We start from the raw sequence: 115,343 nt of genomic DNA on the forward strand, positions 1-115,343 counted from the left end.
TTTCAAAGGAACCACGACCAACCGAACCGAACAATGATCCGGATGGACGGGGTTATCAACATATCTGGCGTTGACTTTTGGCACGCTGTTGAGTTCTCAAGGAACGGACGCTTCCATCGTACTCACCCGCAGAACACTCTCTGGGATTTTCCTCCGGGCGCTTCCCTTCGGTGTTTCCAACCCTACCAGATCCGTTTTCCGTACCGTTCCCGGTGCGAAATCCATATCCGATGGCCGTTGGAGGGCCTTTCGCCTTTCGACGTCCCCGACGCTATCAGAATCTTCCGCGGCCGAGCCAATCGGCCTTGCGATCCGGACAGGGATTCGAGGGTGGCTCCCACGGAAATGTGATTTCCGGTGAGAGCGGGAGAGACTTCAGATGGTGACACTCGGAGATCTGCTTCCTCCGAGGCAACCGTTAGAATCTACCTCCCCACACGGCCCGTGTCAATGGGCTGTGAGCGAAGAGGAGACTAGCAGTTCCCCGGCCGTGGCCGCACATCAGGCGGCCGTCGGCACCTCGGCACTGCGCTCCGAGACGTCGATGTCCCCCGTCTCACCTGCTCGGGCCGCTCGGCCGCCGAGGACGTACACATACGCCAGGAACGCCAGCTCGGCGACGACTCCGATGGTGATCCTGGCCCAGGTCGGAAGGCCCGAGGGCGTGACGAAGCCCTCGATCGCGCCTGAGACGAAGAGGACCAGGGCGAGTCCGACGGCCATGCCGACCGCGGCACGCCCCTGCCGGGCGAGAGCGGCCCGCCTCGTCGTCGGCCCCGGATCGATGACGGTCCAGCCGAGTCGGAGGCCGGTGCCGGCGGCGACGAAGACGGCGGTGAGTTCGAGCAGGCCGTGCGGAAGAACGAGCCCGAGGAAGGTGTCGAGGCGTCCCGCCGACGACATCAGTCCGATCCCGATGCCGAGGTTGGCCATGTTGAGGAAGAGGATCCAGAGCACCGGCACACACAGGAAGGCACCGAGGACCAGGCACAGCGCGGCGGCTTGGGCGTTGTTCGTCCAGACCTGGGCAGCGAACGAAGCCGCCGGGTGGCTCGAGTAGTACGTCTCGTACTGCCCACCGGGACGGGTGAGCTCGCGCAGTTCGTCGGGGGCGGCGATGGCCGCCTGAACCTCGGGATGCGTACCGATCCACCAGCCGATGACTGCTGCCAGGAGTACGGAGAGAACCGCGGTGGGGATCCACCAGTGCCGGGAGCGGTAGACCGCCGCCGGGAAGCCCGCGGTCAGGAAGCGGATCGCGTCCGTCCACGAGGCGCGGCGGGTTCCGGTGACGACAGCCCTGGCATGGGCGACGAGTTGGGTCAGCCGAGCCGTGATCACGGGGTCCGGGGCACTGGACTGGATCAGTGAGAGATGCGTGGCGGTGCGCTGGTAGAGCGCGACGAGCTCGTCCGCCTCGGCACCGCCGAGACGGCGCCCGCGGCCCAGGAGGTGGTCGAGGCGGTCCCATTCCGCCCGGTGGGTCATGACGAAGACGTCGAGGTCCATGGTCGGCTGCTGCTCCAGGCACTGGTCAGGGCCCGCCGCTGGGGCGGCGCGTACAACGACTCGTACTTCCGCTCGTAGATCCGCCGGGTGGGTCTGCTGTGTGGGTCTGCTCGTGGGTCTGCTCGTACTACTGCGGTGCGCTTGCATGTCAGCTTGGCAGACTTGCGTACTGAGGGGTCGCGAAGGCGTGCGAAGACCGATGAAGCGGTTCGAGGCGAGTGGAGAGAGGGTGGGCGCCGTGAGCGGGGTCGTCACCGGGGATGCCGTGGTTTTGGGACTTCGTCCGGCAAGGCTGCCGAGCCGCGCCCTGGCGCTGGTGATCGACCTCGCCCTCGTCTGGGCGGTGTACCTCCTGATATCCGTCGGACTGGCGATGGCGACGGCGTCGTGGGACCAGGCGGCGGGGACGGCGGTGTCGATCGCGGCATTCGTCCTCGTCCTCGTCGGTGCGCCGATCGCCGTCGAGACGCTCAGCCACGGACGTTCCGTGGGCAAGCTCGCCTGCGGGCTGCGGGTGGTCCGCGACGACGGGGGCCCGATCCGCTTCCGGCACGCGCTGGTGCGCGGGGCGATCGGAGTGGTGGAGATCCTGATGACCTTCGGTGCCGTCGCCTGCATCGCCTCGCTGGTGTCGGCACGCGGGCGGCGTGTCGGTGATGTCTTCGCCGGGACCCTGGTCGTCCGCGAACGGGTGCCCGCCACCCGGTCCGGTTACCTGCCCCCGCCGCCGCCCTGGCTGGTCGGGCGGTTCGCGGAGGTCGACCTGTCCGGGGTGCCGGACGATCTGTGGCTCGCCGTACGCCAGTACCTGACGCGGATGGACCAGCTCGACGCGGAGGTGCGCCGCACCCTGGCCGAGCGGCTGGCCGGTGACCTGGCAGCGTGCACGGGCGCACCAGTCCCGCCCGGGGTGCCGGCCGGTGCGTATCTGGCGGGTGTGGTGCACGAGCGGCAGACCCGGGACACACGACGGACCGGCACGGTGCCGTCGCCGAGCCCGACGTCACCTGCGAACCCCGCGCCCGCCGGGCCCGCCGCTCAATCCGTTCCCTCCGTCTCCTCCGCGAGTTCCTCGGTCACGGTGCGCACTTCGCCTCCCGCACGGCCGGTGCCCGATGCCGGAGCGACGCCGCCCGAGGCCCGACCCGCGACGGCGCTCCTCTCGCCGGGGGCACCGGTGACGCGACGAGCGCCGACCGCCGCAGCTTCCGCCGGCTTCGCGGCGCCGACCGTCCCCGGTCCCGCGGTCGCCGACCACGCCGCTTCCGACCACGCCGCTTCCGATCGGGCCGACGCGTCCGTGCCGGCGCGCGCCCGGACCCACGACGGCGCCGGGGAAGACGGCGCCGGGAAATCAGGACCTGCGGCGACAGGGTTCGCGCCACCCGCCTGAGGCAACCGGGAACTGCCGTCCCGCAGTCCCGGTGGATCCACGTGCGGCGTCGGACACGGTACGTCGCGAGTCGGAGGATCGTCCTCCCACCGGGCGTACTCGGGTGATCCGACAACGCGGCGAGGTGCCGTGGCCGTCGTCCCGCGCCCGCCGGAGCCCACGGCAGCGCGTGGGGAGGGCCGGCCGCGGCGGAACGCTGCCCGGGGACGGCGCCCGGAAGCCAGTGCTGCACCGCCCAAGGGCGGGGATCCACGCAGACGGAGCCTCGGGCGACTCCTCGTCCAGGCTCTCTACACTCTCTCCGCTCTCTGCACTCTCTCGGCTCTCTCGGCTCTCTCCGCTCCGGCGAGCACTCGGTGGTGCAGAGGGCGAACCCTCGTTCAGGTGAAGACCGAGGGCGGGGTCTGGAGATCCTCCAGTTCCACACCGGGCGCCGAGAGGACGACGTCGCCCGCGAGGTACACGGTGTGCTGCTCACCGGTGTCCAGGCATCCGATCCGGTACTCGTGCACGGTCAGAGGGCCGTTGTCAGTGCTGTGCGCTTCACTCTTCACCAGAGCCCAGGAGCGGTCGACGGTCCGGGGTGCCAGCACCGGGTCGGTGAAGGCGACGAGGCGGACGCGGATCGCCGGGTCGCCGGGTGCGAGACGGAGCAGCCGGGCGGTGGCGACGAGGAAGGCGGGGGAGGTTCCGGTGAAGGCATGGGCACGGACGCTGCCTTCGGCCGCGTGCTCGCCGGCGGGGTCGGTGCGCACCCAGGTGACGCCGTCGAGGGCGCCGCCGCGGACCTGCCAGCCCGCGGCGTGGAGTTCGAGCCGGACGGGGCGGCCGAGTTCGTCGAGCGCCAGATCGACGGAGCCCGTGTGCTCGCCTGAGGGGGTGGTCCGCTGGGCCACATAGCGCCAGCCGGACGGGCCGGGCGCGCAGTGGAAGTGCTCTTCACCGAGGGGGGTGTGATCGTGCGGGTCATGGAGCGAATAGCGGCCGCGGGGCATGGGAGTGCCTGACTTCCCGGGTTGATGGGCAGGCCCCCGACACGGGGGTGCGGGGGCCTGTCCTGCTGCGCTTGTGCCACCGGCCGCCGGGTGTGCCCCCGGGTCGATGACCCCGGGGCACACCGTGCGGCGGGTCAGTAGCGGTAGTGGTCCGGCTTGTACGGACCCTCGACCTTGACGCCGATGTACTCGGCCTGCTCGGGGCGGAGCGTGGTGAGCTTCACGCCGAGCGCGTCGAGGTGGAGCCGGGCGACCTTCTCGTCGAGGTGCTTGGGCAGCACATAGACGTCGGTCGGGTACTCCTCCGGCTTGGTGAACAGCTCGATCTGCGCCAGCGTCTGGTCGGCGAAGGAGTTGGACATCACGAACGACGGGTGGCCGGTGGCATTGCCCAGGTTCAGCAGACGGCCCTCCGACAGCACGATGATCACCTTGCCGTCGGGGAACGTCCAGGTGTGCACCTGCGGCTTGACCTCGTCCTTGACGATCCCGGAGACCGCGGCCAGGCCGGCCATGTCGATCTCGTTGTCGAAGTGGCCGATGTTCCCGACGATCGCCTGGTGCTTCATCCTGGCCATGTCCGAGGCCATGATGATGTCCTTGTTGCCGGTCGTGGTGACGAAGATGTCCGCCGTGTCCACGACTTCGTCCAGCGTCGTGACCTGGTAGCCGTCCATCGCCGCCTGCAGCGCGCAGATCGGGTCGATCTCGGTGACGACCACCCGGGCACCCTGGCCACGCAGCGACTCCGCGCAGCCCTTGCCGACATCTCCGTAACCGCAGACGACCGCGACCTTGCCGCCGATCAGGACGTCGGTGGCACGGTTGATCCCGTCGACCAGGGAGTGCCGGCAGCCGTACTTGTTGTCGAACTTCGACTTGGTCACCGCGTCGTTGACGTTGATGGCCGGGAAAAGGAGCACGCCGTCACGCTGCATCTCGTACAGGCGGTGGACACCGGTGGTGGTCTCCTCCGTCACACCCCTGATCTCCGACGCCAGCCGCGTCCACTTCTGCGGGTCCTCCGCCAGCGTGCGGTTGAGCAGGCGCAGGATGTGACCGTACTCCTCGCTGTCCGCGGTGGCCGGGTCCGGAGCCTCACCGGCCTTCTCGAACTCGACTCCCTTGTGGACGAGGAGGGTGGCGTCACCACCGTCGTCCAGGATCATGTTCGGACCACCGGTGGGCGTGTCGGGCCAGGTCAGCGCCTGCTCCGTGCACCACCAGTACTCCTCCAGCGTCTCGCCCTTCCAGGCGAACACCGGGATGCCCCGCGGGCTGTCCGGGGTGCCGTCCGGTCCGACCGCGATGGCGGCCGCGGCGTGGTCCTGGGTGGAGAAGATGTTGCACGACGCCCAGCGGACGCGGGCACCCAGCGCCACCAGGGTCTCGATCAGGACGGCCGTCTGCACCGTCATGTGCAGGGAACCGGTGATGCGGGCGCCGGCCAGGGGCTGCGACTCGGCGTACTCCTTGCGGATGGCCATCAGGCCGGGCATCTCGTGCTCGGCGAGGGTGATCTCCTTGCGGCCGTAGTCTGCCAGGGAGAGGTCGGCGACCTTGAAGTCCTGGCCGGCGGCGACAGTCGTCATCGCGAGCTGCTCCTCACGGGGGTCGAGGGTGTTCGGGCGGGATGGCTCTGCGGTCGCTACGGCGAAACGGACACGCGCACGAGCACACACGGGTGCCGCACGTGCGTGTCCGGACGCCGGGGACGTCCGCAGCGCAGTCCGTCGGAGGCCCTCTCTCCCTCGGCCGGTCCGCTCGCGGACCGCCCGACCGCCATCAGCAGCGACGTCTGGCTCTGGTCACGAATCTACACCGATCGCCGCCGCGGCCCACAGCCCGCCCGTGCCACGTTTCCGGCCGGATTCCGAGAGACGCGGCCGTACGCGGGTGTGCGCTCCGGGAGATTCGGCCGGGCGGTCATGTGGTGCGCCGTGCTCGTGGGGGCGGGGATGCACGGCACTGGGTGCGGGGCCCGCCCTGGAGGGCACTCCGGGGACGGCTTCCGGGGCGGCGGCTCCCTGACACGAGGAGCCTCGGTGCAGGGAAGGGAACCTCGGGCAGGAAAGGGAGCCTCAGCCCGGGCAAGGGGGCTCGGTGCAGGAAAGGGAGCCTCAGCCCGGGCAAGAGGCCCCGTACCGCCGTCGCGGTGCGGAGCCCCCTCGAACCCCCACGAACCCCCTCGAACTCCCTTGAACCCCTCGAAACCCCTCGCCGGGATGCGGGGTCACCGTCAGTGAGCCGTCCCGGGGCCGGGGCCGCCCGGGGTCTTCGCCGGGTTCGCTCCCGCCGCGGCAGCCTCCTCGCTGTAGATGTCGGGCTCCAGGTAGATGACCCGGGCGATCGGGACCGCGCTGCGGATGCGGTCCTCGGCGGCGTTGATCGCCGCGGCGACCTGCTCGGCCGTGTTGTCGTGCCGGACCGCGATCTTGGCCGCCACCAGCAGCTCCTCGGGGCCGAGGTGCAGCGTACGCATGTGGATGATGCCGGTCACCGCGTCGTCGCCGACCGTCGCCGCCTTGATCTTTTCGACCTCCTCCGTACCCGCCGCCTCACCGAGCAGCAGGGACTTGGTCTCGGCCGCGAGGACCAGCGCGATGAGGATGAGGAGGACGCCGATGCACACGGTGCCGATCCCGTCCCACACGCCGTTGCCGGTGATCAGGGCGAGGCCGACGCCGAAGAGCGCGAGGACGAGGCCGATGAGCGCCCCGAGGTCCTCGAGGAGGACCACGGGGAGTTCGGGTGCCTTGGCGTGCCGGACGAACTCCTTCCAGGAGCGCTTGCCGCGCACGGCGTTGGACTCCTTGATGGCGGTACGGAAGGAGACGGTCTCCGCGATGATCGCGAAGACGAGCACGCCGATCGGCCAGTACCAGTCCGTGATGGCGTGGGGGTGCACGATCTTCTCGTAGCCCTCGTAGATGGCGAACATGCCACCGACCGAGAACAGCACGATCGAGACCAGGAAGGCGTAGATGTAACGCTCGCGGCCGTAGCCGAAGGGGTGCTCCGGGGTCGCCGCGCGCTTGGCCTTCCTGCCGCCGAGGAGCAGCAGGCCCTGGTTTCCGGAGTCGGCGACCGAGTGGACGCTCTCCGCCAGCATCGACGAGGACCCGCTGAAGAGGAACGCCACGAACTTGGCTACTGCGATCGCGAGGTTCGCGACGAGCGCCGCGACGATCGCCTTGGTTCCGCCTGACGCGCTCATGGGTGCGTGGTGTCCCTTCGTTGCTGCGGTTCCCGAGGTCTCCCGGGCTCCCGGGATCCCCGCGATGGGGCTCCCGGAGTTCCCGCGATGGGGCTCCCGGAGTTCCCGCGATGGGGCTCCCGGAGTTCCACGGGCCGGGCCCGGGATCCCCTGAGTGGGATTCCCTCGTTACGGCGGGACATTGTTGCAGGAGCCCCGGTGCGCGCCGGGTCAGACCGCCACAGTGGCCCGGAAGACGGTTCCCATACCGGTCAGTTCGACCTTTTCGCCCGCCGGAACGAACGCCGACTCCCCTGGAGCGAGCGTGAGTTCCCCGGCCTTCGGCCGCCCCTCCGTCGCCAGCAGGATCTGCGGCGTGGCCAGGGTGAGGTCCACCGGTGCCGCACCCTGCGGCCGGACGAAGCGGGACAACCGGAACTCGTCGATCGGGGTGTCGTACAGCTCCTCACCGGAAGGGGCGGCCTCGGGGCGCAGAACGCCCGGGTCGCCCGCCTCGAAGCGCACGACGCGCAGGAGTTCGGGGACGTCGACGTGCTTCGGGGTCAGCCCGCACCGCAGCACGTTGTCGGAGTTGGCCATGATCTCCACGGCCAGTCCGCCGAGGTACGCGTGCGGCACCCCGGCGCCCAGGAACAACGCCTCGCCGGGCTGGAGCCGCACATGGTTCAGGAGCATGGCGGCGATGACGCCCGGATCACCGGGGAAGTGGTGGGCGATGGCGGCGAAGGGTGCGTAGGGCCCGCCGAGGCGCTCCGCGGCCGCCGCGGCCTCGGCGACGGTGTGGGCCGTCTTCTCCGGGTCGGCGGAGAGGACCGCGGTCAGGACCTCGCGCAGCGCGGCCTCCTCTGGGTGCGCGTGGAGAAGGTCGACGTACGGCTTGAGGGAGTCGACGTCGAGGGCGGCGATGAAGTCGGCCGTCTCGACGGGCGGGCGGAAACCGCACAGGCCGTCGAACGGGGTGAGTGCGCAGACCAGCTCGGGCTTGTGGTTGTCGTCCCGGTAGTTGCGGTGGGGCGCGTCGAGCGGGACGCCGGCCGCTTCCTCGGCGGCGAAACCCGCCTGGGCCTGCGACCGGTCCGGATGGACCTGCAGGGACAGGGGCGCGCCCGCGGCGAGCAGTTTGAGGAGGAAGGGGAGCCGGGGGCCGAAGGCCTCGAGGGCCGGTCGGCCGAGTTCGCGGGCCGGATCCGTGTCGATGATGTCGCTCAGGGAGCCGCGGCCGGTCCCCGACGGAGCACCGGGATGGGCGCCCATCCACATCTCCGCCTGGGGCTCGCCGGTCGGGGCGACGCCGAGGAGTTCCGGGATGAGCGTGGTGGACCCCCAGGCGTAGGGGCGAACGGTGTTGGAGAGGCGGTCCATGAGGGGTGATCCTCGACTCGGTGCGTGGCGGGTGCGTGACTGGTGCGTGACTGGTGGGCGGCTGGTGGGCGGGTGTCTACGGAGTGAGTGGCCGTGTGTCCGTGCGGGGCGGGGTCGGTTCGGGGCGGACGGGTCGGTTCGGTTCGGGGACGGGACGGTTCAGGGACGGAGGGTCTCTGCCGGGGTGTCCCGGCAACGACCGGGGTACCGGGTCGGAAGGACGGGACCGATCGGCAACCGGGACCGGGCCGGGCCCCTCGACGGACGACCGGCCCGCGTTGCGGGCCGCCCCCGAGGCCGTGCGTGGGTCTGGTGGTCCGTGCGCCGGAAGGGGTGGGCGGGCGCCGGGACCGGGGTGGGCGGTCAGCCGTGGCCGTTGCTCGCGAGGGCCAGGTAGCCGGCGGCGAAGTCCGTCACCGCGAGCAGCTCGGCGAGGGTCTCCAGCGCGCTGCCCTCCTCCGGCTCCAGTTCGCTGATGGCCGTGTCGTGGCTGAGCGCGAGCTCCCGCGCCGCCGGGGCAGCCGTGAACCCGCTGTCCAGGCTGTCCCGCAGCAGCAGGACCCGTGCCCTGACGGCCTGCGGCTCCTCGACGCGGTCGCGGAAGAAGTCGTCCGGGTCGGCCCCCGCCGCGAAGTCGCCGGCGAGGAGCATGCCGTGGGCGGGTAGTGCCTCGGGCAGTTCGGCGGCGAGGGCGGGCCGGCCGGCGAGTTCGGCCAGCACTGCCGCGAACCGGCGGCCGACGGGACCTGCCGCGCCTTCCGTCCAGATCAGCGGGAGCGTGTCCGCGAGTTCGGCGGCGAGGGTCTTGGCGGGGTTGCCGTAGGTGGCGATCGCCGGGCCGCAGCGCTCGGCGATGCGGTCGAGGCGGTCGGCCACGCTCTGCATCGCCTCGGGGGCGGCGGAGATCAGGCCGACCCGGTCGAGGAGCGCGAGGAGCGGGGTGAACAGGGCCCAGAAGGCGCCGGGGCTCGCGGTGCTCCGGGTCTCCTCGTCCAGCTCGTAGGGTGCGGTCGCCATGGGGACGACGAGGCCGTGGATGCCGGCGACCCCCTCGGAGAGCGGGGAACGCTGCGGGGCCACCGCGACGACGGTGCAGCCGCGGCGGTACGCCTGCTCGGCGAGCAGGGCCAGGCCCGGTTCGCTGCCGTCGGTGGTGGCGATGAGGAGGAGGTCGACGGAGCCGGCCCAGCCGGGGAGCGCCCAGCGAAGGGCGCCTGCCGCCGGGGCGACGCCGGTCGGGTGGAGACGGGTGACCGGCGCGGTGGGTCCGGCCAGTTCGGCGAGGAGGTCGGCGACGCCCGTGGCCGCGGTGCCGGGCCCCGCGATCAGCACGGCGCGTGGGCGGCCCTCCGGGCTCAGCACGGCGATGCCGGCCTCGGCCGCGTGCCGGGCGGCGGTGCGTACGCGTGCCCCTGCCTCCGCGGCGCCACGGAGCAGACCGCGACGGTCGGCGCGGGCGAGGGCTTCCGGGGCGTCGAGGAGTGACTCGTCGAGCATGGGGGTGGGCCTCCGATTCGCCGAACAGCCTGACAGGTGGGGGCTTGACGCCTACGCGGGGCGGCGGGCCTCGTCCACGAGCAGTACGGGGATGCCGTCCCTTACGGGGTATGCCAGGCCGCAGTCCTTGCCGGTGCAGATCAGCTCGGGGGTTTCGGCAGCCGTCGCGTCCTCGAGCGGGGCGTGGCAGGCCGGACAGGCGAGGATCTCCAGAAGGCCGGCTTCGAGCGGCATGGGATCGTCCTTTCGAACATGCGGATGGGGCCACGTCAGCCTACCGCCGGGCCGCAGCGGGCGCGGCCCGGCGTGCGGGGCAGGCCGAGCGGGCAGGCAGGCCGAGCGGGCAGGCAGGCCGAGCGGGCAGGCAGGCCGAGCGGGCAGGTCGAGCGGAGACCCCGCCCCGGCCCGGCCGTGCTCAGGGATGGCCGTGGTCAGGGATGGCCGTGGTCAGGGATGGCCGTGCCTGGGAGCCGAGGCGGGTGGCCCATGCACCAGCGCGACGGCACGAAGAGCACGACGGCGGGCGGCAAGCGGCAAGCGGCAAGCGGCTCGTACCCCAGCCCCACCGGAAGTGAACGCACCCCCGGTGGTGCAGGGACCCCCGACCGCGGTGGGCGGTTGCGCAGGCCGGGCGCTTCAGTCAGCCGTTCCGGACCAGGCCGAGGACCTCGTCCCGCAGGGCCGACATCGTGGTCTCGTCGCGGGCCTCGACATTGAGGCGGAGGAGGGACTCGGTGTTCGAGGGGCGGAGGTTGAACCACCAGTCGGCAGTCGAGACGGTGAGACCGTCGAGGGTGTCGAAGGTGACACCGTCGCGCGCCGCGAAGGCCTCGCGGACGGCGGCCATGCGGCCCGCCTGGTCCTCGACCGTGGAGTTGATCTCGCCGGAGGCGGCGTAGCGGTCGTACCGTTCGACCAGGTCGGACAGTGGACCCTCGTGCGTCCCGAGGGCCGCCAGGACGTGGAGGGCGGCGAGCATCCCCGTGTCGGCGTTCCAGAAATCGCGGAAGTAGTAGTGCGCGGAGTGCTCGCCGCCGAAGATCGCGCCGCTGCGGGCCATCTCCTCCTTGATGAAGGAGTGCCCGACCCGGGTACGTACGGGTGTGCCGCCGTGCTCGCGCACGACCTCCGGCACCGACCACGACGTGATGAGGTTGTGGATGACGACGCCGCCGCCGTTCCTGGCCAGCTCGCGTGCCGCGACCAGGGCCGTGACCGCCGACGGGGAGACCCCTTCGCCGCGCTCGTCGACGACGAAGCACCGGTCGGCGTCGCCGTCGAAGGCCAGGCCGATGTCCGCACCCTCCTCACGCACCCGCTTCTGGAGGTCCACGAGGTTCTTGGGGTCGAGGGGGTTGGCTTCGTGGTTCGGGAACGTGCCGTCCAGCTCGAAGTACATCGGCACGAGTTCGACCGGCAGAGCGGCGAAGACCTTCGGCACGGTGTGGCCGCCCATGCCGTTGCCCGCGTCCACGACCACCTTCAGCGGCCGGATCGCCGCAAGATCCACCAGGGAGAGCAGGTGGGAGGCGTAGTCGTCGAGGGTCTCGCGCTCCGTCACCGCTCCAGGGGCGGCCACGGGCGCCGGGCCCCCGGACGCGATCCAGGACTCGACCAGTTCGCGGATCTCCGTCAGGCCCGTGTCCTGGCCCACCGGTGTCGCGCCCGCGCGGCACAGTTTGATGCCGTTGTACCGGGCCGGGTTGTGGGACGCCGTGAACATCGCGCCCGGCAGATCGAGCCGCCCTGACGCCGAGTAGAGCTGGTCCGTCGAGCAGAGGCCGATCATGGTGACATCGGCGCCGCGGGCGGCGGCGCCCCGGGCGAAGGCACCGGAGAGACCGGGCGAGGAGGGCCGCATGTCGTGGCCGACGACGATCGCATCCGCTCCGGTGACCTGGACGAAGGCGGATCCGAACAGTTCGGCCAGCGACTCGCCCCACTGGTCCGGCACCACCCCGCGCACGTCGTACGCTTTCACGATCTGTGACAGATCAGCAGCAGAGGATGCAGCCACGGCCCAACCTTCCCGAATTCCCTGTGGTCGCAACAAAGTACCCGCCGGGCCGGGGCAGCCGGAGCCAGGGGCAGAAGACCGGGGACGGAAGGGGGCGTTCGTCAGGGGTCGGGCGAGCGGAGCACCCTGAGGTGCCCCCGCCGCGCGACCTCCATCGGGTCGGACCTACGCGCTCCGGCACCGCCACCGGCCTGGGCCGCGCGCTCCTGGGGGCGTGCCGCCTCCCTCACCGCGTTCGCGAGCGCCTCGAGGTCGTCACCGCTCGGCCTGGCCGGGCCGGAGGCGTCGGAGAGCCGGACGACCTCCCAGCCGCGGGGCGCGGTGAGCCGCTCGCTGTGCTCGGCGCAGAGGTCGTAGCAGTGGGGTTCGGCATAGGTGGCGAGGGGGCCGAGGACCGCGGTCGAGTCGGCATAGACGTACGTCAGTGTCGCGACGGCAGGACGGCCGCACGCGGTGCGCGAACAGCGACGTACAGGGCTCACGACGTTGGACGGTACCGCACTCTTGAGCGGGCCGCGATGACTCTCCACCACGTCACTCGAGCGTGTCGCGTTGCGAGGTCCCGCACAGCCGCGTTCAGGCCAACTGTACCGACCTGTGTGGGGGCAACGCCCCACGATCCGGGGCCCCTTGCGATCCGGTCACCACTGCATACAAATTACGTCATTCACGGCGAGCCCAGCGATCCGGGAGAGGTCTCGAACGGAGAAAAAACTTGGCTTGAATGTTCAATAGGCGACAGTGCGAGAGCGGCCGGTGGGAGCGGCCCGCGAAGGCGGCCCCCGGGTGCCCGGGAGGACGGCGTACGAGGGCATGGAAACGTTCACGCCTGAGGGTGGTGACCCATCACCCACGAGGGCGATGCGCCGGGGTTGGGGAAAGGCCCGGCCCCGATGCGGCCGGGTCCGGGAGAGCTACCCTGCGTCAGTGATGGACAGTCCCGTACCGCCCCGTCCCACCGAGCCCAGGACGCGTCGCCGCGACCGCCACGGCCGGGGGATGCGCGGGCCCGTCGCTCCACCGCAGGTGCCGCTCTCCGTCAGCCGGGCCGAGTCGTTCCGCGATCTCGTACAGGACTCGGTGGAGCGGCTGGAGCGACGCTGGCCCCAGCTGGCCGAGGTGGAGTTCCTGGTGCAGGACGTGCCGGGGTCGCTGGACGAGAGCGTGCCTCTGGGCAGCTCGGTACCCGCGGAGAAGGGAAAGCCGGCGACGATCGTGGTCTACCGGCGGCCGGTCGAGATCCGCACGAAGAACCGCGACGAGCGGGCACTGCTGGTCCACGAGGTGGTCGTGGAGCAGGTCGCGGATCTGCTCGGCCTCGCGCCCGAGTCGGTGGACCCCCGCTACGGCCAGGACTGACAGCCAGGCGGGCCGGCAGGGGCACCACACACCCCGGGCCCGGCCCCGGGACCCGGCCCGGGGCCGGGGCTGGGGGCTGGGGCCGGGCGAGGCACAGCCAGGGCGAGGCACGAGCAAGGCCCGGCGTGCCGACCCGGGGAGGCCCACACGGGGAAGCCCACACGGGGACGTCGTCGTGGGGACGTCGTCGCGGGGCCAGGCGCCAGCCCGTACCGGCGGGGACCGGCAGGCGGGGACCCGCCCCGGTGCGGGCGGCCCACGCACACCCCGCCGCCGAACCTGGGCAGAGCGGGGCAGAACAGGGGAGGGGAGGGGGAGGGGGAGGGCCTGCCAGGGCAGGGGAAGGCAGACCGCCGTGCCCGTGGGCCGGGTGGGCGCGGGCAGTCGCCGAGGACGTGGGCCGGTCAGTCGCCGAGGACGGAGAGGTCCTGCTCCGCAGCCGGGACCTCGACCAGACCGCGGTCGTCCGGCAGGGTCTGGACGGTGAACATCTGGATGCCGTCCTCCGGGAGCAGCAGTGTGCGGGCCGCGTGGACCGGCCCGCCGGACTGCGGCTCCACGGTCAGTGCGTAGGAGCCCTTCAGTCCGGCCGGGACGGGAGGGCTGACCGCCAGCGTCGTGCCGCCCTTGACGGTGTACGTCTTGACGGCCCGGGTGCCGCCCTCGGTGCCGGGTGAGGCCGTCACCTTGACCCGGGCCGTCCCGCCGGGTGCGGTGAGGGAGAGTACCGAGCCCTCGGCACGGTTGTCGGCGGCGGTGGCACGATCCGTGACCGGCGCGGTCGCCGGGATGTAGGCGATCTCCTGCTCGCCGCCCTTGCCCCGGGTGACCTGGAGGGCGGCGACCACCGGCGTCGCGGGGGCGCCCTCGTCCGGGCCCAGGAGGATCGAGCCGGCCTCGCCCCTGGTGACGTCCTTCATGTCGATCGAGGCCGTCATACCGGACTTGACCCGCAGGCTCTCCGCCCCGGCGGGGTTGATCGTGCCCGTCGCGGTCGCCAGCCGGACCTTCAGGTCCGCGTCGTCGTCACCAGGCGCGAACGCCACCAGCCGCACGGAGGTCGCGTCCGCCGGGACGCCCGGCAGCACCAGCGTGCCGGACGGGTCGGTGGACGCCTGCAGCCAGTCGCTGCCGGTCTCGTCCCCGGCGCCGCGAACCGCCGCACCCACCCGTCCGGTACGTGTGGTGACGTGCACGGTCACCTCTTCTGCGGAATCGGTCGTCAGGGTGGAGAGCAGCACGGGAACGCTCCCCCCCGCTGGGACCTGGATGCCGTCGCTCAGCGCGGTCCCGAGCGCACCGTCCTTGCCGTAGAGCTCGACGTCGACGAGCGCGCCGGTCTCGTCCGGGTTGGTCAGGTGGACATAGTCCTGCCGGTCCTTGGCGAGGCTCGCGCCCGGGAACCAGAAGTCCGTGTCGGGGGCGGCGCAGCTGACGCCGAGGACACCGCGGCCGTCCCCCGCGCTGACCGTGGTGGTCTGCTGGGCGGTCCAGCCGGGCGCGAGCGCGCCGGTGGCGGTGCCGATGAGCGCGGGGGCGGCGCTGCCGCTCACCTTGGCGCCGACCGGCTTCCCGGGCTGCTCGAGGGTGACGACGGGCTTGGCGGACGGTGGCTTCCGCGTGCTCCCGTCCTTCCCCGCCTCCCCTTCCGCCGCGTTCTCCGCCGCGTTCTCGCCGTCCTTCGTCTCCCCGTCTGCCCCGTCTGCCCCGTCAGCCCCGTCAGCCCCGTCGGCCGGTCCCCGCAATGTCGTGACCGAGGGGCTGAGTTCGGCGGTCGAGGCGGTGGACGCCGCGGCGGGACCGCCGCCGGCTCCGGACTGCGGGGTGATGGACGTGTACACCGTTTCGGCGATGTCCGATGTCGCCGGGGCCGGGCAGAGCAGGCTGGATCGTTCCACCGGCAGCCGGGCCGGCGCCGCCGCCCGGGGCGCCGGCCCGTCGTCCGGGGCTGCGAGCGAGGCGTACCCGGTCACGGCGGCGAGGGACGTCACTGCCGCGAGGAGCGAGAGGATCGTGCGGTTCACTGGTTGCTGCTCCCGTCGGGACGCTGCTCGTTCTCGTAGCCGTAGGAGCCGTACCGGTCGGTCTCCGGTCCGGGGCCCGTGCGGTGGTCGTTCTCCTGCGGCTCGTGAGGCTGCGGCTGGTAGGACTGCGGCTGGTACTGCTGTGAGCCGTATCCCCGCGGGTCGTACCGGCCGGCGTCGTACTGACCAGACTCGTATTGGCCGGGGTCGTACTGACCAGAGTCGTACTGGCCGGGGTCGTACTCGCTCGGGCCGTACGCCTGCTGGTTGTCAGACTCCTGCCGGCTGTGCTGCGGACCGTACTCCGTTCCGTACTGCTGCGGCTCGTCCTGCCCGGTCCCGTGCCGACGAGCCTCGTACTGCCCGGTTCGGTCGGCATGCCCGGTTTCGTACTGCCCGGCCCCGTACGCCCCGGCCCCGTACTGCTGCGCCTGGCCCTGCGGGGTGTCCGGGTACGTGTACTGCTGCCGGACGTCCTGGTGGCCGCCCGGGTACCCGGCGGAGTACCGGTCGCCCCCGTACGCACCCTCTTCGGTGCCGGCCGGCATGCCCTCGTACGTGTGGGCCTGCGCGTCCCACTCCGCGCCGTACCGCGGCTGGTGGGGCACCGCCGGGGAAGAGCCCTCGGCGCCGGTCGCGGGCTGCGGCCCGAAACCGGGGTCCGGCTCCGGCTCCGGCTCCGCATCGGCATCCGCATCCGCATCCGCATCGGCGGACTCCACCTGAGCCGCGCGCAGCCTGCGGGCCCGGCGGCCCTCGCCCTCGACGGGCTGGGCCGGGATCTCGGCCTCCTCGTCGGGCAGGTCGTCGTCGATCTCGCGGCGCCGACCGGGCAGGGCCAGCACGACCAGGACGACGGCGAGCGCGCCCTGTGCCCAGATCCGCGCGGTGTGGGTGGCCGGGGCGGCGTGGGTGAGATCCAGCCGGCCGCCCTCGGCGGGCAGTTCGAAGCCCTGAGCCCAGCCGTCCACGACGGTGCTCTCCAGCGGGCGCCCGTCGAGCGTGGCCTGCCACCCGTCGTCGGCGCGGTCCGCGAGACGCAGCACCCTGCCGCCGGGGCCCTTGGGGATGTCCGTGTGGGCCTCGACCGGCCCGGAGGCCACCGGCAGCGGCTCCGCCGTGCCGTTGACGATGACCACGCGGGCGATCTGGCCGTCCACACGCCACAGCGCGCTGCCGTCGAGCTGACTGAGCCTGGAGAGGCCGGTAGTGGCGTCGAGGACCCGGCTCGTCTGGCGCGGAGCGCCGTCACGGACCAGGACGTACCGGATGGCGAAGCCGCTGAGCTGGCTGGTCTGGTCGGCTCCGGAGCCGGCCACGAGGTTCGCGACGACCTTGTCGAGACGCGGGTCGCTGCCGGCGGCCTCGCTGAGCTCGGCATCACCGAGGCGCCCGCCGGAGCCCCTGACCAGCGTGTAGGAAACCTTCGCCGGCGACGAGCCGCCGAGGACGAGCGTACGGGGCTGGTCCCGGGTGCCGCTCTCCTCGGCGACGAAGGCCGGGACCTGCACCGGGTCGCGGCGTTCCAGCGGACCCGCGGCACCGCTGACCATCCAGTTGACGGCGGCGAACAGCGGCGCGGCCAGCGCAGCCAGGGCGACGAGGGCGGCCGCCGGCTGTCGCCAGCCGAAACTCTGGGCGGCGACGCGCTCACGGGCACCCTCAGCGCCGAGGACCGCGGCGGCGATCAGGGCGATGCCGTAGACGAGGGTGGCGGGCCCGGCCCAGCCCGAGCCGTTGGTCAGGACCGCGAAGACCAGCGCGGTGACCGCGACGGCCCACGCCGTGCCGATCGCGAACCGCCGTTCGCCGCGCAGCAGGGCGGCGAGTGCGGCGAGCACGACGCCGATGAGCAGCAGCCCGCCGACGGTCTTGGGACCGCCGGGGCTGATCCCGAGCAGGTCGAGCGGGGACGCGGCACCGGTGCCGAACTCCAGTCCCACCTCCCGAAGCAGGCGGGACGGCTCGGTCAGCAGCGACAGCGACCAGGGCGCGAGGACCAGCAGCGGGGTGCCGGCCGCTGCGAGAAAGCGCAAGCCGTAGGCGGTGAGGTCGGCACGGCGCAGTACGAGCCCGGCGACGCCGAGCACGGCGGCAAGGGGCCAGACGACGGGGGTGAAGGCCATCGTGACGGTCAGCAGCAGCGCGTACGCCCAGGCCGCCCGCCAGCTGCCGCGGGCGCCGTCGGCGCGGTCCAGCCCGTGGGCGGCGACGGCGGCTCGGGCGATGAGCGGGAGGAGGACCGCGAGGACGGCGGTGCCGAGCCGGCCGGTGGCGAGGGCACCGGTGGCCGCCGGCAGGAAGGCGTAGGCCACGCTCGCCCAGGCCCGCAGCAGGCGGGACTCGATCAGCGGGCGGGAGGCGAAGTACGCCGTGACGCCTGCGAGCGGCACCGAGCAGACGAGCAGCAGGGTGAGTGCGAAGCCGGTGGATCCGAGGAACAGCGCCGACAGGACGCTCAGGATGGCGAGGTACGGCGGTGCCGTCTGCGTCCCTCCGGTGCCGAGGGGATGCCAGGCGTCGGCATAGCGGCTCCACAGCCCGGAGAGTTCGTCCGGCGCGGGCAGCAGGGCGCCGCCCGCGAGCGCGCCGCCGCCGAGGAGACCGCGGCAGGCAACGAGGGAGACGACGAGCAGCAGGGCGAAGAGGACGGGCCCCGGTTTGCGTGCGATCTTCTTGAGCCGGGCGAACTGCTCGACCTCCAGGAACTCGGCCTCGTCGCCGCCGGGACCGGACTCGACGGCTCCGTGCCGTGAGCCCCCGGAGTCGGAGTCGCGGTCGGCGCCCAGGCTGCCCGCGACCTGTTCGAAGGCGGCCCGGACGGTGGCGCCGGGTGGCGGGAAGAGCGGCCGCAGTTCGCTCGCGCCGACGTGGGCCGCGCCGCGCCCGCGGCGGGCGGCGAGGATCCGCTCCGGGCGGAGCAGGATGCCGAGGAGGCCCATGACCTCGTCGACCGCCTGGCCGGGCACCTTGCCGACGAGATAGGCGAGGGTCCTCAGCAGGGTGCCGAGGACGAGACGGAGCAGCACGAAGGGGAGCGCTCTGCCGCGCGCGTTGACGAGGAGGGTGTAGACGGCGCCCGCCTTGTCGACACGGTGCGGACCGACGACCGAGCGGCCCGCGCAGTCGATGGTCCGCCGCTCACGGGCGGCGGCCTCGGCGTGCCGCAGGACGGCGCCGGGGGCGACGAACACGCTGTGGCCCGCGGCGTGGGCGCGCCAGCAGAAGTCCACGTCGTCTCGCATGAGGGGCAGCCGCCGGTCGAAGCCGCCGAGTTCCTCCCAGACGTCGCGGCGCACGAGCATGCCGGCGGAGGAGACGGACAGCACCGGGCGGACCTGGTCGTGCTGGCCCTGGTCCTGCTCCCGGCGGTCGAGCCCGGTCCAGCGGCGGCCGCTGTTGGCGATGGACACGCCGACCTCGAGGAGCTGCTTGCGGTCGTACCAGCCGCGCAGCTTGGGTCCGATGACAGCGGCGGCCCGTCCGGCGGACAGCTCGGTTTCGGCGACTCGGAGCAGTTCGGTCAGTGCGTCGGGGGCGGGTGCGCAGTCGTCGTGCAGCAGCCAGAGCCACTGGACCGGTTCGCCGTGGGGCAGTTCCGGCATGTCGTACGCATCGTCGTGCCAGGTCCTGGTCACCGGGTCCCAGCCGCTGGGCCGCTTCAGATAGGGCAGGTCGTCCGCGGTGAGGACCCGGGCGGTGCGGGCGGCCTCGTCGACGGCGGCGCCGAAGCCGGTGCGGCGGGCGAGATGGAGGACCCGGTCGGCGCCGAGCGCCTCGGTGACCAGCCGCGCTGATTCGTCGGCGCTCCCGGTGTCGGCCGCGATGGCGTTCTGCACGGGGCGCTCCTGGCCGAGGAGCCCGGCGAGGGCGTCGGGCAACCACCGGGCACCGTCGTGGGAGACGAGCACGGCGGTGACGACGTGCCGCGGAAACTCGGGCGGGGTGGCGGGAACGAGCCCCGTCGAGGTGGCGGGAGCAAACCCCGCAGGGGCGGCGGGAGCAAACCCCGCAGGGGCGGCGGGAGCAAACCCCGCAGGGGTGGCGGACATTGAGGTACGGGCCCTCCGGCCGGTTCGCCCCCGCGAGGGGGCGCTGGAGCGTCTGGGACGGGGCCCCACACTAACGGTCCGGCGGAGCGCCGTGGCGAGGGCCGCCGACGCGGGGCGGGCGGTTCCTGCGAGCCCGGCGGGCGGTCAGCGGCCAACAGTCGACGGCCGGCAGTGAAGGGCCAGCAGCCAGCAGCCAGCAGCGGCCGGCCGACCGGAACACCGGTTCCGGCCGTCGGGGCCTGGGCGGGGCGTCGCAGGGAGGGTTCGCCGCCCCGGCAGCGGAACCGGTTCGGTGAACCCTCCCCGTCTGACGCACGTGTATCCGGACACTTCGGATTCCTGGCGAGGTGCGACCCGCGGGGTGTGCGGCGCACACAGGGCGTCGGGGCGTCCGGGGCGGGCAGCGGAGAGCCGTGCACGGCGGGCGGAGCGGCGGGGACGCCGGTCGGCCGCCGCGGTCGTCGCGGTCGTGGCGGTCGTCGCGGCGGTCACGTGCGAGGGGCGACCGCAGGCCGGGCGCCGCGCGCCGCGGAGGTCACGGGGTACGGAAGCAACCGACGAACGGAGAACCGACGAACGGAAGAGACAGCGGACGGAAGAGACAGCGGACGGAGAAACGGCGAGCGAGTCAGAAGGACGGGGGTCGGCGTACCCGGTCGGCGGCCGGCGGCCGGCGGGTCACGGAGCGGCCCGACGCGGCAGGAGGCCCGCCGGACCGAGGCTGACTTAAGACCGCGAGCGCCCCCAGACGGGCCGCCTCCAGACGCGCGGCCTCCAGACGCGCGGCCTTCAGACCGCGGCTTTCTTCAGCCGGCGGCGCTCACGCTCGGACAAGCCGCCCCAGATCCCGAACCGCTCGTCGTTGGCGAGGGCGTACTCAAGGCATTCGGAACGGACTTCGCAGGCAAGGCAGACCTTCTTGGCCTCGCGGGTCGATCCGCCCTTCTCGGGGAAGAAGGACTCGGGGTCGGTCTGGGCGCACAACGCGCGCTCCTGCCAGCCGAGTTCCTCGTCCGCGTCCTCGACCAGCAGTTGCTGGAACAGCTCGGTCATGTGCGCCCCTCGTCTGTCTTCGCGTCCCCGTGATCCGACCGTGAGCCGTACCGATTTCGGCCGAACGACACGAGTGAAATTACAAGTGTGTGGATCCGGGCCAGTCAAGCCGAGATCTGCTATTGGGCCCCGTATTCACTCTGCGGAACCAAGCGTATGCGGAAAGTGTTGAAATCACCAAAAACCATGACACTTACCACCGGTCTGACCGCACCCCCTCCCCCGGCTGCCACACCGGCGCTCACCGACACCCTCGCGAGGAGGGACGTCCAGCACTTCGATCTTGTTGCGATCCGGCCACACAAGCGATCCGGATCACAGTCCGATCGCGAGAGCGCGGCCGCGCTCGAGAACGGGAGCACAGTCGCAGCGCGATGTCTCCGGCCCCGTCGACGCACAAACCTTTCTCCGACCGGAGCAACCGGATGAGGTGAAACATTGCCACCAAATCGGTCATTGGGTTGACATCCGGGGCCGCGATCGTCACCTTGGAACGCATGCCAGCGACCACAGCGCCCTCCGCGACCCACGCGATCCGTGGGTCCCGCAGCGCTGCCCAGACACGCTGTCGCTGTTCCAGCTGTTGATGCCGTAGCGCTCCAGCTCTCCCCCGCCCTTCCCGGCGGGCTTCGCGACACCCCAGCACTGACCTTCCGTTTCTGCCGAGGAACCACCGCACTCCATGAACAGCGACAGCGACCTGCAGATCGCCGGCGACATCCTCGAGGTCCCGCACCTCCTCCAGCCCGCCAAGGAGCACCCGTCGACGGTGGCCGAGTTCGCCGGACTCGCCCGGTCCATCGCCGCGGACCGCGCCCAGTGGGCTCCGCTCGTCCGGTACGACGCCACGACGCGCTGGTACCACCGGCTCCGCACCGGCCCCGGCTACGAGGCCTGGCTGCTGTCCTGGGTGCCGGGGCAGGGCAGCGGGCCGCACGACCACGGCCCGTCCTCCGGTGTACTGACGGTCCTGGACGGCACGTTGACGGAACGAACCGCCCGGGGCGACCGCGCGCTGACCGCCGGAGCGCAGCGGGTCTTCGCACCCGGATATGTGCACGAGGTGGTCAACGACTCACTCGGGCCGGTCGTGAGCCTGCACGTCTACTTCCCGGGCCTGACCGAGATGCCGATGCACACGGCCCACTGCTCACCGGCCGCCCGGCAGGACGCCGCCGTCGTCTGAGGGACCCCGCGGACGGCGCCGGAGGGACCCGTCCCCGCCACCGCGCCCGGTATCCCGCACCCCGTCCCGTCACCCGCGGACCGCGCCATCATCGTGGCCTCCGGCGCCTGACACACTCTGAACATGCGCATTGTGGTTCTGGCCGGCGGCATCGGCGGTGCCCGGTTCCTGCGCGGCCTCAAGGCGGCCGCCCCCGAAACGGACATCACGGTCATCGGCAACACCGGTGACGACATCCATCTGTTCGGGCTGAAGGTCTGCCCGGACCTCGACACGCTGATGTACACGCTCGGCGGCGGCATCAACGAGGAGCAGGGCTGGGGACGTTCGGAGGAGACCTTCCAGGTCAAGAGCGAGCTGGCGGCGTACGGCGTGGGTCCCGAGTGGTTCGGGCTCGGTGACCGCGACTTCGCCACGCACATCGTCCGCACCCAGATGCTGGGCGCCGGCTATCCGCTGAGCGCCGTGACCGAAGCACTGTGCGCGCGGTGGCAGCCCGGGGTGCGACTGCTGCCGATGTCCGACGACCGGGTCGAGACCCATGTCGCCGTCGACATCGACGGCGAACGCAGGGCCGTCCACTTCCAGGAGTACTGGGTCAGGCTGCGGGCGTCCGTCGACGCCCGGGCCGTCGTGCCCGTCGGAGCCGAGCGGTCCAAGCCCGCACCGGGGGTGCTGGAGGCGATCGCCGAGGCCGACGTGGTGCTCTTCCCGCCGTCGAACCCGGTCGTGAGCGTGGGCACGATCCTTGCGGTGCCGGGCATCCGCGAGGCGATCGCCGAGGCGGGCATACCGGTCGTGGGGCTCTCCCCCATCGTCGGGGACGCTCCCGTGCGAGGCATGGCCGACAAGGTGCTGGCGGCGGTCGGGGTCGAGTCGACCGCGGCCGCCGTGGCACGCCACTACGGTTCGGGGCTGCTCGACGGCTGGCTCGTGGACACGGCGGACGCGGCGGCGGTGGCGGAGGTCGAGGAGGCCGGCATCCGCTGCCGGGCGGTGCCGCTGATGATGACCGATCTCGACGCCACGGCCGCCATGGCGCGCGAGGCGCTGGCGCTCGCCGAGGAGGTCCGGGGATGACCACTCCGTCCTACCGGGTGTGGGCACTGCCGGGACTGCCCGAGGTGGGGCCCGGCGATGACATCGCGAAGCTGATCGCTGCCAGTGGGCCCGGCCTGGTGGACGGCGACGTGCTGCTCGTCACCTCGAAGATCGTCAGCAAGGCGGAGGGCCGGATCGTCGAGGCCGGCGACCGCGAGGCGGCCATCGACGCGGAGACGGTACGGGTGGTGGCCCGCCGCGGCGCCCTCCGCATCGTCGAGAACCGGCAGGGCCTGGTGATGGCCGCGGCCGGGGTGGACGCCTCCAACACCCCGGCGGGGACGGTGCTGCTGCTGCCCGAGGACCCGGACGCCTCGGCCTCACGCATCCGCGGCGGACTGCGGGACACGCTCGGCGTCGAGGTGGGCGTGGTGATCACGGACACCACCGGCCGGCCGTGGCGGGCGGGGCTCACCGACGTCGCCGTCGGGGCCGCGGGCGTACGGGTCCTGGACGATCTGCGCGGCGGCGCCGACGCGCACGGCAACCGGCTCGACGCGACGGTCGTCGCCACAGCCGACGAACTGGCGGCGGCCGGCGATCTGGTCAAGGGCAAGGCGTCGGGGCTGCCGGTCGCGGTGGTCCGCGGGCTCGGCCACGTCGTAGCGAACGGGACCGGCGGCGCCCGCACACTGGTCCGGCCCGCGGCGGACGACATGTTCCGGCTCGGCACCTCGGAGGCGGTACGCGAGGCGGTGACCGGGCGCCGCACGGTACGCGCCTTCACCGACGAGCCCGTGGACCCGGAGGCGGTCCGCCGCGCGGTCGCCGCCGCCGTGACCGCGCCCGCCCCGCACCACACGACGCCCTGGCGGTTCGTGCTCCTGGAGTCGGAGTCCTCCCGGCTGCGCCTCCTCGACGCGATGCGCGACGCGTGGATCACGGACCTGCGCCGCGACGGCAGGTCGGAGGAGTCGATCGCGAAGCGGGTCCGGCGCGGGGACGTCCTGCGCAACGCGCCGTATCTGGCGGTGCCGTGCATGGTCATGGACGGCTCGCACCACTACGGCGACGAGCGCCGGGACACGGCGGAGCGCGAGATGTTCGTCGTCGCGGCGGGCGCGGGCGTGCAGAACTTCCTCGTCGCGCTGGCCGGTGAACGGCTCGGGTCGGCATGGGTGTCGTCGACGATGTTCTGCCGCGATGTCGTCCGGGAGGCACTGGACCTGCCGTCCGGCTGGGACCCGATGGGCGCGGTCGCGATCGGGCACGCGGCACAGGCGCCGAGGGAGCGGCCTGGGCGGGACGCGGGGGCGTTCATCGAGGTGCGGTGAGTACGGCGCGCGAGGGGCGCGGCGGACCGCCGCCGCGGCCTGGGCGACGTGCACTCGGCATGCGCCGGGAACGCGCGTCACAAGGACGCGGCTCGGCAGGGAGCGGCGGGGGCGGCGGGGGCGGCGGGGCGGGTGCCCTCGGGCGGGGTGAGGAACCGGCGGCGGCACACGGGCGACGAGGCACGGCACAGATGAGCGGGACGGTGCCGGCAGCTCGGCGACGGTACGCCGCCCGTGGGGCACGGCACGAACGGGCGAGGACATCGGGCCGGGCAGTCCCCACCTGGCCCGACGCCCGCCGGCCGCTCACAGCCTGCCGATGTCCCAGCGGGGCATCTTCGGCGTGCGGCGCGGCGGGCCCTGGCCGCCGAGGAGGATGAAGCGGGCTGCGCGGTGGCGCTGGCCGGCATACGGGGCGAGGAGTTCGAGCATCGCCGCGTCGTCCGCGTCCCGGTCTCCCGCGAGGGCGTAGCCGACGATGCGGGGCAGATGGAGGTCCCCGACGGTGATCGCGTCCGGTGCTCCGTTGCTGCGCTGGATGGTCTCGGCCGAGGTCCAGGGGCCGATGCCGGGGATCAGTTCCAGGCGCGCCATGGCCGCCCCGGGCTCCATCGCCGCGGCCTCCTCCATCCGGCGCGCCACGCGGACCGCCCGCAGCACGGTGGAGGCCCGCTTGTCGTCGACTCCCGCGCGGTGCCATTCCCAGGAGGGGATCATCGCCCAGGTGCGTGCGTCCGGCATGACGTGCATCCGGTCGGGACACGGGCCGGGGGCGGGCTCGCCGTACCCGCGAACGAGGAGACGCCAGGCGCGATAGGCCTCGTCCGTGGTGACCTTCTGCTCCAGGATCGACGGGATCAGGTTCTCCAGGACCAGTCCCGTACGGGTGAGGCGCAGTCCGGGGCGGCGGCGGTGGCTGGCCGCGACGAGGCGGTGGCGCGGCTCGAATGCGGCCGGGTCGTCCGTGTCCCCCAGCATCGCGGGAAGTTGTTCGAGGAGCCACTCGGCTCCGTGACCCCAGGCCTCGGCGCGGACCACGCCGCCCTTCGCCCTGACGCACAGCGTGCCGGGGCCCGCGGGCGTGCGGGTGGCACGCCAGACGGAGCCGTCCGGGGTCGTGCGGAACGTCGGGTCGCCCGGCCCCCGCCGGAGCGGCCCGAGCACCAGTGGGAGGTCAAGCGGCCCCGGGGGGATGTAGGTGCGCTCCCGGCCTCCGGCCTTCGCCCCGGGTCTGGGCCCGGGGACGGATCCCGGCCCGGGTACGGGTACGGCGATCTCGCCGCCGCGCACCGCGGTGCGGCTGACGGCGGGCCGGGGGGCGAAGCGTCCTGCCACAGAGAGGGTCCTGGGTGCCGGTGTGCCGAGGTCGGTACCGAGCCTAGGCGGTCGCCGTGCGGTTCCGCAGCGGGGCCTCGCGGCCGCCCTCGGGGCTGCCCTCGGGGCTGGGGGCTGCCCTCGGGGCTGCCGTCCGGCCCCGGACGGGAGCCCGACTACGGGTGGCAGCCCGGCTGCGGAACCGCCGGGGCGGTGCCCGAGCCGCCAGGTCGGTGCCGGGCTCTTGGCCGGCACCGGGCTGTCGATGCGGCGGGCTGTCCGTGCGGCGGGCCCGCCGGTGCCGGGTGTGCCCGGGCCCGGCGCGGGACGACCGGTCCGGGACGCCACCAGTTCAGGACGCCACCAGTTCGGGACGCCACCGGTCCGGGACACCGCAGAATGGGCACGCGGCAGGTTGGGCGCGGTCGCGGGTTGGGGACGGGCCGGCGGTCAACGAGCCGCGGATCCGCACGACCCGCCGGACTGCCCCGGGATCGCCGGTCCGCACGACCCGCCGGACTGCCCCGGGGTCGCCGGTCCGCCCGGGATCGCCGGTCCGGCTCGGGTGTCGGGCCCGTCAGCCGCTACCGGTCCGAGGAGAAGCGGATCGCGCCCGCCGGGAGGGTCGCGTCGCACCAGACCCGAACCCCGTCGCGCAGTTCGTTGTCGGCGCCGACGACCGCGCCGTCGCCGACGACCGTGTCCGTGAGGACCGTACGGGCGCCCACCCGCGCGCCCGCGCCGACGAGCGAGTCCGTGATCACCGCGCCGGCCTCGACCACCGCGCCGGCCAGGAGGGTGCTGCCGCTGATCCGGGCGCCCTCGCCCACGGCGGCGCCCTCCCCCACGACCGTTCCCCCGGTCAGCTTGGCGTCGGCGGCGACCTTGGCGGTCGGCAGGACGAGGCGGTCCCCGCAGCGGCCCGGCACCGCCGGGGACGGGGCCCGGCCGAGCACGAGATCGGCGGAGCCGCGGACGAACGCCTGCGGGGTGCCGAGGTCCAGCCAGTACGTGGAGTCGACCATGCCCTGGAGGTGGGCCCCGGAACTCAGCAGCTCGGGGAAGGTCTCGCGCTCGACGGACACCGGCCGGCCCTCGGGGATGCGGTCGATGACGGAACGGCGGAACACGTAGGCGCCGGCGTTGATCTGGTCGGTGACGATCTCCTCGGGTGTCTGCGGTTTCTCCAGGAACGCCGTGACCCTGCCGGTGTCGTCCGTGGGGACCAGGCCGAAGGCGCGCGGGTCCTCGACCCGGGTCAGATGGAGTGACACCTCGGCCCCCGAGGACCGGTGGGTGTCGACGAGGGCCCGGATGTCCAGCCCCGTGAGGATGTCCCCGTTGAAGACGAGCACCGGGTCGTCCGGACCGGACCGCAGCCGGGAGGCGACGTTCCGGATCGCCCCGCCGGTGCCGAGCGGTTCCGCCTCGGTGACGTACTCCAGATGCAGACCGAGCGACGAGCCGTCGCCGAAGTACGGCTCGAAGACTTCCGCCAGGTACGACGTCGCCAGCACGATGTGCTCGACACCCGCGGCGCGCGCCCGCACCAGCTGGTGTGTGAGGAACGGCACCCCCGCCGCCGGGACCATGGGCTTCGGCGTGTTCACGGTGAGTGGGCGAAGTCGTGTGCCTTTGCCGCCGACCAGAAGGATCGCTTCTTGGGCCTGGGTCAATGCCTTCTCTGCTTCCTGCTGGGGCCGGGCGATTCGTGCGTATGACCGGCCAGTGTATGCAGCCTGTGCGTACGTATGCGGCACCGCCGGACCAAACGGTCCGGCGGACGCGCGGTATGACGGCGGGTGGGGTTCTCAGCGGCCCTGGAGTCTGGCCGCGACCGTGCGGACCGTGCCGAGTCGGCCGTAGAGGAGGGCGCCCGGGCAGTCGGTGGGAAATCCGTCCCGGTGCCCGGAGATGACGTTGAGCTTTGCCTTCGCCCCCTTCGCATACCTGTTGCCGCCACCCGATGTCAGATAGGTCGTTGACATCGGGTCGCCCCCGAAGAGCCCGAGCTTCCACGCGGTGAGTTTGGCGATGGCGTCCACCGCGGCCCTGGGCGGGGCGGTCGAACTGTACGTTCCGAGCAGGGCGATTCCCATGCTGTTCGCGTTGAAACCACGGGTATGCGCACCGAGGACCGGTTTGACCACGCCTCCCGCTCTGCCTTCGTAGATGTTTCCGCACTTGTCGACGGCGAAGTTGTAGCCGATGTCACGCCAGCCGCTGCTCTCCACGTGGTAGCGGTAGATACTGCGCAGGACGGAGGCCGACTGGGCGCAGGTGAACCGGTTGCCCGTGGCGGTGTGGTGGACGAAGGCGGCCCGGACGGTCGTCGTGTAGACGAACTGCTTCTCGCGCAGCGCCTCGTCGGCGCCCCAGCCCTTTCGCGTGACGATGCCGGGCCGCGGTCCGACGTACGGCTGGGCGAAGCCGTACGCCATGGCCTGCGCCTCCGTCTCCGCCTTGGTCATCGGGAGGATCGCGTCGGCGCCGAGCGGCGCGAGGCCCGCGTTGACCGCGGAGGCCGCGGCGGACTCGGGTGTGAGTGACGCGGCGAGGGCGGGATCGAGCACCGTCCCCGGCGGTTCCTCGTACAGGCCTTCGCCGGGTACGGGGATCTCGGGCCTCTCCGGGCGGGGGTTCAGCAGCGCGGGATTCGGCGGCGCGGGCATCACCGGTACGGGCATCACCGGTACGGGCATCACCGGCGCAGGCATCACCGGCGCAGGCATCACCGGCGCAGGCATCACCGGCGCGGGCATCACCGGTACGGGCATCACCGGTACGGGCATCACCGGCGCAGGCATCACCGGCGCGGGCATCACCGGGCTGCCGGGCTGGGGGACTTCCGAATGCGGGACTCCCTGCCGGGGGCCGCCCGGCCGCGAAACCTCCGATAGCCCGTCGCCCGGGTCGACGAGTTCCAGCCGGAGGCCGCCCGGAAGGGGTGGCGTGGCGGAGCGGGGCGCACCCGGAGCCGGCTCGGGCCGGACCCGGACCGCGACGGCGTCCGAGGCACCGACCCACAGGGGAGCGGTCGCGCCGCGCACCGTGCCGGCGGCCCGCTCCGGGGAGCCGGGGTCCGGGGCGTGTTCGGCGTCGTGGTTCTCCACGTCCTGCCACTGCGACCACTCACCCGAACCGGTGGCGCGGGTGCGGACCTGGACGGAGGCGTGGAGTTCGCTGTCCGGGTCCTCCCAGACGACGCCCAGGAGGGAGAACGGGCGGGTCTCGCGCTGCGGCAGCCCCCGGACGGCCGCCGCCCCGCCGGCCGAACGCTCCTGGCCGGGCAGCGGGACCAGGGGCAACGACTGTGTCGAGCCCGGGGCATCCGGTACGCGGGACGCCGCGGAGGCCTGGGGGGCGAGCGCGGGGAGAACGAGGGCGGCGGTACAGGCGGCACCGATGGACGAGGCGAAGTAGGCACGCATGGCACGATCCTCGGGCGGCCTCGGGACACCCGCCCGCCGGGAACGCGGGGGCACGGTCGGCCCGTCCGGGGGACGGTGTCACCGGGACGGCGGCACCCGCGCGGCGGCCGCGGCGTACCCTTGCGCGGGTGAACGCCAGCGACCGCACCCCAGCCGACCTGCTGCGATCCGCGCTCGCCGCGGACCCCGCACGCCCTCTGGTCACCTTCTACGACGACGCCACCGGTGAGCGCGTGGAATTGTCCGTTGCCACCTTCACCAACTGGGTGGCCAAGACGGCGAACCTTCTCCAGGACGGCCTGTCCGCCGGGCCCGGCGACCGGCTCGCCCTGCTGCTGCCCGCCCACTGGCAGGCCGCGGTGTGGCTGCTCGCCTGCTCCTCCGTGGGAGTCGTCGCGGACGTCGGCGGCGACCCGGCGGCCGCGGACCTGGTCGTGAGCGGCCCGGACACACTCGACACGGCCCGCGCCTGCTCCGGCGAGCGGATCGCGCTGGCGCTGCGCCCGCTCGGCGGCCGGTTCCCGCAGGCGCCGGAGGGCTTTGTCGACTACGCGGTCGAGGTACCCGGCCAGGGCGACCGCTTCGCACCTTATGTACCGGTTGACGCCGACGCCGCCGCACTCACCGTCGCGGGCGCGGAGTTCACCGGGGCGCAACTCGTGGAGCGCGCCCGTGCGGACGCCGGCGAGCTGGGCCTGGCGCCGGGTTCCCGGCTGCTGTCCGGACGCGGGTACGCGACCTGGGAGGGACTGTCCGCCGGACTGTACGCACCACTCGCGTCCGGCGGCTCGGTCGTGCTCTGCCGGAACCTGGACCGGCTGCCGGCGGAGGACCTGGCGAAGCGAGTCGAGAGCGAGCGGGTGACGGGCACGGCGGTCTGAGCCGCGTCCTCCGGCGGTCCGACCCGCGGCCTCCGGCGGCCTGACCCGCGGCCTCCGGCCGTCCCGGCGCCCTCGCGTGACCGGCGGAGCGGGGCGGAGCGGGGCGGAGCGGGGCGGAGCGAGGCGCCCTCGGCCTTCAGGCGCCTGGCGCCTGGGTGCCCTGTCGGCGCACTCATGCCCCGCGTGGCCCCGGCCCGGAGCCGCCCACCCGGCCGGAAGCTCGGCCGCCCCCCATCTCCCGCCCCAACTCTCCCGCCCCGGCTCTCCCGTCCCAACCTCCCGAGCCATGCCGTCCGCACCGCCCTGACCTGCGGCGTCGGATGCAGAGTTCCGCGGAGTTCACCCGTTCGGCCCAGTGCGCCCCGGGCCCGCAGGCCACGGCGGCGGGTCCGGTGGATCATCGGCGGTGGGTACCGCGATCGCGCGATCGCGATCGACCACCGGGAGGACGGACACCACGTGACCGACAGCGCCGGCACGCCCCCCGAACCGGACGACACCGCGGACCGCGCCGCCGGTGACGGATCCGGTGCGGGCGGCGGGAGGCACCGGGGCGACCGGAGGAAGCGGACCGGGAGGGGGAGGAAGCGGACCGGGAGGGGGAGGCAGCGGACCGGAAGGAGGCGGCGGCGGAGCCTGCGATGGGCCGCGCTGGGCGTCTCGCTCCTCGTCCTGGTGGTCTCGGGTGTCGGCTGGTGGCTGTACCGCAGGCTCGAGGGCAACATCACGACGGACCTGACCGCCGTGGAGGAGCTGGAGCGCTACGACAGGGAGCGCCCGCTGCCCGCCCCGCACGGCGCACGGAACATCCTGCTCATCGGCTCCGACAGCCGCGCCGGCGCCGAGAACCGCAAGTACGGCCGGGACAAGGGCGTCCAGCACTCCGACACCACGATCCTGCTGCACATCGCCGGCGACCGCCGCAGTGTGACCGCGGTGTCCGTGCCGCGCGACCTCCTGGTCGACATCCCGAGCTGCCGCACCGCCCAGGGCACCCGCAACCCGGCCCGGCACGCCCAGTTCAACTCGGCCTTCGCCATCGGCGGGGCGGCGTGCACGATCCGCACCGTCGAGCGGCTCACGGGCGTCCGGATCGACCACCACGTGGTCGTCGACTTCCACGGCTTCAAGAGCATGGTCGACGCCGTGGGCGGGGTGACGGTGTGCCTGCCGGCGGCCGTCGACGACCGGGACGCCCGGCTGAAGCTGGGTGCCGGGAGGCACACGCTGGACGGAGAGCGGGCCCTCGGCTACGTCCGCGCCCGCAAGTCCCTCGGCAACGGCAGCGACACCGAACGCATGGACCGGCAGCAGCAGTTCCTCGGCGCACTGTTCGACAAGGTGCAGAGCAACGGGGTGCTGCTGAACCCGGCCCGCCTCTATCCCGTACTCGACGCGGCGACCAAGGCGCTGACCACCGATCCGGGCCTGGACTCCCTCAAGGACCTGTTCGACCTCGCCCGCTCGCTGCGCGGGGTGCCCACGGAGCGCGTGCGGTTCCTCACCGTGCCGCGCCGTTCGCACCCGTACGACCCCAACCGCGACGTCCTCGCGCAGCCGGCGGCGAGCCGCCTCTTCGAGCGGTTGCGGAAGGACGCACCGGTGCGTGTAGTGCCCAAGGAGACGACGACGAGCGCCAGCGGCGACACGGAACGTGACACCTCCACCGGGTCGCAGAATCCGTCCGCGACCCCCACGTTCTCCGGCACCAACGCCACGTCGGCCAGGTGCGGGTAAAGCACTGTCCAAAGAGTCACCGGCGGTCCATGTGGATTGAGTGGATTGCCCGGTTGTAAGGAGCGTGGAATTTGCCACGGACGTCGCCCCGCGCTGAACTGGGCGGATAGTGTGACGCGATCCGGTACATCCGGCCTCCCTGGCCGAGGACGCACACCACCGGACCGAGGAACCGAGCGTCTCCCGGGGGGAGGGGCGCCGCGCGTGGCACCGACGGAGGACTCAAGCAACCGTGGATGCGCAGAGCCGTGGGCAGGCGGACGACATCGACCCCGCCGACCAGTGGGTACTGAACCCGCAGACGGGTAACTACGAACTGCGACTGGACCGTTCCGCTCCGAAGCCGGCCTCCCCTCGCTCCGCCGCCGCCGCTTCCCGCGGAACCGCCCGTCGCCGCGCCCCTTCCGGTGCCGCTCCCGCGGCCGCCGACGTTCCGGGGCAGCGCGGCCGGCGCTCGGCGCGCGGCGGCAGCGCCCAGGGCGGCGACGGCGGCGGGCGCGGCACTCAGCAGACCGCGGCGGGTCGCCGGAAGCGCAAACAGCAGAAGAGCAGGAACAAGAAGAAGTCGGCGGCGATGTGGACCGGCGGCGTGATGGCCTGCGTACTCGTCGCCGGCTCGGCGTTCGCGTACTACCTGTACGAGCGGCTCAACGGGAACCTCAGCACGGTGGACGTCGGTGACGCCGGCTCCAAGGGGTTCAGCAAGGACGGCCCCGTCAACATCCTCGTCCTCGGCACCGACAAGCGCACCGGCGCGGGCAACGAGGGCTACGGCGACAAGGGCAGCAGCGGGCACGCCGACACCACGTTCCTGTTCCATGTCTCCGAGGACCGCACCAACGCCACGGCGCTGAGCATTCCGCGCGACCTCATCACCGACATCCCGGACTGCCCGACGAAGCAGCCCGACGGCTCGACCAGGATAATCAGGGGCTCCCAGGGCGTACGCTTCAACGAGAGCTTCGGCGTCGGGGGCCGCGACCCGGGGTGCACGATGCGCACGGTCAAGGAGATGACCGGCGTTCCGGTCGACCACTTCATGATGGCCGACTTCAACGCGGTGAAGACCCTCTCGACCGCCGTCGGCGGCGTGGAGGTCTGCCTGGTCAACCCGATCAAGGACCGGGAGTCCAAACTGGACCTGCCGGCCGGCAAGCAGAAGGTCTCCGGCGAGGACGCCCTCGCGTTCGTCCGCAACCGGCACGGCCTGGGCAACGAGAGCGACCTCGACCGCATCAAGCAGCAGCAGCAGTTCGTGGCGTCGATGATCCGGCAGATGAAGGAAGACACGCTGGGCAACCCGCAGAAGATGTTCGCCGTCGCGGAGGCGGCGACCCAGGCGCTCACCGTCGACAGCGCGATCGGGGACATTCCCAAGCTGACGGCGATGGCCCAGGAACTCGGCAAGATCGACATCAAGCACATCAGCTTCGCGACCGTGCCCGTGGTCGACAACACCGACGGCGCCACCGTCCTCCTCGACCAGGTCAGGGCACCGCAGGTGTTCAGCATGATCCAGAACGACATCTCCTTCACCGAGGTGAAGAAGAAGGAGTCGGCGGCGAAGGACCAGCAGGCCGCCCTGCTGGAGGGTCCGAGGGCCGACGCCTCCCAGGTCCGGGTCGACGTCTACAACGGCAGCGACACACCGGGGGCGGCGCAGAAGACGCTGAACTGGCTACAGGTCGAGAAGGGCGTGCTCAAGTCCACCAACAAGAGCAACGCCCCGGAGAAGAAGGACAAGACGACACTGGAGTACGCGCCGAACCAGGCCGACCAGGCCCGCAAGCTCGCGGACCTCATGGGTCTGCCCGCCACCGCGCTCCAGCCCGGCACGGAGGACGCCGGGGACACGGAGGCCATGATCCTCACGCTCGGTGCCGACTTCAAGGGCGCGGGGGTGCCCGTCACCGCACCGGCGAAGCCGCCGGTGGACAAGGTCGAAGCAGACAAGCAGGTTTGCGCCCAGTGACCCCGGAACACCGGGGCGCGCGGCGCGCCTGAAGACAGGGGGACCAGGGGTGGGAAGGAGCAGCGTGCAAGGGGAGGACACGCGGGAGCGTGTCGGGCACGCCGGGGAGCACGGCCGGGCGGGCGGCACCGGTGTGCGGGAGCGGGACGGTTCCGCCGGCCCGGACGACGACGGGGAGGGATCCCCACCGGCGGCACCGACAGCCGGGAGCGGCGGGCGGCCGCGTCCGCTCGGCGGCACCGACAGCCCGGGAAGGCCCGGCGGCCCGGGCGGCCCGGGCGGTCGACCCGACAGCCCGGGAAGACCCGGCAACCAGGGGAGACCCGGCAGACGCCGCACGCTGCGGTGGGTCGCCTGCGTGCTCTCCCTGCTGATACTCGGTACCGCGGGTGCCGGATACCTCTACTACGAGCATCTGAACGGCAACATCCGGACGGACGACCTCAACCTCGGCAAGAACGGGATGGCCGACCACAGGGTGAACGCCGCCGGCCAGACACCGCTGAACATCCTGCTGATCGGCTCGGACGCACGGGACTCGGCCGAGAACAAGGCGCTCGGCGGCGCCCGGGACACCTTCGACGGCCCGCCGCTGGCGGATGTGCAGATGCTGGTCCACGTCTCCGCGGACCGCAGCAACATGTCGGTGGTCAGCATGCCCCGCGACACCGTGCTGAAGATCCCGGAGTGCACGGACCGCGACGGCAAGGTGTACGAGGAGACCGGCTGGACGCTCACCAACGAGTCCCTCAGCCGCGGCGGCCCCGGCTGCACGGTGGCCACCTGGTACAAGCTCACCGGAATCACCATCGACCACTTCATGCAGGTCGACTTCGCCGGCGTGGTGTCGATGGCGGACGCGATCGGCGGCGTGCCCGTCTGCGTCAAGGACAACGTCTACTCGCGCAACAGCCGGGGGCAGGGCTCCGGCCTCAGGCTGGAGGCGGGCACGACCTCCGTCAAGGGCGAACAGGCGCTGCAGTGGCTGCGCACCCGCTACGGCTTCAGGGACGGCACCGACCTGGCCCGCACCGAGGCCCAGCACATGTACATGAACTCGATGGTGCGTGAACTGCGCAAGAGCACCAAGCTGACCGACCCCGCCAAGCTGCGGAGCCTGGCCGAGGCCGCCACCTCCGCGCTCACGGTCGACGGGGGCCTGGACACGGTGGCCAAGCTGTACGCCCTGGCCGAGGAGTTCAAGCAGGTGCCGACCGAGCGCATCACCATGACGACGATGCCCAACTTCTACAGTCGGCGCCCAGGTTTCGCCGGCAAGGTCGAACCCCTCCAACCGGACGCCGAGCAGGTGTTCCGCATGGTGCGTGAGGACATCCCGCTCGACGGGAAGGCGTCCAGGCGCACAACGCCCGCCGCGCCCGCCGCGCCTGCCGTGCCCTCGGCGCCTGCCGTGCCCTCGGCGCCTGCTGTGCCCTCGACGCCCGAGGACCCGGCCGTCGTGGCGGGCGAGATCGGTGTGCGGGTGCAGAACGGCACGTACACCGATGAGCTGGGGGCCGCTCGGGGACGGGCCGCGGAGATCGCGAGAGTCCTCACCGGCAAGGGCTTCACCCGGGCGACGGCCGACAGCCGGACCGATCCGCAGGACCGGACGGTGGTGTTCTACCCGAGCGCGGAGCTGGCGGGAGGTGCGCGGGCGGTGGCCAAGGCCGTCGGCCTGCCGGTCTCGTCGGTGACGCAGTCCAGCGATGTCTCGGGCGTGACGCTGGTGGTGGGCGCGGACTGGCGGGAGGGCGCCACGTACCCGGAGGACGCGGCCGGGGACGACACCAAGGCGCCGTCGTCGGCGAAGCCGCTCAACGCGGGTGACACCGGGGCCTGTATGGACGTGCAGCCGGGCTTCACCTGGTAGCGCGGGAGGGACGGGGGGATTTCCCCGGGGGACCCCCGCCCGCCCGGGTTCCCGTACGGTCCGTTCGGCACCCGGCCGACACCCGGCCGGCAACCGATACGGCGAACTGCCCCACCGTCGGAGCGGGTCCGTCCTCAACGCGGGTCCGCGGTCGGCGCGAACCCCTCGTCAACGCGAACCCCTCGTCAACGCGGGTCCGCGGCCGGCACCGGTCCACGGCCGGCGCGGGCCCGCGGTGTCAGCCCTCCCTCGGCGCGGTCACCGCCGGACGGCGGCTCCCGACGACCTTCTTCGCCAGCGACCGCGGACTCGTCAGGAAGCCGAAACCCCACGACATGTGCATCGTCGCCAGCGCCACCGGGATCCGGACGCGCGCCTTCCAGGGAAGTCCCTTCCCGGCCGGGACCGAACCCGCGGTGATCGCCGCGAGGTAGCCGGCCGGGATCACGAAACCGAGCGGGGTCAGAACCGCACCCACCACCAGGCCCGCGGCGATCGCGCAGACGGCGGCCGGCGGCGCGAGATAGCGGAGGTTGATCGAGCCGGAGTGGTATCGGGCGACGACATGGCGCCAGCGGCCGTAGTCCTTGTACTGCTTGGCGAGTGCCCTCACTGAGGGGCGCGGCCGGTACCGGACCCTCAGCTCGGGGGAGAACCAGATCAGGCCGCCGGCCTCGCGGATGCGGAAGTTCAGCTCCCAGTCCTGCGCGCGGATGAACTCCTCGTTGTAGCCGCCCTGCCGCTCCAGCGCCTCCCGGCGGAAGACGCCCAGATACACGGTCTCCGCGGGGCCCGCCTCACCACCGGTGTGGAAGGCCGCGTTGCCGACGCCGATCTTCGAGGTCATCGCGGCGGCGACGGCGTGCTCCCAGTCGTTCTCGCCCTCGGCGTGCATGATGCCGCCCACGTTCTGCGCGCCGGTCTCCTCGAGGAGCCGGACCGCCGTCGCGATGTAGTCCGGCGACAGCATCCCGTGCCCGTCGACGCGGACGACGACCGGGTGGCGGGACGCCTTGATCGCGGCGTTGAGCGCGGCGGGCGTACGGCCGGTGGGGTTGGGGACGGTGTGCACCCGGCCCCACGGGCTCGCTGCCGTCTCGCGCACCAGTTCCGCGGCGATCTCGTCGGTGCGGTCGGTCGACGGGCCCAGCGCGATCACCACCTCCATCTCGCCCGCGTACTCCTGTTGCAGGATGTGGCGGACGGCGTCGCGCAGATGACGCTCCTCGTTGAGGACCGGCATGATCACGGAGACGGCGGGCGGGGCGGCTGGCATGGGTTCCTCGGGGTCCGGGAGAGGGTGTCCCCGGGAGACAACGGCCTCGGGGAGACAGCGGCGTCGCCCGCCACGTTACCGCGAACGGGGGACACCGATGCGCGCCTCCCCCCGGCCTCCCCGTGCCGCAGATCGTATGGGCCTACGGTGCTCAGGATCACCGGTCTGCTGCCCCGCGGAGGTGCCCCTCGTGCCCACACCGCCCCGCTCGCCCCGTCCGCGACCGGCGGCGGGCCGCCCCGGACCGGTTCCCAGACCGGCGGCGGGCCGCCCCGGACCGGAGGCACGGCGCCGGGGCGGGACGGCGCAGCGCCGGGGGACGGCGGGGAGCGGCCGCCGGGGGCCGGCCCCGCGAACACGCGGGCGGGGGCAGGCGGAACGGCCCCGCTGGGGGATGCGGATGGTGACGACCCTCTCGGTGCTGGTGCTCGGCGTGGGTGGCATCGGTCACGCCCTGGTGACAGGGCTGGACAGCGGCATCGGCCGGGTCGATCCGTTCAGGGACATGAAGAACCGCCCGGCACACGGCAACGGGATGAACATCCTGCTCGTCGGTACCGACGGCCGGGACACGATCACCGAGGAGGAACGCCACAGGTACCGGCTGGGCGGAGCCCCCTGCCGCTGCACCGACACGATCATGCTGGTGCACGTCTCCGAGGACCGGGAGCGGGCGAGCATCGTGAGCCTGCCCCGCGACTCGTACGCGGAGCTCCCCGCCCACACGGACATGACCACGGGCGAGAAGCACGGCCTGCACGCGGTGAAACTGAACGCGGCGTACGCGGAGGGCGGGCCGGCGCTGACCGTTCGGGCCGTGGAGGACCTGACCGGAGTGAGGGTCGACCACTACCTCGAGGTCGACTTCCGCAGCTTCATGAGGACCGTCGACGCGATCGGGGGGGTGGAGGTCTGCACCGCACGGCCGCTGAAGGACAGCCACTCCGGCCTCGACCTCAAGGCGGGCACACACCGGCTCGACGGCGCGCAGGCACTGCAGTACGTGCGGGCCCGGCATGTCGACGGGGCGGCCGACCTGGGGCGGATGCAGCGCCAGCAGCGGTTCGTGGCGGCGCTGGTGCAGCAGGCCGCCAGCAGCGGGGTGCTGCTGAACCCGGTGAAGTTCCGCCAGGTCAGTACCGCGGCGCTGAACTCCGTACGGGCCGACCGGGGCTTCGGCACCGACCAGCTCCTCACCCTGGGGAAGGCGATGAGGGGCTTCGCCCCGGCGTCGACGGAGTTCGTCTCCGTCCCCGTCAAGGACCCGAGTTTCCCGGTGAAGGGTGTCGGCTCGACGGTGAAGTGGGACCCGGTGAAGGCGGAGCGGCTCTTCCGGGCCCTACGGGAGGACAGGCCGCTCGCCCCGGAACGTCCGCGGGCGGCCGCGTCCGCGCCCCCCGCCGAGGTCGTCGACGTCCCACCGCGGCAGATCCGGGTACAGGTCTACAACGGGACGCAGTTGGACGGACTCGGCTCCCGGGTGGACTCAGCCCTGCGGGCGACCGGCTTCGACACGACGCGCACCCCGCTGAACGGCGGCAAGCGCGATGTGAAGCGCACCTTCGTCACCTACGACCCGCGCTGGGACCGCTCGGCGAGGTCCCTGGCGGTGGCGCTGCCGGACGCCGAGCTGCGCCCCGTGCAGGGCCATGGCCCGACGCTCCATGTGACGGCGGGCTCCGGCTTCACCTCGGTGACCCCCGTCCGGGGGGAAACCCCCCGGCCCAGGGGCGCCTTCGGCGCCGTCACCGGCGACGAGGTCCTCTGCCGCTGACGCCTCGGCGGCGAGGACGGCCGCGGGCGGGCGGCGGAGCCCTGGGTTCGACAGAATTCCCATCACCTAGAGTCACAAGATGAGGTCTGACCAGGGAGGATGCACTAGGTCATGGAGAGGGGGCGTGTCTCTAGGCTCTGACATTCTTGCTGGTCAGCGCGGTGATGACCGCCAAGGGCCCCTAGATGCTGGGGCGTTGCAACCACGCTATCCGATCACATAGCGGGTTTCTAGCCCCATCGCGCTACGCCGAGGCAAGCCCGCAAAAGTGGCGAAAGGTGATGAATCACCCTCGAATCTTGTGGCATTGTCAGAGAATCATGCCTCTCTCGCCAACTCCTTGACCAGCGGGAATGTCAGCGCCTAGAGACACGGGCAATTCGGGCGTGAGGCGATGAAGCTGCAGGTCATGGCCCACTTTGCATCTCTAGGCGAACCGACTTCTGTCGAACGCAGGGGAGCGGTGGCCCGGCGACTGGCGGTCGGCGGCCGGTAGCGGGCAGTGGCAGGGCATCGCCTGGCGGCGGACAGCGGCGGCGGACGGTGGCGGCGGCCGGTGCGGCGGGGCGGACGGCAGTGGCTTCGGCCTGGCGGCGGACAGCGGCGGACAGCGGCGGACAGCGGCGGCGGGGCGGACAGCGGCGGCGGGGCGGACGGTGTGGGGACCCGGGTGCGCCGGGGGGCCGCGGGACACCGCCGCGGATCGACACGAACCGGCAGACGCCCCGGGGCCGGTTGCCGCGAGACGCCCGTGGGCCCGGAACCCGGGCCCCGGCGCATACGACCGGCGCGGACCCACCGGGGCCCGTCGGTCCTCGTGGCCCCGGCAACGGCCCGGGACGGGCGGGCAATTCCTGCGGGCAGGACGAAGCCCCCGAGGTGACGCCTCAGTCCTCGTACCCCTCGGCCGCGCGGCGCTCGCGCAGGTCCTTGATGGCGCGGCGGCGGGCCAGCCGGTGGGTGCGGCGGATCTGCGCCTCCTGGTAGCGCCGCCTGTCGCGCTCCGTCTCGGGGACCACCGGAGGGACGGGACGGGGCTTGCCGTCCGCGTCGACGGCGGCGAACACCAGATACGCGGAGCCGACCTGGGTCGCGGGGGCCGACTCGTTCCAACGCTCGGCGAGTACCCGGACGCCGACCTCCATCGAGGATCGGCCGGTCCAGTTGACCTGGGCCTTCACATGCACGAGGTCGCCCACCCTGACCGGCTCCAGGAAGACCATCTCGTCCATGGAGGCCGTGACCGCCGGTCCGCCGGAGTGCCGGCCGGCGACGGCGCCCGCCGCGTCGTCCACCAATTTCATGATCACACCGCCGTGCACCGTCCCGAGGAGGTTGGTGTCACTGTGCGTCATGATGTGGCTGAGGGTCGTACGCGAAGCCGATGTCGGCTTACCCGGAATGTCGCTCTCCGAGCGCTGGGCCTGGTCTGTCATGCCCTCCACCCTATGCGGGTCCCCGAGGACCGCGGCATTGCATCAGATTCGCTACAGCCCCGGTGTGATGTGTCACCCGCTCTGTCGGGCCTTCGGCCGCGGCCTGCACACTGTTCCGCATGAATGACTGGCCCGATGGATACGGACACGGCAGCCGGGGCGCGGAACCCGAGGGGCCGCGTGTGATGCGCCATGTGCGGCGACGCCCGATCCCGCAGCAGCCGCAGGGGTACGACGACGGGTACGGCGTCCCGTACGACGGCGGTGACAACGCCTACAGCACGGGCCAGGTCTACGGTTCACCGTCCGGCCCGGGAGGCGGCGGGTACGGCGGCCCCGGCGAGCCGCCCGCCTACGGCCGCCCGGCGCCCGACTGGCGCAGGCGGCTCAAGGTCGGCTCGATCACGGTGCTCGTGCTGGCCCTCGGGGTCTCCATAGGCACCTACTTCTGGGCCGACTCCAAGATGCGCCGCGAGGTCGACCTCGCCAAGGTCATAGACCGGCCCGAGGAGGGCGACTGCACGACATATCTGATCGTGGGCTCCGACAGCCGCGAGGGCTTGTCCGCGGAGGACAGGAAGCGCCTGCGCACCGGATCCGCCGAGGGCAAGCGCACCGACTCCATGATGATCCTCGCCGCCTGCGGCAGCGGGAACACCATGATCTCGCTCCCCCGCGACTCGGACGTGGAGATACCGTCCTTCGTGGGCTCGGAGTCCGGCAAGACGTTCCCGGCCCAGGGCCGCCGGGTGAAGCTGAACGCGGCCTACGCGGAGGACGGTCCCGAGCTGCTGGTCCGCACCGTGGAACACAACACCGGCCTGCGGATCGACCACTACGCGGAGATCGGCTTCGCCGGCTTCGCGAACATCGTGGACTCACTCGGCGGCGTCGAGTTGGACATCCCCAAGGCCTTCAAGGACGAGAAGTCCGGCGCCGACTTCCAGGCGGGCACCCAGACCCTGAACGGCGAGCAGGCCCTCGCCTTCGTCCGGACCCGGTACGCCTTCGCCGGCAGCGACCTGGACCGCACCAAGAACCAGCAGAAGTTCCTCGCCGCGCTGGCCAACCAGGCCGCGACGCCCGGCACGATCCTCAACCCGTTCAGGCTCTACCCGACCCTGGGCTCGGGTCTGGACACGCTGATCGTCGACCAGGACATGTCCCTGTTCGACCTGGCGGAGATGTTCTTCGCGATGAAGAGCGTCAACGGGGGCGACGGCACCTCGATGAACATGCCGATCTCCGGCAGCCGCGGCGGGAACCTGGTCTGGGACAAGGAGAAGGTGAGTCAGCTGATGGAGCAGATCAAGAACGACGAGAAGGTCACCGTCACCGCGGGCTGACAACGCCACGGCGCGATGCGGCGGCCCCGAGGCGCGGGCCGCCGGCCTCGGGCGAGGCGCCGGACCGGAGACGGGACCCGACCGCGGGCGAGGCGCCGGTTCCGCGGTCCGGCTCCGTCCCGTACCCGGACCGGGTGGTCGTGGTACCGGCATCGGGCCTTCCCGGCACCGGGGGATGGCGCCGGGGTGGGGCGGGTGGCCCAGGGGTGGTCCCCGGCCCGAGCGTCCCGTGCTCGGCGGTCAACTCCCCGCCGCGTAGGCCACGAAGTCCCCCCATGCCGCGGACGTGAAGCCGAGCAGCGGACCGGACTCGTGCTTGGAATCACGGACCTGCACCGCACCGGCCCCCGCCGCGACCTCCACGCACTCGGGGCCGTCGGCCGTGCTGTAACTGCTCTTGACCCACTCCACCCCGGAACCGACCCCGGACGAAGGCTTCACACTCATAGTTCTCCCCACAACTTCTCGACAAAGGACCGCGACAACCGAGGAGTCAGCGCCTGCGACCTGATCAGGCCATACCGCATCTCCAGGATCTGGACCTCCCTGGGCTCACTGATCAGACGGCTGGTGAGCTGCACCTCGTTGTGCGCAACAGCCGTGCCATCGCTCAGTTTGAGCACCTGATGTGAGCCGTCCAGGCCCGCGTGCTCCTCGGTCTCCGTCGGCATGACCTGGACCTCGACATGCCGCAACGCGCTGACTTCCAGCAGGTGTTCGAGCTGACGACGCAGTACCATTCTGCCCCCGACCGGCCGTCTGAGCGCCGTCTCTTCCTGGACAAAGGTGAGAAGGGGCGAGGGCTGCCGGTCGAACACCGACTGCCTGGCCATCCGCGCGGCCACCAGGCGCTCGACCCGGTCCTCCGAGAAGGCAGGCCGCCGCCCCTGGTACAGCGCACGGGCGTACTCCTCGGTCTGCAGCAGTCCGTGCACCACAGCGGCGGCATACGCACCCATCTCGACCGCGTCCGCCTCCAGCTTCGCCAGGTCCCGGACCTTCTTCGGATATCTCGCCTCCGCCACGTCCTTCTTCATCGCAGCCAGCTTCCCGCCCGCGCCGAGGACCTCGTCCGCCCGGTCCAGGAACTCCGGCTTCGGGATGCGCTTGCCGGTCTCCACCTTGTAGACCTGGTTCTCGCCGTAGCCGATGGCCGAGCCAAGCTCCGCCGCCCGCATCCCCGCCGCCTCGCGCCAAAGCCGCACCTGCCTGCCGACCATCGCGATCACCGCGCCCGAGTCGTCGTCCGACTCCATGCCGGGGTCCGGCTCCTCCGCCCCGTCCGCCGCACCGGCCTCGCCGAGCCCACCCGCCATACGACACCGCCTCCATCCGTGTCCCCGCCACCCGCACCACACCAGGCAGCCGGCGCCCCGTACACCATGGACAGGGCTGCCCAAGGCCCGGACAGTCACTGTCCGTACACGCGGCGCTCTGTTCAGAGTACGAGCGAACCGGCCACTCTGAGTGATGTGAACGTGGAAATCACCCGAACCGAACCTTCCGCTTCTGCCCGGCAGTACACCGTCCACCTCTCCCCCACCCGCAGGGGAGCCCGGCTCGCCCGGCTGCTCACCACGGCCCAACTGGCCTGCTGGGGCATCCCGTCAGAGGCGGCGGCGCGGGTCGTCGCCGAACTGGCCGTCAACGCCGCGCTCCACGGGCGCGTGGCGGGCAGGGACTTCCAGCTCCGTATCGCCGTCGAGGACGCGGGCAGGCGTCTGCGGATCGAGGTCACCGACACCAGGGGGGACCGGCTGCCTCCCGCCCCCGGCACCCTCTCCCCTCCGCCCGACGACGCCGAGTCGGGGCGCGGCCTGCTGATCGTCGAAGCGCTCGCCGCGCGGTGGGGCGTGACCCAGGGCCCCGTACCGCGCAAGACCGTGTGGGCCGAACTCGACCTCGACCTCGGCCTCGTGCCGTGACCGGGCACAGCACCGTGAACCGGTCCACCCCGTGACCGGGCCCAGCGCCGTCGCGCTCGGTGGTGCGGTGTTCAGTGGCGGGGCAGCGCCTCGGCCACGGCCGTCTGGGAGAGGGCGATCGCGGTCCGGCCGTCCTCGATGTCCCACAGGGTGTTCTGCAGCAGCCGGGCCAGGGTCCAGACGGCCGCCCGCCGGCGGTCCAGCCCGAGCACCTCGGTCAGCAGGTCGAAACGGCGCCGCACCACCCGTGGAGCTTCCCCGGTGGCATGGAACCTCTCCCAGCCGGTGTCCAGCGCCGGCCACAGGTCGAAGCCCGGGTCACCGACGAGGGGTTCGGGGTCGATGGCCAGCCACGGCTCGCGCTCGGCGGCGAGCACGTTTCCGTAGTGCAGGTCCCAGTGCAGCATCCGGTCGCCGGGCTCGCCGACCAGCTCGGCGACCGCCGACGCCCAGCGTTGCAGCCGCTGCCGGTCCTCGGGGTCCGGCAGGGCGGCCGCGGCCGCCGGTACGGACGCCAGCATGTCGCGTGCGACGTCACCGAGGCCGCGCAGACCCTCCGGTGCCGGGACGGAGTGCAGCCGGGCCATCAGCCCGGCCAGGGTGGTCAGGGCCACGTCGTCGTCCCCGAGGGACGCCAGAGTGCGTGAGCCGTCCAGGCGCTCCAGCAACGAGGCGCCGCTCGGCGGGTCGTGGTCGAGCAACCGCACGATGCCGTCGCCGTTCCATGCGCGCAGTCCGATCAGCGCGGCGGTCGTCTCCTCGCGGGGCATCTGGAGCTTGAGCGCGGCGCGGGTGCCGTCGGTGCGGCGCACCGGCACCACCAGTGAGGCCTCGCCGGAGGCGATACTTCCGTCGCGCTCCAGCTGCCACCGGTCGAGCAGGTCCGCCACCAGGACGGGCAGCCGCGCGATCCAGGACCGTTCCCCCTCGCCACCGTTCCTCGTGTACGACGCGACCAGGGCGGCGGGGACTTCGATGCCCTGCGGCGGGCTCATGCGGTGTCCTCCCGGGGAGTGGGCTTCCCGCCGCGGCCAGGGCAGGGCCGGGGCCATGGGGCGGCTGCTTCGGCATCATGCCCTCGGCGGGGGACACGGTCATGTCCGGCCCGCGGACCGGCAGCTCTCGTCGCAGGCCCGCGAAGAACACGACGACGGGAGCCCGACGACGCGGACGAGCCCCGCGCCCGTCCGGTCGGCCGTGTCCGGTCGGCCGTGTCCGGTCGGCCGTGTCCGGTCGGCCGTGTCGTGTCATGTCGGGCCGTGTCGGGCTGTGTCGTGTCGGGCCGTGTCGTGTCGTGCGGGGTCGCGTCCGGTCGGGTCGGCGCCGAGAGGCCGTCACCGGCGTCCGGCCCGGTCCGCACCGGCACACGGATCGTACCGGCGAAGCACGCACCACCCGCATCCGATCGCAGCGTGCAACGGTGTGTGACCGCGGCTGTCGCAGCGGGCCGTTTCGACCACCTGCGCTCGGCGACTCTCCGTGAGGGCGCGCGTTCCCGGGGCCCGTCGTTTGCGCTCCCCTCGCCGAAGAGCACCGCCCGGCTGATTCAAGCCGGCTCACAGCTAGCTGCCAGATCATCCACAGGCGGGGTCCGCACACTCGCCCCATGACACCAGAAGAGACCGATCCGCCCCGCGCCTCACGTCCCTCACGTCCCTCACGTCCCTCACGCCGGATCGTCCTGCTCGGCGGCCTCGCCGCCGCCCTCGGCGTGTCCGCCTGCGGAAGGACCATGGTGACGGGCGTCGCCGACGCCACCCCGACGACCGGGGCGACCGCTCCCGCCGCCTCCTCCAGTGTCCTCTCGACCGAGGTCACGGGCAGCTACTCGATCCGCGACAGCACCACCGGGACGGAGATGGACGTCACCGTCAGCGGCAGCACGCGCTCGATCCGCGCCAACGGGCTGCCGAACCACACGACGGGCGACTTCCCCAACCCCGGGAACCCGAACACGATATCGGCACAGTCGTACGCGTTCGATCTACCGCTGTACGGGACGAAGGCGCAGGAACTCACGCGCTTCGCGCTGCCCCAGCCCTTCGGCATCGCGATCAACGGGGTGCTCTTCGATCCCCTCGCCGCGGAGTGGTACCAGCGCGACCCGCGGTCCGGTTGGACGGTCGAGGCCATCGGGCCCTCGGGGACCCTCGGCCTGGACGACAACAACGCCCATGTCCAGCCGACCGGCGCCTACCACTACCACGGGATGCCCACGGGGCTCACGGGTGTCCTGAAGTCCACCGCCCACTCGCCCCTGCTCGGCTGGGCCGGCGACGGATTCCCCGTCTACGCCAGGTACGGCTACACCGACCCCGGGGACCCGGATTCCGGCATCTCCGACCTGACCTCGTCCTACCGTCTGCGGTCCGGGACCAGGAGCGGCGGGCCCGGCGGGGCCTATGACGGTACGTACACCGAGGACTTCGAGTTCGTCGAGGGACACGGCCTGCTCGACCAGGCCAACGGGCGCTTCGCGGTCACGCCCGAGTATCCGGACGGGACGTACCACTACGTCCTGACCGCCGTGTTCCCCTTCGTCCCCCGCTACTTCGCGGGCACCGTCGCGGACAGTTTCGTCAAGGCGGGGGGCGGCCAGGGGCCGCGCCCGGGCGCCTGACGGCAGGAGCCTGGGGCCGAAGCAAGCCGTGGCCACGGCGCACGGCCTTCCCCCGCCGCTCGCAGGCGCCTGGCGCCATGCGAGTGCCGGCGCCCCACCGAACGCGGCCAAGGTTCCGTCCGAACCGGCCTACCCAGTCGGGTGGTCGAAGCATCGAGGAGGAGGGACGGACCCCGTCCCTCCTCCTCGATGGTGCAGGTCAGCAGCCGTTCCGGCCCGGTACGCCCAGGACCCTCCCACGACTCCCCCGGCACGACGCCCGGCAACGGCTCTGAACGGGGGCGCAGCGGGCCGGAAGCCGAGGGGGCCCTCCCGGCCTCCCGAAACAGTCCAATGGCCTGCAAAAACCCTGCTAGGGAAGGTTCCTCGCCATCACGATCCGCTGGACCTGGTTGGTGCCCTCGTAGATCTGGGTGATCTTCGCGTCGCGCATCATGCGCTCCACCGGGTAGTCGCGGGTGTAGCCGTAGCCGCCGAGGAGCTGGACGGCGTCGGTGGTCACCTCCATGGCCACGTCCGAGGCGAAGCACTTGGCGGCGGCGCCCTGGAAGGTGAGATCGGCGTCGCCCCGCTCGGACTTGGCCGCAGCCGCGTACGTGAGCTGGCGGGCGGCCTCGATCTTCATCGCCATGTCGGCGAGCATGAACTGGACGCCCTGGAAGTCGGCGATCGGCCTGCCGAACTGCCGGCGTTCGCGCACATAGCCCTTGGCGTAGTCGAGGGCGCCCTGCGCGATACCGAGGGCCTGCGCCGCGATGGTGATGCGGGTGTGGTCCAGGGTCTTCATGGCGGTCGCGAAGCCCGTGCCCTCGGCGCCGATCATGCGGTCGGCGGGGATGCGGACGTTGTCCAGGTAGACCTCGCGGGTCGGGGAGCCCTTGATCCCGAGCTTCTTCTCGGGGGCGCCGAAGGACACTCCCTCGTCCGACTTCTCCACGACGAAGGCGGAGATGCCCTTGGAGCGCTTCTCGGGGTCGGTGACGGCCATCACCGTGTAGAACTCGGACTCGCCGGCGTTGGTGATCCAGCGCTTCACACCGTTGAGGACCCAGAAGTCGCCGTCGCGCACCGCGCGGGTCTTCATGCCGGCCGCGTCGGAGCCCGCGTCCGGCTCGGAGAGGCAGTAGGAGAACATCGCGTCGCCCTTGGCGAGCGGTCCCAGGTACTTCTTCTTCAGCGCCTCGGAACCGGAGAGGATCACCGGCAGCGAGCCCAGCTTGTTGACCGCGGGGATCAGCGAGGACGAGGCGCAGACCCGGGCGACCTCCTCGATGACGAGCACGGTCGCGAGCGCGTCCGCGCCGGCGCCGCCGTACTCCTCCGGGACGTGCACGGCGTGCAGGTCCGCGGCCACCAGCGCGTCCAGGGCCTCCTGCGGGAAGCGGGCCTCTTCGTCTACCGCGGCCGCGAACGGCGCGATCTTCGCCTCGGAGAGCGAGCGGACCGTCTCCCTGAGCATGTCGTGCTCTTCGGACGGGCGGTACAGGTCGAAGTCAGGCACTGTGCTTGTCTCCCTTGGGCGCCAAGGTCTTTCACTCCCCTGAGCAACTGCTAACTACCGTTAAGTAATACAAACTCTAGTGGTCAGGGCCGGCCAGGCATACGTGAGCTTGCCGACAGCGGAAAAATGCCCTGGCACGCTCCCGGTTATGCTCGGGCCCGCAGTCCCTCCGCCCACCCCCAGGAGCAACCCCATGGCCCTCAAGATCACCGTGATCGGCACCGGGTACCTCGGAGCCACGCACGCAGCGGCCATGGCGGAGCTGGGGTTCGAGGTCCTGGGCCTCGACGTCGTCCCGGAGAAGGTCGCGACGCTGGCCGCGGGCCGGGTACCGATGTACGAGCCGGGCCTGGAGGAACTGCTCGAGCGCCATGTGGCCGGCCTGGAGGGATCCAGCGGGCGGCTGCGCTTCACCACGTCGTGGGACGAGCTGGAGGACTTCGGCGGAGACGTCCACTTCGTCTGCGTGAACACCCCGCAGAAGCACGGCGAGTACGCCTGCGACATGTCGTACGTGGACGCCGCGTTCGCCTCGCTGGCGCCGCGGGTGAAGGGCGGCGCGCTGGTCGTCGGCAAGTCCACCGTGCCGGTCGGCTCCGCGGACCGGCTCGCCCGCCTGCTCGCCGAGCACGCGCCCGAAGGAGTGGACCTGGCCTGGAACCCCGAGTTCCTGCGCGAGGGCTTCGCCGTGCGGGACACCCTGCACCCGGACCGCATCGTGGCGGGGGTGGACGGCGACCGGGCCGAGAAGCTGCTGCGCGAGGTGTACGCCACGCCGATCGCCGAGGGCTCTCCGTTCGTGGTGACGGACTTCCCCACGGCGGAGCTGGTGAAGACCTCCGCGAACTCCTTCCTCGCCACGAAGATCTCGTTCATCAACGCCATGGCGGAGGTGTGCGAGGCGGCCGGCGGCGACGTGGTGAGGCTGGCCGAGGCGATCGGCCACGACGACCGGATCGGCAAGAAGTTCCTGCGGGCCGGGATCGGCTTCGGAGGGGGCTGCCTGCCGAAGGACATCCGGGCGTTCATGGCGCGCGCCGGTGAACTCGGCGCGGACCAGGCGCTGACGTTCCTGCGCGAGGTCGACTCGATCAACATGCGCCGCCGCGGACACATGGTGGAACTCGCCCGGGAGGCCGTGGGCGGCGGGTCCTTCCTGGGCACCCGGGTCGCGGTCCTGGGCGCGACGTTCAAGCCGGACTCGGACGACGTCCGCGACTCGCCGGCGCTGAACGTCGCCGGCCAGATCCACCTCCAGGGCGGCCAGGTCACCGTCTACGACCCCAAGGGCATGGACAACGCCCGCCTGCTCTTCCCGACGCTCGGCTACGCGGACAGCGCGCTGGAGGCGGTGCGCGGCGCGGACGTGGTGCTGCACCTGACGGAGTGGCGCGAGTTCCGTGAGCTGGACCCCGCGGCGCTGGGCCGGGTGGCGTCCCGCCGGATCATGCTCGACGGGCGGAACGCGCTGGACGGGGCGGAGTGGCGCGAGGCCGGCTGGACGTACCGGGCGATGGGCCGGCCCCGCGCCTGAACAGCCGCCGCCACGGCCGCGGCGTCTGAGCCGGCCTCCCGGCCGCCGCGTCTCAGCCGGCCCTCCGGCCGCGGAGACTCGGCCGGCGTCTCAGCCGGCGTCTCAGCCGGCGTCTCAGCCGGCGTCTCAGCCGTGGAGACTCGGCCTGCGTCTCAGCCTGCGCAGAGGCAGAACGGGTGACCCGCCGGGTCCGCGTAGACGCGGAAGCCGCGGGATCGGTCCTCGGCGTCCAGCGGCTTCGCGCCGAGCGCCAGCACCCGGGCCTCCGCGTCGTCCATGTCCTCGACGGTCAGGTCGAGGTGGAACTGCTGCGAGGACTTCGGCGACGGCCATTCGGGAGCCGTGTGCCCCGGGGCGGCCTGGAAGGCGAGCGGGGTGCCCCGGTATCCGGTGAGGGTGACCCAGTCGTCGCCGTCCGGTTCCACCCCCGCGCCCAGGATCTCGGCGTAGAAGGCGGCGAGTGCTCTCGGGTCGGCGCAGTCCAGGACGACGGTCCCCAGTGCGGCGATGGCCATGGTGCTTCCTCTCGGACGGACGGATGATTGCCGACGTTACCGGCAATCCCTCTCTACCGGTAACGCGTGACCACATGGTCCCGCAGCGGGGGTAACGTCGCAACCATGAATGACAGAGCCCCGGCACCCGGCGGGCTCGCGCTGATCGAGTCGCTGGTCAACACACTGAGTGTCGACACGGGCGCGGACGCCCTGGACACCGAGGACGGACGCGCGGCGTTCGGGCTCGGAGAGGCGGACGTTCCGGCCGCGAGGAAACTGCGCGAGGCGCTGCGGGCCGCGTGCCTGGCGCACGCCGGTCACACCGCGCCCGGACACCATCCCTCGGACCTGAACCGGATCCTGGCCGGAGCGCCGCTGCGCGTCCGGGTTGACGGCGCCGGCGCCGCGACCCTGCACCCCGCGACCGAAGCGGACGGCCTGACCTCCCGTGTCGCGGCGGCCATCGCGGAGGCGGCCGCCGAGGGGACCTGGCTGCGCCTGAAGGCGTGCGAGGCGGAGGACTGCCTCTGGGCCTACTACGACCGCAGCCCCGGGGGCCGCAGCCGCTGGTGCTCCATGGCGGTCTGCGGCAGCCGCGCGAAGATGCGGGCCTACCGGGCGCGCCGGGTCGGGTAGGCGGGTCCGGGGCGGGAGCACGGCCCCGGATCACCCCTGACCATCACAGATCCTTACAGATCATCACGGACGATCGCGGATCAGCACAGGGGATCGCGGATCAGCACAGGGGATCGCGGAGGACCACACAGCGCCCCCCTGGGCACCGCACGCAATCGGGGAGCACCACGGGCCGCCACGGGCCGCCACAGGCCGCCACAGGCCGCCGCACGCCGTCGCACGCCGTCGCGGATCACGGTGCGGGCGTGCCCGCCGTCGACTCGAGCGTCGCGTTGGAGGGGGCGCGGCGGGACCGGAGGTCCCGGGCTGCGGATTCCGCGTCGCGGAGGACGCGGACGGCGTTCCGCCAGGTGAGCTTGGACAGGTCCGGGCGGGACCAGCCGCGGCGGAGGAGTTCCGCGATCAGGTTGGGGTACCCCGCGACGTCCTCCAGACCCGCCGGGGTGAACGCGGTGCCGTCGAAGTCGCCGCCGATACCGATGTGATCGACACCGGCCGCCTCGCGCATATGGTCGAGGTGGTCGGCGACGGTGGCCGCCGACGCCATCGGGCGCGGATGCGCGGCCTCGTACGCCCGCTGGACCTTCATGCCCGCCTCGGTGGTGTCGAGGGGGTGCAGGCCGTGTTCCCGCATGTTCTCGTCCGCCGCGCTGGTCCAGGCGACCGCCGCCGGGAGGACGAACTTCGGGACGAACGTCGCCATCGCCACGCCGCCGTTCGCCGGAAGCCGTTCCAGCACGTCGTCGGGGATGTTCCGCGGGTGGTCGCAGATCGCCCGGGCTGAGGAGTGGGAGAAGATCACCGGAGCGGCGGTGGTGTCCAGGGCGTCGCGCATCGTCGTCGGGGCGACGTGCGAGAGGTCGACGAGCATGCCCGTGCGGTTCATCTCCCGCACCACCTCGTGGCCGAACGCCGACAGCCCGCCGAACCGGGGCTCGTCGGTCGCCGAGTCCGCCCAGTCGTTGTTGTCGTTGTGTGTCAGCGTCATGTAGCGGACGCCCAGCGTGTGCAGCGCCCGCAGCGTGGCGAGCGAGTTGTTGATGGAGTGGCCGCCCTCCGCACCCATCAGGGAGGCGATCCGGCCCTCCTCGCGCGCCGCCTCCATGTCGTCGGCGGTCAGGGCGCGCGCCAGGTCCGCCGGATAGCGGGCGAGCAGCCGGTCCACCACGTCGATCTGCTCCAGCGTGGCGCTGACCGCCTCGTCACCGGCCATGTCGCTGCGCACGTACACCGACCAGAACTGCGCTCCGACCCCGCCGGACCTCAGCCGCGGGATGTCGGTGTGCAGACTGCCCGTCTGGTCGGTCGCGATGTCGCGGCGGTCCAGGTCGTAGCGGACCTGTTCGCGCAGGGCCCACGGAAGATCGTTGTGGCCGTCGACGACGGGAAAGGATGTGAGCAGAGAACGGGCTTCGGCGAGAAAATCCACGGTCAAAGCCTACTTGCCGAAGCCGAACGCCGCGGACCCCTCCACCTTCGTGCGCAGGCGCCTCCCCTTCTCCGTCGCCTGGTCGTTCAGCTCCTGCTGGAAGTCCCGCATCCGGGCCAGCAGGTCGGCGTCCTGGGTGGCGAGGATCCGGGCCGCGAGCAGTCCGGCGTTCCGTGCCCCGGCCACCGACACGGTCGCGACCGGCACCCCGGCGGGCATCTGCACGATCGACAGCAGCGAGTCCATGCCGTCGAGGTGCTTCAGCGGCACGGGCACGCCGATCACGGGCAGGGGGGTGACGGAGGCGAGCATGCCGGGCAGGTGGGCGGCTCCGCCCGCGCCCGCGATGATCGCCTTCAGTCCGCGGCCGGCCGCCTGCTCGCCGTAAGCGATCATCTCGCGCGGCATGCGGTGCGCGGAGACGACGTCCACCTCGTAGGGGATCTCGAACTCGTCCAGGGCCTGGGCGGCGTTCTCCATGACGGGCCAGTCGGAGTCCGAGCCCATCACGATGCCGACCAGGGGTGCCGAGTCGGGAGCGGTGGTCATTCGGTGATCGTTCCTCTGAGGTAGTCGGCCGCGTGGCGGGCGCGCGCGAGCACGTCGTCCAGGTCGTCGCCGTAGGTGTTGACGTGCCCGACCTTGCGGCCCGGCTTCACGTCCTTGCCGTACATGTGGATCTTCAGCTGCGGGTCCCGGGCCATGCAGTGCAGATAGCCCTGGTACATGTCCGGGTAGTCGCCGCCGAGGACGTTGGCCATGACCGTCCAGGCCGCCCGGGGCCGGGGGTCGCCGAGCGGCAGGTCGAGCACGGCCCGCACGTGGTTGGCGAACTGGGACGTGACGGCTCCGTCCTGGGTCCAGTGCCCGGAGTTGTGGGGGCGCATCGCGAGTTCGTTGACGAGGATGCGGCCGTCCGCGGTCTCGAAGAGCTCGACCGCCAGATGGCCGACCACCCCGAGCTCCTGCGCGATGCGCAGGGCGAGTTGCTGGGCCTGCCCGGCCAGTTCCCCGTCGAGGTCCGGGGCGGGGGCGATCACGGTGTCGCAGACGCCGCCGACCTGCCGGGACTCCACCACGGGGTAGGCGACCGCCTGGCCGTGCGGGGACCGGACGACGTTGGCGGCCAGCTCGCGGCGGAAGGCGACCTTCTCCTCGGCGAGGACGGGCACGCCGGCGCGGAACGGCGGCGCGGCGTCCTCCTCGCTCCGGACGAACCACACGCCCTTGCCGTCGTAGCCGCCGCGCACGGTCTTCAGGATCACCGGGAAGCCCCCCACCTCCGCGGCGAAGGCCGCCGCGTCCGCCGGGTCGGCGACGATGCGGTGGCGCGGGCCGGGAGCGCCGATGGCGTCGAGCCGTGCCCGCATCACCCCCTTGTCCTGGGCGTGCACCAGGGCGTCCGGGCCCGGGCGGACGGGGACGCCCTCCGACTCCAGGGCCCGCAGGTGCCCGGTGGGCACGTGCTCGTGGTCGAAGGTGATCACGTCGCAGCCGCGGGCGAAGTCACGGAGGGTGTCCAGGTCCCGGTAGTCGCCGACGACGACCTCGCCGGCGACCAGGGCCGCCGAGTCCTGGGGGGTGTCACTGAGGAGCTTGAACCTGATGCCGAGGGGGATGCCTGCCTCGTGTGTCATACGGGCGAGCTGTCCGCCGCCGACCATGCCGACTACGGGGAACGTCACCCTCCCAGGGTATCCGGAGCTCCGTACGGTCCCGTCCACCCCACCACCTCGTATGATCCCACAAGGGCCGGGGGCCGCGGGGTGGGACTCCCGACCGGCCGTCCACCGGGCACACGGGCGGGGGTGCTGGTTAGAGTGGTCTGGTTGACGTAGTCGACCGGACGGGACCAGCGGACACCATGAGCGAACGGGGCGCACTGCGTGTGCGACTGAACCGGCTCGCGCGCGAGGTCGCCAAGTTCGGCGCCGTCGGCGCCATGGGCCTCCTCGTCAACATGGCCGCCTTCAACCTGCTGCGGGGGACCACCGAGATCCCGGTGGTACGCGCCAGCCTGCTCGCCACGGTCATCGCGATCCTGTTCAACTACGTGGGTTTTCGCCACTTCACCTACCGGGATCGGGACAAGAGCGGCCGCACCAGGGAACTCAGCCTGTTCCTGCTGTTCAGCGCGGTCGGCCTGGTGATCGAGAACGGTGTGCTGTACGTCGCGACCTACGGCTTCGGCTGGGACGGCCCGCTGCAGAGCAATGTGTTCAAGGTCCTCGGTATCGCCGTGGCGACACTGTTCCGCTTCTGGTCGTACCGCACCTGGGTGTTCCGGGCCCTGCCCGCCCGCGAGGCCGTGCAGACCGCCGAATCGTTCCTGGAGCAGCGGCGTACGGAGCAGCCCGACCGCGTCGGCAGCTGACCCGGACCGCCCGCCGTCGACGACGCACCGCGTTCCCGGACCCGCTCGCCCGTTCCGACGGCGGCCCGCTCGCCGCCGGGGCACCTCACGCACCTCGCGCACCTCGCGCACCTCGCGCACCGAAGCGTCAGCGCACGGTGCACGGTGCGCTAGCGCACCGTGCGTTCCGGCTGCTGCTCGCGCGGGCGCGCCTCCCGGCTCAGGAAGAGGGCGAACACCGCGGGCTGCTGCTGGAGCAGCTCCAGCCGCCCGCCGTCCGCCTCCGCGAGGTCCCGGGCCACGGCGAGGCCGATTCCCGTCGAGTTCCGCCCGCTGATCGCGCGCTCGAAGATCCGTGCCCCCAGGTCGCCCGGTACGCCGGGGCCCTCGTCGGTCACCTCGACCACGGCCTGGTTGCCGGTGACCCGGGTGCGCAGGGCCACGGTGCCGCCCCCGTGCATCAGCGAGTTCTCGATCAGGGAGGCCAGGACCTGGGCGACGGCACCCGGTGTCCCGACGGCCCTCATCCCCTGCTTGCCGGAGCAGACGATGGCGCGCCCCGCGCTGCGGTACGCCGGGCGCCACTCCTCGATCTGCTGCTTGACGACCTCGTCGAGGTCGAAGGCGACGGCGGACCCGGTCCGCGCGTCCTTGGCGTTGGTGAGCAGCCGCTCCACCACGTCGGTGAGGCGTTCCACCTGGGTGAGGGCGACGTGCGCCTCCTCCTTGACGGTTTCCGGGTCGTCGGTGGCGGAGATCTCCTCCAGCCGCATGGAGAGGGCGGTCAGGGGCGTACGGAGCTGATGGGACGCGTCAGCGGCGAGCCGGCGCTCGGCTGTGAGCATCCGGGCGATCCGCTCGGCGCTGGCGTCCAGGACGTCGGCGACGCGGTCGAGTTCGGGGACCCCGTAGCGCTTGTGGCGGGGTCGCGGGTCGCCGGAGCCCAGCCGCTCCGCGGTCTCGGCGAGGTCGGTCAGGGGCGAGGCGAGCCGATTGGCCTGCCGTACCGCGAGCAGCACGGCGGCGATCACGGCGAGCAGCGCCACCGCCGCGATGATCATGAGGGATCGGCCGACCTCCCGGGTCACGGCGGCCCGGGACTCCTCGACGGTGACCCGCTCGCCCAGTTCACCGGTGGCGGAGCCGCGGATCACACCACCGGAAGGCCGCTGTCCCACCTCGACCGGCGGGCTGCCGGGAATCTCGATCCTGGCGAAGCGGTGCGGACCGATCTGCTCGGCCAGCACCCCGTCGTCGACCGGCTCCCGTTCCAGCACCTTGGCCTCGACGACACTGACCAGCCGGAGCGCCTCGGAGTCCAGGCGCTCCTGTGCGCTGTTGCCGATGGTCCGCGTCTCGACGATGACGAGCGACACGCCGAAGACGGCGATCACCACGAGCACCACGGCCAGGGTGGAGTTGATGAGTCGGCGGCGCACGGTGCCCTCCGGGCGGGTCTTGCGGTCCTGCGGGCGGCCCGAGCCCGGGTGCCCCGCGGTCCTTGCCGTCTGCGGGCCACCCGGGCTCGGGCCGCCCACCTGCTGTTCCTCGTACTCGGGCCGACCGGGCTCGGGCCGGCCCGGCGTTGAGCCGTCCGGTCCCGGCAGCCCGGGACCGAGCCGTCCGACACGAGCCGTCCGCCACGAGCCGCACGGCCGGGACACCGCACGGCCGCCGGGACACCGCACGGCTGCCGGGGCGCCGCACGGTCAGCGGCGGCCCGGTCACGCGCCGCCCTGGGTCTGGACGGCCCGCGCGGGGCCGCACGCGCCGGCGACGCCGCGTGCGAAGGCGGCAGCGCCCGGAACCGGCCGCGGCACCGCCCCGCCCCGGAACCGGCCGGGCTCCGCGCCCGAGGCGGTGCACCGCGTCCCCGGGAGCCCGGCCCGGGGCAGCCCCGTCCGAGGCGCGGCGGGCCGGCCGCTCGGCGCCGCGGCGCTCAGTTCTTCTCGAAGCGGAAGCCGACACCTCGGACCGTCGCGATATACCGCGGGTTCGCCGCGTCGTCCCCCAGCTTCTTGCGCAACCAGGAGATGTGCATGTCGAGGGTCTTCGTGGAGGACCACCATGTGGTGTCCCAGACCTCCCGCATGAGCTGGTCGCGGGTGACCACCCGGCCGGCGTCCCGCACGAGCACGCGCAGCAGGTCGAACTCCTTCGCCGTGAGCTGGAGCTCCTCGTCGCCCATCCAGGCCCGATGGGACTCGACGTCGATCCGCACCCCGTGCGTCGCGGGGGCGGCGGCGGGTTCCGCGGCGCCGCGCCGGAGCAGGGCGCGGACCCGGGCGAGCAGCTCGGCGAGCCGGAAGGGCTTGGTCACGTAGTCGTCGGCGCCGGCGTCCAGGCCGACCACCGTGTCCACCTCGTCGGCGCGGGCCGTCAGCACCAGGATCGGCACGCCGTGGCCGTCGGCGCGCAGCCGCCTCGCCACTTCGAGCCCGTCCATTCCCGGCAACCCGAGATCCAGCACGACCAGGTCGACACCGCCCCGGAGGCCGGCGTCGAGCGCGCTCGGGCCGTCCTCGCGGACCTCGACCTCGTACCCCTCCCGGCGCAGGGCGCGCGCCAGCGGCTCGGAGATGGATGCGTCGTCCTCGGCGAGCAGTACACGGGTCATGGGGTGATGGTAGTCCGCCTCGGCGGGGCTCAGGGGGTCCCCGGCAGGCCACTCGGCGGCGCCGACGCGATCCCGGTCGGTCCGGTCGCGGGCGGGCAGGCGTTCTACGCATATCTGTGACCCGCCTCTCAAATGGTCTATACATATCGCCGTCATGCTTTAAGGTGTCAAGGCACCTACAGCACGAATCACGACCTTTGGCTGTTTCTGTCACCGAAGGTCTCTTTTTGTGCGCGGAGTGGTGAACCCTCCTCCGCGACCCTGAACGACCTGGGCCGGGCCCCGTCCGCGACGACCGCGGACGGGGCCCGATCCCGGTGAGGACGGTCCCTCGCCCCCGCCGGGGGGCGGCCTCCCCGGCGTGGGGGCGGGGCCGCTTCCCCCGCCGGTACCGGCCACCCCCACCGGGCGCGGAGACCGCTCACGACGCGGTGCGTCCCGAGCAGCAAGGATCGACATGGCGTCCAGCCTGACGAAGGACTCGTCCACCACCCCCGGCGAGAAGACCTTCTTCGGCCACCCCCGCGGTATGGCCACGCTCTTCATGACCGAGATGTGGGAGCGCTTCTCCTGGTACGGAATGCGCGGCATCCTCGTCCTCTACCTGGTCGCGGGGGTGCTGGACGGGCCGCTCCAGGGCAGGGAGGCGCTCGCCGCCTCGATCTACGGCGTCTACAACGCCGTCGTCTACATGGCCGCCATGCCCGGCGGCTGGATCGCCGACCGGCTGTGGGGCGCGCGCAAGGCCGTGCTCGTCGGCGGCATCGTCATCGCCCTGGGGCACTACACCCTGGCCGTTCCCTCGGACACCGCCTTCTTCGCCGGTCTGGCGCTGATCGCCGCCGGTACGGGTCTGCTGAAGCCGAACATCTCGGCCATGGTCGGCGGACTCTACGAGGGCCAGTCCAGCGCCCGCCGCGACGCGGGCTTCACGCTCTTCTACATGGCGATCAACATCGGCGCCATGGCCGCCCCGCTGGTCGTCGGCTACCTCGGCGAGAACGTCAACTGGCACCTCGGCTTCTCCGTCGCCGGTATCGGCATGACGCTGGCGGTCGTCCAGTACGTCCTCGGCAGCCGCCACCTCGGCGACATCGGCAAGGAGCCCGGCACCCCGGCGACGCCGGCGGAGAGGCGGACCGCGCTGCGCAGGGTCCTGCTGTGGGGCGGTCTGGCCGTCGCCGCGCTCGCCGTGGACGTGATGCTCGGCACGTACGACATCGAGCACATCGTCAACGCCCTGGCGGTCCTGGGCATCGTCGTGCCGGTCGTCTACTTCGCCGCGATCTACCGCAACCCGGCGCTGACCGCGGCCGACAGACCCAAGATCCAGGCGTTCGCCTGGTTCTTCGCCACGGCCGTGCTGTTCTGGCTGATCTACGACCAGTCGGGCTCGCTGCTGACGCTGTTCGCGGACAACAAGACCGACCGGGTGATCGGTGGCTGGGAGTTCCCGGCGTCCTGGTACCAGTCGGTGAACCCGGCCATGGTCATCGTCCTGGCCCCGCTGTTCGCCACCCTCTGGGTGAAGCTCGCCCAGCGCAACCGCGAGCCCGGCACCCCCATGAAGTTCGCCCTCGCGATGCTGCTCATCGGCGGCTCGTTCGCCATCATGGGCCTGGCGGGCGCCGCGGCCGCGAACAGCGAGACCGGCAAGGTCACCGTCTTCTGGCTGCTGAGCGTCTACTTCGTCCAGACCGTCGGCGAGATGTGCCTGTCGCCGGTGGGCCTGTCGCTGTCCACGAAACTGGCGCCCCGGCAGTTCGTCGGCCAGATCATGGGCCTGTGGTTCCTGGCCACCGCTACCGGCAACGCCCTCAACGGCTGGGTGACCCAGCTCAACGAACCGCTCGGCGACGCCGCGTACTACTCGATGTGGGCGGCCGTCGCGGTCGCCGCGGGCCTGGCGTTCATGATGGCGGGCAAGAGGATCCGCGCCCTCATGGGCGACGTCCGCTGACGCCGCGCAGTTCCGCCGGGCCGCCCGGGCACCGGAGCACTTCCCGGGCGGGCCGGCCGGGCGCGCGGTGTGCGCGACGGGCCGGCCCGTCCTCGCCCGGGTGCGCGCTCACGTCCGCTACTTCGCCGGGGGCCGGCCCTCCGGCGGTACGGAGTCCGGGGTCGGGTCCTGGGCGGAGTCCGGGGTCGGGTCCTGGGCGGAACCCTGGGTCGGGTCCTGGGCGGAACCCTGGGTCGGGGCCGCGGCGGAGCCGGGGCCGGCGTCCGGCGTCGTAGGGGCGGCCGGGGCCGCGCGCGGGGCGTCCGGGTCCCCGGCCCGGTGCCGTCCGGGGTGCCGCGGCCGCACCCGGTCCACGACGGCCATCCCCACCCGGAACAGCGCCGTCGGCACCACGACGGCCAGCAGGACCCAGAAGAGCGTCACGCCCCAGGGCCTGCCCACGCCCCAGGGCTGCTCGACGAGCAGTTGGGAGCCGTACCGCACGGACACCCGGTAGTCGCCGTGCGCCCCCGCCGGCAGCCGGACGGGCAGTGTGATCCGCGCCTTGCGGCCGGGCTGAACGGTGCCGCTCCACCGCCGCTCCTCCCAGCTGGGGGCGAACACACCGTGGGCGGTGCCGACCCGGAAGACGGGGTCCTCGACCGGGGCGGTGCCGAGATTGCCGACGGTGAAGACGAGTTCACGGCCCGGTGAAGCACCGAACCAGACGAGCAGCCCGCTCGACCCGGTCAGTTCGGCGGTCGTGAGCGCGGCGAGCCTGCCGCCCCCGGTCTGCCGCGGCAGCGGGGCGGTGGGGTGGCCGGCGACCGTGAACGGCTGGTCCACGACGACCCGCTCGCCGGTGACCGTGGCGACGTGCACCACGCACGGACACGGCTCCGGCGGCTCGGCGACCGGCATGCTCCTGCTGAAGGCGCCCCCGGCGTCGGTGGTGACGGCCCGGCCCTCGGCGTTGGCGCAGGAGTTGGTACCGCCGATGACTCCTCTGCCGGGCTCGGACTGCCCGCAGATCAGCAGCATCAGCAGGGTCCCGGGCCGCCATCCGGAGCCGCTGACGGTGAGGTCACCGCCCTTGCCCGCCCGGGACGCGGAGAGACGGACGACGGGTTGCGGGTCCGCGGCGGTGTATGCGGTGTCTGCGGTGTAGGGGACCGGAGCGGCACCGTATGAGGCGGGCCCCACCGCGACGGCCGCGGACCGGGCCGGACCCGAGGCGAAGGCCGGACCCGAGGCGAAGGCCGGACCCGAGGCGAAGGCTGCGAAGGAGACCGGACCTGTGACGAGAGGGGTCGGACGGGCCGCAGGCGGAGCCGGGCCCGAGGCCGCGACCGCGACCGCGACAGGAACGGCGGGTGCGACAGAAACGTCAGGTACGTCAGGTACGTCAGCTGCGTCAGTAACGGCAGATACGGCGGATACGGCGGATACGGCGGATACGGCGGATACGGCAGGAACAGCACGAACAGCAGCTGCGGCGGTAGCGTCAGGCACCGCGATCGTGACGGGCATGGCGGGCCAGAGCAACGCCGGCAGGGCGCCCGCCGCGGCGGCGAGTCGGGCACGGCGCGGCACGGTCAGCCCGCGGACCGCGGACCGCGGCGGGTCAGCCACAGCACCCCGGCGGCTCCGGTCAGCAGCACCGCGCCTCCGAGCGTCCCCAGCGCGGGCGCGGAGTCGAGGGGACCGGTCTTCGGCAGCTCGCCGGTTCCGGAGCCGGATCCTCCCGATCCGCTGGAGCCCGGCTCTCCGGATCCACCGGACCCGGAGCCGGACCCGGAGCCGCTCGTCCCGGAGCCCGACCCGCCGGACGGCTGTCCGCCGCCGGAGCCCTGGACGTCGAGTTCGAGCGAGGGCTTCGGATCGTTCCCGGGAGTGCACGTGGTCGTCGTCCCGAGTGCCTTGATGGTGAGCACCCCGGCGGTGAAGGTGACCTTGCCGCTCTTCGCGGGGGTGTACGTCCCGGTCAGGTCGTTGATCCTGATGGGGGTGTCGGGCGGGATCGCCTCGGCGTTCGGCGGCCCCGAGACCGGGACCGTGCCCTGCTCCGCGCCGCCGAGTTCGATGACCGCACTCGGGTTCATCGCTCCCTTGCCGAGTTCGACGGGGCTGGACGAGACGCCCTTGCCGAACGACATCGTGAGGCTGTAGCCGCTGCCGCTCTTCACGGCCTTGATGTCGATGGGAGACACCGCGGCCTTGGGGCCGATGGGCGTCTGGCACCGGTAGTCGACGTCCACGACGGCCGCACCGGCGGTCGGGGCGGCCGCCAGTACCACCGAGCCCGCCAGCGCCGCCGCCAGCGCGAGAGCCGTCCGCTTCTGGTACGACATCGAGTCCCCCTCATGCCGGTGGCCGCCGCAGCCAACTGACGACACATCAGATCGGTCGCTCAAGGTACGCCCCGGCACGTGCGGAGGGAAGACACGTACGGAGGGAACACGAAGAGCACGGCGGATCGCCGTGCTCCACAACAGCTTCGCTTCACTCGGGGACCGGACCGGTGCCGCGTCGGGCGAGGCCCGCCCCGTCGCGACGCGGCGCTAGGAGGGCGCCGCGAGTTCCGCCCACACCGTCTTGCCCGTCGTCCCCGGCGTCCTGACGACACCCCAGTCCAGGCACAGGCGCTGGACGATGAACATGCCGTGGCCACCGGGCCGGCCGGCCCGGTGCGGGGTGCGGGGCGCGGGCTGGCCGGCGCCGAGATCGGTGACCTCCAGCCGGAGCACCTTGGCATCGCTGGAGACCCGCAGCCGGTCCGGGCCTTCCGCGTGCAGGCAGGCGTTGGTGACCAGCTCCGAGACGACGAGCAGGACGTCCTCGGCCGCGGCGCGCCGGTCGGCGTTGGCGGCGGGCAGCCAGCCCCAGTCGTACAGGGCCTGCCGGGTGAAGTCGCGAGCGAGCGGGACGATGCCGCTGGCGTTTCCGAGCGCCAGGGTGCGCACCCGGCCGTCGGGCAGGACGGTACCGGGTCCGCCGCCGGCCCCGGCGGGGGCGCCGTCCGGCTCGGGGCCGAGGTCGCCCGGCGGATGCTGCCGGGTGGTGCTCATCAGCGCTTCACCTCACCGATTCACCAGTTCGCGTGTGGGTAGATACGGAGCGTGCGGGGGTTTGCACGCATTCTGCGAGGGTCCCGGGGATCCTTGCGGGGGTCTTCTGCCCGGCCGGATCCGGACAACACCCCCCGGTCCGGTCATGCGGCGGGAGTCACTCCGCCAAGGCCGCTTCCACCGAGTCGTGGACGGTGAAGACCGCCTCGGCGCCGGTGATCTCGAACACCCGGGCGACGACGGGGAGCATTCCGGCCAGATGGACCCCGCCCCCGGCCGCCTCGGCCCTGAGCCGGGCACCGAGCAGCACGTTCAGCCCCGTGGAGTCGCAGAACTCAAGATGTGAGCAGTCGACCACCAGGCGTGCGCGACCCTGCTCGAGCGCGTTCTCGAGTGGCGCACGCAACAATTCGGCGGTGTGGTGATCCAGCTCACCCGCCGGGGTCACCACCTCGCTCGGGCCTTCGGTCCTGACCTCGACCCGAAGGCGGCCTCGATTCGCACTGCCGACCGTCCCGCGGTCCATGCCCGTCCTCTTCGCCGACGACGTTGACGTCCGCAGAACATTACGCCTTTCGTACGCCGATCGGTAGCCGAACTACCCCACAAATCGGACATACATGACTTTCAACACTTGCAACGGGCGGCAAAGAGCGGGTAGGGCTATATGGACACCACCGACACGGCCGGCTTTGGAGGCGCCGCACACCGCAGCACCGCGTATGGGCATCGGCAGCCATATGCCGAGAACGATGGAGGAGACCATGTCACCCCGGCTCGACGAAACGCGTACCCCGAACGCGCCGTCGACATGTCAGCACGATCACCTCGATTCCCGCGAGCAGACCGGGCGCACCGGGCAGACCGGGCGCCGCACGCCCGACGTGTACGACGAGCACCACCCGCACGGGCAGTACGGGCAGTACGGGGATGTCGACCTCCCGGCGCTCCCGCCGTTCGACCAGGTCGGCCCCGTGGACGCGCGCGCTCTGTCGAAGACGCTCTTCGCCCGCCTGGAAGCCCTCGAGGAGGGCACGCACGAGTACTCCTACGTGCGCAACACCCTCGTCGAACTGAACCTCGCACTGGTCAAGTTCGCCGCCTCCCGGTTCCGCTCCCGCAGCGAGCCGATGGAGGACATCGTCCAGGTGGGCACGATCGGTCTGATCAAGGCCATCGACCGCTTCGAGCTCAGCCGGGGCGTGGAGTTCCCCACGTTCGCCATGCCGACGATCATCGGCGAGATCAAGCGCTTCTTCCGCGACACCTCCTGGTCCGTACGCGTCCCGCGCCGGTTGCAGGAGCTGCGGCTGGACCTCGCGAAGGCGGGCGACGAGCTCGCCCAGCAGCTCGACCGCGCACCCACGATCGGCGAACTCGCCGAGCGCCTCGGCATCACCGGGGACGAGGTCGTCGAGGGCATGGCCGCGAGCAACGCGTACACCGCGAGTTCGCTGGACGCGCAGCCCGACGAGGACGAGTCCGAGGGCACCCTGGCGGACCGCATCGGCTACGAGGACCACGGCCTCGAGGGGATCGAGTACATCGAGTCCCTGAAGCCGCTCATCGCCTCGCTGCACGCGCGCGACCGCAGGATCCTCTCGCTCCGCTTCGTCGCCGGCATGACCCAGTCCGAGATCGGCGACGAACTCGGGATCTCGCAGATGCACGTGTCGCGCCTGCTGACCCGCACGCTGACCAGGCTCAGAAGGGGCCTCACGGTCGAGGAGTGAACTCCCGCCCGCGGCACACCGCCTGAAGGGTCCGTTCCGTCAAGGGATGGACCCTTCCGCCGTATTGACGGTGGGGTCCGGTATGGGCCACATTGAGCCGGGGGTTCAGGGGGTGGTGGGGCCGTGGGGGAGGCGCTGGAAGCACGGATGCGCGACCGCGTCGGCAGGGAGTGCCTCTATCTGCCGTCGTGCCGGCTCGGGCTGTACGTGGCGCTGCGCCACTGGTGCAGACCCGGCGGGCGGGTGCTGATGTCGCCCGTCAACGACGACGTGATCTTCTTCGTGGTGCTGGCGGCGGGCCTCCGCCCCGTGCAGGCACCCCTCGACCCGCGTAGCGGCGCGATCGACGAGTCCGCCGTCCCGGAGGCGACCTGGCGGACCGTGGACGCGGTCGTCACCACCAATCTGTACGGCAACCCCGATCCCGCACCCGCGCTGCGCGCCCGCTGCGACACGCTGGGCATCCCGCTGCTCGAGGACGCGGCGCACGCGATCGGGTCGAGCGTCGGCGGACGGCCCGTCGGCTCGTACGGGGAGGCGTCCGTCTTCAGCCTCTCCAAGCACACCGCCGCCAAGACCGGGGGCTTCCTGGCGGTCGCCGACCCGGCCCTCCTGGGCGCCCTCCGGGAGGCCCGGGACCGCCTCCTCACGCCTTCCCGGCTGTCCGCCGAACTCGCCTACGTCCTGCGGCCGTACGCGGAGGCCTCGGTGCGCGGACTGCGCCTGGTCCGGGCTGCCCGGGCCGTGACGCGGCTCCTGGGCATGGAGGAGCGCGAAGGGATACGGATGCCGCTGCGGCCCGGCGACCTGCGGCAGGCGGTCGCCGGGGCCCCCGCGCTCACACCGTTCCACTCCTGGGTCCGGGTCGACATGCACGACTACCGGATCCGCCCCGGACGCGCCCGCCTCCGCCGCACCGCGCGGCTGCTCGACCGCCTCGACGACCGTCTCGCGGCCCATCTCGAAGGCACCCGGCGGCTGCTGGCGAGCCCCTGGGCGGCGCCCGGCACCGGCCCGGTCCAGCCGCTCTTCCGCGTACCGCTGCTGGTGGCCGACCGGGACGCGGCCGTCGCCGCACTGTCCCGGCACCGCATCACCACCGGCTATCTGTACGACCCGCCGCTCGACGACTACGCCTCCGCGCGGTTCACCGACCCGCCGCCCGACCCGGAACCGGCCCGCTGGTTCGCCCGCCACGCCCTCCCCGCCGACCCGCTCAGGGCGGACCGGATCACCGCCGTCCTGGACGCGGCGGGCGTACACCCGGCCCAGCCGCCACCGGGAGCACGGCGGGCCGGGGATCCCGAAGGAGGGGCCGGCGGTCGCGAAAGAGGGGCCGGGGGCCCCGGAGGCGGGGCCGGTGGTCTCGAAAGAGGGGCCGGCGGCCCCGGAGGCGGGGCCGGCGGTCGCGAAAGAGGGGCCGGGGGCCCCGGAGGCGGGGCCGGTGGTCTCGAAAGAGGGGCCGGGGGCCCCGGAGGCGGGGTCGGTGGCTGAGACGACCCGGGTGCGGGCGCCCGGTACCGCCACCGGCGGGAGGGCGCCCTCCGACGGGACGCCCAAAGGGGCCGAGGGCGGCGCCTCCATGTTCCGCAACGCCTATGCGCTGATGCTCTCCACCGGCGTCTCCGCCGCGCTGGGGCTGGGCTTCTGGCTGGTGGCCGCCCGGTACTTCACCGAGGAGGCCGTGGGGCAGGGGTCGGCCGCCATCGCCGCGATGCGGCTGCTCGCCTCGATCACCGCCACCACGATGATCGGCGCGGTGGTGCGGTACGTGCCCAGGGCCGGACGGGCGACCGGTCCGCTGGTGTGGCGGGCGTACGCGGTCAGTTCGGCCGTCGTGTGCGTCGCGTGCGCGGCCTTCCTCGTCACCCTCGACCTGTGGGGACCCTCCTACGCCCCACTGCGGGGCCCCGTCGCCGGAGCGGTCTTCACCGCCGCGTGTGTCGGCTGGGCGCTGCTCACCCTGCAGGACGGGGTGCTGACGGGGCTGCGCGAGGCCGTCTGGGTGCCGGTGGGCAACGCGGTGTTCTCCGTGGGCAAGCTGCTGCTGCTCGTCGTCCTCGCGGGCGCCCTCCCCGTCCTCGGGGTCTTCGTGTCGTGGGCGGCGGCGATCGCCCTGTCCGTACTGCCTCTGGGCTGGCTGGTGTTCCGCCGGCTGATACCCCGCCACGCCGCCGCCGAGGGCGGCCGCGAGCCGCCGCGGATGCGGGACATCGGGCGCTTCCTCGCCGGGGACTCCGTCGGCGCCCTCTTCTCACTGGCGATGATCAACCTGCTGCCGGTGATGGTCGCCGTCCGCTTCGACGCCGCGCACAACGGCTTCTTCTACATCGCCTACACCGTCGGCGGCACGATGGAGTTCATGGCCATCAACATGGCCTCCTCGCTTACCGCGCACGCCTCGCACAGCCCGGGCAGCCTCGCCGACGGGGTGCGCGGCGCGCTGCGCCGGATGGCGCTGCTGCTCGTGCCGGTCGTCGCCGTACTCGTCGTCTTCGCACCGCTGATCCTCGCGCCGTTCGGCCCCGACTACGCCGAGCACGGCACGACGGTGCTGAGGCTGCTGGCCGCCGCCGCGCTGCCCCGCGTCGTCGTGGAGCTGTACATCGGGGTCCTGCGTGTACAGGGCCGTACGGGCGTGCTCGCGGCCCTCCAGGGCACGATGTGCGCGATGGTGCTCGGCAGCGCCGCGGTCCTGATGGGCCCTTCCGGGATCTCCGGCGCGGGTCTGGCGATGCTGCTGTCCATGGCGCTGATGGCACTGGTCTCCGCGCCGGGCATCCGGGCTGCGCTCGCCGGGCGGGAGCCCCGTCCGGCGAGCGGGACGGAGCCGTTGAGACCGCGGCGGCACTCCGGGGCCGACGGCTTCGGCACGACCTGGGCCCGCCTGGCCGCCGCGCGGCGGGCGTCTGCCGGGGCCGGGCAGGACGGGGTCCGGACGCGCGAAGCCGTCTGCCCGCAGGCGGTGTGCGGGGCGGGGGGTCCGGCGGGCGGGGCATCGGCGCACGGCGCGGGAACCCAGGCCGCGGCACCGGCGCACGGCGCGGAAACCCAGGCCGCGGCACCGGCGTACGGCGCGCGAACCCAGGCCGCGGCACCGGCGCACGGCGCGCGAACCCAGGCCGCGGCACCGGCGCACGAGAAAGGGAGCCAGGCGCCCCGAACACCCCCGCACCAGGTGGGAAACCCGCCATCCGGAACCCCGGCGCACGGCCCGCCGGAGTGGTCCCCGGCCGCCGGGCCGGGCGGGGAGTCGGGAACGGCCGCCTGGCTGTGGCTGCTGCTGGCTCTGGCGGCCGGCCTGTTCTGGTTCCCGCTGGCACGGGCGCGGGACGTACCGCCCGGGCCGCTGACCGGCCGGGAGTTGCTGCCCGCGCTGCCGCCGCCGACGGTGACCGCCGTGCTGCTGCTGGTGGTCGTGTACAGCGGCGCCGTGGCACTGGACCGTCTGCGGCCGGTCCTGCTCGCGGCCACCCTGCTCACCACCACGGCCGCGCTGCACACCGCGCCCGCGCTGCTGGGCGTACGTCCCCCGCCCGCCGCCGGGCCGGGGCACGAGGCACTGACTGAGCTGCTGACCGGGCCGGTGGGGACCGCCGGCCCGGTCGAGGTACGCGCGATCCTGCCGCCCCTGCTGCAACTGCTGTGCCTGGGGCTCGCCGCCACCGCCCTGCGGGCCCTGGCCGTCCCAGGGCGGACGACCGCGGCGGCGGTGTGGATCCTGGCGGTGGCGGGCTGGGCGGCCCAGGGCGCCTTCGCCGCCGCGGCACTACCGGTGACGTCCGGGTTCCTGGCGGTGGCGGTGGCCGCGCACGTCCACCGCCGGACGGGCCCCGGCGCCGCCCGGCGGAAGGACCTCAGCGGCTCGGGACCGGCTGTCTGAACCAGCCGTCCCGGCCGGCGAGGCGGTAACCCTCCAGCCCCGGACCGTCGTCGACCGTCAGATCGCAGCCCTCGCCCGGCACCGCGCGGTTCCAGTGCACCATCGCCTTCACCCTGGGCATGGTCCGGGCGACCTCCGGGATGGCCGCGTACCACTCGCGCTGCCGGTCGGGGTCGGCCGGATCGGGGACGGTCGCGAACTCGGCGAGCATCAGGGGCTTCTCGTCGGAGATGTTCGCGAGCAGCCAGTCGTGGGCGGGCCGCTGGCTGCGCTCGAAGTCCTTCCAGTCCGTGGTCCGGTGGCAGGTGAAGTAGTTGTACTGGTCCATGGCGAGCCAGTCGACGTAGTCGTCACCCGGGTACAGCCGCTTCATCAGGTCGGCGCTGCCGAGGTAGCCGGAGACCGTCCACACCCACACCACGTTCCGCGCGCCGAGCTTCTCGAAGCGGTCCCGCAGATGCCGGTAGGCGGCGACGTACTCCTCGGGCGTCCCGGCGCCCTCCCCGATCCGGGCGTCGACCTCCTGGTCGAAGGAGAGGAAGACCCGCTTCCCGTAGGCCCTGACGCGGCGGATCTGCGGGTCGATGATCTCCGTGTCGTACCGGCCCGACGCGATGTTCCGCCAGCCGAGCTGGGTCTCGGTCCAGTTGGCGTGGTGCGGTTCCTTCCAGACCGTGGACTCCCAGGCGAGCATCAGGAGCCGGTCGCGTCCCAGTTCCTGTTCGTCGGGGGTGAGCAGCTGCCCGTCGAGTTCGTTCCCCGACATGTCGTGGTACGTGTAGACGAGGTCGAGCCGCCGTCCGATCTTCTTCTCGAACGCGTACACCGGTGCGGTGAGCGAGCCGTTCCCGTCGTAGGGGATGTAGGCACCCCACCAGGCGCCGCAGCGCGGAGCGAGCGCGTCGTCGGGGGCGCAGGGTCCGGCCGGGGGCTCGCCGGAGACGGCGTTCCCCGGAAGCTCCCCCGGTGGACCACTCCCCGGTGGACTCGCCTGCGGGCTCCCCGGCGGACTCCCCGGCGGACTCCCGTCCGCGGGGCCGTCATCGGCGGTGGCCCAGATTCCGATGCCGGCGAGAAGCGCCGCGACCGCGGCGAGGACGACCGCCGCGGCCGCTCGCCGCCGGGATCCCGCACGAGGTCCGCTCATCGGCCGCCGCTCCCCGCCGCGCGTCCGGGCGCGGCCTCACCGCCTGGCACACCCCGACCACCCGGCGCACCCTCACCGCCCGGCACGCCGTCGCCCCCGTGCGCACCCTCACCGCCCGGCACGCCGTCGCTCCCGGACCCGGGAGCCGTACCCGGGGACGACGCACCGCCGCTCCCGGCCGTCACCCCGGCCGTCACCCCGGCCGTCGCCCCGGGCGCCTCACCCGAAGCGGCGTCACGCGCCCCTCCGGCCGCGCCGCGCGTGGCCGCGGGGAGCGGGAGCCCCGGCAGGGCGGCGGCGACCGTCGCGAAGGCCGCGAGGGGCAGCAGGAACGCGGTCACCGTGAATCCCCCGGCCAGGAACAGCGAGGTGGCGGTGAGTACGGCGACGGAGAGGCTGATCGGGGCCGCGAGCGCGAAGGCCTCCAGACGGGCGGCGGGCCGCAGGCCGGCCGGCTGCGGGTGCAGCAGGGCGAGCCCCGGGCCGAAGCCGACGAACAGCAGCACGGGGACCCATCTCAGCGGCGAGCCGCCGGGCAGCAGGGTGGCGGCGAGCGCCGCCCAGCCGGACAGCGCCACGGCCGCTCTGAACCGGGCCTCTTTCGGCATCGGGAATCACCTCGCTGATGATCGGTGTTCGAGTACGACGCCGTAGGGGTGTTCCTCGACGACGGTGAAGAGCGGGGACGCCGCGAGCCTGTCGCGCAGCCTCGCGAAGCCACCCGGGGGGAGCAGCCCCTCGCCCGCGGTGTAGACGTCCTGGGTTCGGGTGAGGATGACGTACGCCCGCGTCCCGGGCGGGATCCCGTCGTCCAGATAGCGGGCCGGGTCGGCGAGCATCCGTTCGTTCTCCGGCAGTTCCTGCTCGGCGAAGAACCAGTGCTCCAGCCGGTCGTAGCGGTGCAGCGCCCTCGGGAACGAGCCGGTGGCGGCGAGGACCAGGCTTCCCTCGGGGGCCCGGTCGATGGACCGGGTGACCAGGGCCGTCTCGGCCGGCGGGGTGTAGTGCATGCTCTCCTTGCCGTAGTACGAGGGGAGGAACCCGGCGGCGAGCGCGACCAGCGACACGGGCAGCGCGACGGCGGCGACACGGCGGCGGACGGTCCTGGCGCGCGGTGAGGCGGCCCGGGCACCGGCGGCCGGGACGAGTGCCGCGGCGGCGAAGAACGCCGCTCCCGGCAGCCCGAACAGGTAGACGCGGAAGAGCATTTCACCGCCGTAGTCGTTGACGGCGAACAGCGGCAGCGGCGCCGCCGACACCACCAGCAGCGGCAGGGCGCTGCGGACCAGCCTGCGCCGGGTGAGCACGGCGACGGCGGCCGGCACCGCGACCGCGAACACCATCAGCACATTGGCCAGGCCGGCGAGTTCGGGACCGGGGCCGGTCAGCCGGCCGGCGTACCCCGGGCGGGAGTTGCGGGTCAGCTCGCCGAGGGACTCGCGCAGGGTGCCGAGGGTCTCCATGAACAGCGGCCGCCCCATGGTCAGGTCCCAGACCAGCATCACGGCACAGGCGACGGCGAGGAGCCCGTAGTTGCGGTAGCGGCGGGTGAGGAGCAGGGCGGACAGCGACACGCACAGCATCACCGGGGTGAGCTGGTGCGAGGCGTTGACCGCCAGGAGCAGGGGCACGAGGAGCAGCACGCAGACGGCGCGCTGGCGCCGCCCGGTCGGCGGTGGCACGGCGGCCGCGGCCGGGTCGAGGAACGTGCGGTCCCGCAGCCTCCCGGCCGACCCCGGCAGCACGAAGTGGCGCAGCACCACCGCGAGTACCGTCAGATGCAGCAGGTAGGCGAAGCCCTGCGGGGCGAGGTAGTCCTGGCCGACCCAGTTGGCGAGCTGGTAGATCCAGACACCGGTCCACACCAGCCGCCAGTCCTCGGCGAAGGTCCGGTAGAGCAGCACGAGCACGGGCATGAGCAGCAGCCCGAGCACCACCGGCGCCCAGTTGAGGTACGCGGCCGCGCTCTCCACCCCGAAGGAACGCACCAGGGCGGCGTTGAGGCCGAAGAAGCCGGGCCACTGCTCGTAGGCCGCCATGTTGCCGGACAGCGGCGCGTGGGGCCGCAGTTCGCCGCTCGCCAGAAGGGTGTCGACGACGGCGTCGTGCTTGGAGGCCCACGGGTAGCGCACCGAGTCGTACAGCAGCGCGGGAGGGGCCTTGAGGGCGAACAGCATCCCGACGCAGTAGGCGGCCGGCCACCAGGGGGCGGTACCCGCGCGCCGCAGCGCGAGCAGGAAGCCGCCGGTGAGCACCAGGAGCGCGGCGAAGAACGACGCCGGCAGCCGGTCGAGGAGTCCGTACTCCCCCATCGTCCGGAAGCCGATGCGCGGCAGGGCGTATCCCCACAGGGCGAGACCGAGGAGCAGCGGGAGCCAGGTGAGGCCGGGCAGGGGCGGCCGTCTCCGCGGGCGGGCGCCGGTGACCGCGGGCGGGCGGTGGCCCTCGGCCCGTGCCGCCGCCCGCAGCACGCCGCTCCCGGTGACCGGTGTGGGCACGCGTTGCTGCTGCACCGTGCGACTCCCCCCACGGATGTGGACGCTGCTGTCAGACCGCCGTCCCTTTCAGCGAAGTATAGGAATCTGGTGAGGTTTTGGGCGGCTCTCGACCATCTTCACCCGTCGCCCGTCGCCCGGGGGCCCGGGGCCCGTCGCTCGGCACTCGGCGCTCGGCGCCTGTCGCCCGGCGCCCGGCATCCGACGTCTGTCGCCTGTCGCCCGGCGTCCGGGGCCCGTCGCTCGGCGCTCGGCATCCGACGTCTGTCGCCCGGCGCCCGGCGCCCGGGGCCGGTCACCCGGCGAATCGCGGGCCGCGCACGGCCGCCCGCGCCCGCCGGTAGAACCGCCAGCCCACGGTCGGCAGCGAGTCCGGGTACGGCGCGACCCGTGCACCCGTGCCGTCCATCCACGCCCGCACATCGGCGGCGGTGTGGCCGCGGCGCAGGATGAGCCGGGCGATCCGGTAGGCCTCGTCGGTCTCCGAGCTGAGCGCGTGGCGCACGGCGACGGCGGACTCGTACCCGGCGGCCCTGGCGGCTCGGCGCACGGCGCGGCTGTTGTAGCCGTGCGGATAGGCGAGATGGCGCACCCGGTGGCCGAGGGTCTCCTCCAGTACGGCCTTGGAGTGGCGCAGTTCGTACCGCAGCCGGCGGGCGCCGAGCGTGTCGAGCTGGGCGTGGGTGACGGTGTGGCCGCCGACCTCCATGCCGCACTGCTCCAGCAGCGGCGCCTGGGCGAGCGTCATCATCGGCGCGGGCGGCAGCAGGCTGCGGAGCCCGGGAGTGATGGCCCCGGTGGTCAGATACGCGGTGGCGGGGAGACCCCGGGCTGCGAGCGCCTCGGCGGTGGGACCGGGCAGATCGGCGAACCCGTCGTCGAAGGTGAGGACGACGGGCCGGGGCGGCAGGGGCGCTCCCCGGCCGGCGAGATGGTCGGACAGGGCACCGATCCTGATGGGCGTGCGGCCGCTGGCGACGACGGCGTCGAGCTGGGCGGCGAACTCCGCGGGGCCGACGGTGAACTCGGCGATCCAGGCCGGCGGGTCGTCCATGACGGCGTGGTAGAGCAGCACGGGAATACGGGTCTCCCGGGGGCCGCCTCGGAGGTGCGGGAGGCCCGGGAATTCCCGGGGACTTCGAGGTCTCCCGGGTCTGAGGGAGTTCTGAGGACTACGGGATTCACGGGGCTGGTGAGGTGCCCGGGGTTGGTGGGGTTCATGCGGAGTGCCGGGCTCATGGGGGACACGCGGGACGTGCGGGACGTGCGAGACGCGGAACACATGGGGCTCATGGGGCTCATGGGGAACGTACTGGAGGCGGGGCTCATGCGACTCGAGGGGGACGCGCGGCTCATGGGGTGCACGTGGTGCCGTCATCTCTCCTCCCAGGGAAGCGGCAGACGGCGGACCCGGCGGCGGGCCCGGACATAGCCGAGGGGTCCGGCGAGCATCCCGCGGCGCTCCAACCGGGAGAGGCTGCGCGGCCAGGGGTGGCCACCGGCGCCGTGCTGCCCGGGAACACCCTGGTCCCCGCCCTGGTCCGCGCCCTGGTCAGCCTCCCGGTGCGCCTTCCGCTCCGCATCCCGATGCGCCTCCCGGTCCACGTCCCGGTCCACGTCCCGGTGCGCCTCCCGGTGCGCCTCCCGGTGCGCGGTCATCGAGCGGGCGTGGGCCAGGCCGCGGGGCAGCCGGGCGAGCAGCGCCGGAAGCAGGCCCGGCCGGCGGGCGACGAGCGCGGTGAGGTACGCGGTGAGGCCGGCGCCGTAGCCGAACGCCTGGTTCCGCAGATCGCGCTCGGTCTCCCGGTGGTGGTGCCAGACGAGCGCGTCGGGCGTGTACCGCAGCCGGTGGCCGTCGGTGAGGATCCGTACGAACGCGTAGAGGTCGTCACCTCCGCGGGCCGCGGTACCGGTGCCGGTCGCCGGGTCGAATCCGCCGACCGCCCTGAGCGCCCCGGCCCGGAACGCCATGTTGGCTCCGGAGCCGAAACGGCCCGCGGTGAAAGGGAACAGCGGCTCGTCGGCAGGCGGGCGCGCCGGGTCGTAGGTGCGGGGGACGAAGCCCTTGGCGAAGCCGCCGTGGCTCTCCAGCAGTACCTGGGCGGGTGTGCCGAGCCGCGCGGGGAGGATCAGCCCCGTGACACAGCCGATGCGGGAGTCCTCGGCGAACGGCGCCGTCAGTGCCGTCAGCCAGTGCGGATCGGCGACGACGTCGTCGTCGGTGAAGGCCAGCACGGCAGCGTCGGCGGCGGCGACACCGCGGTTGTGTGCGACGGCGAGACCGGGCACGGGCTCGCGCACATACCGCACCCGCCCGTCGTGCTTCCGCTCGACCAGTTCCCTGGTAGCCCCGGTCAGCGGCGCGTTGTCGACGACGACGACCTCGAAGTCCGGATGGTCCTGGGCGAGCAGCGAGTCCAGCGCGCGGCCGAGCACACCGGGGCGCTCGCGGGTCGCGACGACGACACTGGCGCGGAGCGGGCGGGGCCGCTGCTCGTCCCCTCCGGCAGCCACCGAGAGAGCCGCGTCGTCCGGGGCCGTGCGGTGGTGGCGTGGCCCGGCGCCGTGTGCCGTACGGTCCGCGGCGGCCCCTGACCACCGGCCCCGGACGGCAGCGGTCCCGGCCAGTCGCTCCCGGGCCGCGGCGGCCAGGAAACGGGCCGGGTCGACACCGTCCGGCAGGGTCGCGGCGAGGGTGCCGACCGGGCGGCCCCGGTGCCGTACGAGCAGGAACACCGCCCCCGGCCCGACCTCGGTCCCACCCGGCGCAGGACGCAGGGAGAGCACACCGTGGGCGGGGACACCCCCGGCCGCTCGGGACCCCGTGCACGGCGGCGGATCGAGCGCGTCGAGGTCCAGCTCGGCGACCTGCATGGGGCGGGGGCGCGGCGGCGCGGGCGGAGTGTGCCGGGTGTGCGGACTTTGCAGACTGTGCGGCATGGAAGTCTCCCCGAGTGGTGTCGTCGGTGCCGTCCGGGTGCGGACATGGGCCGTTCCGGTGGGAGCAGGTGCCGTCCCGGTGCGGCCCGTCGCTCTCAGTTGCGGTCTGGCGCCATTGGCGTTGTTCGTGATCGCCGTGCGTTGATGACTTCTGGTGTGCGGTGCGGCCCGGGGCTACCGGTGCCCTCAGTGCGCCGCCGGCTGCCGCCGGCTGCCGCCGGCTGCCGTCGGGTGCCGTCAGATCACCCCACGCGGTCGGCCGGTGCGGCACCCCGGCGGATCTGTCGCACCGCCGGATCCGCCGGGCGCCTGCCGGCTGACCCGTCGGTCACCCCCAGCCGACCTGAACCACCCCGAACCACCCCGAACCACCCTCAGCCGCCCACAGCCGCTTTGATATGCCTTGAGCCAGTTTGAGCCGCTTCGGGTCGCCCCTGGCCTTCAGTCGCCCCTGAGCCGGCCGACGAGGCCGAGCGTCCGCTGCGCGTACCCCGCGAGGAGGGGCCGGCTGCGGACGAAGCCGTGGACGCGACGCCCCGGCTCGCGGCTCAGCCGGTGGAGCACGGCCCCGGGGCCCGGCCGGGTGGACGAGCCCTCGCGGACGCGCAGTTCACCGGTCCTGAGGGCGTCCTTGTACTCGGCGGCGCCGCGGCCGAGATCGAGCATCCCGATGCCCGCGGCCGCGGCGGCCTCGGCCATTCGCAGATGCAGTATCAGCCCAGGCGAGTACTTGGCGTACGCGGTGTCGTAGGACGGGAACCAGCAGGACAGCACCGTGCGCGAGCGCAGCCCGAAGTGGGCCGCGACGGGGCGCTCCGCCGCGTACAGCACGGAGAGCACGCCGGAGCAGCCCCGCGCCCGGGTGCCGTGCAACCGCCGCACGAGCGTGCTGATCCACTCTCGGGCGAATCGGTCGCGGCGGCCGGTCCTGCGGTACTGGGCGGACTTCCAGGCCATGAGCGTGCGCAGCGCCGAGGGGTCCCGCTCGTCGAAGACGAACCGCACTTCGCCCGACTGCCGGCCCAGCCTGCGTTCCTTGGCCTTGGTGGTCCTGAGGAACTTGGGCGACTGCTCGCGCAGCCGCTCTTCGTACACGGCGTACCCCTCGCCCACGTCGATCACCGGCGAGACGAACTCCTCCGCGCCGCGCAGCCCGAAGAGGTCCTGCCCCGCCTCCAGGTTGTCGAACTCCCACACGGAGAGCGAGCAGGCCCGCAGCAGCTCGTACGCGGAGAGGCGCAGTCCTGGCCGCAGCACCGCCCCCTGACGGTCGGAGACGCCGAACCCGATGGCCCGGCCATGTCCGAACGGGCGTTTGTGGTAGGGGAAGAAGCCGGCCGGGGCTCCGTCCTCCTCGACGACCGCCACCCTGGCGTCCTGCCGCACACCGGCGACGGCCAGCGTGAACTCGGGCTCCATGAAGGGACTGGCGGGCGCGCCGGACTTGGCCCGCAGTTCACGCCAGGAATCGGCCTCCCCCTCGTCCAGTTCGCCGGGCCTGACGACACGAATGCGCACACCGCTCAACTCGACCCCCCGGGTCTCCCCCTCGTGCTTCCCCGAAACAGGACGGTACCGGCCGAAATCGACCCGCGACAGGGGGTGAGAGGGGCGCTGTGGACAACCCGGGAAGAGGGGTCAAGTCCCGTGAAGGACGTTGCCAACGGGGCGAATCGCGGGGGCGCGCGCACCGGTCGCGCGCCGCCAGTCGGGGTCGTAGATCGGAGCCGCAATCCAGGACCGGTCAGGGGGAGTCGTACGGCGATGCCCGACAGTCGATCGGGACAGCCTTACCGCCAGCACTTCAGCCGATCAGGCAGACGTCATCAACCTTTCGGCGTCCGAGCAAGCGCCGGGGAGGCGTCCCGACCACTCCCCGCCGGCCTTCCGACCGCCGCTCCGTCAAGCGACATCGTGTCGTTGCAGGAGCGCTGTATAGGCACCTTCGGCGGCACGGCCTTGCAGGGTGCCCGCAGGGGTGTGCGCGAAGAAGGTCTCCGTCCTCCCGTCGTGGAGGATCCGTCCGCCGTGGAGCACGGTGACGTGATCGGCTTCTTCCGCGAGATCCTGGACGTCGTGCGTGGACAGCAGCACCCGCACTTCGTCGCTGAGTCCCGTCAGTACATCTCGGAAGACACGGCGCTGATGGGGGTCCATTCCGGCGGTCGGCTCGTCCAGCAGGAGAACCCGGGCCTCGTGGACAAGTGCCGCCGCCACACCGACGCGTCGCAGCTGTCCACCTGACAGCTCGCTGCTTTTGGCGGACGCCTTCTTGACCATGTCCACGCGTGCCAGCGCGCGGCGGGCATGGTGCCAGGCGTCCGCACGGCTCATTCCCTTGAGCCAGCCCACGTAGGCAACGTACTCGCGCGCCGTCAGCGTCGGCATCGGGGCGATGTCCTGCGGCATCCATGCCACGTGCCGGCGAAAGTCGGCCGTGCCGCCGCGGATGTCGCCGAGCCGTACAGTTCCGGAACGGGGCCGGGCGACGGACGCTCCGAGCCTGAGCAGCGTGGATTTGCCTGCTCCGTTCGGCCCCAGCAGCACGGTGAGACCGGGGGGTAGGCGGTAGCTGAAGTCCTTCAGCACGGGCTCCCGGCGGCGCCGGTAGCCGAATGTGCAGGAGGCGAATTCCAGTGTCATGCAGGTCTCCTTACGGTTCCGAACTCGACGGCGACGCCGAGGGCGAACACGAGCCCCGCTCCGGCTGCGGCGTGCCATGCCCCGAGCGGTTCGGGCACGATCGTCCAGGGGTAGGCATCGCCGCTGCTGCGGAACCCACCGCCGACGACGGCCAGCAGCCAGGCGACAGGAACCATGACACCGGGTCGGCCCATGACGGCCTTCCCGCAGAGCATGAGTCCGGTCAGGAAGAATGTGTTCCGGCCGGCGGTCGCCGCCTGCGGCTCGCCGGTGAGCACGCTCACGGCCGCACTGCCGAGCAGTGCGGCGACCATCGTGGTCAGGACGAGGACCGTGTCGAGGACCCGAACCCTGCGGACGGCCGAGAGTTCCGCGGCGGTCAGTCGGCTCTCAAGGCACTGCATCAAGGCGGCGATCAGGACCACTGGGGCGAACAGGGAGAGCGCGACCTGTGCCGTACCGGTCAGCGAGGGCAGGATGGCACGCGTGTCATGGAGCAGCGCCAAGAGGATGACGAAGACACCCCATCCCGCCAGTAGTGTCGTCCGAACGCTCCTGGCCCTCAGCCACAGCATCAACTCGCCCGCCCACAGGCGTCGGAGATCTGCTGCTGATACCAGACTGCCTGCTGGTCGGTGGACTTCTCCAGCACCGCGCGCACTTCCGGCTCAGAGCGGGAGACGAGGGACTTGTTCTCCGCCGTCGAGCGGAATGCCTCGGCCTCTCCGGTCACGGAGAAGGCCCACAGACGCACGGCGTACGCCCTGGCGGGGTCCGGCTCGTCACAGGGCAGACGGACGGCCGCGAGCGTCACGGCGTACTTGACTGCGTCCTCACGGGCGGCCACTGTCAAGTGCACACTCCAGTTCGCCGGTGTGGAGGAACGGTTGTCCCGCCCCTCTCCCAGACGGTCGGTGACAACCTCTGGCGGTGTGACGGCCTTCGCACGAGTGAGATCACGGAGGGCCGACACCACGTCTGCGCGCACATGGGGCAGATCCTGGGCAGTGACGGCAGGCATGCACACCTTGGGCCGGGCGCCCAGGCACTCCATGGCGACCTGCCCATGTCGCAGAGGTGTGCCGTGCGCCCAGTCATCGGCAATAGCGATCGCGCTTGCCGTCCCCGCGCAGGCGACGACAAGCGCGAGCGCCGCACGCACGAGGAGCTGCCTGACGGGAAGCCACATCATGGCCAGGCCGGCGGCGATGGCGCCTCCGAAGAGGAGATGGGGCGCCAGGGACAGGAGGCTGGGCGCCTCACCGAACATGAGGTCCGTGTACTGACCCGAGATATGGCGCACCCAGGCGGGATCGACTGCCCTGGTGAAGGCGACAGCCACCCAGACCAGAACCGCGACGACGGGCGCGGCGACGACATGCGGCGCGCGCAGTCCGATGGCGAATCCGATGATCGCGTGGGCCACACACAACAACATGGCCATGCCCGGAAGGAGCAGGCTGTCCGGAGTGGGCAACGTTCCGGCCGACCCGAGCGACAGCACTGTGGGGACGAGGACGACCAGCCAGGCGCACAGGATCACCGGCAGCAGGGCGTCACCGGCCACGCGGTAGCGGGAACGGGCCGGCGCCATGTCCCATACGCCGAAGGCCCTGAGCCGTCCGCTCTCCCACACCGCCAGGGCCGCCGCAGAAGCGTAGGCCAGGGCGTACAGCGTCATAAGCGGCGCGGCGACGACCGCGGGAGCATACTCGGCCGCATACGGATCCTGCACGGTATTGCCGGCGTGGAAATAGAAGAGGGTCAGCAGCAGTACGACCGGTGCGGCCCACCGCACACTGCCTGCGAACAGGCGGGTGCGAAGTCTCATCACGTTCTCCGATTGGCCTGTGGCAATCTTCATCACAGGCCAACGGCGGGAAGAACCGCCTTCCCGCCGTTGGCCGCGTCGGTCAGTCAGTCAGCCAGGGTGTTGTCCACGTAGACCTTGTTCACCCACATCAGGCCACCATCACCGACTCGCTCGATCTTGAAGTAGTAACTACCCTTCGGGAGATTGTCCCAGGAAGCCTTGCTGTAGGTGGTGGAACTCTTGAAGCACGCCGTGTACGTCTTCCGTCCGTACTTGTCATCAGGTTGCAGGGATATATCCCGCCACACCTGCACATCAGCGCTCTTGTTGATGCTGTTCTGGATCGTGCACCCCCTGAACTGCACCTCGGTGTAGCTCTCCTCGGCCCAACGGCGCGACTCGAACCCGGCCCCCGCACTTGCGATGGTGCTCTCCCAGTCCGCATAGGCGTTGGGCGCAAAGGCGAGAACCGAAGCGGACACAAGGCCCGCAACGCTTCCAATACGGGACTTTTTCATTGAGATCCCCCTTCCCGCTCGGACGAGGGCACGAAAAGGTTCGGGAACGGAAGACCCGGCCCCAACCTGCATTCCCCCGTCAGCACTAATCGAGTTCACCGCTGATCAACGGCGCTCGATCCGATGAATTTATACGAAAAATGATCAATCAGCAAAGCGTGGGGGTTCAGATTCGGACACCGGCCGATCACCTCTGCCGCGATGGGTTCGTTATGCCCCGATAAAGCACCCATGCGGCCGCCGACCACTCAGACCGCTCGCGCTCCCCGGCGCCACACGGCGTGGACCAGCGGAACGCCGGGGCGGTAGGCCAGGTGGACATGGCTCGGAGCGTCCAGGACGGTCAGGTCGGCGCGGGCGCCGGGCGAGAGACGGCCGATGTCGGTCCGGCGCAGTGCGGCGGCCCCGCCCGCCGTCGCCGACCAGACGGCCTCGTCCGGCGTCATCCCCATGTCCCTCACCGCCAAGGCGATGCAGAACGGCATGGAGGAGGTGAACGACGAGCCGGGGTTGCAGTCGGTCGACAGCGCGACGGTCGCCCCCGCGTCGAGCAGCCGCCGGGCGTCGGGCCACTCGGCGCGGGTGGAGAACTCGGCGCCCGGGAGCAGGGTCGCGACCGTGTTGCCGCTCGCCAGGGCGTCGACGTCCGCCCGGGTGAGGTGGGTGCAGTGGTCGGCGGACGCCGCGTCCAGCTCGACGGCGAGCTGCACGCCGGGGCCGTGGGTGAGCTGGTTGGCGTGCACGCGGGGAACGAGCCCCTTGGCCATGCCCGCGGTGAGGACGGCCCGGGCCTGGTCCCCGTCGAACGCGCCCTTCTCGCAGAACACGTCGACCCAGCGGGCGTGCGGGGCGCAGGCGTCGAGCATCTCGCCGGTCACGAGCGCGACGTACCCTGCGGGGTCGTCGGCGTAGTCGGGGGACACGATGTGGGCGCCGAGGTAGGTCACCTCCTCGGTGTGCCGCGCGGCGATGCGCAGGGCACGCGCCTCGTCCGCCACGGTGAGCCCGTACCCCGACTTGGTCTCGAACGTGGTGGTTCCCTGGTGAAGCGCCTCGTCCAGATAGTGCGTGAGGTTCGCCTCCAGCGCCTCGTCGGAGGCGGCGCGGGTCGCGGCGACGGTGGTCCTGATCCCGCCGGCCGAGTACGAGCGGCCCGACATACGGGCGTTGAACTCGGCGGTGCGGTCGCCGGCGAAGACGAGGTGGGAGTGCGAGTCGACGAAGCCGGGGACGACGGCGCGGCCCTCCGCGTCGTGCACCTCGTCGGCGGCGGGCGCGTCCGCCGCGCGGCCGGCCCAGGCGACGGTACCGCCGTCGAGGACGAGGGCGGCGTCCTCGATCCGGCCCAGCGGGCCGCCGTCGCCGAGGGCGGGATCGTTGGTGACGAGGGTGCCGATGCGGGTGATGAGGGTGCTGCCCATGGTTCCTCTCCGTGGCCTTTCGTCCCCCTGCGGAGAAGGGGCACACCGTGTCGCTGTCCATGCTTCCACAGGCGTCTGCGGCCTTCTCCCGTCGGCCCCGGGGGGACGGGGCGGGGTCTCCGGCCGCGCCAACGCCACCCCGGGACGGCCTCACGCGCGGGAGCGGAGAAGCCGGCGGCGGCCGCCGGACGCGACCGTAAGGCCCCCCGCCCCGCTCCCGGGCACCCGGCCTCACGCACGGCGAGGGCGTACGGCCTCAACCGGACCGTTCACACGGTCTCGGGCCCGGAAGAGCGCGACGCGACCCCTGGCCGCGGCCGTGATCCTGACCGTGGCTGTGACCCTGACCCTGACCCTGACCCTGGCCCTGGCGTGGGCTGTGACCCTGACCCTGACCCTGATCGTGGCCCCGGTCCTGACCGTGGCCCTGGTCCTGGCTGTGACCCCGACCCGGCCCCGGCCCCGGCCCCGGCGAGCGTCGCGTCAGCGGATCCGCGCGCCGTACACGTGCTCGACGGGCATCGTCATGAGCACCCTGCGGTCGGACACCATCGCGGAGCGGTACTCGTCCCAGTCCGGATGCTCACCGGCAGCGCGACGGTAGTACGTCACCAGCGCCTCCACCTCCGGCCCGTCCGGGGCCGTGCCCGGACCGGTGAGCGTCACCGTCCCCTCGGCGGTCGCCCAGGACCAGCCGTCGGGGCCGGTCACCTCCAACGCGGCGCGCGGATCCCGCCGCAGGTTCGCCGTCTTGGCCCGCCCCTCGGTCACCGACACGTAGATCACGTCGGCCTCCCGGTCGTAGTACGGCATGACCGGCGAGAGCTGCGGTCGCCCGTCCGACTTGATGGTGGCCAGGACGCCGATACGGCTCTCCGAGAGGAGTGTGCGCGGGTCGAACTCGTCACCGTTCATGTGTTGCGCAACAGAGGACCGGCCCGGGCCATTCCCCCGCTCAGCCCCTCAGCGTCCCGATCGCCTCCGACAGGGCCGACGGCACGTCCGGCACCAGGGTGTGGACGCCGTCGCGTACGACATGGCGCCCGGCCACGACCGTGTGCCGGATGTCCGCGGAGGTGGCGGCGAAGACCGCGGTCTCCGCGCCCAGCCGGGGCAGCGGGCCGGCCGTGCGCACCGAGTCCAGCGCAACGGTGCTGAAGTCGGCGAGCGCGCCGGGCTCCAGCAGTCCCGCGTCGTCCCACCCGAGTGCCGCGCACCCGTCGGCGGTGGCGGCGCGCAGCAGCGAGGCGGCCGTCCAGTGGCCGCGGGTGCGGGTGCGCAACCGCTCGTCCGTCTCCATCGCGCGGGCCTCCTCGAGGAGGTCGATCACCGCGTGGCTGTCGCTGCCGAGCGACAGCGGTGAGCCCGCCTCCTGGAGGGTCCTGGCGGGGCCGATCCCGTCGGCGAGATCCCGTTCGGTGGTCGGGCACATGCAGGTGCCGGTCCCGCTGCCGCCGAGGAGGCGGATGTCCCCGTCCGTCAGATGGGTGTTGTGGACGCCCGTGGTGCGCCGGCCGAGTACGCCGTGGTCGGCGAGGAGCCGCGCGGGCGTGCAGCCGTGGACCGCCAGGCACGCCTCGTTCTCGGCGGTCTGCTCGGAGAGATGGACGTGCAGGGGCGCGGCGTGCTCCGCCGCCCAGCCGGCCACCGTGGGCAGCTGGGCCGCCGGCACCGCGCGTACGGAATGGATCGCGGCGCCGATCCTGGCCAGTTCCCCGCCCTTGAGGAGGGACACCCGCTCGGCCCACGCGTCGGCGGTGCCGTCGGAGAAGCGGAGCTGGTGCCGGTTCGGGGGCTCCCCGCCGTGCCTGTCGCCGATGGCCGAGGACAGGTAAGCCGTGTCGAGGAGGGTGATGCGGATGCCCGCGTCCGCCGCCGCCGCGATCAGCGCCTCGCCCATCGCGTTGGGGTCGGCGTACGGGCGGCCGCCGGGCGCGTGGTGCACGTAGTGGAACTCGCCGACGACCGTGATCCCCGCCAGCGCCATCTCCGCGTACACGGCGCGCGCCAGCGCGTGGTAGTTCTCCGGGGTCAGCCGGGCCGCGGTCCGGTACATGACGTCGCGCCAGGTCCAGAAGGTCCCGGAGCCCATCTGCACCACACCGCGCAGTGCCCGGTGGAAGGCGTGCGAGTGGGCGTTCGCGAGTCCGGGCACCGTCAGGCCGCGCAGTACCACGGCGCCCGGTTCCGGGGCACCCGTCCCGGTGCGGACGGCCGTGATCCGGCCGTCCGCGACGTCGAGGGCGACCCCCGGCTCGACATGTGCGCCGAGCCAGGCGTGCTCCAGCCAGTACGTCGTCACCTGCACGCGAGGCCCTCCAGTACGTCGGCGAGTGCGAGGACCCCGGCGACGCAGTCGTCCTCGGCGGCGTACTCGGCCGGGGAGTGGGAGACGCCCGTCGGGTTCCGTACGAACAGCATGGCGGTCGGCACGGCCGCGGACAGGATTCCGGCGTCGTGTCCGGCCCCCGTGCCGAGCAGCGGAACCCGTCCGCCCAGCAGCCGGCCGATCTCGTCGCGCAGGGCGTGGCCGAACTCGACGACCGGGGTGAACGACTCCCGGACGACTGCGAGGTCGACGCCGTCGCGCTCGGCGCGGTCCTTCGCGGCCTGCTCGATCGCGGAGACGACCGCGTCGAGCACGGCCTGGTCGGCGGCGCGCGAGTCGAGCCAGCCGCGGACGAGGGACGGGATGGCGTTGACGCCGTTCGGCTCGACGGAGACCTTGCCGAAGGTGGCGACCGCGCCCGCCAGTTCGGCCTCGCGGCGGGCCGCGAGGACGGTCTCCGCGTACGTCGGCATCGGGTCGCGGCGGTCGGCGAGGCGGGTGGTGCCCGCATGGTTCGCCTCGCCCCGGAAGTCGAAGCGCCAGCGGCCGTGCGGCCAGATGGCGCTGGCGATGCCGACGGGGTCGCCCGAGACGTCCAGGGCCCGGCCCTGCTCGACATGGAGTTCCACGAAGGCGCCGACGCGGGCCAGGCGTTCGGGGTCGGCGCCGATGGTCCCGGGGTCGAGGCCGGCCGCCTCCATCGCCTCCGGCAGGCACACCCCGTCGGCGTCCCGCAGTGCGTACGCCTGCTCCCTGGTCAGCTGCCCGGCCGCGAGGCGGGAACCGACGCAGGCCAGGCCGAAGCGGGCGCCCTCCTCGTCGGCGAAGTTGGTGATCGCGAAGGGCCGGGTGAACTCCGCTCCCCTGCGGCGCAGTTCGTCGAGCGCGGCGAAGGCGGAGACGACGCCGAGGGGCCCGTCGAAGGCGCCCCCGTCGGGGACGGAGTCAAGGTGTGAGCCGGTGACCACGGCGTCCCCGACGGCGGGGGCGCCTGGGGTGCTCCGGCCCGAGGCAGACACGTTCCCGGTGCCCCCGACGGAGGCAGGGGTGGGGGTACCCCCGACGGAGGCAGGGGTGGGGGTACCCCCGGAGGCAGGGGTGGGGGTGCCCCCGACGGAGGCAGGGGGAGGCCCGCCGAGCCAGGCCCACTGGTTGCCGTTGCGGTCGGTCTCGTAGACGAGCCCGCGGGCCTCGGCCTGCTCCTGGAACCAGTTGCGGCAGTCGGCGTCGGCACCGGTCCAGGCATGGCGCCGGTAACCGCCGCTGTCCGCGTCCCGGCCGATGCGCCGCAGCTCGGACCACATCTCCTGGAACGAGGGGGTGCGCGACGCGGCCCCGCCCGCGCCGGAGCGGCCCGTCGCAGGTTCGCGGCTGCTCAACGGTTCGTCCGCGCGCAACGGTTCGACCTCGCTCAACGGTTCGACCTCGCTCAACGGGTTGTCCGCGCCCAGCGGTTCGTGAGCCCTCACCGGGAGTCACCCTCCCGCATCGGGACACGCACGCCCTTCGCCTCGGAGACGGACTCCGCGATGTCGTAGCCGGCGTCGACATGCCGGATGACGCCCATCCCGGGGTCGTTCGTCAGCACCCGGCGGATCTTCTCGGCGCCGAGTTCGGTGCCGTCCGCGACGGTGACCTGGCCGGCGTGGATGGAGCGCCCCATGCCGACGCCGCCGCCGTGGTGGATCGAGACCCAGGAGGCGCCGGATGCGACGTTGACCATGGCGTTCAGCAGCGGCCAGTCGGCGATGGCGTCCGAGCCGTCGAGCATCGCCTCGGTCTCGCGGTACGGGGAGGCCACCGAGCCGCAGTCGAGGTGGTCGCGCCCGATGGCCAGCGGGGCCCTGAGTTCACCGCTCGCGACCATGTCGTTGAAGCGCTCGCCCGCGCGGTCCCGCTCACCGTAGCCGAGCCAGCAGATGCGGGCGGGAAGGCCCTGGAAGTGGACGCGCTCGCCCGCCATCCTGATCCAGCGCGCCAGGGACTCGTTCTCCGGGAAGAGTTCCAGGATCGCCTTGTCGGTCCGGGCGATGTCGGAGGGGTCGCCGGAGAGCGCGGCCCAGCGGAACGGGCCCCTGCCCTCGCAGAAGAGGGGCCGGATGTAGGCGGGGACGAAGCCGGGGAACGCGAACGCCCGCTCGTAGCCGGCCAGCCGCGCCTCGCCGCGGATCGAGTTGCCGTAGTCGAAGACCTCGGCGCCGGCGTCCATGAAGCCGACCATGGCCTCGACGTGCCGGGCCATGGACTCGCGGGCGCGGGTGGTGAACCCGGCCGGGTCCTTCGCCGCATACGAGGCCATGTCGCCGAAGTCGACCCCGGCGGGCAGGTAGGCCAGCGGATCATGCGCGGAGGTCTGGTCGGTGACGATGTCGATCGGCGCGTTCATCGCGAGCAGCTGCGGCACCAGTTCGGCCGCGTTGCCGAGCACACCGACGGACAGCGGGCGGCGGGCGTCACGGGCCTCGGTGGCCAGCTGGAGCGCGTGCTCGAGACCGTCGGCCCTCACGTCGAGGTAGCGGTGCTCGATGCGGCGATCGATGGCCCGGGGGTCGCAGTCGACGCAGATGGCGACGCCGTCGTTCATGGTGACGGCGAGCGGCTGGGCGCCGCCCATCCCGCCGAGTCCGGCGGTCAGCGTGATCGTCCCGGCCAGTGTGCCGCCGAACTTCCCGGCCGCCACGGCGGCGAAGGTCTCGTACGTGCCCTGGAGGATGCCCTGGGTGCCGATGTAGATCCAGGAGCCCGCGGTCATCTGCCCGTACATGGTGAGTCCGAGGGCCTCCAGACGCCGGAACTCCTCCCAGTTCGCCCAGTCGCCGACGAGGTTGGAGTTGGCGATCAGCACACGGGGCGCCCACTCGTGGGTCTGCATCACGCCGACCGGGCGGCCCGACTGGACGAGCATCGTCTCGTCCTGCTTCAGCGTCCGGAGCGTGCGGACCATCGCGTCGAAGGAGCGCCAGTCACGGGCGGCCTTGCCCGTGCCGCCGTACACGACGAGCTTGTCGGGGTGCTCGGCGACCTCCGGGTCGAGGTTGTTCTGGAGCATGCGCAGCGCGGCTTCCTGCTGCCACCCGAGGGCGCTCAGTTCCGTACCACGCGGTGCCCGTACCGGGCGGGGTCCAGACATGCCGATGCCTCCTCGTGACGTTGACTCTTCTATTCACATCCTGATGCCCTGAATAATTCCAGTCAACAGTATGGCGGCCCCGGTCCGAAGCCACGCATGCGCGACCGCCGCGGCACCGCGGCACCCGGAGCGCGCGGGGGCCCGCTCCCGGACAGGAGAGATCACGGGCACCCGGCACCCGGCACCCGGCACCCGGCACGACCGGAAGCGAGTGCAGCGAACCTCCGGTGACCGGCACGAACACACGCGGACAGGGCCCGGACAATGCGGGCCGAGCAGCGGGTCGGCACCCGTGGGCACCAGATCCGCACTCCGTGGACACGGCGGGAACACCGGAGGCGACACCAGAGGGGCAGGCGTGGGCACGGATGGGCACGGATGGGCCCGAATGAAATCGCATGGAATTGGATGAGCAGACATGGCAACAAATAGGCACAGATGGATGCGGACAAGTAGACATAGACACAGACAGGCGCATATAGACACAGATGGGCTCGGTGGGCAGGGATGAGCAAGGTGGGCGCGGGCGGGCAGGGGTGGGCTCGGGTCCGCCCGGGTGATTGACTGGAGCCCATGGCTCATCTGGCTTCAGACCGTCGTGACCAGGCCGTACGAGCAGCCGTGGAGCAGGGCCTGCTCACCGAGACCGACCCCGTCGTCGCACTGGTCGACATCGCCGGCGTCCGCGCCTCGGCCGCCGCGCTGCGGAGCGCCTTCGAGGAGGTGACGGGCGCCCCGGTCCTGCACGCCTTCGCCGTGAAGGCCGCGCCGCTGGTGCCGGTGCTGCGGCTGCTGGACTCGGAGGGCATCGGCGCGGAGGTCGCGAGCCCGGGCGAGCTGGCGCTTGCGCTGGCCGCCGGTGTGCGGCCGGAGCGGATCGTGCTGGACTCCCCCGCCAAGACCCGGACCGAGCTGGCCGAGGCACTGCGCCTGGGGATCGCCGTCAACGCCGACAACCTCCAGGAACTCGACCGCATCGACGCGCTGGCCGGAACGGGAACCGCCACCGGGACCGCCACCGGGACCGCCACCGGAGCCGGCGTCGAACCCCGGACCGGAGCCGGAGCCGGTAGCGGACTCGGGCCCGGCTCCGGTGGCGCGCGGCTCGGGCTGCGCGTCAACGCGCAGATCGGCGCCGGCGCGATCGGTGCGCTGTCCACCGCCACCGCGACCTCGAAGTTCGGCGTCGCCCTGCGCGACGAGGGAGCGCGCGATCGCGTGGTGCGCGCCTGCCTCGACCGGCCCTGGCTGACCCGGCTGCACACCCACTCCGGCTCGCAGGGGCTGGGGCTGGAGCTCATGGCCCAGGGCGTCCTGGCGGTGTACGAACTGGCCGAGGAGATCAACGCGGCCGCCGGCCGGCAGCAGATCGACACCGTCGACATCGGCGGCGGGCTGCCGGTCAACTTCGCCTCCGACGAGGAGGCCCCCACCTTCGCCGACTACGCAAGGACGCTGCGGGACGCGGCCCCCGGGCTGTTCGACGGCCGCTACGGGCTGGTCACCGAGTTCGGCCGGTCGCTGCTCGCCAAGCACGGCACGGTCCTCGCCCGCGTCGAGTACACCAAGACCAGCGGCGCCCGGCCCATCGCCGTCACCCATGCGGGGGTGCAGGTCGCCACCCGCACCGTCTACGACCCGGCGTCATGGCCGCTGCGGATCGCCGCGTACGACGCGAAGGGCGCGCCCAGGACCGGTGACGCCGTGGTCCAGGACATCGCGGGGCCGGCCTGCTTCGCAGGCGACCTGCTGGCGGAGGCGCGGGAGCTGCCCCTGCTGGAGCCGGGTGACACGGTCGCCGCGCTGGACACCGGCGCCTACTACTTCAGCAGCCACTACGCCTACAACAGCCTTGCCCGGCCGGGCGTTCACGGCTTCACGGCGGATGCCGGCGGGGTGCGCTTCACGACCGTGCGGGCCCCTCAGACGGTCGAGGAGATCGTGGCGGAGTCGGGCGGGGACCGGCCGGACGCGCTGCTGTAGCGGGCGGCTGTCCTACCCCGGTGGTTCCATGGAGCCATGACCAGCAGAGGTGTCGTCGTCGAGCGGCGTATCGCCGCACCCGTGGACCGCGTCTGGGACGCACTGACCGATGTCGAGGGCTCCCAGCGCGTGCTGAGCGGCGTGGAGCGCGTCGAGAAGCTCACCGAGGGCGCCTTCGGTGTCGGCACCCGCTGGCGGGAGACCCGGCGGATGTTCGGCAAGGAGGCCACCGAGGAGATGCGGGTCACGGCCAGTGACCCGCCGGAGCGCTTCGTCGTGGAGGCCGACAGCCACGGCACGCACTATGTGTCGGAGTTCGTGCTGCGCGCGGACGGCCCGCAGACCACGACGGTCCGGATGGCGTTCTCCGGCAGCACCCCCGGAGGCGTCGCCGGCGTGCTCGCCAAGGTGCTCGGCCGGATCGGCGAGCGGGCCGTGGCGAAGGCCGTCGCGAAGGACCTCGCCGACGTCGCGGCCGCGGTGGAGGGGCGCGGCGTCTGACTCCGGGCGAACCGCCCCCGTCCCGCGGCGGAGGCCGGACGCCGCGGGGCCGCGCGCAACCCCGCACCCCGCACCCCGGCCATCCCGCACCCGGCAGGCCGGCCATCCCGCACCCCGCACCCCGGCCATCCCGCACCCGGCGGGCCGACCGTCCCGCACCCGGGGTGGATCCGCCGGGCCCGCACCCCGTACGGACCAGCCTCCCGGCGTGCCGCAGGCATCGCGGACCCGTGGTCGGGCAGAGACTTTCCCAGCCGTCAAGGGAAGCGGGAGAGGGTGCATGGCCACATCCACGTCCACGGATCCGCAGGAGCACGAGTCGTCGCTGAAGCGTGCCATCGGCCCGAAGCTGATGATCCTCTTCGTCATCGGCGACATCCTGGGGACCGGCATCTACGCCACGACCGGGAAGGTCGCGGGGAAGGTCGGCGGGGCGCTGTGGCTGCCGTTCCTGATCGGTTTCGTCGTGGCGCTGCTGACGGCGGCCTCGTACGTCGAACTCGTCGGCAAGTACCCGAAGGCCGCGGGCGCCGCGCTCTACACCCAGAAGGCGTTCCGGCTCCCCTTCCTCACCTTCATCGTCGCGTTCATGGTCGTGTGCTCGGGGCTGTCCTCGGCGAGCGCGGCGGCCCGCGCGTTCAGCGGCCAGTACTTCCAGGAGTTCACCGACGCGATCCCGCCGACGGCGATCGCGATCGCCTTCATCCTGGGCCTGGCAGCGATCGCGCTGCGGGGGGTCGCGGAGTCGGTGCGGACGAACATGGTCCTGACGCTGGTCGAGTTGTCGGGACTGGCGGTGGTCCTCGCGATCGGGGCGTGGGCCGTGCTGAACGGCGTCGGGGAGCCCTCCCGGCTGGGCGAGTTCCAGTCGAGCGGCACCGGTTACGCCCTGCTGACGAGCGTGCTCGGCGCCACCGCGCTGGGGTTCTTCGCCTTCGTCGGCTTCGAGGACTCGGTCAACATGGCCGAGGAGACGAAGGATCCGGTCCGGACGTTCCCCCGCGCGATCTTCATCGGGGTCGGGGTGACCGGCACGATCTACGTCCTCGTGGCCCTGGTGTCGTCACTGCTGGTCGACTACCGGACGCTGGCCCAGTCCGACGGCCCGCTGCTGGAGGTCGTGAAGGCCGGCGGGGTCGCCTTCCCGCCGAAGCTGTTCGCGGCCATCGCGCTCTTCGCGGTCACCAACTCCGCGCTGATCAACATCATGATGGCCTCGCGGCTCTGCTACGGGCTCGCCAACGAGAAGGTGCTGCCGCGGGGCATGGCCCGCCTGCTCCCCCACCGCCGTACGCCCGTCACCGGAATCCTCTTCGTCACCGTGATCGCGGTCGCCCTCGTCTCGACCGGTGAGATCGAAGGGCTCGGCGACACCACGGCGTTCCTGCTGCTGTGCGTCTTCGCGGTGGTCAACGTGGCGGTGCTGGTGCTGCGCGGGGACCGCGTCGGGCACGCCCACTTCCGTACCCCGACGATCCTTCCGGTACTGGGCGCGATCACCTCGGTCATCCTGGCCAGTCCGCTCTCGGAGCGGGGTTCGGACGTGTACGTCCGGGCCGGGGTGCTGGTCGCCGTCGGCGTCGCGCTCTGGGGCGTCAACAGGCTGTGGATGCGGGCCCGGAACGAGGAGACGGACACCTGGGGCTCCGCGGGCTGAGCACGCCGGGGGGCGCGGGAACGCCGGCGGCCCTCAGGACACCGGCGGTCTGAGAACACCATGGAGGCGCGAGAACACCATGGAGGCGCGAGGACACCGGGGTAGCGCGAACGCCGAGCGAGCCGAGGAAGCCGGGGAAGCCGGGGAAGCGCGGACGCCGAGAGCGCCGAGAGCGCCGAGCACGCCGTGCAAGCCCAGGGCAGCTGAGGGGCCGGGCGGCACGCGGACCGGTGGGCGGACCCTAGCGGATCACACGCATGTTCCGATGGAAAATGCCAGAAGTTCCACCTGCCGCTACTCCGTTGCGTAACCTTACGGCTACGGACATACGTCCGAGCCGTAAGTACATGTGCTGGGGGGATTTCCGCGTGCCCGGAATCGACGAGTGTCTACTGCACGCCATGCGGCTGCCCGGCGTGCGCGGCGCCGCCCTCGTCGACTGGACCAGCGGACTCGCCCTCGGCACGGTCGGTGACGCCGCAGGCGACGACCACGAGACGGCCGCGGCCGAGACGGCGGAACTGGCGCGCATGGTGGCGGAGCATCCCACCTTCGCCCCGGTGGGCACCGCCGGCGGCCCGGAGACCGACCACGGCAAGACCCCTCCGGTGGAGGACCTCGTCGTCACCACCCGCACGTGCTACCACGTTCTGCGCTTCGTCGAGACGAGCTTCGACAGCAGCGTCCTGCTCCATCTCTGGCTCGACCGCGCGGACGGCAACCTCGCCCTCGCCCGGCTCAGAATGCGCGACCTGACGGAGCGGCTGGTACTGGAGTGACCGTCTCACCGATGCTGCTGCGGCTCGCCTCCGAGCGGGCCACCGGGGCCCTCTTACGGGACCGGGGAACGCTGTACCTCGTCGAGGGCCAGGTGGTGCACGCCGAGAGCCCCACCGCTCCGGGCATCGACGTCATGCTCTCCGCCACCGGGCGGCTGCGCGCCGACGGCTGGACGCAGGCCATCCGCGAGGCCGGGGCGGACGGCGCGGTCGGCCGCTACCTCGTCGAAAGCGGCCTGGTGTCCGGCGGCGAACTGGAGATATGCCATCTGGGGGCACTCTTCGACGCGGCGTTCTTCGCCCTCTCCCCGAGCAGCGGCCCCACCCGCTTCCGCTACGGCGTGGCCCACTGGATAGGCCCGGTGCGGCCGGTGCCCGCCGAGGCGGTCGAACGCGAGACCCTGCGGCGCCGGGCTCTGCTGGACCGCCTCTGGGCACATCCCGAGACGGACACCGCACCGGTGGTTCCCTCCCCCCGGACCGCCCGCCTGCGGACCGCCCCCCGACAGCGCGCCGTGCTCGACCTGGCCGACGGGGTGCGTACCCCGGCCGACATCGCCCGCGCCCTGGGACGTCCCGCGTTCCACACCCTCCTCGACGTGCGCCGGCTGGCAGCCGCCGGGCTCGTCGAAACGCCGCGCCAGGCGGCACCCGCGCCCACCCCGCCACCCGATGTCGCCCGCCTGATGGCGATGTCCGCCGATCCGGACGTCGCCCTGCTCCGCCGGCTCCGTGACGCCCTGGAGGCAACGCTGTGATGCGCGCGATGAGGCAGCGCGCCGAGAGGAGACAGCTGATGACCGCGAGCACCGGGGTCCTCGACGAACTGCACCGGTTGAGGACCCGGCTACCGCAGCTCACCGGCGCCCTCGCGGCGAGCGTGGACGGCCTCGTGCTGGCCAGGGACACGCCGGAATCGGAGGCGGAGACCGTCGCCGCGCTCACCGCCGCCGCACTCGGCGTGGCCGTGCGGCTCACCGAGGCGACCGGCCAGGGCCGGTTCCGCGAACTGCTCGTGCGCGGCGAGAACGGCTATGTGGCGACGTACGCGGCAGGCACCGCCGCCGTGATCACCGTGACCGCCGAACCCCGGGTCAACGTCGGCCGGTTGCATCTGGAGGCCCGCAAGGCCGGGCTGCGCATCGGCGAACTCGTGGACGGAGCACTCGAGCGCCCCTGAACCGACCCGCACGGCCGGCCGGGCACCGGCCGGGCACCCGTGGACCGGCGGCCGGCGGCCGTCGGCCTCCGACATGCCAATGCACCACCAGAACCGAACAGTTCCACAACAAGGAGTAACCATGGCGAACACCGAGACGGCCCTCAAGGAAGCGATGGCCGTGATCGAGGGCGCGGTCGGCGTCGCTCTCGTCGACTACACCAGCGGTATGGCCCTGGGCACCATCGGCGGCGGCAAGCACCTCGACCTGAACGTCGCGGCGGCGGGCAACACCGACGTGGTGCGGGCCAAACTGCGCGCGATGGAGATGCTGGGCCTCCAGGACGAGATCGAGGACATCCTCATCACCCTGGGCGGTCAGTACCACCTGATCCGGCTGCTGAAGGCGCGCGGCGGCAACGGGCTGTTCCTGTACCTCGCGCTGGACAACAAGCGCGCCAATCTGGCGATGGCCCGCCACCAGCTGCGCAAGATCGAGTCCGAGTTGGAGGTCTGACGCCACGCCCGCACCCCACCGGCGCCCCGCCGGCCGTTCAGCGACGCCTGGCCCCGCCCGGGGCGGCGTCGCCGGCGGCGGGGCCGGTGGTGCGGTAGCCCTTCACCCGCGCCCCGGCGGGCCGGCCGCCCTCGACCCAGTCGGTACGCACCCACAGCAGCCTCTCCGCCGCCTCCTCCCGCCGACCCAGGGCCCGCGCCTTGAGCCAGAGCCCGGCACCGGCGCCCGCGAGCAGCAGCCCGCCCGCCGCCGGAACGGCGAACGCGCTGCCGACCGCCGCGGCGAACGCCGCGAGCAGCCACCAGCGGTGCCTGCGGCGCCGGTTGCGCAGGGTCACGGCCCGGTCCTGGAGGATGTCACCCCGGGCGGCCCGGGTGGCCCCGCGTTCCAGCTCCCGGTACCGGCCGGTGCGGGCGGCCGCCACCACGGCCGCCGCCACCAGGAACACCGCGGCGCCGCCGTACAGTCCGATCCTGCGGCCGGTGAACCCCTCCGGCACCAGCCCGACGGCCGCGGCGAGCCCGCCGAGCCACATCATCGGGGCCGCCCCGGCCCGTACGACCACCGCCACTCGCACCAGTGCGTGACCTCCGCCCCGACCCACTGCACCGCTCCCTCCAGCCGTGATGCCGTCCGGGCGGGGAGGGTAGCCGATCTTCCTGAGGAACGCCTGAGAGGCGACGCACCCGGGACGGCACGGGACTACAACCGGGCCGCACCCCGGGACTGCACGGGACAACAACCGGGCCGCACCCCGGACACACCCGGGAAGGCATGGCGCACGCACGGCCGGCGCGTCAGTCCGCGAAGAGTCCGCGCTCCGCGGCCCGGACGTCGAACTCCTCCAGCCGCGCCTGCGCGTCCGGCAGGCCGTCGCACATCGCCTCCAGCAGCACCCGGCCCAGCAGCATCGGCGCGCAGGCGGTGTCGAAGGCGAGGCCGGTGCCGACGGCGGCCGGGATCAGCACATCGCTGTGGGCGGCGACGGGTGCGAACGCGGAGTCCGCGACCGTGACGACGGTCAGCCCGGCCTCCCGCGCGTAGGCGAGCGCCTCCACGACCTCCCTGGGGTGGCGGGGCAGGGCGAAGCAGAGCAGCGCGGTCGCGCCCGCCCGGCGCGCGGCGTCGATCCGGTCGAACAGCATCGAGCCGCCCTCGTCGAGGAGCCGGACGTCCGGGTGGACCTTGGCCGCGAAGTAGGAGAAGCCCCGGGCCTGCGAGGAGGCGGCGCGCAGCCCGAGGACCGGCAGCGGGCGGGAGGCGGCGAGCAGCCGGGCGGCCCGTTCCACCGGACCCGGGTCGGCGAGCAGCTCGGCGAGATGCCGCAGGTTCTCGATCTCCGCGTGCACGGCCTGCTGGTACTCGGTGAACTCCCGCCTGTCCCGGGCCGGTTCGGCGGGCACCACCTCGCGCAGGCGCCTGCGCAGCGCCGGATAGCCGTCGAAGCCGAGCGCGACGGCGAAGCGGGTGACGGAGGGCTGGCTGACCCCGGCGAGTTCGGCCAGTTCGACGCTGGACAGGAACGGCACGTCGGAGGCCCTGCGCACCATGCAGTGGGCGATGCGGCGCTGGGTGGGGGTGAGCCGGTGCCCTTCGAAGAGCTGCTGGAGCCGTGCGGCAGGGCTGGTGTCGTTCATACCGTCGGGTCCCCCAGTTCGTCTCGCCCGGCGCGCCGGAGGTGCCTGCCCGTCCCCTGGCACCCGGGGCGGTACCGCTCGCGAGAGCGCGGCGCCGGGAGGCGGAACGGACGCGGACATCACCGGGAAGTCCGGCCCACCGGCTATTCACTCACCCTTAACTCTGCATGACCATATGCAGACCGGGCAAGCGCCGCCGCGCCGATGCCGTGCACCTTGTGCACCTGAGGGCGGAGGATGGAAACGAGAGTGTGAACCCCAACGTGATACTGCGCTTCAAAGCGTGTACCCCTCCAGGAGAGCGATCTTCGTCGCTTCTCGGGGGTGGGCCGATGCTGTCGCGACGATTGGCACTGGTCACGCTCGTCCCACGCTCCGGAGAAGCCTTCTCGTCGTGGGCGGACCGGATGGCGTGGCTGAACCGCCGCCCACCCGCGGAGGTGGCGGTCTGCCGGGTCTGCTGCTACGCGGGGCGTCAGCGGACGTGCGACCGCCGGTGTTCGGCAGGTCTTCCCGGAAACCCGGTCGACGGCATGCATCTGTCCGTCTTCGAAGGCAGACCGCTGATGCCGATGACCGTGCGGGCGGGTCGGCGGCTTCGGCGAGCACCTCGATGTCCGTCCCGCGGCTCTTCCGAGCGTCGCGGACCGCGAAACCGAAAGCCTGCAGCCGGTTGCGGACGAGTATTCACCGGTGCCGGTACTGCCACGGTTCAGGGATGTCCCCCGCACCCTTACAAGGAGTGCGGGGGAGAACCGGAGGCCATCCCGCCGCTCAGATGATTCGGTAGGGCCCCCAGCTGGTGCCGACCTGGTAGCGGGTGGGGAAGGCGTCCATGCCGGGCTTTCCGGTGCCCGGGTAGACCCACAACGTGCCGTCGGACGCCTGACGGGACAGTACATCGGTGATCCCGTCACTGTTGAAGTCCCCGGTGCGAGTGACGTCCTGGCTCTTCCAGTAGGTGCCGGCTTGGAAGCGGGTGCCCAGGGCGCTCATGCCGGGCTTTCCGGTACCCGGGTAGATCCACAGAATGCCGTCGCTCTTGACGGCCGCAAGGTCGGCCTTGCCGTCACCGGTGAGGTCGTCCGGATTGCGCGAGGTGGCGTGATCGACCCAGTCGCTGACGTCGTCAACACGGGTGTCGATGGCACCGGTACGGGTCTCGGCGGGGTCGTTGCCAAGACATCCACCTTGCCAGGAACGGGAGTTGACGGCGACGAGTTCCGCGGAGCCGTTGACGGTACGCAGGGCGGGACCGCCGGCATCGCCCTTGCAGGCGGTGGCGACGTCGGAGCCGTCGAGGTCCACGGTTGTGGCCGTGGTTGAGGCAACGGTGAACGTGCCGGTGTGGAGCCTGTCGGGTACCCATTCGGTCTTGGTGCGCCCGAATCCGGCCTTCACCAGCTTCTCACTCACAGTGGCGGGCGTGGTCGCCAACCGGACGGGCGTGATGAACCGCCCCGGGTTCGGTAGAGATCTCAGATTGTGGTGATGACCTGGGGTTTCGTGAGTTCGGTGTAGTAGTTGGCTTCGCATTCGACGGGTGGGACGTGGCCTATCTCACCGTGGAGTCGTCGGTGGTTGTACCAGTCGACCCACTCGGCGGTGGCGAGCTCGACGTCGGAGCTCAAGCGGGTAACGGGAGGGTCGTGCCATGACTCAATCCTTACATGGAACCGAGCCTCCACTTCACCCGGGGCGGTTCAGCAAGACCCTGACCGGAACCGTCACCTACTCCTCGCCTCAGACGACGGGTTCCTCCGCCTCGTTCTCCACGTCCTACGCGATGTACGTGACGTCACCGGGCGCGACGGCGACCGACCCGAACGCGTCGTGGAAGAACGCGCGTCAGGTCAGGTGCGACCACGCGGTCGGCGGCACTTCGGTGGCGGGCTGTGCCGTTCCGTCCGTCATGGCCGTAGTGCCGATGAAGGCGACGAGCGAGGACGCGGGCGGCGCCGTGGCCGCCTACCAGTGGGCCCAGCAACGCTTCAACGACGGCTGGGGAGACAACAAGCCGCTGACCAGGGAGAAGAACGGGGCGGCCGAACGTACGGATCGCACGTGTGGAAGCTTCGTGGCCAATACGGACCTCGTCGAAACCGACACCTGCGGCGAATTCCCCTTCGCTGAGGCCAAGGAGGGAGGTATCGACGGCGCTCGCTGCGTCGAGGTGATCCCCAATGCCAGCAGCGGCAGCTGGGACACCTACGTCCTCGGCGACAGCAGGGTCCTGGATCCCGCCACCCCGTGTGTGCGCGCCCATGTCCCGGCCGTCGACAAGCAATTCGCTGACGTGAAGCTCAACGAGGGCTTCGAGAACCAGCACGTCATCAACTCCGATCAGTTCAAGGTGGAGTTCACCACACCGGCCGCCGTCCCACAGGCCGCCTGCCTGGCGAACTGGCCGTCCGGTGCGCTTCCCTCCGGCGCCGGGTGGATCAGGAACACCACCGAACCTGTCGCCCATGTGAACAAGACCATCATCCCGATCGGTTCAGCCGGTACCCGGCCGACGACGGCACAGGCCTGTCTTGGGAAGAAGCTCGGCGCCGGCAAGCCTGCCTCGGGAGACATCACCGGCTGGCGCGACGCGCAGAAGTTCAATCAGGACAACCCTCCCGTGACGAGTCAGGCCCGGTGTCACCTGATCGCGAACATTCTCGGTGGACCAGGTGCGATCCTGGACGGCGGGCAGAACAACCTCGTCCCCTGCTGGCAGGTGGGAATGAACACCGGAACGCCCAGCATGCGGACCTACGAGTTCATGGCTCAAAAGGAGGTCGGCGAAGCCGACTTCGGAGCGAACGACGCGATCCTTTACCAGGTGACCCCCGTCTTCCGGGATGCCACCAGCACGATTCCGGTGGGAGTCACGATGACCGCTAGCATCGAACGGGCGAACGGGTCGGCCGAGGAGCTGTTCCCCAACGTCTACGTCCCCAACACCAAGGCGAACACCGGGCTGCTCAACCTCGGAAACTGATCACAGCCGGTTAGTGCCTACGGGAGCCAGCATGAGTCGTACCACCCCGCCGCGGCCGCTCGACGTCACCGCGCTCTTCCCTCAACTGGCCCCGCTGGCACGCACGGCAACCCGGTTGCATCCCCGCCCCGGGTCGCCCACGCCGCACGACAGCTCCGTCGGCGGGCCCCTGCTCTGGCCCGCCGACGAGCCGTGGCCGCGCTGCGAGGGACCGCACAGGTGGGACGGGGTGAACGAAGTCCTCTCGCCGGAGGACCTGCGGCGGCTGCGGCGTATCCGCGCAGCGGTGGCGAGCCGGCCGGGCGGCGATCCCCCGGTGACCCGGTACACGCCCGAGGAGCTGGCGATCGAGGAGCGGATCAAGGCCGGCCGCCCTTGGCCCGAGGGCCCGATCGCCCTGCTGCCCGTAGCCCAGTTGTACGTACGTGACGTCCCATTGCTGCGCCCGCCCGGGCAGTCCGAGGCCGATGTGCTCCAGGTCCTGTGGTGCCCCTTCGACCACCCGGCACATCCGAGGACCGCACTGTTCTGGCGGACCGCCGCGACCGTAACGGACGTACTCGACGCACCTCCCGAGCCGCCCGCGATCCAGTTCCCCACCTATCTGCCGGCGCCGTGTCTGCTCACGCCTGAGCAGGTCACCGAGTACCCCAGCTACCTGGAGCTGAGCGAGGAACTGCAGGAGGAACTGGGCGACTGGAGCAGGTGGCAGGCGGCCGGGTCAGCCCTGGACGGCTCCTACGAACTCGCTCCGCAGGAACTCTACATGGACATGCTGTCCATCTCCCCCGGCTGGAAGACCGGTGGCTGGACCCGATGGGGCCTCACCGATCCCCTGCCCCGGTCCTGCTCCGCATGCGGCACCGAGGCGGTCCCGCTGCTGACCATCGCCACCGTCGAATCGAACGCCGGCACCGAAAGCTGGGACCCCGAAGAGGAGAAGACCGCCCCCACGCCGCTCCCTCCCGGCTGCCTTCCGGCGAACTTCACCATGATCGACATCGCCAGTGGCTACGACCTCCAACTCCACGCCTGTCCGGCATCCCCGGACCACCCCCACATCGAACTCGTCCAGTGAGCAACAAGACGGACCGCTAAAGAAGCTGTAGCGCGCGGGGGCTACCGGGTTGACGGAGCCTGCGGTGGGCTGCGCCGCGGCGAGGACGCCCGCATATGTGACGGCTCCGCACGAGGATGCCGGTAGGGTAATGTGACCGCCTGTGATGAGCGCCTGTGATGAGCGCCAACGACCTCACTGCTGTTTCTCGGCCCCGAGCAGGCGACGTGGGGTCGTCCGAAACCCGCCGGAGAAAGAGCATACGTCGGTCGCGTCGGTGGATGCTCCCCGCGCTGATTGCCATCGCGTACATAATTCTCCAGATCATCGGTAGGCCCACTCTGGCGCCGGCCAATGACGCCTACCGTTACAACCAGGCCGCGCTGTAGCTCCTCGGTGACTCTCCGGAGCAAGCGCACCGGACCGCGTTGAAGGCGTACTGCCACGACAGGGTGCGACGGGAGACCCGCTCTCACGGGCTGAAGCCGGAGAATTTGCGCGATAACGCTGCTCCGTACCCCACGCCGGGGAAAGGATTCTTCGCATGCATGGCAGAGTCGGCTGACGGGCTGAAACCGCTCAGCCCTCGCTATGAGCGCATATTCGATGTCCGGCCCGGGTTCCCGCAGGGTCCCGGCAAAGTCGTTGATCATGCGGTCAGGATCAGGTTGATGGGGCGGTCGGTGTCGCGGGCGTGATGTCGTAGGGCGGCGGCGATGTTGTGGTGGCCGTGCAGGCGGAGCAGGGTGATGACGGTGTTGCGCAGGGCGGCCATGACGCGGGGTGCGTTGCCGGTGCGGACCTGGGAGCGGTCTTCGTCGAAGGTGACGTCGCGGATCCAGTGCAGGCGGTTCTCGATCTGCCAGTGCGACTGCACCCATGCGGCCAGGAGTGCCGGCGGCGCGGTGTGGGCGTCCGCGCTGGTGATCAGGTAGACGATCTCGACCGTCCGCCTGCCCTTCCTGGTGACGGTGCGCCGTAGTCGGGCGACTTGCGTGGCTGCGGTGAAGCCGATCCAGGCGGGCACGTCGGCGACCTTGATCGTGCGGGTGACGCGGCGTCCGTGTCCGCGCTCGGTCCTGGTGAGGGCGGGCATCCGGGCCCAGGGCAGGGCCTTGAGCTGGTTGTACAAGGACTTCTGGTTGGCCTTCACGGTCAGGACGTAATCGGCGCCGGCCTCTGTCACCAGCGCTGCGGTGTCGTGCTGGGTGTGCAGTGCGTCCATCGTGACGACCACGCCGTCCAGGTCCAGGAGTTGGAGCAGGCGGCGGGCGGCGGGGATCTCGTTGCTCTTCTCCCCCACCGCGACCTGGCCGAGCACCGCCCCGGATCCGTGAGCGAGGGCGGCGACCAGGTGCGGCGCGGAAGAGCTGTCGCCGCGGGCGCCGCGGACCGTCTTGCCGTCGACGGCGATCACCCGCCGGCCCGCGACCAACGCGGCCCGCGTCACGGCCCAGGCCCCCAGCACCGCGTCGAGACGGTCCGCGTCCAGCCTCGCGAACAGACGGCGCAGCGTCGACTCGTCCACCGACCCCCGCTCCAGACCCAGCCGGCCCAAGGCGTCGGCCCCCGCGTCCCGGGCCCACTCCCCGATCGCCGTGAACCCCCGTGCCCCGGCGATCACCGCGCACACCGCGACCGCGATCAGAGCGCCCACCGAATGACGGACCCCGCGCCGACGGCGCGGATCGGGTATCCGACCGAGCAGGTCGACGAGAAGCTCATGATCCGGAACGAGCATGCGGACAGGCGCGGAGATGCGAGACGATGACATGGCGCGGGCGTTGTTCTCTCGGACGGACGGACGGCGTAGGAACCTCCATCCAACCCGACCTGAACACGCCCGCGCACCCTCATCTCACACAGAAACACCACGTCACAGCCCTACAGGGCGACTTTGCCGGAGCCCTGCGGGTTCCCGGTGTTGGCCGCGCCGTTTGTCGCCCTGTTCGGCGCGGGTTCGGGACTGCTCGTCACCTCGGTCCTGTTCACCGTTGCCGGTGGCCTCGTCGCCTACCTGTTGCTGCGCGCCGTAGGGGCACCTGCAAGGTTCGCCCTAATCGGACAGGCCTTCTTCTACGCCTGTCCGATCGGCTGGTGGGGTGGATACCCCTCACAGAGGGCCCTGTCCTCGCTCTCATCATGACTTCCTTTTGGTGGCCTCCGGGACCGAGTCGAGATCACGCCAGTTCGCGGAAGCTCAAGCGCAGCGAGAACCCCCTGGTCAGCCCCACTCTCATCTCCCATGCCCCAAAATGACCTTGATTCGATACTTATCGAATCAACAGTGCCAGACCAGAGGGCATGGCGAGTCTCATCTTCAGCGTCGGCCCTCCCGCGCGCCCCCGCGCGGGAGGGGCCCCGTTCGGCCGCCGAGGCAGGACGGTGGGGGCAGACCGCCAGGGCGGTACGGGTGGGGCAGTACGGGTGGGGCAGACCGCCCGGACCGGGGCGGAACGGGATCGGCGGGCCCGTGGCCCGCCGGGAGGAGCGGCCCCCGCCGGGACCGGCCCACGGCAGCGGCCCCGAGCCGGCCCCGGCGCCATCGGGCGCCCCGTGCGCGGGGGTTCGCGGGCGTCGGACGACCCGCCGCACGGGCCCGGCGCCATCGGGCGCACCGTACGCGGGGGTTCGCGCAAGTGGTACGGGAGCGACACGTCGGCGCAGCACCCGGTTAACACGCGTCCGGCACATTGAGGGGTGTCGGCGTCAAGGACCTCCGGAGCGGCTCCCGGACCTCCGTGGACGCCCGGACGCGGCGCCGGCTCCGGCCAGGACCCGGACCGCGTCCCCCGCGGGGACCGCCGCCGTCCCGCCCCCCGGTCACGGGGGTGCGGCGGTCCCCGCGCATCCTGCTCCGCAGGGGACCGCCGCCGTCCCGCCCCTGCCGCCTACTTCCCGGACCGCGCCAGGAAGGAGAGCAGGTCCTGGCGGCTGACGACACCGGTGGGCTTGCCCTCGACCAGCACGATCGCGGCGTCGGCGGAACCGAGCACGGACATCAGGTCGCCGACCGGCTCGCCCGAACCGACCTGGGGCAGCGGCTCGCTCATGTGCTTCTCCAGCGGGTCGTTCAGCGAGGCGCGCTGCGTGAACAGCGCGTCCAGCAGTTCCCGCTCCACCACGGAGCCGATGACCTCGGCGGCCATGACGTCCGGGTGCCCGGCGCCCGGCTTCACGATCGGCATCTGGGAGACGCCGTACTCGCGCAGCACCTCGACGGCCTGGCCCACCGTCTCCTCCGGGTGCATGTGCACGAGGGACGGCAGGGCGCCCTCCTTGTGCTTCAGCACGTCACCGACCCGCGGCTGGTCGCCGGCCTGCTCGAGGAAGCCGTAGTCGTTCATCCACTCGTCGTTGAAGATCTTCGACAGATAGCCGCGCCCGCTGTCCGGGAGCAGCACGACCACCACGTCGTCCGGACCGAGCCCCTCGGCCACGCGCAGCGCGGCGACCACCGCCATACCGCAGGAACCGCCGACCAGGAGGCCCTCCTCCTTGGCCAGGCGGCGCGTCATCTGGAACGAGTCCTTGTCGGAGACGGCGACGATCTCGTCCGTGACCTCGGGGTCGTACGCGGTGGGCCAGAAGTCCTCACCGACCCCCTCGACCAGGTACGGCCGGCCGGACCCACCGGAGTAGACGGAGCCCTCGGGGTCCGCGCCGACGACGCGCACCGCGCCGCCGCTGATCTCCTTGAGGTAGTTGCCGGTGCCGGAGACGGTGCCGCCGGTGCCGATACCGGCCACGAAATGGGTGATCTTCCCCTCAGTCTGTTCCCACAGTTCGGGACCGGTCGTCTCGTAGTGCGAACGCGGGTTGTTCGGGTTGGAGTACTGGTCCGGCTTCCAGGCGCCCGGCGTCTCGCGTACCAGCCGGTCGGAGACGTTGTAGTACGAGTCCGGGTGGTCCGGGTCGACCGCCGTCGGGCAGACGACGACCTCGGCGCCGTAGGCGCGCAGGACATTGATCTTGTCCGTGGACACCTTGTCCGGGCAGACGAAGACGCACTTGTAGCCCTTCTGCTGGGCCACGATGGCCAACCCGACGCCGGTGTTGCCGCTCGTCGGCTCGACGATCGTGCCGCCCGGCTCGAGCTCCCCGCTCCGCTCGGCTGCCTCGATCATGCGCAGGGCGATGCGGTCCTTGACCGATCCGCCGGGGTTGAAGTACTCGACCTTGGCGAGGACCGTCGCCTGAATGCCCGCGGTCACGCTGTTCAGCTTCAGCAGCGGGGTATTGCCAACCAGACTGATCATCGAGTCGTGGAATCGCACCGTAAGTCTCCGGGATCTCCGTAGTGGTTCCGTCAGCGTATGCGCATTCGGCGTGAGATTGGGCTGCGGCGGTTGCGGGGCAGTTAGCTCTTGGACGACTGCACGGCTACGAGGAGGTGGCTGGGACTGTGTCGAGGGCGAGGGCGAGGGTGGCGCGGCGCATCGCTGCGGGCGCGGCTTACGGCGGCGGCGGGATCGGGCTGCTCGGAGCCGCGGCGGTGACTCTCCTGCTGGCCGAGGTGCAGCTCGCGAAGAGATCGGTGGGGGGCGGTACGGCCCCCTGCCCGCCCGGGGCGGACGGCGTCTACGGCACGGCCTTCGGGTTCTCGAGTCCGCTGCGGCTGGTCCTGCTCGGCGACTCGACGGCCGCCGGGCAGGGCGTGCGCCGGGCGGGGCAGACACCGGGGGCGCTGCTGGCCTCGGGGCTCGCGGCCGTGGCGGAGCGCCCGGTGGAGCTGTTCATCGTGGCCCAGCCCGGTGCGCGCTCCGACGACCTCGAACGGCAGGTGGGCCTCGCGCTGCGGGACCCCGCCCGGGCACCGGACGTCTGCGTGATCATGATCGGGGCGAACGACGTGACGCACCGCATGCCCCCGACGCAGTCGGTGCGGCACCTGTCCGCCGCGGTACGCCGGCTGCGGACGGCGGGAGCGGAGGTGGTGGTGGGCACCTGTCCGGACCTCGGCACCATCGAACCCGTCTACCAGCCGCTGCGGTGGCTCGCCCGGCGGGTCTCCCGGCAGCTCGCGGCGGCGCAGACGATCGGCGTGGTGGAGCAGGGCGGCCGTACGGTGTCGCTGGGGGACCTGCTGGGGCCGGAGTTCGCGGCGAACCCCCGTGAGCTGTTCGGACCCGACAACTACCACCCGTCGGCGGAGGGGTACGCCACGGCGGCGATGGCGGTGCTGCCGACGCTGTGCGCGGTGCTGGGCCTCTGGCCGGAGACGGACCGGCTGGACGCCGACCGCCGCGAGGGCATGCTGACGGTCGCCAAGGCCGCGGCGGAGGCGGCGAGCGAGGCCGGTACCGAGGTCACCGGAGCCCGTGCCCCGTGGGCCCTGCTCAAGCACCGCAGGCGCCGCCGCCTGCCGGTGCCGGCGGAGCCCGCGCCTTCGGAGCCCCGGGCCGCCGAGGCGCGCGGGCGGGGATCGGAGTGAACGCGCGGCCCGCGCCGGAAGGACCGCGCCGGAAGGACCGCGCCGGAACGGCCCGCGCCGGGACGGACCCGCGCGGCGGCCGGGTCCGTCCCGGCCCTGCGGCCCCGTACTCGGCCCGCGCGGCCGGATCCCGCTCCCCTGTCAGGGCAGCACCCGCCCCGGCCCGCTGCCCCCGCCCCCGCCCCCGCCCCCTCACCGGCAGCGGCAGCGGCAGCGGCAGCGGCAGCGGCAGCGGCACGGTCCGCGTGTGGTGGCCCGGCCCTCACACCCCCGCGCCCCGTCCCGGCGCGGACGGACCACGTCGCGGACCGCCGAGGGCGCCCCCGTCCGCCTCAGCCGCGCGGACCCACGCGTAAGCGGGCGCTTAGAAAAGAGGTCCGCATCACACGGTCCGTACCGTGACCCACGCGATACGTGGGGGTAACTTCCAGACTGTCGCCCCCGAGCACCCCACTGGAGCCGTGATGCCCGAAGCCGTGATCGTCTCTGCCGCCCGCTCGCCCATCGGACGGGCCTTCAAGGGCTCGCTGAAGGAGCTGCGGCCGGACGACCTGACCGCGACCATCGTCCAGGCCGCACTGGCCAAGGTCCCCGAACTGGACCCCGAGGACATCGACGACCTGATGCTCGGCTGCGGCCTGCCCGGCGGCGAGCAGGGCCACAACCTGGGCCGGATCGTGGCCGTGCAGATGGGCATGGACCACCTCCCCGGCTGCACCGTCACCCGCTACTGCTCGTCCTCGCTTCAGACCTCCCGGATGGCGCTGCACGCCATCAAGGCCGGCGAGGGCGACGTCTTCATATCGGCCGGCGTCGAGATGGTCTCCCGCTCCGTGAAGGGCAGCTCCGACGGCCTGCCCGACACCCACAACCCCCTCTTCGCCGATGCGGAGGCCCGTACCGCGGCCGTCGCCGCCAGCGAGGGCGCGAGCTGGCACGATCCGCGCGAGGACGGCCTGGTCCCCGACGCCTACATCGCGATGGGCCAGACCGCGGAGAACCTGGCCCGCCTCAAGGGCGTCACCCGCCAGGAGATGGACGAGTTCGGCGTGCGGTCCCAGAACCTCGCCGAGGAAGCGATCAAGAACGGCTTCTGGGAGCGCGAGATCACGCCCGTGACGCTGCCGGACGGCACCGTGGTCAGCAAGGACGACGGTCCGCGCGCAGGCGTCACGCTGGAGGGCGTGCAGGGCCTGAAGCCGGTGTTCCGCCCGGACGGCCTGGTCACCGCGGGCAACTGCTGCCCGCTCAACGACGGCGCGGCCGCGCTGGTGATCATGTCGGACACCAAGGCGCGCGAGCTGGGCCTGACCCCGCTGGCCCGGATCGTCTCCACCGGGGTGTCCGGCCTCTCCCCCGAGATCATGGGCTACGGCCCGGTCGAGGCGAGCAGGCAGGCGCTGCGGCGGGCCGGGCTCACCATGGACGACATCGACCTGGTCGAGATCAACGAGGCGTTCGCGGCCCAGGTCATCCCCTCCTACCGGGACCTGGGCATCCCGCTGGACAAGCTGAACGTCAACGGCGGCGCGATCGCGGTCGGCCACCCCTTCGGCATGACCGGAGCGCGTATCACCGGCACGCTGATCAACTCCCTCCGGTTCCACGACAGGCAGTTCGGCCTGGAGACCATGTGCGTGGGCGGCGGCCAGGGGATGGCCATGGTCATCGAGCGCCTCAGCTGACCGGGCCGGCGCCTCGCCCGCGGCTCCGCGCGCGGGCGGGGTGCCGCGCACGGGCGCGGCACCCCGCCGGCGCGGATGACCGGGTCCGGGCCACCGGGTCCGGGCCACAGCGGCGCGGATGACCGGGTGCGGGCCGCGGCCCGCACCCGCACCCGCACCCGCGACCGCAAACCGCGACCTGCGGTCCGCGCCCCGTGACACGCGCCCCGCGACCGGCCACCCGACGCGCGTCCGCGCCCGGGGCCCGAGCCCCGAGCCCCGGGCTCGCATCGCGAAACCCCTCCCCATCCCTCCGCGGGCACTCCCCCAACCCCGCCGTCTCCCGGTCGTGACCTAATCTCCCCCAGGATGTGATATGCCTCCCAGCAACGTGCGTTTGCCCAGCTCACACGTGTCCCACAGAAAGACGTCCGGCTCAGCCCCCTGTCTCTTTCGTGAAGTTCGTGATGTATTGCACTGACACCAGGTGTGGGCCCACGACAAGCTGATGTAGTAAGTCGGGAAGTCCTCAGAACCGGGAGTACGTCAGTGAGCGCCTTTCCCCTCGCCCTGCTGCTGACCACCGCCGCCGCCACGGCTGTGGGCGCCGCCGCCCTGCACACCACTCTCGGGCTGCGCCGGCAGGTCGCCGCCCTGCGTTCGGAACTGGCCGCAGCGAGCCGCCACGGCGGCGGCCCCTTCGGTTCCGTACCGCAGGCCCGCACGGCCCCCGCCGCCGAGATACGCGCGGCCGTCGCCGAGGCGCTGGCCGAGGAGCGCGAGCGCGAGCTGGCCGAGGCACGTGCCTTCTGGGCCGCGCAGGAGGCCCGCGAGGCGGCCGACGCACCGCACTTCGCCGGCGACTCCCCGCTGACGATGCCGGGCGGGCTGGCGGACGTCGGCGAGGACGGGCCGGTCCAGCTGCCCCGGCAGGCCGACTTCGCCGGCCTGGAGGCACTGAACCTGGAAGCGGCGGAAGCCCTCGAAGAACTCGCGGAACTCGCTGAACTCGCGGAGCCGGAGCCCGCCGAGCAGCCGGCGGAGTTCGCCGAGGACTCCCCCGAACTGGCCGCGGCCCGCCGCCGGCACCCCTCGCATCCCGACTTCGTTCCGGTGCAGACGCCTGTCGTGACCGACCACGAGCGGACCGTGGCGCGGCTGGAGGAGCTGGCCGACGCCGCGACCGCCCTCACCGACGTGCGGCCGGGCCCGCTGGGAACCCTGGACGTGTACGTGTTCGCCGACGGCACGACCCTGTGCATGACCCCGGGGCACCGTGAGACCGCGGAGCAGCTCGGCGAGGCGCTGCGCGCCGGGCGGGCGCCGGTCCTGCTCGGCGGCTCGGGCGTCTCGGGCGCCTACTCCCTCACGTTCTCCTGCGGCGCCGGGGAGAACGTCTACGTCCTCGCCGACCGCGTCATCGCCTCGCTCTGAGCCCGTTCCGCGGGCCCGCCCGGCCGCCCCGGCCCCCGGCCGGCCCCGGAGCCTCCCGGGCGCGCCCTCAGAGCCGCGCCCGCCGCGCCGCCGCCTCGACCAGTTCCACGGCCTCGGCCAGCTCCCCCGGCGGTGCCGTCCCGGAGCGTAGGGCTTCGGCCAAATCCGTCCCCGCGACCACCAATTGGTCCGCGACCGCGAAGACACCCGCGTCGGGCATGATCCGCGGTTGCCGCCCCGGCGTCTCGATGCGCTGGGCGCGCACCGCCAACTCCCTGGCCAGTGCCAGCCCTTCGGCCGCCGCCCCGCGCTGGAGCCGGCTCTGCGGGGCCGCCCGCAGCCGGTCGGCGAAACGTTCCACGGCCGCCGTCAGAGGTGTCGTATCAAGCACGACGCGACCCTATGCGCCGGTACGGGACTGTTGCCAACGCGCGAACGCTGAGGCACGGTGACGGGAAGGACCACACGCGCAATGCGTCCGGAGGCACCGATGTCCCAAGTCTTCTCCGAAGAGACCCATCGCAACCTGCTGTCCCGCATCCCCCACTGCACCGGTCGGGACATCGCCGACTGGCTGCGCACCGTCGAAGAAGGACCGTCCCTGTTCCGTTTCGAGGAGAAGGTCAGCTGGCTCCGGAGCGAACACGATCTCGCGTACGGCCACGCGAAGGCGATCATCCATGAGTACGACCTGAGGAGGGCGGCCCGCAAGCTGCTCTAGTGCCGCGTCGGGCGGGGTCTGCCCGTCGGCGGCGGCGCGGAGCGGCGTCCGGTGCGGTGCGTCGCAGGGCGCCGGATCGGCCTCGCAGCGGGCCTGCCCGGTTGGTTCGGCAAGGCGGCGAGTCGCCGTGCCGGGCGTCGCGACGGGGCGGGGCGGACGTCGCCTGACGCGGCACCAGCCGGGGCGTGCTGCGGCACCGGCTCGAGGACGACCGATGGGCCCGCCCGGCGGATGCCGGAGCGGGCCCATCGTCGGTTCGCCGGGCGGCCGGGCCGCCCGCGCGTCAGTCGTCGCCCTGCAGGATCGACAGCAGACGCAGCATCTCCAGGTAGATCCACACCAGGGTCAGGGTGAGGCCGAAGGCGGCCAGCCAGGACTCCTCGCGGGGGGCGCCGTAGTTGATGCCGTCCTCGACCTGCTTGAAGTCCAGGGCCAGGAAGCAGGCGCCGAGGATGATGCCGATGACACCGAACAGGATGCCGAGACCGCCGCTGCGGAAGCCCAGGCCGTCGCCGCCGGCGAAGACGGCGAACAGCAGGTTGACCGCCATCAGCAGCAGGAAGCCCATCGCTGCCGCCATCACGAAGCCGTAGAAGCGGCGGGTGACGCGGATCCAGCGCATCTTGTAGGCGAACAGCACGCCGCCGAAGACCGCCATGGTCCCGAGCACGGCCTGGGCGACCACACCGTCCGCGATGTACGTGGACACCGCGCTGGAGATCACTCCGAGGAAGACGCCCTCGAACCCCGCGTAGGCGAGGATCAGCGCGGGCGACGGCTTGCGCTTGAAGGACTGGACGAGCGCGAGCACCATGGCCACCAGCGCGGCGCCGATGGCGATGCCGTACGACCTGCCCATGTTGGCCGGGTCGACGGGCAGAAGCACCCACGACAGGATCGCGGTGAGCACGACGGTGCCGAGCGTCATGGCGGTGCGCGCCACGACGTCGTCCATCGTCATCACACTGGTCGGCGCGGGTGCCTGCGGCGGGGCACCGACCTGGGCGTCCGCCGGCGCGTAGGGGTTGGTGGCGTACGCGTTGCCGGCGCCCTGGGCGTACGGGTTTCCGCCGACTGCGGGGCCCCCGGCCTGCGGCGCGGTGTTGAAGCCCGCGTAGCCGTTGTCGCGGCTGAACCCCCGTCGCGAGAAGACCGGGTTGCTGCTCCTCATCTCACTCCTCCATGGCCGCCCTGCGCGGCCTTCACACAAGAGTAATGCGGGGGCAAAGACCTCGGCCTAGTGCTGAAGGAGGATCTTTCCTCGATCGTGACTGACCTGTGGCCCCGCACCCGCCGTGCACTCTCTCCCGACACTACAGCCGATGAACGGAGTCACTCATTCCCGGGTCGGCGCGGTTCACTCCGGAGGCGGTGCCGGAAGCCGGCCGGGGGTGCGGGCCCGGTGTGCGCGGCTGCGGGCCGGGCAGGGGTACGGCGGGGGTACGGCAGGGGTAATGGGGGGAGCGGGCAGGGGTACGGAGCGGCGGCGGCCGGGGCCTCGCGGGCGCGGGCGAGCGTTCAGGAATTCAACGGGTGCCGCTCGCGCCGCGGACGCATGAACGTGCCCGGAGCCGGACTCGAACCGGCACGGCCCGAAGGCCAGCGAGGTTTAAGCTCGCCGTGTCTGCATTCCACCATCCGGGCTGGTTGCGCGGTCCTGCGTACGCGGCTCTGCGTTCGCACACGAGCCTATCCGCACGGCTCACCCCAACAGCGGAACAACGTGCCTAAGTTGTCTTATTTTATTGATGACTGAGGGGTAGTCAGCCCACGTGGGCCGAGGTTTGCACCTGCCGAGGCGGGCTCCTCGCGCACCCGGCGCCACCCGTGGGAATGACGGAAAGTCGCCGCCCCCGCACACCCGGGGATCCGTCGCGCGGCGCTCCGGTGGGGCGGGCCCGCCCCGGAGCCGCCCCGGGAGCCACCGTCATACCAAAGGAGGACGGGCCGCCGCCCCGTCAGACCGGAGGGGGTCCCGGGAACGGGCACCGGGACCGATGATCCGGCGAGGGCCCCGGCAGCACGATGGAGCGGTCCCAGGAACGCCGCGACAGGAGAGCCGACTCGTGACCACCACACCCACCACCGCCCGTGCCACCTCGGTGGCCGCCCGCGCCGCGGACCTGTCCAAGGTGTACGGGGAGGGCGAGACCCGGGTGGTCGCCCTCGACCGGGTCACCGTGGACTTCCGCCAGGGCGAGTTCACCGCGATCATGGGCCCGTCCGGTTCCGGCAAGTCGACGCTGATGCACTGCGTCGCGGGACTCGACGGCTTCAGCGGCGGCTCGGTACGCATCGGCGGGACCGAGCTGGGCTCGCTCAGTGACAAGCAGCTGACCCGGCTGCGCCGCGACAAGATCGGCTTCATCTTCCAGGCCTTCAACCTGCTGCCGACGCTGACGGCCCTGGAGAACATCACACTGCCGATGGACATCGCCGGACGCAGGCCGGACGAACGGTGGCTGCGGCTCGTCATCGACATGGTGGGGCTCTCCGACCGGCTCGGCCACCGGCCCGCCCAGCTCTCCGGCGGCCAGCAGCAGCGCGTGGCCGTGGCCCGTGCGCTCGCCTCCCGGCCCGAGATCGTCTTCGGCGACGAGCCGACCGGAAACCTCGACTCCCGCTCCGGCGCCGAGGTCCTGGGCTTCCTGCGCAACTCGGTGCGGGAGCTGGGCCAGACCGTCGTGATGGTGACGCACGACCCGGCGGCCGCGGCGTACGCGGACCGCGTCGTCTTCCTGGCGGACGGCCGGATCGTGGACGAGATGACCGCGCCGACCGCCGACGGCGTGCTGGACCGCATGAAGGAGTTCGACGCCAGGGGCCGGACCAGCTGACCCACGCCTCCACCGCAGACTTCCGGACCCCACCCCAGGACTGACCCACACCATGTTCCGTACCGCCCTGCGCAGTGTGCTCGCGCACAGGGCCAGGCTGCTGATGACCGTCCTCGCCGTGATGCTCGGCGTGGCGTTCGTCTCCGGCACCCTGGTCTTCGCCGACACCCTCTCAAACGCCTTCCGCAACCAGTCGGCCGAGAGCTACGACGACGTCGCCGTCGCCGTCACCTCGTACGCCGACGAGAAGGACCCCGGGCAGGAGCCCGGCATCTCCGAGCAGACCCTCGGCAAGGTCGCCGCGCTGGACGGCGTCGCCGCCGCCCACGGCCGCGTCGACGGCTTCGCCGGGGTCGCCGACCCCGACGGCAGGCTGATCGGCGTCGGCTGGTCGAACAAGGGCTCCAACTTCTCCCCCGGCAAGGACGGCGAGGACCCCGCCTACACCTTCACCGACGGCGGCGGCCCCGCGAAGGCCGACCGGATCGCCCTGGACGCGGACAGCGCCGCCAAGGGCGGGTACACGGTGGGCGACCGGGTCCGCGTCGCCACCAACGGGCCGGTGGCGGAGTACACCCTCAGCGGTGTCTTCACCACCGAGGACGGTGCCGTGAACGCCGGTGGCAGCCTGGTCCTCTTCGACACCGAGGTGGCCCAGAAGCTCTACCTGAAGCCGGGCTACTACCGGGACGTCAGCGTCGCCGCCGCCCCCGGTGCCGACGCCGCGAGGATCCTCGACGCGGTGGAGCCGCTGCTGCCGGAGAACGCCGAGGCGCGGACCGGGAAGGACCTCGCCGAGAAGCAGGCCGCGGACATCGAGAAGGGGCTCGGCACCCTCAAGCAGATCCTGCTCGGCTTCGCCGGCATCGCGCTCTTCGTCGGCGTCTTCCTGATCTCCAACACCTTCACCATGCTGGTCGCCCAGCGCACCGGGGAACTCGCCCTGATGCGGGCCGTCGGCGCCTCCCGCCGCCAGATCACCCGCTCGGTGCTCGTCGAGGCCGCCATCGTCGGCGCCGTGGCCTCGGCCGTCGGCTTCGTCCTCGGCATCGGGCTGACGATGGGCCTGCGCTCGGGAATGGCCGCCTTCGGCATGAAGGTGCCGGACGGCCCGCTCGTGATCTCCGCGACGCCGGTGGTCGCCGCCTTCGCCGTCGGTGTGCTCGTCACGATGTTCGCCGCGTGGCTGCCCGGACGCCGGGCCGCGAAGATCCCGCCGGTCGCCGCCATGGGCAGTGTCCACACGGCGCCCGGCGCCAGGTCGCTGGTGCTGCGCAACTCCATCGGGGGCGTCCTGGCCGGCCTCGGCGCGGGCGGCATCGTCTGGGGTGCCGCCGCCGCCGGCGGCACCGGGCGGATGCTGATCGCGGCGGGCGCGTTCCTAACGCTGATCGGCGTGATCGTGCTGATCCCGCAGCTCTCGCGCCCCGTCATCGCCCTCGTACGGCCACTGCTCGCCGGCGTCTTCTCGGTAGCCGGCAAGCTCGCCGGGCGGAACGCCGTCCGAAACCCCCGGCGCACCGGTGCCACGGCCTCCGCACTCGCGATCGGACTGACCCTGGTCACGGGTCTCTCCGTCCTCGGCGTCACCGTCGGCCGGGCCGTCGACAGGATGACGACGGACAACATCAAGGCCGACTACATGGTCACGATGGCCAACGGCGGAGGCCTCGACCGGTCCGCGCTGGACGCGCTGGAGAAGGCCCCGGGCGTCTCGGCCGTCTCCCCGCAGCAGGCCGTGCACTTCGAGGTGAAGGGCGACTTCACGGCCGCTTCGGCGGTCACCCCGGGCGACGTCGAGAAGGTCCTGAACGTCGAGGTCGTCGGCGGCAGCCTGGACACCCTCGCGAAGGGGGGCGCCGCGGTCGCCGAGAAGACGGCCGCGAGCAAGGGCTGGAAGGTCGGCGACCGGCTCCCCGTCACCTTCGACGACAAGAAGAAGGGGAGCCTGGAGATCGGCGCGGTCTTCAGGGACAGCGAGTTCCTGTCACCGGTCCTGGTGAGCACCGAGGTCGCCGACCCGCACGAGCTGAAGCCACACATTCCGGAGATCTTCGTCAAGACGGACGGCGGCCAGAGCGAGGCGAACGAGCAGGCCCTGATCGACGCGCTCGGCGACAACCCCGCCATCGCGGTGATGGACCGGCAGGACATCCGCGACCAGTTCGGCGGCATCATCGGCACCCTGCTGAACATCATGTACGGCCTGCTCGCGATGGCCCTGGTCATCGCCGTGCTCGGGGTCGTCAACACCCTGGCGATGTCCGTCTTCGAGCGGCAGCAGGAGATCGGCATGCTGCGCGCGATCGGCCTGGACCGGCGCCGGGTGAAGCGGATGGTCCGGCTGGAGGCGGTCGTCATCTCCGTGTACGGCGCGGTCGTCGGCATCGGCCTCGGCACCTTCCTCGGCTGGGCGATCGGCGAGACCTTCCGGGACAAGGTCCCGGGCTACGCCCTGGTCCTGCCGTGGGACCGGATCGGCCTCTTCCTGCTGCTCGCGGGGCTGGTGGGAGTGCTCGCCGCGATGTGGCCGGCCCGCAGCGCCGCGCGGCTGGACATGCTCACCGCGATCAAGACCGAGTAGCCGTACGGAGGGCGCATGACGGCTGCCCGGGCCGGGCCCCGCGAAGGGGCCCGGCCCGGGTGCCTGCGGGTCCCGGCGCGAGTGCCTGCGGGTCCCGGCCCGGAAGGCCGCCCCGCCCCGTTCCGGGAAGACGCGGGCCCCGGCCCGAGTGCCTGCGGGTCCCGGCCCGGAAGGCCGCCCCGCCCCGTTCCGGGAAAACGCGGGCCCCGGCCCGAGTGCCTGCGGGTCCCGGCCCGGAAGGCCGCCCCGCCCCGTTCCGGGAAGACGCGGGTCCCGGCCCGGGAGGCAGCCCCTCCCCAGCCAGGCTGGGTGCGGGCCCCGGCCCGGGCAGGTGCGGAGGGACCGGCTCACCGCGCCCTCCTCCGAGGGGTCAGCCCGCCCCGGTCTCGGTCCAGCCGCGTGCCCTGAGCGGCAGCCCCGAGCCGCCGCCGTCCCGGCACCGCACCGCGAGGATCTGGTTGACCCCGATCCGGTTGCGCTCGAAGGACACGGCCGAAGCGGCCATGTAGAGGCGCCAGATCCTGGCACGGCCGGGCGAGGAGTGCCGTACCGCCCGCTCCCGGTCGGACTCCAGGTTCGCCACCCAGGCGCGCAGCGTGAGGGCGTAGTGCTCGCGCAACGACTCGACGTCGCGGGCCTCGAAGCCGGCCTGCTCCAGGATCGACAGGGTCCTGCCGAGCGGCGCCAGCTCCCCGTCGGGGAAGACGTAGGCGTCGATGAAGTCGTCCACGTGGTAGGCGGCTTCGTCCTGCTCGGGTCGGCGCGCGATCTGGTGGTTGAGCAGCCTCCCCCCGGGCCTCAGCAGCCCGTGGAGCACATCGGCGTACTCCCGGTAGCGGACGGACCCGACGTGCTCGGCCATGCCGATGGACGAAATCGCGTCGTACGGGCCGTCCTTGACGTCCCGGTAGTCCTGGACCCGGATCTCGATGCGGTCGGTCAGCCCCTCCTCGGCGATCCGCTTGCGGGCGTACGCGGCCTGCTCCCTCGACAGGGTGACCCCGGTGACCCGGGCGCCGTACTCCCGGGCCGCGTGCAGCGCCATCGAACCCCAGCCGCAGCCGACGTCCAGCAGCCGGTCGCCCTCGCGCAGGGCGAGCTTGCGGCAGACCAGGTCGAGCTTGTCGCGCTGGGCGTCCTCCAGGGAGCCCCCGTCCCGCCAGTAGGCGCAGGAGTACACCATCGAGGGCCCGAGCACCTGCTCGTAGAAGGCGTTGCCGACGTCGTAGTGGTGGCTGATCGCCTGCCGGTCGCGTGTCCTGGTGTGCAGCGGGCCGCGGCGTCCGGCGACCTCCTCCGGGGGCGGCGGCACCGGCAGCCAGCAGCGGGGCCCGGCGAGGGCGGCCAGTTCCCGGACGGCCGAGCGGAACCGCGGATCGCCCAGCGAGCGGAGCCCGGGGCCGGGCTCGGAGCGCTCCCAGAGCATGCCCGCCAGCCGTCCCAGGGCCTCGTACAGATCGCCCTCGACATCGATCTCGCCGGCCACCCAGCCGCGGGCCAGGCCCAGTTCGCCCGGCTTCCACAGCAGCCTGCGCAGGGCTCGCCGGTGCCGGACGACGAGGACCGGGCCGTCGGCGGGACCGGACTCGCTTCCGTCCCAGGCCCGGATGCGGATCGGGGGAGGTTCCCCCAGCAGTTCCTCGGCGAGAGCGGTGAGCCGCGAAGCGGCATCGGCCATGGCGCACACCTCCGTGACGCTGTTTGACGGAAATGCCCAACACCACGTAAACGCCGGCGGCGCGCGGACGCAGTCCCCCCGTGGGCAAATGGACGGCAAAACAGACAACTTCCCCGTTCACGGCATGCCCAAAGTACGCCGAAGGGGCCGTCCGCACCACGGATGGCGGACGGCCCCTTCGGGGGTGCTACGGCGGGGAGGTCAGGAGGCCTTCGCCTTCTCGGGAGTGGGACGGGCCACCGCCGGGGCGGGCCTGGCCGCCTCGTAGAACTCCTCGCGCGGCGACTCGATCGCGCCGAGCGAGACGACCTCGCGCTTGAGGAACATCGCGAGGGTCCAGTCGGCGAAGACGCGGATCTTGCGGTTCCAGGTCGGCATCGCCAGGCCGTGGTAGCTGCGGTGCATGTACCAGGCCAGCCGGCCCTTGAGCTTGATCTTCACCTTGCCCACGACGATCATCGCGACGCCCTTGTGCAGGCCGAGACCGGCGACCGCGCCCTTGTTGGCGTGGCGGTACTCCTTCTGCGGGAAGCCCCGCATACCGGAGATCACGTTGTCGCCGAGGGCCTTGGCCTGGCGCAGCGCGTGCTGGGCGTTCGGCGGGCACCAGGCGTTCTCGGCACCGGCCTCGCGGGCTGCGAGGTCCGGGACCTGGGCGTTGTCGCCCGCGGCCCAGACGTAGTCGGTGCCCTGCACCTGGAGCGTCGGCCGGGTGTCGACATGGCCGCGCGGGCCGAGCGGCAGGCCGAAGCGGGCCAGGGCCGGGTTCGGCTTGACGCCGGCGGTCCAGACGACGGTGTCGGAGTCGACCTCCAGACCGTTCTTCAGCACCACACGGCCGTCCACGCAGGAGTCCATGGAGGTGTTGAGGTAGATCTCGATGCCGCGGGACTCGAGGTGCTCCCTGCCGTACGTGCCGAGCTTGGGCCCGACCTCGGGAAGGATCCTGTCGGCGGCGTCGACCAGGACGAAGCGCATGTCCTCGCGCTTGATGGTCTTGTAGTACCCGACCGCGTCCCGGGCCAGGTCCTCGACCTCGCCTATCGTCTCGGCACCGGCGAAGCCACCGCCGACGAAGACGAAGGTCAGTGCCTTGCGGCGGACCTCCTCGTCGGTGGTGGAGTCGGCCTTGTCCAGCTGCTCCAGGACGTGGTTGCGCAGGCCGATGGCCTCCTCGATGCCCTTCATCCCGATGCCCTGCTCGGCGAGGCCGGGGATCGGGAAGGTGCGGGACACCGCGCCGAGCGCGATCACCAGGTAGTCGAAGGGGAGCTCGTAGGACTCGCCGACGAGCGGCGCGACCGTGGCCACCTTGCGGTCCTGGTCGATGGTGGTGACCCGGCCGGTGAGTACCTCGGCCTTGGGCAGCACGCGCCGCAGCGGGACGACGACGTGCCGCGGCGAGATGCTGCCGGCGGCTGCTTCGGGGAGGAAGGGCTGGTACGTCATGTACGACCGCGGGTCG

90 protein-coding genes, 1 tRNA gene and 1 pseudogene (1 of these 92 running past the window's edge) are annotated in these 115,343 nt (G+C 72.3%); 35 read left to right on the top strand and 57 right to left on the bottom strand.

Going from position 1 to position 115,343, the window contains the following annotated elements:
- Nucleotides 1-501: 501 nt before the first annotated feature.
- On the bottom strand, nt 502-1,509 hold the full coding sequence (locus DDQ41_RS08630) for a stage II sporulation protein M (protein ID WP_109293957.1): 1,008 nt from the start codon (nt 1,507-1,509) through the stop codon (nt 502-504).
- Between the two features lie 238 nt (nt 1,510-1,747).
- Between DDQ41_RS08630 and DDQ41_RS32325 the strand changes: the two genes are divergently transcribed.
- Nucleotides 1,748-2,902 (top strand): RDD family protein, encoded by a 1,155-nt coding sequence (locus tag DDQ41_RS32325; protein ID WP_262508650.1) that lies wholly within the window; start codon nt 1,748-1,750, stop codon nt 2,900-2,902.
- A gap of 380 nt (nt 2,903-3,282) precedes the next feature.
- On the opposite strand, the gene DDQ41_RS08640 is transcribed toward DDQ41_RS32325, so the two are convergent.
- The 8 genes from DDQ41_RS08640 to DDQ41_RS08675 all read right to left on the bottom strand — a co-directional run bounded on the left by DDQ41_RS08640 (nt 3,283) and on the right by DDQ41_RS08675 (nt 12,520).
- Nucleotides 3,283-3,897: a hypothetical protein gene (locus DDQ41_RS08640; protein WP_109293958.1), complete on the bottom strand. Its 615-nt coding sequence runs from the start codon at nt 3,895-3,897 to the stop codon at nt 3,283-3,285.
- Between the two features lie 134 nt (nt 3,898-4,031).
- Complete coding sequence (gene ahcY, locus DDQ41_RS08645) at nt 4,032-5,489, bottom strand: adenosylhomocysteinase (RefSeq protein ID WP_109293959.1); 1,458 nt, start codon at nt 5,487-5,489, stop codon at nt 4,032-4,034.
- Nucleotides 5,490-6,136: 647 nt separating this feature from the next.
- A complete protein-coding gene (locus tag DDQ41_RS08650; protein ID WP_109293960.1) occupies nt 6,137-7,114 on the bottom strand; it encodes a cation diffusion facilitator family transporter in 978 nt (325 codons plus the stop codon).
- A gap of 210 nt (nt 7,115-7,324) precedes the next feature.
- Nucleotides 7,325-8,476 carry a mannose-6-phosphate isomerase, class I gene (gene manA, locus DDQ41_RS08655; RefSeq protein WP_109293961.1) on the bottom strand — a complete coding sequence of 384 codons (1,152 nt, stop codon included), beginning with the start codon at nt 8,474-8,476 and terminating at the stop codon, nt 7,325-7,327.
- 363 nt (nt 8,477-8,839) lie between these two features.
- A complete protein-coding gene (locus tag DDQ41_RS08660; RefSeq protein WP_109293962.1) occupies nt 8,840-9,973 on the bottom strand; it encodes an SIS domain-containing protein in 1,134 nt (377 codons plus the stop codon).
- 51 nt (nt 9,974-10,024) lie between these two features.
- Nucleotides 10,025-10,207, bottom strand: a complete 183-nt coding sequence (locus DDQ41_RS08665; RefSeq protein WP_017945877.1) for a Trm112 family protein — start codon at nt 10,205-10,207, stop codon at nt 10,025-10,027.
- 406 nt (nt 10,208-10,613) lie between these two features.
- The gene (locus DDQ41_RS08670) at nt 10,614-11,990 is read right to left on the bottom strand and encodes a phosphomannomutase/phosphoglucomutase (protein ID WP_109293963.1); all 1,377 of its coding nucleotides are present in this window, start codon (nt 11,988-11,990) and stop codon (nt 10,614-10,616) included.
- Nucleotides 11,991-12,091: 101 nt separating this feature from the next.
- Entirely contained in the window at nt 12,092-12,520 is a 429-nt protein-coding gene (locus DDQ41_RS08675; protein WP_109297623.1) for a DUF3499 domain-containing protein, read from the bottom strand.
- A gap of 400 nt (nt 12,521-12,920) precedes the next feature.
- On the opposite strand from DDQ41_RS08675, the gene DDQ41_RS08680 reads away from it, so the two are divergent.
- The gene (locus DDQ41_RS08680) at nt 12,921-13,349 is read left to right on the top strand and encodes a metallopeptidase family protein (protein WP_109293964.1); all 429 of its coding nucleotides are present in this window, start codon (nt 12,921-12,923) and stop codon (nt 13,347-13,349) included.
- Between the two features lie 404 nt (nt 13,350-13,753).
- Here DDQ41_RS08680 and DDQ41_RS08685 read toward each other — a convergent pair whose 3' ends face one another.
- The 3 genes from DDQ41_RS08685 to DDQ41_RS08695 all read right to left on the bottom strand — a co-directional run bounded on the left by DDQ41_RS08685 (nt 13,754) and on the right by DDQ41_RS08695 (nt 20,478).
- Nucleotides 13,754-15,373, bottom strand: coding sequence for a DUF5719 family protein (locus DDQ41_RS08685; RefSeq protein ID WP_109293965.1), 1,620 nt, complete (start codon nt 15,371-15,373; stop codon nt 13,754-13,756).
- Nucleotides 15,370-19,425 (bottom strand): glycosyltransferase, encoded by a 4,056-nt coding sequence (locus tag DDQ41_RS08690; RefSeq protein ID WP_109293966.1) that lies wholly within the window; start codon nt 19,423-19,425, stop codon nt 15,370-15,372. Before DDQ41_RS08690 ends, DDQ41_RS08685 begins: the two co-directional genes overlap by 4 nt.
- 789 nt (nt 19,426-20,214) lie before the next feature.
- A complete protein-coding gene (locus DDQ41_RS08695; protein WP_017945871.1) occupies nt 20,215-20,478 on the bottom strand; it encodes a WhiB family transcriptional regulator in 264 nt (87 codons plus the stop codon).
- A 682-nt stretch (nt 20,479-21,160) separates the two neighbouring features.
- On the opposite strand from DDQ41_RS08695, the gene DDQ41_RS08700 reads away from it, so the two are divergent.
- The 3 genes from DDQ41_RS08700 (at nt 21,161) to DDQ41_RS08710 (ending at nt 24,039) form a co-directional block, all read left to right on the top strand.
- Nucleotides 21,161-21,664 (top strand): cysteine dioxygenase, encoded by a 504-nt coding sequence (locus tag DDQ41_RS08700; RefSeq protein WP_109293967.1) that lies wholly within the window; start codon nt 21,161-21,163, stop codon nt 21,662-21,664.
- A gap of 123 nt (nt 21,665-21,787) precedes the next feature.
- Nucleotides 21,788-22,744 (top strand): 2-phospho-L-lactate transferase, encoded by a 957-nt coding sequence (gene cofD / locus DDQ41_RS08705; RefSeq protein WP_109293968.1) that lies wholly within the window; start codon nt 21,788-21,790, stop codon nt 22,742-22,744.
- A complete protein-coding gene (locus tag DDQ41_RS08710) occupies nt 22,741-24,039 on the top strand; it encodes a coenzyme F420-0:L-glutamate ligase (protein ID WP_109293969.1) in 1,299 nt (432 codons plus the stop codon). Before cofD ends, DDQ41_RS08710 begins: the two co-directional genes overlap by 4 nt.
- A 306-nt stretch (nt 24,040-24,345) precedes the next feature.
- Here the strand turns inward: DDQ41_RS08710 and DDQ41_RS08715 are convergent, their stop codons facing one another.
- The 3 genes from DDQ41_RS08715 to DDQ41_RS08725 all read right to left on the bottom strand — a co-directional run bounded on the left by DDQ41_RS08715 (nt 24,346) and on the right by DDQ41_RS08725 (nt 28,784).
- Nucleotides 24,346-25,374, bottom strand: coding sequence for a DNA-3-methyladenine glycosylase family protein (locus DDQ41_RS08715; RefSeq protein WP_109293970.1), 1,029 nt, complete (start codon nt 25,372-25,374; stop codon nt 24,346-24,348).
- A gap of 563 nt (nt 25,375-25,937) precedes the next feature.
- Nucleotides 25,938-27,029 (bottom strand): mannose-1-phosphate guanylyltransferase, encoded by a 1,092-nt coding sequence (locus DDQ41_RS08720; protein WP_109293971.1) that lies wholly within the window; start codon nt 27,027-27,029, stop codon nt 25,938-25,940.
- A 135-nt stretch (nt 27,030-27,164) separates the two neighbouring features.
- A complete protein-coding gene (locus tag DDQ41_RS08725) occupies nt 27,165-28,784 on the bottom strand; it encodes a peptidoglycan recognition protein family protein (RefSeq protein WP_109293972.1) in 1,620 nt (539 codons plus the stop codon).
- A gap of 128 nt (nt 28,785-28,912) precedes the next feature.
- Between DDQ41_RS08725 and DDQ41_RS08730 the strand changes: the two genes are divergently transcribed.
- From DDQ41_RS08730 to DDQ41_RS08745, 4 genes are all read left to right on the top strand, one after another.
- Nucleotides 28,913-29,665 (top strand): TIGR03089 family protein, encoded by a 753-nt coding sequence (locus DDQ41_RS08730; RefSeq protein WP_109293973.1) that lies wholly within the window; start codon nt 28,913-28,915, stop codon nt 29,663-29,665.
- A 459-nt stretch (nt 29,666-30,124) separates the two neighbouring features.
- A complete protein-coding gene (locus DDQ41_RS08735; RefSeq protein WP_109293974.1) occupies nt 30,125-31,402 on the top strand; it encodes an LCP family protein in 1,278 nt (425 codons plus the stop codon).
- Nucleotides 31,403-31,634: 232 nt separating this feature from the next.
- Complete coding sequence (locus DDQ41_RS08740) at nt 31,635-33,374, top strand: LCP family protein (RefSeq protein WP_109293975.1); 1,740 nt, start codon at nt 31,635-31,637, stop codon at nt 33,372-33,374.
- A 49-nt stretch (nt 33,375-33,423) separates the two neighbouring features.
- Complete coding sequence (locus DDQ41_RS08745; RefSeq protein WP_109293976.1) at nt 33,424-35,247, top strand: LCP family protein; 1,824 nt, start codon at nt 33,424-33,426, stop codon at nt 35,245-35,247.
- A 238-nt stretch (nt 35,248-35,485) separates the two neighbouring features.
- On the opposite strand, the gene DDQ41_RS08750 is transcribed toward DDQ41_RS08745, so the two are convergent.
- The gene (locus tag DDQ41_RS08750) at nt 35,486-36,523 is read right to left on the bottom strand and encodes a glycosyltransferase family 2 protein (RefSeq protein WP_109293977.1); all 1,038 of its coding nucleotides are present in this window, start codon (nt 36,521-36,523) and stop codon (nt 35,486-35,488) included.
- A 190-nt stretch (nt 36,524-36,713) separates the two neighbouring features.
- Between DDQ41_RS08750 and DDQ41_RS08755 the strand changes: the two genes are divergently transcribed.
- Complete coding sequence (locus DDQ41_RS08755; RefSeq protein ID WP_435864011.1) at nt 36,714-38,297, top strand: LCP family glycopolymer transferase; 1,584 nt, start codon at nt 36,714-36,716, stop codon at nt 38,295-38,297.
- 887 nt (nt 38,298-39,184) lie between these two features.
- On the opposite strand, the gene DDQ41_RS08760 is transcribed toward DDQ41_RS08755, so the two are convergent.
- Nucleotides 39,185-39,733 (bottom strand): acyl-CoA thioesterase, encoded by a 549-nt coding sequence (locus tag DDQ41_RS08760; RefSeq protein ID WP_109297624.1) that lies wholly within the window; start codon nt 39,731-39,733, stop codon nt 39,185-39,187.
- Between the two features lie 119 nt (nt 39,734-39,852).
- On the opposite strand from DDQ41_RS08760, the gene DDQ41_RS08765 reads away from it, so the two are divergent.
- Complete coding sequence (locus DDQ41_RS08765; protein ID WP_262508398.1) at nt 39,853-41,079, top strand: LCP family protein; 1,227 nt, start codon at nt 39,853-39,855, stop codon at nt 41,077-41,079.
- A gap of 240 nt (nt 41,080-41,319) precedes the next feature.
- Here DDQ41_RS08765 and DDQ41_RS08770 read toward each other — a convergent pair whose 3' ends face one another.
- Together DDQ41_RS08770 and DDQ41_RS08775 are read right to left on the bottom strand one after the other, a co-directional pair.
- The gene (locus tag DDQ41_RS08770; RefSeq protein WP_109293980.1) at nt 41,320-41,526 is read right to left on the bottom strand and encodes a DUF397 domain-containing protein; all 207 of its coding nucleotides are present in this window, start codon (nt 41,524-41,526) and stop codon (nt 41,320-41,322) included.
- On the bottom strand, nt 41,523-42,395 hold the full coding sequence (locus DDQ41_RS08775; protein WP_109293981.1) for a helix-turn-helix domain-containing protein: 873 nt from the start codon (nt 42,393-42,395) through the stop codon (nt 41,523-41,525). The genes DDQ41_RS08770 and DDQ41_RS08775 overlap by 4 nt, the downstream gene beginning before the upstream one ends.
- A gap of 156 nt (nt 42,396-42,551) precedes the next feature.
- On the opposite strand from DDQ41_RS08775, the gene DDQ41_RS08780 reads away from it, so the two are divergent.
- Complete coding sequence (locus DDQ41_RS08780) at nt 42,552-43,004, top strand: ATP-binding protein (RefSeq protein WP_109293982.1); 453 nt, start codon at nt 42,552-42,554, stop codon at nt 43,002-43,004.
- A gap of 71 nt (nt 43,005-43,075) precedes the next feature.
- Here DDQ41_RS08780 and DDQ41_RS08785 read toward each other — a convergent pair whose 3' ends face one another.
- A complete protein-coding gene (locus DDQ41_RS08785) occupies nt 43,076-43,999 on the bottom strand; it encodes an aminoglycoside phosphotransferase family protein (RefSeq protein ID WP_109293983.1) in 924 nt (307 codons plus the stop codon).
- A 611-nt stretch (nt 44,000-44,610) separates the two neighbouring features.
- Here DDQ41_RS08785 and DDQ41_RS08790 point away from each other — a divergent pair.
- Nucleotides 44,611-45,624 (top strand): YHYH protein, encoded by a 1,014-nt coding sequence (locus tag DDQ41_RS08790; RefSeq protein WP_174720272.1) that lies wholly within the window; start codon nt 44,611-44,613, stop codon nt 45,622-45,624.
- 352 nt (nt 45,625-45,976) lie between these two features.
- On the opposite strand, the gene DDQ41_RS08795 is transcribed toward DDQ41_RS08790, so the two are convergent.
- A complete protein-coding gene (locus DDQ41_RS08795) occupies nt 45,977-47,125 on the bottom strand; it encodes an acyl-CoA dehydrogenase (protein ID WP_262508399.1) in 1,149 nt (382 codons plus the stop codon).
- 193 nt (nt 47,126-47,318) lie between these two features.
- Here DDQ41_RS08795 and DDQ41_RS08800 point away from each other — a divergent pair, with 193 nt between their 5' ends.
- Nucleotides 47,319-48,659: a UDP-glucose dehydrogenase family protein gene (locus DDQ41_RS08800; RefSeq protein WP_109293985.1), complete on the top strand. Its 1,341-nt coding sequence runs from the start codon at nt 47,319-47,321 to the stop codon at nt 48,657-48,659.
- Between the two features lie 152 nt (nt 48,660-48,811).
- Here DDQ41_RS08800 and DDQ41_RS08805 read toward each other — a convergent pair whose 3' ends face one another.
- A complete protein-coding gene (locus DDQ41_RS08805) occupies nt 48,812-49,174 on the bottom strand; it encodes a VOC family protein (protein WP_109293986.1) in 363 nt (120 codons plus the stop codon).
- A 105-nt stretch (nt 49,175-49,279) separates the two neighbouring features.
- On the opposite strand from DDQ41_RS08805, the gene DDQ41_RS08810 reads away from it, so the two are divergent.
- Nucleotides 49,280-49,792, top strand: a complete 513-nt coding sequence (locus tag DDQ41_RS08810; protein ID WP_109293987.1) for a CGNR zinc finger domain-containing protein — start codon at nt 49,280-49,282, stop codon at nt 49,790-49,792.
- 232 nt (nt 49,793-50,024) lie between these two features.
- On the opposite strand, the gene DDQ41_RS08815 is transcribed toward DDQ41_RS08810, so the two are convergent.
- Genes DDQ41_RS08815 through DDQ41_RS08825 form a run of 3 tightly spaced genes read right to left on the bottom strand, consistent with a single transcriptional unit; the run spans nt 50,025 to nt 52,906 of the window.
- Entirely contained in the window at nt 50,025-51,227 is a 1,203-nt protein-coding gene (locus DDQ41_RS08815; RefSeq protein WP_172607851.1) for a dipeptidase, read from the bottom strand.
- Nucleotides 51,228-51,230: 3 nt separating this feature from the next.
- Nucleotides 51,231-51,770 carry a 5-(carboxyamino)imidazole ribonucleotide mutase gene (gene purE, locus DDQ41_RS08820; RefSeq protein WP_109293988.1) on the bottom strand — a complete coding sequence of 180 codons (540 nt, stop codon included), beginning with the start codon at nt 51,768-51,770 and terminating at the stop codon, nt 51,231-51,233.
- Complete coding sequence (locus DDQ41_RS08825; RefSeq protein ID WP_109293989.1) at nt 51,767-52,906, bottom strand: 5-(carboxyamino)imidazole ribonucleotide synthase; 1,140 nt, start codon at nt 52,904-52,906, stop codon at nt 51,767-51,769. The genes purE and DDQ41_RS08825 overlap by 4 nt, the downstream gene beginning before the upstream one ends.
- A 179-nt stretch (nt 52,907-53,085) precedes the next feature.
- On the opposite strand from DDQ41_RS08825, the gene DDQ41_RS08830 reads away from it, so the two are divergent.
- A complete protein-coding gene (locus tag DDQ41_RS08830; RefSeq protein ID WP_109293990.1) occupies nt 53,086-53,595 on the top strand; it encodes a GtrA family protein in 510 nt (169 codons plus the stop codon).
- A gap of 149 nt (nt 53,596-53,744) precedes the next feature.
- On the opposite strand, the gene DDQ41_RS08835 is transcribed toward DDQ41_RS08830, so the two are convergent.
- Nucleotides 53,745-55,013: an ATP-binding protein gene (locus DDQ41_RS08835; RefSeq protein ID WP_109297627.1), complete on the bottom strand. Its 1,269-nt coding sequence runs from the start codon at nt 55,011-55,013 to the stop codon at nt 53,745-53,747.
- 500 nt (nt 55,014-55,513) lie between these two features.
- Nucleotides 55,514-56,191, bottom strand: a complete 678-nt coding sequence (locus DDQ41_RS08840; RefSeq protein ID WP_109293991.1) for a response regulator transcription factor — start codon at nt 56,189-56,191, stop codon at nt 55,514-55,516.
- A gap of 457 nt (nt 56,192-56,648) precedes the next feature.
- Between DDQ41_RS08840 and DDQ41_RS08845 the strand changes: the two genes are divergently transcribed.
- Nucleotides 56,649-58,151, top strand: a complete 1,503-nt coding sequence (locus DDQ41_RS08845; RefSeq protein ID WP_109293992.1) for a peptide MFS transporter — start codon at nt 56,649-56,651, stop codon at nt 58,149-58,151.
- Between the two features lie 117 nt (nt 58,152-58,268).
- On the opposite strand, the gene DDQ41_RS08850 is transcribed toward DDQ41_RS08845, so the two are convergent.
- The 4 genes from DDQ41_RS08850 to DDQ41_RS08865 all read right to left on the bottom strand — a co-directional run bounded on the left by DDQ41_RS08850 (nt 58,269) and on the right by DDQ41_RS08865 (nt 61,724).
- Nucleotides 58,269-59,333: a hypothetical protein gene (locus DDQ41_RS08850; protein WP_109293993.1), complete on the bottom strand. Its 1,065-nt coding sequence runs from the start codon at nt 59,331-59,333 to the stop codon at nt 58,269-58,271.
- A 392-nt stretch (nt 59,334-59,725) separates the two neighbouring features.
- Nucleotides 59,726-60,481: a peptidase gene (locus tag DDQ41_RS08855; RefSeq protein ID WP_109293994.1), complete on the bottom strand. Its 756-nt coding sequence runs from the start codon at nt 60,479-60,481 to the stop codon at nt 59,726-59,728.
- Between the two features lie 210 nt (nt 60,482-60,691).
- A complete protein-coding gene (locus tag DDQ41_RS08860) occupies nt 60,692-61,198 on the bottom strand; it encodes an ATP-binding protein (protein ID WP_109293995.1) in 507 nt (168 codons plus the stop codon).
- A 157-nt stretch (nt 61,199-61,355) separates the two neighbouring features.
- Complete coding sequence (locus DDQ41_RS08865; RefSeq protein ID WP_109293996.1) at nt 61,356-61,724, bottom strand: STAS domain-containing protein; 369 nt, start codon at nt 61,722-61,724, stop codon at nt 61,356-61,358.
- A 226-nt stretch (nt 61,725-61,950) separates the two neighbouring features.
- On the opposite strand from DDQ41_RS08865, the gene DDQ41_RS08870 reads away from it, so the two are divergent.
- From DDQ41_RS08870 to DDQ41_RS08880, 3 genes are all read left to right on the top strand, one after another.
- Nucleotides 61,951-62,931 (top strand): RNA polymerase sigma factor SigF, encoded by a 981-nt coding sequence (locus tag DDQ41_RS08870; protein WP_174720273.1) that lies wholly within the window; start codon nt 61,951-61,953, stop codon nt 62,929-62,931.
- Nucleotides 62,932-63,066: 135 nt separating this feature from the next.
- Complete coding sequence (locus DDQ41_RS08875; RefSeq protein WP_262508653.1) at nt 63,067-64,425, top strand: DegT/DnrJ/EryC1/StrS family aminotransferase; 1,359 nt, start codon at nt 63,067-63,069, stop codon at nt 64,423-64,425.
- Nucleotides 64,418-66,814: a lipopolysaccharide biosynthesis protein gene (locus DDQ41_RS08880; protein ID WP_109297628.1), complete on the top strand. Its 2,397-nt coding sequence runs from the start codon at nt 64,418-64,420 to the stop codon at nt 66,812-66,814. The genes DDQ41_RS08875 and DDQ41_RS08880 overlap by 8 nt, the downstream gene beginning before the upstream one ends.
- On the opposite strand, the gene DDQ41_RS08885 is transcribed toward DDQ41_RS08880, so the two are convergent.
- The 15 genes from DDQ41_RS08885 to hutU form a co-directional block, all read right to left on the bottom strand.
- Nucleotides 66,789-67,961: a glycosyl hydrolase gene (locus DDQ41_RS08885; RefSeq protein WP_109293998.1), complete on the bottom strand. Its 1,173-nt coding sequence runs from the start codon at nt 67,959-67,961 to the stop codon at nt 66,789-66,791. The two genes, DDQ41_RS08880 and DDQ41_RS08885, sit on opposite strands and share 26 nt — an antisense overlap.
- A complete protein-coding gene (locus DDQ41_RS32330; protein ID WP_262508400.1) occupies nt 67,958-68,569 on the bottom strand; it encodes a hypothetical protein in 612 nt (203 codons plus the stop codon). Before DDQ41_RS32330 ends, DDQ41_RS08885 begins: the two co-directional genes overlap by 4 nt.
- A gap of 6 nt (nt 68,570-68,575) precedes the next feature.
- On the bottom strand, nt 68,576-70,474 hold the full coding sequence (locus DDQ41_RS08895) for a hypothetical protein (protein WP_109293999.1): 1,899 nt from the start codon (nt 70,472-70,474) through the stop codon (nt 68,576-68,578).
- A 277-nt stretch (nt 70,475-70,751) separates the two neighbouring features.
- Nucleotides 70,752-71,531: a polysaccharide deacetylase family protein gene (locus DDQ41_RS08900; protein WP_109294000.1), complete on the bottom strand. Its 780-nt coding sequence runs from the start codon at nt 71,529-71,531 to the stop codon at nt 70,752-70,754.
- Nucleotides 71,532-71,830: 299 nt separating this feature from the next.
- Nucleotides 71,831-73,330, bottom strand: coding sequence for a glycosyltransferase family 2 protein (locus DDQ41_RS08910; RefSeq protein ID WP_109294002.1), 1,500 nt, complete (start codon nt 73,328-73,330; stop codon nt 71,831-71,833).
- 507 nt (nt 73,331-73,837) lie between these two features.
- On the bottom strand, nt 73,838-74,914 hold the full coding sequence (locus DDQ41_RS08915; protein WP_109294003.1) for a GNAT family N-acetyltransferase: 1,077 nt from the start codon (nt 74,912-74,914) through the stop codon (nt 73,838-73,840).
- A 384-nt stretch (nt 74,915-75,298) separates the two neighbouring features.
- A complete protein-coding gene (locus DDQ41_RS08920) occupies nt 75,299-76,039 on the bottom strand; it encodes an ATP-binding cassette domain-containing protein (RefSeq protein WP_109294004.1) in 741 nt (246 codons plus the stop codon).
- A complete protein-coding gene (locus DDQ41_RS08925) occupies nt 76,036-76,614 on the bottom strand; it encodes a hypothetical protein (RefSeq protein WP_109294005.1) in 579 nt (192 codons plus the stop codon). The genes DDQ41_RS08920 and DDQ41_RS08925 overlap by 4 nt, the downstream gene beginning before the upstream one ends.
- Nucleotides 76,614-77,870 carry a hypothetical protein gene (locus DDQ41_RS08930; protein ID WP_147317727.1) on the bottom strand — a complete coding sequence of 419 codons (1,257 nt, stop codon included), beginning with the start codon at nt 77,868-77,870 and terminating at the stop codon, nt 76,614-76,616. The genes DDQ41_RS08925 and DDQ41_RS08930 overlap by 1 nt, the downstream gene beginning before the upstream one ends.
- A gap of 86 nt (nt 77,871-77,956) precedes the next feature.
- Complete coding sequence (locus DDQ41_RS08935) at nt 77,957-78,370, bottom strand: hypothetical protein (RefSeq protein WP_147317728.1); 414 nt, start codon at nt 78,368-78,370, stop codon at nt 77,957-77,959.
- Between the two features lie 248 nt (nt 78,371-78,618).
- A complete protein-coding gene (hutI, locus tag DDQ41_RS08940) occupies nt 78,619-79,791 on the bottom strand; it encodes an imidazolonepropionase (RefSeq protein ID WP_109294008.1) in 1,173 nt (390 codons plus the stop codon).
- A 483-nt stretch (nt 79,792-80,274) separates the two neighbouring features.
- Nucleotides 80,275-80,706 carry a PPOX class F420-dependent oxidoreductase gene (locus DDQ41_RS08945; protein WP_109294009.1) on the bottom strand — a complete coding sequence of 144 codons (432 nt, stop codon included), beginning with the start codon at nt 80,704-80,706 and terminating at the stop codon, nt 80,275-80,277.
- Nucleotides 80,707-80,746: 40 nt separating this feature from the next.
- Nucleotides 80,747-82,099, bottom strand: coding sequence for a formimidoylglutamate deiminase (locus tag DDQ41_RS08950; protein ID WP_109294010.1), 1,353 nt, complete (start codon nt 82,097-82,099; stop codon nt 80,747-80,749).
- A complete protein-coding gene (locus DDQ41_RS08955; protein WP_262508654.1) occupies nt 82,090-83,424 on the bottom strand; it encodes an allantoate amidohydrolase in 1,335 nt (444 codons plus the stop codon). Before DDQ41_RS08955 ends, DDQ41_RS08950 begins: the two co-directional genes overlap by 10 nt.
- 161 nt (nt 83,425-83,585) lie before the next feature.
- A complete protein-coding gene (hutU, locus tag DDQ41_RS08960; protein WP_109294011.1) occupies nt 83,586-85,250 on the bottom strand; it encodes a urocanate hydratase in 1,665 nt (554 codons plus the stop codon).
- Nucleotides 85,251-85,823: 573 nt separating this feature from the next.
- Here hutU and DDQ41_RS08965 point away from each other — a divergent pair.
- The 7 genes from DDQ41_RS08965 to DDQ41_RS08995 all read left to right on the top strand — a co-directional run bounded on the left by DDQ41_RS08965 (nt 85,824) and on the right by DDQ41_RS08995 (nt 91,846).
- Nucleotides 85,824-87,233 carry a type III PLP-dependent enzyme domain-containing protein gene (locus DDQ41_RS08965; RefSeq protein ID WP_109294012.1) on the top strand — a complete coding sequence of 470 codons (1,410 nt, stop codon included), beginning with the start codon at nt 85,824-85,826 and terminating at the stop codon, nt 87,231-87,233.
- A 36-nt stretch (nt 87,234-87,269) separates the two neighbouring features.
- Entirely contained in the window at nt 87,270-87,734 is a 465-nt protein-coding gene (locus tag DDQ41_RS08970; RefSeq protein WP_109294013.1) for an SRPBCC family protein, read from the top strand.
- A 280-nt stretch (nt 87,735-88,014) separates the two neighbouring features.
- Nucleotides 88,015-89,391 (top strand): APC family permease, encoded by a 1,377-nt coding sequence (locus DDQ41_RS08975; RefSeq protein WP_109294014.1) that lies wholly within the window; start codon nt 88,015-88,017, stop codon nt 89,389-89,391.
- 368 nt (nt 89,392-89,759) lie between these two features.
- Nucleotides 89,760-90,170 carry a hypothetical protein gene (locus tag DDQ41_RS08980; protein WP_174720274.1) on the top strand — a complete coding sequence of 137 codons (411 nt, stop codon included), beginning with the start codon at nt 89,760-89,762 and terminating at the stop codon, nt 90,168-90,170.
- Between the two features lie 11 nt (nt 90,171-90,181).
- Nucleotides 90,182-90,928, top strand: coding sequence for a transcriptional regulator (locus tag DDQ41_RS08985; protein WP_245991496.1), 747 nt, complete (start codon nt 90,182-90,184; stop codon nt 90,926-90,928).
- A 38-nt stretch (nt 90,929-90,966) separates the two neighbouring features.
- Nucleotides 90,967-91,350 carry a roadblock/LC7 domain-containing protein gene (locus DDQ41_RS08990; RefSeq protein WP_109294017.1) on the top strand — a complete coding sequence of 128 codons (384 nt, stop codon included), beginning with the start codon at nt 90,967-90,969 and terminating at the stop codon, nt 91,348-91,350.
- Nucleotides 91,351-91,471: 121 nt separating this feature from the next.
- On the top strand, nt 91,472-91,846 hold the full coding sequence (locus DDQ41_RS08995) for a hypothetical protein (protein ID WP_109294018.1): 375 nt from the start codon (nt 91,472-91,474) through the stop codon (nt 91,844-91,846).
- 37 nt (nt 91,847-91,883) lie between these two features.
- Here DDQ41_RS08995 and DDQ41_RS09000 read toward each other — a convergent pair whose 3' ends face one another.
- The 4 genes and pseudogenes from DDQ41_RS09000 to DDQ41_RS09020 form a co-directional block, all read right to left on the bottom strand.
- Nucleotides 91,884-92,417: a hypothetical protein gene (locus DDQ41_RS09000; RefSeq protein WP_109294019.1), complete on the bottom strand. Its 534-nt coding sequence runs from the start codon at nt 92,415-92,417 to the stop codon at nt 91,884-91,886.
- A gap of 226 nt (nt 92,418-92,643) precedes the next feature.
- Nucleotides 92,644-93,483: a MurR/RpiR family transcriptional regulator gene (locus DDQ41_RS09005; protein ID WP_109294020.1), complete on the bottom strand. Its 840-nt coding sequence runs from the start codon at nt 93,481-93,483 to the stop codon at nt 92,644-92,646.
- Between the two features lie 774 nt (nt 93,484-94,257).
- A complete protein-coding gene (locus tag DDQ41_RS09015) occupies nt 94,258-95,019 on the bottom strand; it encodes an FG-GAP-like repeat-containing protein (RefSeq protein ID WP_109294021.1) in 762 nt (253 codons plus the stop codon).
- A pseudogene (locus DDQ41_RS09020) lies at nt 94,962-95,102 on the bottom strand (integrase core domain-containing protein); the annotation flags it as partial. The pseudogene DDQ41_RS09020 and the gene DDQ41_RS09015, both read right to left, overlap by 58 nt.
- Before the next feature lie 35 nt (nt 95,103-95,137).
- Here DDQ41_RS09020 and DDQ41_RS09025 point away from each other — a divergent pair.
- A complete protein-coding gene (locus DDQ41_RS09025; RefSeq protein WP_109294023.1) occupies nt 95,138-96,469 on the top strand; it encodes a DNA/RNA non-specific endonuclease in 1,332 nt (443 codons plus the stop codon).
- Nucleotides 96,470-96,500: 31 nt separating this feature from the next.
- On the top strand, nt 96,501-97,547 hold the full coding sequence (locus DDQ41_RS09030) for a hypothetical protein (protein ID WP_109294024.1): 1,047 nt from the start codon (nt 96,501-96,503) through the stop codon (nt 97,545-97,547).
- A gap of 628 nt (nt 97,548-98,175) precedes the next feature.
- On the opposite strand, the gene DDQ41_RS09035 is transcribed toward DDQ41_RS09030, so the two are convergent.
- On the bottom strand, nt 98,176-99,267 hold the full coding sequence (locus DDQ41_RS09035; protein ID WP_262508401.1) for an ISAs1 family transposase: 1,092 nt from the start codon (nt 99,265-99,267) through the stop codon (nt 98,176-98,178).
- Nucleotides 99,268-100,417: 1,150 nt separating this feature from the next.
- Entirely contained in the window at nt 100,418-101,803 is a 1,386-nt protein-coding gene (locus DDQ41_RS09045) for a cystathionine beta-synthase (protein WP_109294025.1), read from the bottom strand.
- 149 nt (nt 101,804-101,952) lie between these two features.
- Between DDQ41_RS09045 and DDQ41_RS09050 the strand changes: the two genes are divergently transcribed.
- The 3 genes from DDQ41_RS09050 (at nt 101,953) to DDQ41_RS09060 (ending at nt 106,058) form a co-directional block, all read left to right on the top strand.
- Nucleotides 101,953-102,960, top strand: coding sequence for an SGNH/GDSL hydrolase family protein (locus DDQ41_RS09050; protein ID WP_109294026.1), 1,008 nt, complete (start codon nt 101,953-101,955; stop codon nt 102,958-102,960).
- Between the two features lie 464 nt (nt 102,961-103,424).
- Nucleotides 103,425-104,645 (top strand): acetyl-CoA C-acetyltransferase, encoded by a 1,221-nt coding sequence (locus DDQ41_RS09055; protein WP_109294027.1) that lies wholly within the window; start codon nt 103,425-103,427, stop codon nt 104,643-104,645.
- A gap of 528 nt (nt 104,646-105,173) precedes the next feature.
- Complete coding sequence (locus DDQ41_RS09060; RefSeq protein ID WP_109294028.1) at nt 105,174-106,058, top strand: hypothetical protein; 885 nt, start codon at nt 105,174-105,176, stop codon at nt 106,056-106,058.
- 67 nt (nt 106,059-106,125) lie between these two features.
- Here DDQ41_RS09060 and DDQ41_RS09065 read toward each other — a convergent pair whose 3' ends face one another.
- A complete protein-coding gene (locus tag DDQ41_RS09065; protein WP_172607835.1) occupies nt 106,126-106,449 on the bottom strand; it encodes a hypothetical protein in 324 nt (107 codons plus the stop codon).
- 99 nt (nt 106,450-106,548) lie between these two features.
- Here DDQ41_RS09065 and DDQ41_RS09070 point away from each other — a divergent pair, with 99 nt between their 5' ends.
- On the top strand, nt 106,549-106,779 hold the full coding sequence (locus tag DDQ41_RS09070; protein WP_109297632.1) for a DUF4287 domain-containing protein: 231 nt from the start codon (nt 106,549-106,551) through the stop codon (nt 106,777-106,779).
- A gap of 283 nt (nt 106,780-107,062) precedes the next feature.
- On the opposite strand, the gene DDQ41_RS09075 is transcribed toward DDQ41_RS09070, so the two are convergent.
- On the bottom strand, nt 107,063-107,950 hold the full coding sequence (locus DDQ41_RS09075) for a Bax inhibitor-1/YccA family protein (protein ID WP_109294029.1): 888 nt from the start codon (nt 107,948-107,950) through the stop codon (nt 107,063-107,065).
- A gap of 391 nt (nt 107,951-108,341) precedes the next feature.
- Nucleotides 108,342-108,423: transfer RNA gene (locus DDQ41_RS09080), tRNA-Leu, on the bottom strand.
- 422 nt (nt 108,424-108,845) lie between these two features.
- On the opposite strand from DDQ41_RS09080, the gene DDQ41_RS09085 reads away from it, so the two are divergent.
- On the top strand, nt 108,846-109,616 hold the full coding sequence (locus tag DDQ41_RS09085) for an ABC transporter ATP-binding protein (protein ID WP_109294030.1): 771 nt from the start codon (nt 108,846-108,848) through the stop codon (nt 109,614-109,616).
- Between the two features lie 52 nt (nt 109,617-109,668).
- On the top strand, nt 109,669-112,200 hold the full coding sequence (locus DDQ41_RS09090; RefSeq protein WP_109294031.1) for an ABC transporter permease: 2,532 nt from the start codon (nt 109,669-109,671) through the stop codon (nt 112,198-112,200).
- 370 nt (nt 112,201-112,570) lie between these two features.
- Here the strand turns inward: DDQ41_RS09090 and DDQ41_RS09095 are convergent, their stop codons facing one another.
- Nucleotides 112,571-113,878 (bottom strand): SAM-dependent methyltransferase, encoded by a 1,308-nt coding sequence (locus DDQ41_RS09095; RefSeq protein ID WP_109294032.1) that lies wholly within the window; start codon nt 113,876-113,878, stop codon nt 112,571-112,573.
- Nucleotides 113,879-114,079: 201 nt separating this feature from the next.
- Nucleotides 114,080-115,343 carry the 3' portion of an NAD(P)/FAD-dependent oxidoreductase gene (locus DDQ41_RS09100; protein ID WP_109294033.1) on the bottom strand. It continues 116 nt past the right edge of the window, so 1,264 of the gene's 1,380 nt are visible here — the last part of the coding sequence; its start codon lies beyond the right edge, outside the window; the stop codon is at nt 114,080-114,082.

Source organism: Streptomyces spongiicola, from assembly GCF_003122365.1.
GTDB lineage: Bacteria > Actinomycetota > Actinomycetes > Streptomycetales > Streptomycetaceae > Streptomyces > Streptomyces spongiicola.

What these genes read in the sequence shown, in the direction of transcription:
- DDQ41_RS08630 (WP_109293957.1), bottom strand. Translation starts at nt 1,509, where the DNA reads ATGGACCTCGACGTCTTCGTCATGACCCACCGGGCGGAATGGGACCGC.
- DDQ41_RS08640 (WP_109293958.1), bottom strand. Translation starts at nt 3,897, where the DNA reads ATGCCCCGCGGCCGCTATTCGCTCCATGACCCGCACGATCACACCCCC.
- ahcY (WP_109293959.1), bottom strand. Translation starts at nt 5,489, where the DNA reads ATGACGACTGTCGCCGCCGGCCAGGACTTCAAGGTCGCCGACCTCTCC.
- DDQ41_RS08650 (WP_109293960.1), bottom strand. Translation starts at nt 7,114, where the DNA reads ATGAGCGCGTCAGGCGGAACCAAGGCGATCGTCGCGGCGCTCGTCGCG.
- manA (WP_109293961.1), bottom strand. Translation starts at nt 8,476, where the DNA reads ATGGACCGCCTCTCCAACACCGTTCGCCCCTACGCCTGGGGGTCCACC.
- DDQ41_RS08660 (WP_109293962.1), bottom strand. Translation starts at nt 9,973, where the DNA reads ATGCTCGACGAGTCACTCCTCGACGCCCCGGAAGCCCTCGCCCGCGCC.
- DDQ41_RS08665 (WP_017945877.1), bottom strand. Translation starts at nt 10,207, where the DNA reads ATGCCGCTCGAAGCCGGCCTTCTGGAGATCCTCGCCTGTCCGGCCTGC.
- DDQ41_RS08680 (WP_109293964.1), top strand. Translation starts at nt 12,921, where the DNA reads ATGGACAGTCCCGTACCGCCCCGTCCCACCGAGCCCAGGACGCGTCGC.
- DDQ41_RS08690 (WP_109293966.1), bottom strand. Translation starts at nt 19,425, where the DNA reads ATGTCCGCCACCCCTGCGGGGTTTGCTCCCGCCGCCCCTGCGGGGTTT.
- DDQ41_RS08695 (WP_017945871.1), bottom strand. Translation starts at nt 20,478, where the DNA reads ATGACCGAGCTGTTCCAGCAACTGCTGGTCGAGGACGCGGACGAGGAA.
- DDQ41_RS08700 (WP_109293967.1), top strand. Translation starts at nt 21,161, where the DNA reads ATGAACAGCGACAGCGACCTGCAGATCGCCGGCGACATCCTCGAGGTC.
- cofD (WP_109293968.1), top strand. Translation starts at nt 21,788, where the DNA reads ATGCGCATTGTGGTTCTGGCCGGCGGCATCGGCGGTGCCCGGTTCCTG.
- DDQ41_RS08710 (WP_109293969.1), top strand. Translation starts at nt 22,741, where the DNA reads ATGACCACTCCGTCCTACCGGGTGTGGGCACTGCCGGGACTGCCCGAG.
- DDQ41_RS08725 (WP_109293972.1), bottom strand. Translation starts at nt 28,784, where the DNA reads ATGCGTGCCTACTTCGCCTCGTCCATCGGTGCCGCCTGTACCGCCGCC.
- DDQ41_RS08750 (WP_109293977.1), bottom strand. Translation starts at nt 36,523, where the DNA reads ATGCCAGCCGCCCCGCCCGCCGTCTCCGTGATCATGCCGGTCCTCAAC.
- DDQ41_RS08760 (WP_109297624.1), bottom strand. Translation starts at nt 39,733, where the DNA reads ATGACAGACCAGGCCCAGCGCTCGGAGAGCGACATTCCGGGTAAGCCG.
- DDQ41_RS08765 (WP_262508398.1), top strand. Translation starts at nt 39,853, where the DNA reads ATGAATGACTGGCCCGATGGATACGGACACGGCAGCCGGGGCGCGGAA.
- DDQ41_RS08770 (WP_109293980.1), bottom strand. Translation starts at nt 41,526, where the DNA reads ATGAGTGTGAAGCCTTCGTCCGGGGTCGGTTCCGGGGTGGAGTGGGTC.
- DDQ41_RS08775 (WP_109293981.1), bottom strand. Translation starts at nt 42,395, where the DNA reads ATGGCGGGTGGGCTCGGCGAGGCCGGTGCGGCGGACGGGGCGGAGGAG.
- DDQ41_RS08785 (WP_109293983.1), bottom strand. Translation starts at nt 43,999, where the DNA reads ATGAGCCCGCCGCAGGGCATCGAAGTCCCCGCCGCCCTGGTCGCGTCG.
- DDQ41_RS08790 (WP_174720272.1), top strand. Translation starts at nt 44,611, where the DNA reads ATGACACCAGAAGAGACCGATCCGCCCCGCGCCTCACGTCCCTCACGT.
- DDQ41_RS08800 (WP_109293985.1), top strand. Translation starts at nt 47,319, where the DNA reads ATGGCCCTCAAGATCACCGTGATCGGCACCGGGTACCTCGGAGCCACG.
- DDQ41_RS08805 (WP_109293986.1), bottom strand. Translation starts at nt 49,174, where the DNA reads ATGGCCATCGCCGCACTGGGGACCGTCGTCCTGGACTGCGCCGACCCG.
- DDQ41_RS08810 (WP_109293987.1), top strand. Translation starts at nt 49,280, where the DNA reads ATGAATGACAGAGCCCCGGCACCCGGCGGGCTCGCGCTGATCGAGTCG.
- purE (WP_109293988.1), bottom strand. Translation starts at nt 51,770, where the DNA reads ATGACCACCGCTCCCGACTCGGCACCCCTGGTCGGCATCGTGATGGGC.
- DDQ41_RS08830 (WP_109293990.1), top strand. Translation starts at nt 53,086, where the DNA reads ATGAGCGAACGGGGCGCACTGCGTGTGCGACTGAACCGGCTCGCGCGC.
- DDQ41_RS08840 (WP_109293991.1), bottom strand. Translation starts at nt 56,191, where the DNA reads ATGACCCGTGTACTGCTCGCCGAGGACGACGCATCCATCTCCGAGCCG.
- DDQ41_RS08845 (WP_109293992.1), top strand. Translation starts at nt 56,649, where the DNA reads ATGGCGTCCAGCCTGACGAAGGACTCGTCCACCACCCCCGGCGAGAAG.
- DDQ41_RS08855 (WP_109293994.1), bottom strand. Translation starts at nt 60,481, where the DNA reads ATGTCGTACCAGAAGCGGACGGCTCTCGCGCTGGCGGCGGCGCTGGCG.
- DDQ41_RS08860 (WP_109293995.1), bottom strand. Translation starts at nt 61,198, where the DNA reads ATGAGCACCACCCGGCAGCATCCGCCGGGCGACCTCGGCCCCGAGCCG.
- DDQ41_RS08865 (WP_109293996.1), bottom strand. Translation starts at nt 61,724, where the DNA reads ATGGACCGCGGGACGGTCGGCAGTGCGAATCGAGGCCGCCTTCGGGTC.
- DDQ41_RS08870 (WP_174720273.1), top strand. Translation starts at nt 61,951, where the DNA reads ATGGAGGAGACCATGTCACCCCGGCTCGACGAAACGCGTACCCCGAAC.
- DDQ41_RS08885 (WP_109293998.1), bottom strand. Translation starts at nt 67,961, where the DNA reads ATGAGCGGACCTCGTGCGGGATCCCGGCGGCGAGCGGCCGCGGCGGTC.
- DDQ41_RS32330 (WP_262508400.1), bottom strand. Translation starts at nt 68,569, where the DNA reads ATGCCGAAAGAGGCCCGGTTCAGAGCGGCCGTGGCGCTGTCCGGCTGG.
- DDQ41_RS08910 (WP_109294002.1), bottom strand. Translation starts at nt 73,330, where the DNA reads ATGCAGGTCGCCGAGCTGGACCTCGACGCGCTCGATCCGCCGCCGTGC.
- DDQ41_RS08920 (WP_109294004.1), bottom strand. Translation starts at nt 76,039, where the DNA reads ATGACACTGGAATTCGCCTCCTGCACATTCGGCTACCGGCGCCGCCGG.
- DDQ41_RS08925 (WP_109294005.1), bottom strand. Translation starts at nt 76,614, where the DNA reads ATGCTGTGGCTGAGGGCCAGGAGCGTTCGGACGACACTACTGGCGGGA.
- DDQ41_RS08930 (WP_147317727.1), bottom strand. Translation starts at nt 77,870, where the DNA reads ATGAGACTTCGCACCCGCCTGTTCGCAGGCAGTGTGCGGTGGGCCGCA.
- DDQ41_RS08935 (WP_147317728.1), bottom strand. Translation starts at nt 78,370, where the DNA reads ATGAAAAAGTCCCGTATTGGAAGCGTTGCGGGCCTTGTGTCCGCTTCG.
- hutI (WP_109294008.1), bottom strand. Translation starts at nt 79,791, where the DNA reads ATGGGCAGCACCCTCATCACCCGCATCGGCACCCTCGTCACCAACGAT.
- DDQ41_RS08945 (WP_109294009.1), bottom strand. Translation starts at nt 80,706, where the DNA reads ATGAACGGTGACGAGTTCGACCCGCGCACACTCCTCTCGGAGAGCCGT.
- DDQ41_RS08955 (WP_262508654.1), bottom strand. Translation starts at nt 83,424, where the DNA reads ATGTGGTCCGAGCTGCGGCGCATCGGCCGGGACGCGGACAGCGGCGGT.
- hutU (WP_109294011.1), bottom strand. Translation starts at nt 85,250, where the DNA reads ATGTCTGGACCCCGCCCGGTACGGGCACCGCGTGGTACGGAACTGAGC.
- DDQ41_RS08965 (WP_109294012.1), top strand. Translation starts at nt 85,824, where the DNA reads ATGGCTCATCTGGCTTCAGACCGTCGTGACCAGGCCGTACGAGCAGCC.
- DDQ41_RS08970 (WP_109294013.1), top strand. Translation starts at nt 87,270, where the DNA reads ATGACCAGCAGAGGTGTCGTCGTCGAGCGGCGTATCGCCGCACCCGTG.
- DDQ41_RS08975 (WP_109294014.1), top strand. Translation starts at nt 88,015, where the DNA reads ATGGCCACATCCACGTCCACGGATCCGCAGGAGCACGAGTCGTCGCTG.
- DDQ41_RS08985 (WP_245991496.1), top strand. Translation starts at nt 90,182, where the DNA reads ATGCTGCTGCGGCTCGCCTCCGAGCGGGCCACCGGGGCCCTCTTACGG.
- DDQ41_RS08990 (WP_109294017.1), top strand. Translation starts at nt 90,967, where the DNA reads ATGACCGCGAGCACCGGGGTCCTCGACGAACTGCACCGGTTGAGGACC.
- DDQ41_RS08995 (WP_109294018.1), top strand. Translation starts at nt 91,472, where the DNA reads ATGGCGAACACCGAGACGGCCCTCAAGGAAGCGATGGCCGTGATCGAG.
- DDQ41_RS09005 (WP_109294020.1), bottom strand. Translation starts at nt 93,483, where the DNA reads ATGAACGACACCAGCCCTGCCGCACGGCTCCAGCAGCTCTTCGAAGGG.
- DDQ41_RS09015 (WP_109294021.1), bottom strand. Translation starts at nt 95,019, where the DNA reads ATGCGAAGCCAACTACTACACCGAACTCACGAAACCCCAGGTCATCAC.
- DDQ41_RS09025 (WP_109294023.1), top strand. Translation starts at nt 95,138, where the DNA reads ATGACTCAATCCTTACATGGAACCGAGCCTCCACTTCACCCGGGGCGG.
- DDQ41_RS09030 (WP_109294024.1), top strand. Translation starts at nt 96,501, where the DNA reads ATGAGTCGTACCACCCCGCCGCGGCCGCTCGACGTCACCGCGCTCTTC.
- DDQ41_RS09035 (WP_262508401.1), bottom strand. Translation starts at nt 99,267, where the DNA reads ATGCTCGTTCCGGATCATGAGCTTCTCGTCGACCTGCTCGGTCGGATA.
- DDQ41_RS09055 (WP_109294027.1), top strand. Translation starts at nt 103,425, where the DNA reads ATGCCCGAAGCCGTGATCGTCTCTGCCGCCCGCTCGCCCATCGGACGG.
- DDQ41_RS09070 (WP_109297632.1), top strand. Translation starts at nt 106,549, where the DNA reads ATGTCCCAAGTCTTCTCCGAAGAGACCCATCGCAACCTGCTGTCCCGC.
- DDQ41_RS09075 (WP_109294029.1), bottom strand. Translation starts at nt 107,950, where the DNA reads ATGAGGAGCAGCAACCCGGTCTTCTCGCGACGGGGGTTCAGCCGCGAC.
- DDQ41_RS09090 (WP_109294031.1), top strand. Translation starts at nt 109,669, where the DNA reads ATGTTCCGTACCGCCCTGCGCAGTGTGCTCGCGCACAGGGCCAGGCTG.
- DDQ41_RS09095 (WP_109294032.1), bottom strand. Translation starts at nt 113,878, where the DNA reads ATGGCCGATGCCGCTTCGCGGCTCACCGCTCTCGCCGAGGAACTGCTG.